The organism is Streptomyces paromomycinus (assembly GCF_003865155.1).
Taxonomy (GTDB): Bacteria; Actinomycetota; Actinomycetes; order Streptomycetales; family Streptomycetaceae; genus Streptomyces; species Streptomyces chrestomyceticus.
In genome coordinates this window covers 1,258,479-1,373,821 of record NZ_BHZD01000001.1, presented here as the reverse complement: position 1 = coordinate 1,373,821, position 115,343 = coordinate 1,258,479, and the positions used below count along the sequence as shown (strand labels likewise).

Genomic DNA, 115,343 nt, shown 5'->3' with positions numbered 1-115,343 from the left:
GTTCAGCGCCTATGTGAGCCTGGAGAGCGAAGCCAACCTCATCCGCGGTTACCAGCCCCACTACGTACCGGGGCTGCTGCAGACCGAGGAGTACGCCCACGCCGTCCTGCGCGCCGGTATGCCGCACGCGGCACGGGAGGAGATCGACCGCGCGGTCGCGCTGCGCCTGGAACGGCAGTCGCTGCTCACCCGCCCCGACGCGCCCATGCTCTGGGTGGTCATGGACGAGACGGTCTTCCGGCGCCCGATCGGCGGCCCGCGGGTGATGCGCGAGCAGATCGCGCACCTCGCCGAGGCCACCACCCGGCCCAACGTCCGGCTGCAGATCATCCCGTTCGCCGCCGGACCGCACCCCTCGATGTACGGGCCGTTCCACATCTTCCGCTTCCCGATCCCGGAACTGCCCGACATCGCGTACGCGGAGAACCTGGTGGGCGCCGTCTATTTCGACCAGCGCGACGACGTCTCGCAGTACCTGGAGGCACTGGACCGGATGTGCGCGCAAGCCGCGCCGGCCCAGACCACCGAGGCCCTTCTGGGCGGCTTTCGCAAGGAGATCTGAACCATGGATCGCATACGCATCTACAACGGCATGCCCGCCACCGAGCTGGGCAGCGACGGCTGGCACAAGCCGTGGAGCGGCGGCAACGGCGGCGAGTGCGTCGAGGCGCTGCGCCTGGGCGACGGACGGGTGGCGCTGCGCCAGTCCACCGACCCGGGCGGCCCGGCCCTGATCTACACCCATGGTGAGATCAAGAGCTTCATCGAGGGCGCGAAGGCCGGCGCCGCCGACTTCCTGCTCACCGCCGCGCCGTGCGGCTGCGGCTGCGGAACCGACCGGAGGACGGCGTGACGGACACGGAATTCTCCCGGGCCGTGATCGGCTCGTGGGACGAGGACGGCTCGCAGGGTCTGCAGGACGCGGCGGCCTTCAAGGCCGAGGAGATCGACACCGGCAAGCCGCACCCCGCCCGGATGTACGACTACTACCTGGACGGCCGGGACAACTACGAGGTCGACCGGGAGGCCGCGCAGCGCGTCATCGAGGCGCACCCGCAGGTGCGGCTGAGCGCCCGCGCCAACCGGGCGTTCCTGCACCGCGCGGTGCGCGAGGTGGTCGCCGGCGGCATCCGGCAGATCATCGACATCGGCACGGGCATCCCCACCTCGCCCAACACCCACGAGGTGGCCCGGGAGACGGCGCCCGGCGTACGGGTCGTCTACGTGGACAACGACCCCATCGTCGCCACGCACGCGGGGGCGCGGCTGACGACCACCGAGGACTCCGGTTTCGTGCTGGCCGACGTGCGCGACCCGCAGGCGATTCTCGACCACCCGACGGTGCGCGGACTGATCGACTTCGACCAGCCGGTGGCTCTGCTGCTGGTGGCCGTCCTGCACTTCGTCCGCGACGACGAGGACCCGGCCGGGATCGTCGCCACCCTGGCCCGCGCGCTGCCCGCCGGCAGCGTCCTCGTGCTGTCCCACGCCACGGGCGAACCGTACGAGGCGTACGAGCAGGGGCGTACGGACGAACGGGCGCGGGACGGCGTGCTGGACGTCTACAAGAACGCGACGGCCACCCTGAACCTGCGGACCAGGAGCGAGATCGAGCCGCTTTTCGGGCCGTTCGAGCTGCTGGAGCCGGGCGTGGTACGGGTGCCGCTGTGGCGCCCGGACGGGCCGCTCCCGGGTCCGGAGGAGCTGAACAACATCATCTTCTACGGCGGGGTGGGCCGGAAGTAGGGGCGTGTCCCGCCGCCACCACCGCCGGGGCGCGTCCAAGTGCGCAGGCGCTGATTGACAGCGTCCCCCGGCGGTCCGAGGGTGAAAGTCCGTGCGAGACCGGTGGTGCGAGGGCCGCTCACCGGACCTGAAGGGCCGCCCCGGCGGCAGGACGGGGGCAGCGGTGGAAGAGACTGCCGAAACGGCGGGGGAGCGGCGCGCGGTCGTCATCGGCGGCGGGCTCGCCGGGATGCTCGCGGTCACCGCCCTGCTCGGGCACGTGGACACCGTCACCGTCGTCGAACGCGACCGGTATCCCGAGGGACACGCCTTCCGTAAGGGCGTGCCGCAGGCCCGTCATCTGCACGTCTTCCTCAGCGGCGGCCTGCGTGCGCTGGAGGAGCTGCTGCCCGGCACGGGCCGGGCGTTCACCGACGCCGGGGCCCGCACCCTCTACCCGCCGAGCGACCTGGTCACCCGTACCGCCGTGGGCTGGCAGCACCGCTTCGAAGAGCGCCGCCACGGCTGCCTGTCGGTCACCCGCCCGGTGATCGACGGCGTCGTACGGGCCCGCGTGCTGCGGGCGGCCGCCGCGTCGGCGACCCGCCTGGAGGTGCTGGAGGCGACCGAGGCGGTCGGCCTGACCGGCGACGCGGGGCGGGTCACGGGCGTACGGGTACGGGCCCGGGCGGGCGGTGACCGCACCGGCGGGGCGGGCCCGGCCGCCGCGCAGACCGTTCCCGCCGCGCTCGTCGTCGACGCCTCCGGTCGCAGTTCCAAGGCCCCGCAGTGGTTCGCCGAACTGGGCCGCCCCGCGCCGCGCCAGGAGACCGTGGACGCCGGCATCGCCTACGCGACCCGGATGTTCCGCCCCACCGGCCCGGCCGGTGCCCCGGACATGGGCATCAACATCCCCGGCTGGCCCGGGAGTCCGCGCGGCGCGGTGTACGTACCGGTCGAGGGCGGTATCTGGCTGCTGACCGCCGCGGGGGTGCGCGGCCACCACCCGCCCACCGACGACCAGGGCTTCGCCGACTTCACCGCCACGATCGGCGACCCGTACATCCACGGCCTGCTGCCGCACGCCGAACCGGTCTCGCCCGTCTACGGCTTCCGTGACACCGCCAACCGCCGCCGGCACTACGAACGGCCCGGCACCGTCCCCGAAGGCTTCGTCGTGGTCGGCGACGCCAACTGCACCTTCAACCCGATCTACGGGCAGGGCATGTCGATCGCCGCGCTGGACGCCTTGGCGCTGCGCCGCACCCTGGAATCCGGGGGCGGTCTGCGGCCGGGGCTCGCACGGCGGGCGCAGCGCGCGGTGGCCCGCGCCACCGAGCCCGCCTGGATGATCGCCATCGGCGCCGACCGTCCGTACGCGAGCGGCGCGGACGCCCGCTCGGGCCTGGGCGAGCGGCTGATGTCCTGGTACGTGCAGCGGCTCATCCTCCGCTCCGTCGTCGACCCCGTCCTCGGCGCCGCGTTCCGCGACGTCTCCTGCCTGACCGTGCCGCCGTCCCGCCTGATGGCCCCGCGCACGGTGCTGCGGACCGTACTGCTGCCGCTGCGGCCCGGCGCCGGCGCCCCGCCGGCGGCCGTCGTACCGCTGCGGCGGGCTGCCTGACGGCCCGTCAGGCGAGCGCCGGGCGGCGGGTCACCTTCCCCCGCCCGGCAGGAACAGACTGACCGCGCCGGTGGCCAGGGGCGCGAGGATGCCGAACGCCGGGGCCAGCACCTTCGGCAGCGAGACGTCCAGACGCAGGAAGGCCACCAGCCGAGCCCGGCGCTCGATCCAGTCCTCGGTCAGCTCGTCGGCCTCCGGAATGCGGACCGTCGCCTCGACCAGCCGCCCGGCGACCGACCGCCACAGCACCACGACCGGCAGGAAGACCAGCGCGAACATCACGCTGAAGAAGGCGCCGTAGAGCAGTACGGAGGACGCCGGGAAGGTCTCCTCGGGCACGCCGTACGCCAGCAGGGCGTTGCGCAGCGCGCCCGCGTCGACGACCGCGGTCGAGATGATCAGGCTGCCGCCGGTCAGGAAGCGCACCGCGTCCCGCCACCCCCGGTGCAGCTCCCGCAGGGCCCCCACCGGTGCCAGGATGTCCGGTTCGGTGGGCAGCCGGCGGCTCAGCCGCAGCAGCCGGACCTGGACGTCCCACAGCCCCACCGCGCCCGGCGCCGCCGCCAGCATCCCGAGGACGAGCAGCAGCGGTATCCGCCACGCCAGCCCGTCGAGCGGCACGGGCACGCTGCCGGGCGGGGTGAAGAAACGCAGGATGCCGAAGACGGCGCCGAGCAGCACGGCGGCCCCTGCCACCAGCACCGCCACGGCCCGGGGCGCCGGCCGGTCGATCGGCTGCCGCCAGCGCCGGTGCACCGCGTACGACATGGCGTACGCCACCGCCACGTACAGCGCGATCGAGGCGCCGACCAGGGCGCTCCACAGGTCGAACTCCAGCAGCGAGGTGAAGGCACGTGCCTCCGGCGACTCGGCGGCCCCGAACCGCCCGACGAAACCCGTGCCGAGCGCGGCGACGGTCAGCAGGCCGAGCGTCACCGCCAGGGGTACGGCCACCAGGCGGACGCCCGGCCGGGACAGGTGCGGGGCGGCGCGTGCCACGGGCGGGGGGAGGTCGTCGGCTGCCGGGGCGGTGCCCTTCGCCTGCGTATCCGTACGGGGGCGATCCGCGGCCGCCGGCTGTCCCGCCGCCCCCTGCGGCGGTAACGGCGCCATTCCGTCCAGCGGCGCCATTCCGTCCGCCGGTGCCGTCCCGTCCAAGGGGGCCGTTCCGCCTCCGGAGGGCGTACCTCCCGGGACGTCCTCGCGTTCCGGTGGCCGCCCGGGCGGCAGCGTCTGGCTCATGCCACGACGGTAGGGCCGTACGGCCCGCCGCGGAATGCCCGGAACGGCCGAGTGGTTCGGTGTGTGCAGGGAACACGGGTCGTGTCCGGGTGCCAAGGGGTCCGCGGCGGACACCGGGAACCCGGACGCCGGCGTGCCGGAACCCGTCAGCGTGGCGGTCCGTTCACCGCACGGCGACTCGTTGACAGCGCTACCGCTCCGATCCATGGAGGTGCCGTGCCCGGCTCCCGACCCCGCAGTGAGTCCTCGTCCGCCCCGCGTACCGCAGCGCGGTTCGGGCTGCGCCGCCCCGCCGTCTTCGGCGCGTGGCCCACCGGGGAGCGGCTGGCGCGGATACAGAGATCACCGCAGTTCGCCGACGGCCAGTTCCGCAATCCTGTACCGACCCGGCAGCTGGCGCAGGGCAGCGCGATGGCCGTGGCCCGTCAGCAGCTGAGCCGCGAGGGCCGGCTGCGCCGGGCGCCGGTCGGCCGCATCCCCGTGCACCGCCCCACCGCGGCGGACTGGGGCGAGCCGCCCGCCTCCGGGCTGCGGCTGACGTGGCTGGGGCATTCGAGTGTGCTCACCGAGATCGACGGGCACCGGGTGCTGTTCGACCCGGTGTGGGGCGAGCGCTGCTCGCCGTTCACCTGGGCGGGGCCGCGGCGCCTGCACCCCGTACCGCTGCCGCTGCGGGACCTGGACCCGGTCGACGCCGTGGTGATCTCGCACGACCACTACGACCACCTGGACATGCCGACGGTCAAGGCCCTGATCCGTACGGGCACGCGTTTCGTCGTACCGCTCGGCATCGGCGCCGACCTCGAACTGTGGGGCGTGCCCGAGGAGCGGATCACCGAGCTGGACTGGCACGAGTCGGCGTCCGTCGGCGGCCTGACGCTCACCGCGACGCCGGCGCAGCACTTCTGCGGCCGCGGGCTGCGCGGTCCCCAGCACACCCTGTGGGCGTCCTGGGTGGTGGCCGGCCCCACGCACCGCGTCTTCCACAGCGGTGACACCGGCTACTTCCCCGGCTTCGCCGAGATCGGCGCCGAGCACGGCCCGTTCGACGCGACCATGATCCAGATAGGCGCGTACAGCGAGTTCTGGCCGGATGTGCACATGACGCCGGAAGAGGGCCTGCGCGCCCACCTCGACCTGTCCGGAGGCACCCCGTCCGGCACCCTGCTCCCCATCCACTGGGGCACCTTCAACCTCGCCCCGCATCCCTGGTCCGAGCCGGTGGAACGGACCGTCACGGCAGCCCGCGCGGCAGACGTGAAGGTGGCGGCGCCCCTGCCCGGCAAGCCCTTCGAACCGGCCGACGAGCTGGTCGTGGACCCGTGGTGGCGGGCCGTGGCGCTGCCGCCGGTGCACGGGTGGCCGTCATGGCCTGCCGGGGCGTCGGCGGCTGATGAGTTCGAGGTGGTGAAGTAAGGGGGCGGTAGGGCTTCCCGGACAATCTCGCGTCGGCGGCGATCGCCGCCGACGCACCGGCGAATTCTCTGGCTCCGGCAGTGCGATTCCTCCTGCACCGGGAGTGTTTCAATGGACCTTCGCAGATTCGTTCAGCCGTTCGCGGTGCAGGAGGAAATATGCAGGTTGAGGACGGCCGCCGGAGCTGGGACCGCGGATTGCCGTTGCGGTATCTTCTGGTGGCCGCCGACGGCGAACAGGTATGGGCCCGGTGTGCCGACGCCGAAGGGCTGTTCGCCGACCCGGTACCTGCCCCGAGGGAGCGTCTGACCTTTCTCGGATGCGACCCGGCCGGACCGCTGCGGACCGCTGTCGAGCAGCCCGCCGGGGCGGCTGCCCGGCTGGGCGAGCTGTGCCTCGAAGTCGGGGACGGGAAGCGCCCGGTGGAGTGGTGGGGACTGACCGACGCCGAAGTCGTCGACCGGCGCCCCAGCAGCATCGGCCCCGCCCTGGTCGACGTCGTCGTCGAGGCCGGTGTGGAGGAGCCGGAGGAGGGCCGTGCCGAGCTGACCGGACAGCGGCGGTTCGAGCTGTTCGCGAAGGACTCCCTCGGCACCTGTGAGGGAGTCGAGGGTCTGTACGTCGAACGGTCCGGGCCTCCGGAAGAGCCGATGAAGTTGATCGGCTGCGAGCCCACCGAGGAGCTGCGGGCCGTGCTGGACGCGCCGGAATCAGGGGCAGCCGCCGAGCTGTGGGCGCTGGACCGCACCGGCCGCCCGATGACGTCCCGGAACCTCGCGCTGGACGTCGTCGAGGTGCGCCCGTCCGCCCTCGGCGGCGACCTGCTCGACATCACGCTCGCCGACGGTGTCGACGACCCGCCCCCGCTCCTGGCCGAACCGGTCTGGGAAGCCTGGTACGAAGGGGTGCCGGACACGCTCAACGAGTGGGCACGGTTCACGCCCGAGGGCAGGCACGAATGGCTCAAGGTCGCCTTCCGGAACCGGGCCAGCGGGCGCGCCGACGTGTCGGGCGCCACCTACCACGTCGACGGCACCCACGTGACAGACGTCTACGGGCTGCACTGCGCCCTGGGCGAGGCGCTCCACGGTCCCGGCGGGTACTACGGCATGGACTGGCAGTCGTTCAACGACTGCCTCGGTGGCGGGGCCGGTGTGGTGCCGCCCTTCACGCTGGTCTGGCACGACGCGGAGACCGCCCGCCGCGCACTGGCCGGTGTCGTGGAAGACGCTGAAGAAGGGCTCACCTACTTCGAGGAGATCGTGCGACGCCTCGAACGATACGGCGTGGTGGTCGAGCTCCAGTAGAACGACGGAGGGCCTTGCCGAGTGGGAACTCGGCAAGGCCCTCCGTTTCAGCTGTGCGGGGTGCGGACCGCGTCAGCGGCTCTCATGAGATCCGATGTCCGGCGCGCCCCGTATCCGGCTCGAACGATCAGCTGTGCGGATCGTAGATCTTGACGCTGTCGTAATTGTGTCCCTTGATCCAGCCGATGTCCCCGTACTTGTTCACCAGGACCCGGTAATTGTTGGTGTCGCCTTCTCCCATGTCGTAGATTTTCGAGCCCTTCCACTTGCGCAGAACACTGGGGGGCGTGGTGTTGCGCCCTTCGTAATAGTCCGGAGATCCGTCGGGGTTGAGGCGCTGCGGCCGCTCCCCCTTCATCACCTTCTCGACGGAATCGTGGACGACCTTCGGGGTGGTCCCGTTTCCGCCGCCGCCCTTGCTGCCGGACCGCTTGCTCCGGGCCTCGCGGAGCGCCGTCCCGAGACCCTCGTCGATACGGCCGACGCCGTCAGCGGTGGCGTACGCGCCGCCGATGATCACGCCGGTGCTCGCGACGATCGCCGGAGCTCCCGCCACGCACAAAACTCCGGTGGCGCACAGGAAGCCGCCCCCGATGTCGCCCGAGGCGCCGAGCCCGATCCCGCCGAGGCCGAGGAGCGTCTCGAAACTTCCCGCCCAGATGTCGCCGTTGCCGAGAATGGACGTGGCATAGTCGGCGAAGGTTTCCGCACCGTCCTTGACCGCGCCGGCGCCCTTCTTGAGCCAGCCCGGTGCCCAGTCCGGCCAGCCGTCGTCGTCCTCCTTCGACTCATTGGCCTCGGCGAACTTCTTTTTCCAGGCCTCCTGGAGCTTCCGCCACTCGGCAGCTTCCTTGCGCTGCTTGTCGACGACGATCTGCTTGGCCTCGTCGGCGGCCTTGTTCGCCGCCTGGGCGTCCTTGCCCGCCGCGGTGGCCGAGGCGCGTGCCTCGCCGGCGGCGGTCCATGCCTGGTCGGCCGAGCCGCGGGCATAGTTGGCCCAGGACTGCGCCTGGGTGGCGGACCGGACGGCCCGGGTGGCCGCGTTGTTGGCGTCGGCCTCGGCGGCGCGGGCCTGCCGGGCGGACTCGGCGGCCTGGGCGGCGGACGCTTCGGCCTGCCGGGCGGATTCCTGGGCCTTCTTCGCGTAGTCGTCGGCCTCGGCGGACGACTTCTGGGCGGCGTTGGCGGCCTTGCGTGCCTCGTCGGCGGCCTTCTCGGCACGCAGGGCGTGCTCGTTGGCGAGATGGGCGTTCTGCTGCGCGGTGGCCGCTACCCCGGCCGCCTCGGCGATCAGCTGCTGCACCCCGGCGACGTGCGTGGCAGTGAGCCGGTCCTGACGGGCCGCCTTGTACTGGCCGGTCTGGACGAACGCCCGGATCACCTGCGGCGGCCCCACCAGGGCGACCTTCGCCGCGGCCTGGACCTCCGGGCTGCCGCTGCTGGACAGCTGGACGGCGCGGGTGCGCTCGTCGGCTTCCCTGGCGGCGAACTGGCCCTCGTCGAGGAAGTCCACCAGGGCCTGGGTGGTGCCCGCCTTGATCGCTTCTTTGGCGGCCGCCCGCGTCTGGGTGCTGCCCGTGCTCGACAGCTGCACCGCCTTGGTGCGGTACGCGGCGGCGGCCGCCTCGTGCCGGCCGGTGGTCAGGAACTGGTGGATCTGCTCCGCGTTGCCCGCCAGGGACTTCTCGGCGGCTTCCCGGACCGGGGCGGACAGGCCCTCCTCGGCCAGGCGCTCGACCTGGGTCCGCTCGTCCTTCCCGGCGGCCTGCTGCCGGTCGACGAGCACGTACTTGCGTACGTCCTCGTCCGAACCGGCGAGGGCGGCCCCGGCCGCGGCCTGGCTCCAGGCCTCCCGGGTCTTCAGCGCGGCCAGCGCCACCTTGCGGCCCTCGACCGCCGTCTGCCGGGGGTCGGCGCCGGGCTCGGCGGCCTTGGCGGCCAGCCGGTCGGCCTCGGCGTCGAGCTCCTTGGCCTGCTTGGCGGCGCGCTCGGCCCGTGCCTTGCCGTCCTCGTACTCCGTCTTGAGGTCGCGGGACAGGTCCATCGCGGTCGCCGTACGGGTCTTGAGGTCCTCGGCCTCGGTCTCGCGCGCCAGGTCGAAGATCTCACGCGCCTTCTTCACCGCGGCGGACGCTTCGTCGGCGGCCTTCTGTGCCTCGGTGGCGTGCCGCCGGGACTCGCCCGCGGCCTTCTCCGATTCACCGGCGTGCTCGGCGGCCTTCTCGGCCTCGTCGGCCGCCTTCTTGGCGTGTACGGCGGCCCTGTTGGCCGCGTCGCGCGCCTGGTAGGCCGCGGCCGCGGAGCGCTTCGCCAGGCTGGTGGCCGTCTGGGCGGCCCGGGACGCCTCGCGGGCGTGCCGCTTGGCCTGGGCGGCGGCTGCCTGCGCCTCGGCCGAGTGCGCCCCGGCCGCGTCCGCGTAACCACTGGCCTGCAGCGCCGCGTCGGCGGCCGCGTCGGCGTTCGCGCTGGCGCTGGTGGCCGCGCCCGCCGCCTCGCCGGCCCGGTCCGACGCCTTGCCGGCCTCGTCGGCGGCCTGGGCCGCCCACGTCGCGTTCTTGGCGGCATTCCGGGCCACCTCGGCCGCCTTGCGGGCGTCGGCTGCCTTGCCGGCGTCCGACGCGGCCGCGGCGGCCGCGTTGCGGGCCCGGGAGGCGGCGTCGGAGGCACCGGCCGCAGCGGCTGCCGCCTGCGAAGCGGCGTTGGCCGCGTGCCGTGCCGCGGCGTTGGCCGCGTTCGCCGCGCCGATCGCCTGCTGCGCAGCGCGTGCCGCGCCGCGTGCCAGTTCGGCGGCCTGCGCGGCCGCACCGGCGGCCTGCTGGGAGCCCTTGCGGGCCTCCTTGGCCTCTTCGGCAGCCCGCTGCGCGGCCTCCTTGGCCAGCCTCGAAGCCTCCACCGCACGGTCGGACGCTTCCTTGGCGGCTTCGGTCTTCCGCTTGGCCAGTTCCCCGGCCTCCTTGGCCCGCTGGGCCAGCTCCTCGACGGAGGTCCGCTCCTCGTCCCGGGCGCGGGCCACGTACTGGCCCACCTCCAGGAACTCCCGGATGTCCGACGGACCCGACCTCAGCGCGACCTTCGCCGCCTCACGCGTGGCCTTGCCGCCGCCGCTCATGATCTGGATGAGCCGGGTGCGTTCGTCCGCCTCGCGAGCCGAGTACTGGTCCGTGTCCAGGAACGCGCTGATGTCCTCGGCGGACCCCTTCAGGGCTTCCTTGCCGGCTTCCCGCACATTCGTGTCGCCGGCGCTGATGACCTGGACGGCGCGGGTCCGCTGGTCCGCCTCCAGCGGCGTCTTCCAGCCGTCCTTCAGGAAGCTGCTCAGCGCCTCCGGAGAGCCGGCCTGCGCCTTTTTCAGTGCTTCTTTGGCAGCTTCCTGCAGATTGCGGCCGCCTGCCGAATGGATCTGGATCGTCGCGAGGCGCTCGTCGCCCAGCTGAGCCAGCGCCTCGTCGTTGTCCAGGAATTGGCGGACGTCCGCATCGGTGCCCAGCAGCGCGGCTTCCGCCGCCGCCTTGACTCCCGGCCCGCCGTTCTTCCAGAACTGAACGACGCGGCCGCGATCGGTCAGCTGAGGCTGACCGGCGTTCCCGTCGTTCTGGTCTCCCGCCGCGTAGGCCGGGCTCGTCCCGATGACGCCCGCGACCAACGCCAGCGGCAGTACGCCTGCGCACACGGCACGTATGCTGCGCGGCGGCTTTCCTCTCGCTCTCACTACTGTACAAACCCTTCCGGTTTGCTATGTGCTGCCGACTTTCGGCGTCGCGAGCATATCCGCAGCAATCGCGGTGTCCGGTACGATCCTGAGGCACCAAGTCATCGGCTAAAAGCGGGCGTCGGTTCTGTTGCCGCACCGGCTTCGGACGAACGAAGAGCCGGCAGGTTGTGCACCCGATGAGCTTCGTTTTGCATTCGTTACCCACGAGGACCAGGTGCCTCGCTGAACCATCAGGGTGCTAGGTTTACGGCTCCCCTTTGGGCTGGTTTCCCTGCGATCGCAGGGTGTTGCCGCCTCGTATGTGAAAGGAACCCTGGTGATACATCGCCTCCGCAAGTTTCTGATTGCCGGTGTTGTCGGCGCGTCCGCGGCGGTCGCGGGCGGGGCTGCCTTCGCCGTGGCGCAGGCGAGTCCGCAGACCGCGCCCGCCGTGCGGCAGGCGGCTGACGACACCCCGCCCTCCGCGGTGGAGGACTTCAACTACCCGAACGCGGACAAGATTTTGAAGGAGGTGGGCCTCAAGCTCCGCAAGGGTGACGGGCACATCATTCTCGCCGACTGCAACGGCGCCGCGGACCTTGAGGTCATGGCCAACAAGGACAAGCGGCCCGTCAGTTACTGCTTCAAGGTCACCGGAAAGAGCGGGTACCTCACCCTGGAGGTGCCGCAGCTCGTCGGCATCTGGGAGAACGAGGGCCGCGCCGCCAAGGCCACGCTCACCACCGAAGGCAAGACGAAGACCGTCGCGCTGAAGAAGAACGACCTCACGGAACTCGGTGAGGGCGACATCACCACGGGCGCCAAGGAAGCGACGCTGCTCGAACTGCGCGTCACCGGCTGACGCGGCACCTGACGCACGGAAGGCGTCCGGCGTCTCGCGCCGCCGGCGTCGGCCGCACGGAATCCCGGTCCGTACGGACCGGGCCGCCGGACGGGTACAATCCGACGGCTCCTCAACAGGCATGGCAAACGGTGTGGACAGGCTGACGGAAAGTCGGCCTGTCCCTGGTTCTGCCTACCTTCGCCGGTATCCCGAATGAGGCGGACCGTGCATCGCGGCCTGGCCGCCCTTCCCCGGGCTCCGAAACTCCGAGTCCGCACAGGCTCCCGTAGGTATATCCATGGGGATCAATGCCTGGCTGCCTGAATGCTCGGAAACATCGGTCGCTTTCCGCCTTCTCGCCCTCCCCGCAACATCAGAAACGGAATAGAGAAGCAACATGTACAGCAAGCCTCCGCGCACCTCGTGGATGACCGGGCTTGTGGCTGCGTCCGTCGTAGCCGGCTCCCTCGTCGCCGCCTCTCCCGCGCTCGCCGTAAGCGGCGGCACCACCGCGGACGCGAACCACGCGTTCACGGCGAAGCTCGACATCGGCAACGGACAGCGTTCCTGCTCGGGGGCGTTGGTCGACAAGCAGTGGGTGCTGACCGCCGCCAGCTGCTTCACGGCCGAGGCCGGCAAGAACGACGCGCTCACCGACGGGCCGCCCAAGCTCAAGACGACCGTCACGGTCGGCAGCACCGACGTGTCGGGCTCGGCCGGACACCGGGAGGACGTCGTCGAGCTCGCGCCGTACCCGGGGCGCGACCTGGTCATGGCCAAGCTCGCCAAGCCGGTCGCCGGCGTCACCCCGGTGGCCGTCGGCACGACCGCCCCCACCGAGGGTGAGCAGCTCACGGTGACGGGATTCGGCCGGACGAAGACCGAGTGGGTGCCGGACAAGCTGCACGCCGCCGCGTTCACGGTGGATTCCGTACGGGACGGTGCGCTCGGGCTGACCGGCAAGAACGCCTCGGTGTGCAAGGGCGACACCGGCGGACCGGCGCTGCGGGAGAAGGACGGCCAGGTCGAGCTGGTCGCCGTCAACAGCACCTCCTGGCAGGGCGGTTGCCTGGGCACGGACCCGGCGGAGACCCGCACGGGCGCCGTGGACGCCCGGGTGGACGACCTGAACGACTGGGTCAGCAAGGTCCGTTACCGCGGCGTCTTCCCCAACGCGCCGTGGGGCAAGGCCACCCACGTCGCGTCCGGCTACTTCACCGGCGGTTCGGCCGGCGGCACCCGGCACATGGACCTGATCGTGCGCTGGACCGACGCCGAGATGACCCTCTACCAGGGCGGTGACGACAAGGACGCCAAGCACCCCTTCGTCGCCGAATACCGGCTGGCGGCCCCGAACACGCCCAAGAAGAAGAGCACCTGGGACTACGCCCGGCAGATCACCGGCGCGAGCTTCGGCAACGGCTCGGACGGGCTGGTGGTGCGCTGGGTCGACGGTGAGGTGACGCAGTACACCCACGTGGACAAGGACGGTTTCCACGGGGAGAAGATGCTGGCCAAGAGCGCGGACTGGACGAAGGCCACGCAGATCACCGCGGGCCGCTACACCGGCAACGCGCAGCGCGACGACCTGCTGGTCGTCTGGAACGACGGCCGGGTCACCCTGCATCCCGACCTGGACACCAACGGTGTGAAGCCGGCTTCCCAGAAGGTTCTGACCAAGGCGAACACGACGTGGCAGCACGCCACGCAGATCACCTCGGGCGAGTTCACCGGCAAGAAGACCGCGGACCTGCTGGTGCGCTGGTCCGACGGTGAGGCCACCATCTACCCGGGTGTGGACACCGCCGGCTTCCACGGCGAGATCCAGCTCCGCCCGGCCAAGTCGCCGTGGTCGGGCGCGACCGTGGTCGGCGCGGGTGCCTTCGTGGCCAACGAGCGTCCCAACGACGTGATCGTGCGCTGGGCCGACCAGTCGCTCGGCATCTACCCGGGCGTGGACGCCCAGGGGACGCACGGCGAGATCAAGCTCGTCGGCTGAGGCACGCGCCGCACCGAAGCCCGGCCGGCCGTCGTACCCGAGGGCCGGCCGGAGCGCTGCCAGGGCCGCGGTCGGACCGATCGTCCGACCCTGAACCTCGCACCGGTGGGGCGACTTGCTCCCACCGGTGCTCTTCCACGAGCCGATGTCCACGACATCGCGCCCCTTGCACTTCTCCGCACGCCGAGGACCTGCCCGCCCGTGAACCCCTTCCCCACCCTGCCCACTCTGGTCGCGCGCCGGGTGCGTCAGAGCCTGTGTGCCTGCGCGCTGGCCGCCAGCCTGAGCGCCGCGGCAACGCTCAGCCCTCTGGAAGCCGCCGGCCCCTCGCGCGCCGACGCCCGCCAGGCCGCCGCCGGCCCTGACAGCCCGCAGTCCCGGCACCGCGGCGACCCCGCGCTCGACCTGCCCAATCTCCTGCGGGACGGGCAGGGGAAGGAGCCCGACGCGGTCGCCGCCGGCCAGGCGTCGCCGGGCACTGCGGGCATTCCTGCCACGGCTCTGGCCGCGTATCGGAAGGCGGAGGGGGTGTTGCGGGGGAGTCAGCCGTCGTGTCGTCTGCCGTGGGAGTTGGTCGCGGGGATCGGACGGGTGGAGTCCGTGCATGCCTCCGGTTACGGGCTGCGGGGTGACGGTTCGACGGCGCGGCCCATTCGGGGCCCACGGCTGGACGGGGTGCAGTTCGCGCTGATCCGGGACACCGACGGGGGCCGGTGGGACGGGGACGCGGTGTTCGACCGTGCGGTGGGGCCGATGCAGTTCATTCCGTCGACGTGGGGGAGCTGGGGCGCTGACGGCAACGGTGACGGGGTCAAGGACCCGAACAATATCTTCGACGCGGCGTTGGGTACGGCGCGATATCTGTGTGCGGGCGACCGTGACCTGAGCCGGGACGCCGATCTCGACCGGGCCGTGTTGAGTTACAACAATTCCCGTGCGTATGTGAATGCCGTACGGAAGTGGATGGACACCTATCGGGGCTCCGGGGTTACTGAGACGCCGGATGACGCTCCCGCTACGCCACACCGGCCCGACCCCGCGGACAGGGCCCTCGACGCAGGCCGGGTACACCCAACACCGCTTCTGCGGCCGGAGCCGGAGCCGGAGCCGGCACCGGGGCGCAGGGGCAAGGGCGGGGCCGGGAGCGGTGGTGGCGTGCGGCACCCTGCCGTACCGACACCGCAGCGTCCGGCGGACAAGCCTGCCCCCGAGCCTGTCGAGAAGCCGAAGCCGGTCGCGGATCACCACACCGTCGTACGGCTGGAGAGCCTGGGCGACCGGCACCTGGAGGCCGAAGCCGGTACGGCCTTCGGCCGACAGCCGCAGGTCCGGGCCCTCGACGCGCACGGCCACCCCGTACCCGGCGCCCGGGTCACGTTCCGCGGCAACGGTGTGCGGCTGACGGGGGAGGCCGACGCCGTGACGGTGACGGCCGACCGGGGCGGCGTCGCCACCGCCCCCGCCCTCCAGCCCGGAGATCACCCCGGACGTTTCACGCTCACCGCGACGGCCTCCGGCGGACGCGGCCCGGCTGTCGACTTCACGGTCTCCGTCCGGCCCGTCCTCTACCGTCTGGAGCTGTGGGACCGGGACCACCATGACCACCAGGACCCGCAGCGTCCGCCTCTGTCGCTGCCGCTGGAGGCGGGTTCGGACAGCCTTCTCTCCGAGCTGCCGTCCGTGCGGGTCACCCGGAACGGCCGGCCCGCCGCCGGTCTGCGCATCGCCGTGACCGTGCTGACCGCCGTCAAGGGCGAGAAGCCGGCGCCCGCTCTCGACGGGCCGTCCTTCCTGGACGAGTACGAGCGCGACCGGCCGGTGCGTTCCCTGCTCCTGCCGCCTACGGCCGCCGACGGCCGCATCACCCTGCCGCCCCTGCACACCGGACCGCGCCCAGGCTCCTACCTTCTGCGCCTGGCCGTCCCGTCCGAAAGCGGCTCGGCAGCCCCGTCCGGAAACGTCCTGGACATTCCGCTGACGGTCACCTCGTCACCGTCCACCGGGCCGCGCATTCCCTGACAGCCACCTGAATTTCCTGTCCGCATTCTGCCCGGCCGGTTCGCCGGCCGAGCCGCTTCACCGCAAAGAGCACTTCATGAGACGCACATACTGGCTGCGCGCCACCACCCTCGGCGTGGCCTCCCTGACTCTGGCCGGCACCGGAATCTCCACCGCGGCCGTCGTCGGCGCCGCCCCGCTGCCCACGGACCGCTCGCCCGCCGCCTCCGCGGCGGCGCCGGACACGCCGCAGATGACTGCGGGCACACCGGACCCTTCCTCCCCTGAGCAGGTGCGTAAGGCCAAGGAGACCGAGCGGTACTGGACGCCGGAGCGCATCCGCAGTGCCGTGCCGGTGGAGACCGCCGAGGCGGGTGCCAAGAGCGAGGGCGGACAGCCTGCCCCGAGCGTGCGGCGCAAGCGGTCGGCGGAGCCGACCCACCAGGTGGCCGAAGGCATCCCCACCGTCGGGGTGTTCCTGCTGCGCGGCAAGGACGGCAACGCGACCCACAACCAGTTCTGCACCGCCAGCACCGTCACCTCCGCCTCGAAGAGCCTGGTCGTCACGGCCGCGCACTGCCTCAAGGGCAACACCTCGCTGCGTGACGCCGCCTTCGTACCCGGCTACCGCGCCGGGACGACCAAGGCGGGCCAGGCCGGTGAAACGCCGTACGGCATCTTCCCCGTCCTGGACGGCAAGGTCTGGATCGACCACCGCTACCAGCAGAGCCCGGCCGACGACGACGTGGACTTCGCCTTCCTGCGGGTCGGGGCCAACGCCCAGGGGCAGCTGCTGGAGGACGCCGCGGGCGCTGGCAACACCCTCACGTCCGTCGATTCCGCGCACCTGGCCCGGGAGAGCGTCACGGCCGTCGGTTATCCGGGTGGGCAGAAGACGCCGCTGTCGTGCACGAACGACACCCGGGCCTTCCAGGGCCGTTTCATGGAGATCCAGTGCGACGGTTACCGGTCCGGTGTCAGCGGCGGTCCGTTCATCGAGGACTTCGACGGACAGCGCGGCAATCTCGTCGGTGTCATCGGCGGTTACAAGACCGGCGGGCAGTACGACCACACCTCGTACACCTCGCAGTTCGACGACGACGCGGTGTGGCTGTACCGGCAGGCTGTCGCCGACCTTCCCCTGGACGGCAAGTTCACCATGGGCGGGGCGGGCACCTGGCAGCACGCCCGCCTCATGACCGCAGGCAGCTTCCATTCCGCATCGGTGCGCAACAACATCAGTGACCTGATCGTGCGCTGGTCGGACGGGGAGGTCTCCCTCTACCCGGGTAATGGCGCCTACGGTTTCGGCAAGGACGTACAGCTGGCCAAGGACCCGGAGTGGAAGAACGCGGCGGTGATGACCGCGGGTGACTTCACCGGGGACGGCACGAGCGATCTTCTGGTGCGCTGGACGAACGGCAAGGTCACCCTCTACAAGGACGTCAACGAGACCAACAAGCTCAAGAACGCCGTCCAGCTCAAGGCACCGAACGGTACCTGGACGCAGGCGGTGGGGATGGCCGCCGGCCGCTTCGGCGGCGGAAACACGCGCGGTGATGACGTGGTGGTGCAGTGGGCCAATGGTCGCGTCACCTTCTTCACCGACGTGGACGCCAACGGTTTCCACGCCGAGTCGCGGCTGGCCGCCCCCAACGGCACCTGGCCGCACGCACGCGACCTGGCGGCCGGCGACTTCAACCCGTCCACCGGCGACCAGGACCTCTTCGTGCGCTGGTCCGACGGCGAAGTCACCGTTTATGACAACGTCGGCGCCAACCAGCTGAAGTCGGAGCATCAGTTGAGCCCAGCGAAGTCGGGCTTCCGCACCAGTGTCCTGGCCGCTGTCGGTGCCTTCGGCGGTGACACCGCCCGTAACGACGTCGTCGTCGCGTGGCCCAACGGCCGCCTCACCCTGAACGGTGACACCACCACGCGATCACTGGCCCGCGAACGCACCCTGGTGCCCGCCGCCTGACGCACGCACCGCAGAGCCGGGCACCTACAGGTGCCCGGCTCTTGTCTGTGGACACGACACCGGGCGCTTCCGCCGCCGAGCCCCCCGGCACCGCTGGCCGGGACGCGCCCACGTATACGTAGAATCCGCTTTTCTGTGTCCGAATCTCCATGCGACGCAGACCGAACCATGAGAAGGAGAACGTGTGCGTCGGCTCATATCGTCGTTCGCCGCGCTGTGCGGGCTGCTCGCCGTCGCGGCAGCCCTGCCCGCCACGGCGGCGCAGGCTGCCGGGGGCGCGGACACCGGCCGGTCAGCGGGGCAGCGGTGGGCGCTGAAGTCGCAGGCGAACGGCAGGTACGTCACCGTCGAGGCCGGCGGCAGCGGGAATCAGCAGGGCAAGGTGCGGGCCCACGGCGACCAGGCCGGGACCTGGCAGCAGTTCACGCTGCACACCGGCGACAAGGGCGGCACCGTGAGCCTGCGCTCCGACGCGACCGGGCTGTTCGTCAGCGCCGAGATCAAGGACGCGGGAAGCCACAGCGGGATGCTGCGCAACCGTGGGACGAAGATCGGCGCGTGGGAGAAGTTCCAGCTGGTGCCGCAGCCTGACGGAACGTTTGCGCTGAGGTCGCAGGCAAACGGCAAGTACGTCAGCACCGAGGTCAACGGGACCGGCGGCGACCAGGACCTGCTGCGCGCCCGTTCCGACCGGGTCGGCGCCTGGGAGCGCTTCGCCTTCGAGCGGGTGGACCGGGACAGTCCGGCCCCGGCCCCGGCCGCTCCTCGCGCGGCCCGGCTCAACGTCATGACCTGGAACGTCTGCGGCAACAACAACACCCGGTGCGGCAACGCGCACACGGGCGCCGACAAGCTGGCGACCGAGATCGCGTCGCGGCTGCGTCCCTCCGCCGACGGCCCGCTGCCGGACGCGGTGTTCCTGCAGGAGTTCTGCGAGAAGCACGCCGAACCGGTGGAGGAGAAGCTTGAGCAGGCGACCGGCCGCGGCTGGAACGTCTTCTTCGCGCCCATCCACTACAACGCGGGCGCTCTGAAGGCCCAGAAGCAGTGCGACAACGCCGCCGCCGGAGACGTGGACCGTGGCGCCTACGGCATCGGGCTCGCCGTGCCGGACGAGAGCTCCTGGTTCCAGCGGTACGACCTGACCTCCCCGGACACCGACATCCGGGGCGGCAAGACGGAGCAGCGTACCGCCCTGTGCGCCGCGCTGCCGAGCCGCGCGCTGCTGCTGTGCACCACGCACTTCAGTGCGGGCGGCCCGGCCTACGACGACGCGGACGGCAGCTTCCGCCGCGCTCAGGCCGGTGAACTGCTGCGCATCGTCGACCAGCCGGGCTACCGCACCGTGTTCGGCGGGGACTTCAACGTGGTGCCGCCGGACGCCGCCAAGGGCGAGTCCCGCGATGTGCTGGAGCCCGTGTACGCGCGGTACCAGGAGTGCGCCCAGCTCGGGAATTCCGGTGCGCCGCGCGACGGCCGGCCGACCATCCGCGACATGAAGATCGACTACCTCTTCGCCCCGAAGGACGCCCCCTTCACGTCCTGCGCCCTCTCCCCGCAGGCCGAACCCTCCGACCACCACACGCTGTACGGCACCATCGCCCTGCCCGCAGCCTGAACGACGCAGACCGACACCGACCTGACGACGAATCGAGAGACGAACCGTGCACCGCAGAATTCCCCGCCCGGCGTGGCTGGCCACCGTCACCGCTGCCGTGGTCGCCGCCGGCGCGCTCACCACCGCCCCGGCCCAGGCCGTCGCCGGCGACCCCGCCGCGGACCAGGCCTACCCGTTCACCGCGAAGCTCGACATCGGCGACGGCGAGCGCAGCTGCTCCGGCGCCCTGGTCGACGCCCACTGGATCCTCACCGCGGCCGGCTGCTTCGCCGACGACCCCGCCCAGGCGTCCGGGGTCCCCGCGGGCAAGCCCACCCGTAAGGCCACCGCCACCATCGGCCGCACCGATCTGAGCACCCAGGCGGGCCAGGTGCGGGAGATCGTCGAACTCGTCCCGCGCGCCGACCGCGACCTGGCCCTCGCCAGGCTCGACAAGCCGGTCACCGGCATCACCCCGGTCGCCCTCGGTACCTCGGCCCCCACGGCGGGCGAGGAACTGCGGGCCACCGGCTACGGCCGCACCAGGACCGAGTGGGTGCCCGACCGGCTGCACAGCGGCGCCTTCACCGTGGACTCGGCCGAAGCCGGCCGGATAGGCATCACCGGCAAGGACGGCGCCGCCCTCTGCAAGGGCGACACCGGCAGCCCGGTTTTCCGCGAGCAGGGCGGCCGGTACCAGCTCGTCGCCGTCAGCAGCCGGTCCTGGCAGGGCGGGTGCTTCGGCACCGACGAGGCCGAGACCCGCACCAGCGCCGTAGCGACCCGCGTCGACGACGTCAACGAGTGGGCCAGGACCGTCGTCCGCAGGCTGGTGCTGAAGTCCGTCGCGAACGGCAAGTACGTCACCGCCGAGATCAACGACACCGGCAACCAGCAGGGCAAGCTGCGGGCCCGCGCCGACAAGATCGGGTCCTGGCAGCGGTTCACCCTGACCGACAACACCGCGGACGGCACGGTGAGCCTGCGGTCCGAGGCGAACGACCTGTTCGTCAGCGCCGAGATCAAGGACGCGGGCGACCACAGCGGCATGCTGCGCACCCGCGGCGCCACCATCGGCTCCTGGGAGAAGTTCCTGCTGGTGCCGCAGCCCGACGGCACCTTCGCGCTGAAGTCGAAGGCGAACGACAAGTTCGTCAGCACCGAGGTCAACGCCACCGACGGCGACTACGGCCTGCTGCGCGCCCGTTCCGACCGCGCCGGCGGCTGGGAGCGCTTCACCGTCGAGCGGGTGGACGCGATGCGTACGGCCCCGTCCGCCTCGTAGGAACGCTCAGGACAGCCCGCCCGGACTGCCGCGCCGGTCACACCGGCCGTACGGGCCGGGGCGGGCTGTCGGCGGAGACCGGCGAGCCGGTCGAGGAGCTGAGCCCCAGCACCGGAACGCTCCGCCGGTGGAGGCAAAGACGGCCAGCCGGTCCTCGCCGTCCGGCAGGCAGACGGCCGGGCTGGTGCGCGGCGGACCGGTTTTCGCCCCGGCGGCCGTCAGCAGGAGCAGCGGCTGCCCTTCGAAGGCGCCGCCCGCGCGGCCCTGGCGGGCGCGGAACCCCTCGGTGACGCGCTGGTCGACGGAGTTCACGCGGTCCGTGGTTTCCATGGTGACACCCTCGGCCTTGACATCGGCGTGAAGGTCAAGCCGGACCGAGCCGCGGAGCTCCGGTGCCGTCCAGCGACGGAGTCGAACCTTCCGCTTTTCGGTGGTGTGGTTGTCGCCCCGGGCCGCATCCACACCCGCGAAGCTGGGCAGCCTCTCCTGGAGGTGGAGCGGACGGCCCCGGCGGTCGCGTCCGCAGTCCGGCCGAGCGCCCCTGGTGCCCTCAACTGCGTTCGTGAGAACGCGAGTTCGGAAAGAAGCGCACTGGTATACGAGTCTCCCCCTCGGGGGGAGGTGGCGCGGGGTGGCGAAACGCCGAAGTGTGTCGGTACCCCGCCCCCGCAACAACTAGCGTGCGTGCTCCGTGAACTGCCGACGGCCGATCCGGAGGGCGCCGATGCCTGCCGCATTCCCCCAGGGGACCCCCGCCACCCAGGAGGCTCCTGGATCGTCGGGGTCCCTGGGCTCCCATGGCCCCCAGGGAGCGGACCCCGCGCCGGCGGCCGCCCGGCGCCGGGAGCGGGAGGGCGGGCGGCACGGCCGGGCCGCGTTCCCGGAGACGGCCGCCGATGCGGCCATACGGACCCGCCTGGTACGGCTCGCCGCCGTGCCCTGCCTCCTCGTCGCCGCCGTCTGCTCGGCCGCCACCGCGTTCGTCGTACGGGTCGGCGGCACCGGGCTGAACGGCCGCGAGTGGGCCGTACTCCTCGGCGCCTGCGTCCTGGTCTGCGTCATCGTGACGGCCGCCGGCACCGCGGCCAACAACGAGGCGCGCGCCGCCGTCGCCCGCCACGCCCGGCTGCGCGAGGTGTGCGCCCGCAGCCGGCACGACCTCGACGACCTGCTGGACCGGGTCCGCCAGGGGGAATGGCTCCAACCGCGGGAGGGCGAGCCGGCCACGCCGCCCCCTGGGGACAGCCTCGATCTGCTCGCCCACGAGGTGGCCGCGGTGGGCCGGGCGGCCGAGACGGCCGTCGTGGACGCGGTGACCGTCGCCCGCAGCCATGCCAGCGGCAACGAACAGAAGGTCGAGGTGTTCGTCAACCTCGCCCGGCGCCTGCAGTCCCTGGTGCACCGCGAGATCGAGCTGCTGGACGAACTGGAGAACCAGGTCGAGGACCCCGACCTGCTCAAGGGACTCTTCCACGTCGACCACCTGGCCACCCGCATCCGCCGGCACGCCGAGAACCTCGCCGTCCTCGGCGGCGCCATCTCCCGCCGCCAGTGGAGCCGCCCGGTCACCCTGACCGAGGTGCTGCGCTCCTCCATCGCCGAGGTCGAGCAGTACCCGCGCATCAAGCTGGTGCCGCCCATCGAGGGCACCCTGCGCGGCCACGCCGTCGCCGACGTCATCCACCTGCTCGCCGAACTCGTCGAGAACGCCTCCGTCTACTCCGCCCCGCACACCCATGTCCTGCTGCGCGCCCAGCTGGTCACGGCCGGTCTCGCCGTCGAGGTGGAGGACCGGGGCCTGGGCATGTCGACGGCCGAGCAGACCCGGATGAACGGACTGCTCGCCGACCCCGACCACGTCGACGTGGCCGAGCTGCTGAGCGACGGGCGCATCGGGCTCTTCGTGGTGTCCTCGCTCGCCCGGCGGCACGGCATCGTGGTCCGGCTCCAGAGCAACATCTACGGCGGCGTGCAGGCCGTCCTCGTCGTGCCGAAGGGGCTGCTGGGGCCGGTGTCCGAGCAGCCGCAGGAGGGGCAGTACGTGGACTCCGGAGAGATCACCCTGACGGTGTCCGAGCCGCCCGCCCTCGCCGATACCGATGCCGATACCGATGCCGGGTACGGGAGCCCGTACGACGACTCCGGACCGGCCGGGGCCTCGCCGCGCGGGCCGCGCCGCAAGCTCGTACACGCCGCGCACGGAGCGCCGGCCACCGGGGCAGCGGCCGGCGCGTACCCGGACGTCGCGTACGGCGCAGGGGCGTGGCCGAGCGCGCCCGAGGCGCCGCACGCCGGCCCGCGCGCCCCCGCCGTCGGCCCGCCACCCGCCGGCGCCCACCGGGCCCCCGCCCCCCAAGAGGGCGACGGCCTGCCCGGCGCCGCCGGCCCCGGCCCGGTGCTCCTGCCGCCCGCCCCGCCCACCGCGGCGGACGACGGCACCCGGCCCCGCCTGCCGCGCCGCCGCAAGCAGGAGCACCTGGTGCCGCAGCTGCGCGGCGAGCCGATCCTGCCGTCGGCCGGCCGCCGCGACGGCCGGCCCGAACCCGAGCACGACCCCGGCCTGATGGCCGCGTTCAAGCGCGGCGTCAGCCTCGCCGACGAGAGTTACGGCAGCCCCGCCGACCACGACGGTTACGACAGTTACCGGGCCGGCGCCGACGCCGGCCACGACAGGCCCGAACCCCGCCGAGGAGACGACCGCGACCATGGTGAGTGACGTGCACGCGCAGGCACATGCGCACCTGCAGGGAAGCCGGCACACCGACCTTTCCTGGCTGCTGACCGGACTCGTGAACCGCGTACCGCACGCGACCAGCGCCCTTCTGCTGTCCTCCGACGGCCTGGTCAAGGCGGCCCACGGCTTCGACCCGGACAGCGCCGACCACCTGGCCGCCCTCTCCTCCGGTTTGTACTCACTGGCCCGCAGTGCCGGGGTGCGCTTCGGCAACGGCGACGACGTGCTCCAGGTCGTGGTCGAGCTGGAGTCCACGTTCCTGTTCGTCTCCACGGCCGGGGCGGGCGCCTGCCTCGCCGTGCTGGCCGGCCGGGAGGCCGATGTGGCCGTCCTCGGCTACGAGATGGGGATGCTGGTCAAGAGCGTACGGCCCTACCTGGCGACGCCGGTGCGGCAGCAGGCCCCGGCGGGTGGTCGCTGACCATGGGCGTACGGCGCCGCCGCAGAGCGGGCCGGGAGATCCCGTGGCTGGACGACGAGGCCGGCCGCCTGGTCCGTCCGTACACGGTCAGCAACGGCCGTACCCGGCCGACCGCGCACTTCGACCTGCTGACCATGGTGATGGCCACCGGCAAGCGGCCCGTCACCTGCCAGGGCCCGGACTACACCCAGGTACTGGGGCTCTGCGGCGGGCCGGTGTCGGTCGCCGAGATCGCCGCGCACATACGCCTGCCCGCCGTGGTCACCAAGGTCCTGCTGGCCGATCTGGTCGACTGCGGGGCACTGGCGGCCCGCGCGCCGGTGCCGGTGTCCGCCTGCGGGGCAGGCCCCCCGAACCGTACCGACCGAGCCCTGCTGGAGGCGGTGCTGCATGGACTTCGCAAACGGCTCTGACGCCTTGTCCGCCGACGCCCGGCTGCCGGCCGCCGCGGGCTCGTCCCCCGCGGCGCCCGCCGCCGACCCGTTCCCGCTGGCGCTGAAGATCCTGGTGGCCGGCGGCTTCGGCGTCGGCAAGACGACCTTCGTCGGCGCGGTCAGCGAGATCGAGCCGCTCAGCACGGAGGAGCTGCTCACCCAGATCAGCGTGGGCACCGACGACCTGGCGGGTGTCGAGGACAAGAACACCACCACCGTCGCCATGGACTTCGGCCGGATCACCCTCAGCCGCGAGCACATCCTCTACCTCTTCGGCACGCCGGGGCAGGAACGCTTCTGGTTCATGTGGGACGAGCTGTCCAACGGGGTCCTCGGCGCCGTCGTGCTCGCCGACACCCGCCGCCTGGACCAGTGCTTCGCCGCCGTCGACTTCTTCGAGCGGCGCGGCATCGCGTTCGTCGTCGCGGTCAACGAGTTCGACGGCGCGTACCACTACAACCCGGACGAGGTGCGCTCCGCCATGGACCTCGCCTCCGCCACCCCGGTCGTGCTCTGCGACGCCCGCCAGTGCAGCTCGTCCACCCAGGTCCTGGTCTCGCTCGTCCAGCACCTGCTGACCCCCGCCACCGCCGCCACCCCGGAGCTCCCGTGACCCGTCCCGTCCCGCGCGTGTCGTACGCCTCCTACGACCCCACGCGTCATCTGCTGCTCACCCCGGAGGACCACGAGGCGCCGGCCCGCGTCGCCCGGCTGCGTGCGCTGGGCATCGGCGACGCGCCGCTGCCCGCCTTCGACGCGTTCGCGCGCAAGCTGGCCCGTACGACCCGGGCGCCCTACGCCATGGTCAACTTCATCGACGAGCACCGGCAGTACTTCGCCGGTCTGTACACGCCCGACAGCGAGCAGGCGCCCGTCGAACTGGGCCCCGCGCCGCCGAGCGCCCAGCCCGGCCGGGTGATGGCCCGCGACCACGGCTACTGCCCGCACGTCATCGTCCGCCGCAAGGCCCTCGTCCTGGAGGACGTGTGCGACTACCCGCGCTTCGCGGGCAACCCGGTCGTGGACGAGATCGGCATCCGCTCGTACCTGGGCGCACCGCTCATCGACCGTACGGGGATGGCGCTGGGCACCGTCTGCGTGGTGGACCTGGAGCGCCGCCCGTGGGGGCGCGAGGGGCTGGAGACCATCAAGGCGATGGCGGCCGAACTCGTCGAGCAGATCCACCGCATGGAGCAGGGGCGCGGCGAGGAGGGCTGACGGCGGCCCGGGCTCCGGGCGGGCGGTAGGAGCACCTGGCTCGGGCACCGGGCTCGGGCTGCGCTGTTCCGACGTGTACGGCAGGGGCCCCGGGCCGGGAGGGCGCGGCTCCCGGGAAGAAGATCCGCGCCGCCCCGGCCCCTATCCGGTCGGCTGCAACGCTGCCCGCTCCCGCAGGAGAGAGATGCGGCGCCCGGCGACCGCGGGTTCGGCGGCCCGGTCGTCCTCCGCGGGGTCCGACGGTTCCCGGCGGACCAGGCTCGCCAGCCGGCTGGACCAGTCGCCCTTGGCCGTGCCGAGGGCCAGCTCACCCAAGCGCAGCAGCTGGACGTCGGCGGTCCCGGCCGGGGCGGAGATGTGGTGGGCGTCGCGCAGGAAACGTTCCACCGGGCGGTCCGTGAACAGCCCGCAGGCGGCGTGGATGTCCATCGCGTCGCGCGCCGACTCCAGGGCGGTCTCCACGTTGACCAGCTTGGCGTTCATCAGCTCGGCGTCGCAGGGCAGGCCCTGGTCGAGCAGGTGGACGGCGTGGTAGGCGGCCAGCCGGGCGGTCAGCAGCCGGGACTGGACACGGCCCAGCTTGATCTTGATGTTGGTGAGGTTCGCCAGCGGCTTGCCGTAGCGTTCCCGCTCCGCGCAGAAGCGCGCGGTCTCGTCCAGCACCGCCTGGTGGATGCCGAGCGACACCGCGGTCAGGTTCGGCCGCCCGTACAGCACGCTGGAGGAGTAGGCGACGGCCAGCCCGTCGCCCTCGCTGCCGAGCAGATTCGCCGCCGGCACCCGGCAGTTGTCGAAGAACAGCTCGCCGAAGCTGAAGCCGTGCAGCCCCATGGCCTGCTGCTGCGCGCCGACCCGCAGGCCCGGCCGGTCCGCCTCCACCAGGAACGCCGACAGGCCCCCGGAGCCCTCACCGGTCCGTACGACGACGCCGTGCAGGTCGCCGACATGGCTGTTGCCGACGTAGATCTTGCGGCCGTCGAGGACGTAGTCGTCGCCGTCGCGGACCGCCCGGCTGGTCATGCCGAGCACATGGCCGCCCGACTGCGGCTCGGTGACGGCGATGGTCGGCAGGCACTCGCCCGCGGCGACGGCCGGCAGCCAGGTCTTCTTCTGCTCCTCGCTGCCGAAGTGGATGATCTTCGCGGCGCCGAGCTGGGACGCCTGCACCATGGCGCCCATGGCGCCGCTCACCCGGGACAGTTCTTCGATGATCAAGGTCTTGGCCAGGTGCCCGGCGCCCATGCCGCCGTAGGCCCGGGGGACGGTCGCGCCGATCCACCCCTGGCGGGCGATCCGGCGCGACAGATCGTGGCAGACGGTACGGGACGCCTCCATCCCGGCTATCCGGGGCCGGACCTCGCTCTCGGCGAAATCCCTGACCCGGTGCCGGAGCGCTTCATGCCGCTGGTCGGTGAAGTAGCGATGCAAGACGAGCCTCCTCCGTCGTACGCCCCCGCGCTGTGCTCTCTCCGCCTGCCTGCCGGGCGGCGCACCCGGAAAGTGCGCCGCCGGTCGCCCTGACCCCCGGCCATGCCGTTCCGGACCGTCATGGGGCGGTCACCTCGTGCAATACCCGTTGGCATACCTGCTGCACGGCGCACAAAACATCAACACCGTGCATTTATGCGAGCAATGGGAGCGCGCGAAACCCGTTCACCACCCCTGTGGTCTACGGTGCGTGCAGCACGTCCGGCGGTGTTCCCGTGGGTGTTCTCGTGGGGTGGCGAAGGGAGGCGCGAGACCGCTGGCCCCCGGCCCCCGCCGCCCCTCGTTCCTTGGTCCGGCACCCCGCCGACCATGGAGTCCGGCAGCCTCTGGAGGCACCTCATGACCGACGATCTGCGCCTGGGCGTCATCGGCTTCGGGCTGCGCGGTGATCTCGCGCGCACCGCCCACCGGCCGGGATACGGCGCCCGGGTCACCGCCGTGGCCGACCCCGACCCGGACGCGCTGGCGTATGCCGGCCGGCGCTTCCCCGGCGCCGAGACCTTCGCCGACCACCGGGCGCTGCTGCACCACCCCGGCCTCGACGCGCTCCTGCTCCTCACCCCCGACCACACCCACGCGGACCTGGCGTGCCAGGCGCTGCACGCCGGCCGCCCCGTCTTCGTGGAGAAGCCTCTCGCCATCTCCATCGAGGACTGCGACGCGATCCTGCGCACCGCCCACGAGACCGGTACGCGCCTGTACGTCGGCCACAACATGCGCCACATGCCCGTCATCCGCCTGATGCGCGAACTGATCACGCGCGGCGACATCGGTCGCGTCCGGACCGTATGGGTACGGCACTTCGTCGGGCACGGCGGCGACTACTACTTCAAGGACTGGCACGCCGAGCGCCGGCACACCAACGGGCTGCTGCTCCAGAAGGGCGCGCACGACCTGGACGCGCTGCACTGGCTCGCGAACGGCTACACGCGGCAGGTGCAGGCGCTGGGCGACCTGACGGTCTACGGCGATCCCGGCATGCGGCGGGCGCCGGGGGAGCCCCGGCCGGAGGACTGGCTGGCGCACGACGCGCACTGGCCGCCCGGCAGCCAGCGCGGCCTGAACCCGCGGATCGACGTCGAGGACGTCTCCCTGGTCAACATGCGCCTGGACAACGGGGTGCTGGCCGCCTACCAGCAGTGTCATTTCAGTCCTGACTACTGGCGGAACTACACCGTCATCGGTGACGCGGGCCGCCTGGAGAACTTCGGCGACGGGCCGGGCGGTTCGGTACGGGTGTGGAACTCCCGCCAGTCCGGCTACCGCACCGACGCCGACGCCGTGTACGAACTTCCGGCCAGTGAGGCGGACGACGAGGCGGGGCACGGCGGCGCCGACCCGCTGCTGGTGGACGAGTTCCTGCGATTCGTCCGGCACGGCGGGCCGACCGACACCTCACCGGTCGCCGCCCGGATGGCGGTGGCGGCCGGCGACCGGGCCACCGCCTCGCTCCGCGACGGCGGCACCCCGCACGAGGTGCCGCCCCTGGACCCGGAACTGGTGGACTACTTCGAGCGCGGCCAGCCCAAGGAGGGGAAGGGCTGAGGACGCGCGGGAGGGCGGCGGGCCGGCCTCAGTCGGCCGCCCCGCAGCAGGAGTCGCGCCGATGCTGCCGCCCGACCTCCAGCCAGTCCACCGCGCCCGCCCCGGCCGCCCTGACCGCGCGGCTGTCCGGCGCGGGGAAGGACGCCACCAGGTCCTCCTGCTCGTACAGCCGCCCGCCCCGCAGCACCGCCGCCGTGCGCACCAGCGTGTCGAAGTCGGTGAACGGGTCGCCGTCCACGATCACCAGGTCGGCCAGCTTGCCTTCCTCCAGCGTGCCGAGGTCCCGGTCGGCGCCGAAGACGCGGGCGGGCAGGGCGGTGGCGGTGCGCAGGGCCTGCGCGGCGGTGAGCCCGTAGCGGTGCAGGGCGCGCAGCGCCAGGTGCAGATGCAGGCCGACCGGTGTCAGCGGCTGGTCGGTGCCCAGGGCGACGAGGCCGCCGCCGCGCAGCACCCGCCGGTAGACGCCGATCTCGGTCCGGAGGTCGCCCAGCTGTTTCGGGGTGGGCCGCCGGCCCGCGTTCTCCCGGGCCAGCGCGGCGTCCCACGGCGGCATGAGGGTCGTGACCCGCTCGTCGTCGGCGAGACCGGGGTCCTCACCCAGCAGCACGGAGGCGGTGAACGGGGTGGCGATGAGGTGGAAGTCCGTGCCGGTGTAGATCTCCTCCACGTCCTGGTAGGCATGGCCGGTGGCGGTGACGGCGTGCCCGAACTCCAGGCGCTGAGTGGCCTGGAGATGGGTCGTCAGGTCCTGGCCGAGCATCACGCCGGGCGACAGCAGATGGCTGCCGGACCGTACCCCCAGGCGCTGGTGCGCGAAGCGCGCGGCCTCCTCCATGATCCAGCCGGGGGCGCGTACGTACGTCTTGACGAAGTCCCAGTCGAGCGCGGCGCCCCGCTCCAGCGACCGGCGCAAACCCTCCCGCGTGGCGTGGGCGCGGCCCATGCTGTAGGCGACCCGGCTGCCGTCCAGCAGTTCGCCGCAGGCCAGCAGCCGCGGTCCGGCGAGCGTGCCGGCGGCGACGGACTCCCGGACGCGGGCCTGTTCGTAGGAGAAGCCGCCGAAGGAGACGGCGGTGGTGATGCCGTAGGCGAGCTGGAGGGCGGTCTGGCGGCCGCCGTACGTGGTCTGCCAGGGGTGGGTGTGCGAGTCCCACAGGCCGGGGATCACGGTGCGCGCCGAGGCGTCGACGCGGCGCGCCGCCCGGCGGCCGGCGGCCCGGCCGTGCGGCTCGACGCCGGTGATCCGGCCGTCGCGCACCACCACGTCGACGTCCTCGCGCACCTCTTCGCCGGTGCCGTCCCAGAAGCGGCCCGCGTGCACGACCGTGTCCCGGGCGCGCGAACCGCGGTGGTCCAGGGCCACCCGGACGGTCCGCGCGGGGCCGCCGTCCAGGCCGGTCAGCCGCAGCCGGCCGGCCGACAGGTACAGCAGGGTGCGGGAGTCGCCGGACCAGGACGGGTGGTCGGCGCTCTCGTCGGTCAGCCGGCGCGGCGCGCCGTCGGGGGTGCCGTCCGGGCGTACGGGCAGCACCCACAGCGCGGATTCGGCGATCAGCGCCATCCACCGGCCGTCCGGGGACCAGACGGGGCCCGAGTCGTAGCGGTCGGCGATCGAGCGCACGGTGTGCCCCGGGTCCGGGGCGTGCAGCCGGACCTCGCCGGTGCGGGTGTCGACGACCCGGATGAGGTTGTAGCCCTCGCGGAAGCGCCGGTTGAGGCGGTTGCGGTCGCAGAAGGCCACGTAGCGGCCGTCCGGGGACCAGCTGGGGCGGCCGGGCACACCGCCGCCGCCCAGCGGGGCGGTCGCTGTCTCCTTGCCGTCGGCCAGATTCCGTACGACGACATTCCCGGACATGTCGATTGCGGCGAGCCGCCCGCCGTCCGGGGACAGCGCGGGCTGCACCCGGCCCCCGCCGGCCAGCACCGTCTCCTCGCCGGTCGCCAGGTCGTGCCGGCGGACCGCGAACAGCCCGTCGCGGTCGTCCGCGTACACCAGGGAGCGTCCGTCACGGGCCCAGCTCGGCCCCAGGACGTACCGGGTGGCGCCCGCCCGGACGAGCCGCCGCGGGCGGCCGCCCGAAGCGGACACCAGCCACAGCGAGTCGAGGGCGGCGAAGGCCACCTGGCGTCCGTCGGGGGAGAGCGCGGGCAGGTGGACGCCGCGCACCGGCCGGACGCCGGTGCGCTCGAAACCGTAGTCCTTGATCTCGTAACGCGGCCGCCGGACCGGCAGGCCGGCAGTGAAGGTGATGGTTTCCGCATCGTCCGGCGCGGCGGGCCGCAGCACCGTGAACTGCCCGCCCACGGTGAGCAGCAGCTCCTCGCGCGAGATCCAGCGCGGCGGTACGGGTTCCACGTCACCGTCCACCGCCACCTCCGCGCCGTCCACGACGAGGGCGCAGGTGGCGCCGGGGCGCTCGGTGATGCGCAGGTAGGCGAGCCGGGGCGCGCCGCCCTTCGCGGCGGGTGCCAGGGCCGGGACCATGGCCTGGGTGCCGGCGGCTGCCGTGTGCTCGGTGACGACCGGACCGCTGCCGTCGGCCGGTACGGACGCGACGGTCCGGCTGTCCAGGGAGGTGCCGGACACCGCGCCGCGCACGAACCACAGCCGTTCGCCGTCCGGTGACCAGGTGGGGTCGAAGTCCTCCCACGCGCCGCCCTGATGGGGCCCCTGCTGTCCGGCCAGCCCGGTCACCCGGGTCAGTTTCCGCGTCCGTACGTCCAGGACCCAGATCCGGTACGGGCTGCCCGCCACCGGATCGCCGTCCCGCTCGGAGGCGAAGGCGATCCGGGTGCCGTCCGGCGACCAGGCGGGTCCTCGGTCGTCCCACGGGCCGTCGGTGAGCTGCCGCAGGTCCGAGCCGTCGGGGCGCAGCGTCCACAGGTGGAAGCCGCCACCGCGGTAGGCGCAGACGGCCAGGCGGCTGCCGTCGGGGGAGAAGACCGGCCGGGTGGGTTCCAGATCCGGCGGGGTGAGCGCGCGCGCCTCGCCGCCCTCGCGCGGCACGGACCACAGGACGTTCTGGACTTCGGCGATCAGCCGGTCACCGGCGGGGGAGAGGGTGGCGGCGCCGTTCGTGGCGGCGGTGAACGAAAGGGTCGGCAGACGGGTGGCTTCGGCGGCGTGAGCGGTGGGGACGAGCTGTCCCGGCAGCCCGGCCAGGCCGGTGACCGCCGCGGCGGAGGCCGTGCCTTGCAGGAAGGTGCGCCGGGAGAGGGGCCGCGGAAGGCGCGCGGCCCGGGAAGCGTCCTCGGATCTGTCCGTGGTGTCCAACGGTCCTCCAGCCATGGGGGGTTACGTGGTCGGTGGCCTGGGGCGAGCCGACCGATCGTGTCACGCACCGATGGTCAGAGGTCAACACCCCGCGGCGCGCGCCTTGGCGAGTCGCGGGGTGGCGGGGGCGGAGATCCGTGGCCGGCGCGGGCCGCCGGCCGACCGGCGTCACCGGGCGAGGAAGCCGGTGATCCGCTCGCGCAGCGACCGCGCGTCCAGTCCCTGGCCCGCCAGGTGCTCGTCGAGCTGTCCGTAGCGGCGCAGCTCCCGGCGGCCGACGCCGAGACCGAGGACGCGGTGCGGCACGTGCTCCAGCGCGTCGTTCGCGTGCCGGGTCGAGGTGCCCTCGTGGTACGGCTCGACGATCACCACGTCCGCCGCCGTCGCCCCGGCCACCGCGGCCCGCAGCGCCGCGTCGTCGAAGGGCCGGACGGTCGTTGCGTACAGCACGGTCACGTCCAGGCCCTCGGTCGCCGCCAGCACGTTGTCCAGCATCGGCCCGACCGCCAGCACGACACCGCCGGTCCCTTCGCGCACCGTCAGGAAGCGCGCCCCGTCGACCGGCCGCGGCGTCCCGTTGGTCTGTACGGACAGCCGTACGTAGACCTTGTCGTCACCGGCCGCGGCGGCCCGCCGCAGCAGCGTGTCGGCCTCGTCCGGGTGGCCGGGGACGTGCACGGTCCAGCCGTCCAGGCTGTCGAGCAGGGCGACGTCGCCCGGAGCCATGTGGGTGAAACCGCCGGCCGGCCAGTCGTACGAACCCCCGGCGCTGACCAGGACCCCGCCCACGTCCTGGTGCCCGAAGTCCAGCTTCACCTGCTCGAAGGGGCGCTCCACCAGGAAGCTGGCGAAGGTGTGCACGACGGGCCGCATCCCGGCCAGGGCGAGCCCGCCGCCGACCCCGACGAGCAGCTGCTCTCTGATGCCGACGTTCACCACCCTCCCGGGGTGGCGTTCCTGGGCGGAGCGGAAGCCGTCGACGCCGATGTCGGCGAGGACGACCGCCAGCCGCGGGTCCTCGTCCAGCAGCTGGGTGGTGACCGAGGCGAAACGTTCGCGCATGGTGTCCATCAGAGTGATCCTTCTCGAAGTCGGTGCGGTGCGGGACGTGCGGATACGGGCAGGGCTGCGGCTGCGGTCATGGCTGTGGTGACGGCTACGGTCGTGGCGGTGCGTACGGACCGGGCCGCGCGCCTCAGGCCGCCGCGGCCTTCGGCTTGGGCTCGCCCGAGTACTCCTTGGCCTCCACCCGGGCCACGACCGCGTGCGGCCGGTCCGGATGCGGTGCGGTGAACGCCGCGTACAGGGCTTCGTGGTCACGCCCGTCCACGGTCACCGCCGACCACCCGGCGGCCTCGAAACGCGAGGCGATCCCGCCGCGCCAGCCGTGGCTCGCCGAGGTGTTGTCGACGACCAGCGTGTGCAGCCGGGACAGGCCGGCGGCGCCCGCGTACGCGATGGCCTCGTGGTTGCTGCCCTCGTCCAGCTCGGCGTCGCCGATCAGGACCCACACCGCCGGGTCGGTGAGACCCCGGGCCCGCAGCCCCAGCGCCGTGCCCACGGCCAGCGGCAGCCCGTGCCCCAGCGAACCGCTGCCGATCTCCGCGCCCGGCACCAGCACCCGGTCCGGGTGGTGGCCGAGCGGCGAGTCGTACGAGCCGAAGCCCGGCAGCAACGCGGTGGGGAAGAAGCCCTTGGCGGCCAGCACCGCGTAGTAGGCCATCGGGCCGTGGCCCTTGGAGAGGAGGAAGCGGTCCCGGGCCGGGTCCTGGGCGGTGGCGGGGGAGACCCGCAGCACCCGGTCGTAGAGCACCCACAGGGCGTCGAGGGTGGAGGTGGCGGCCGGTCCGTGCTTCTCGTCGCCGGTCATCAGGCTCATCAGGTGCGGGAGTTCGCCGAATCCGGTGTCGTGCGCGGCGGTCCCGTCCAGGGTCGTGTGCGTCATGGAAGAGATCCTGCAACTTCAAGTCCACTTGAAGTCAACCGCTAACCTGACGGGTATGACCTCACCCCACGACCGGCTCCCGATCGGCGAGCTCGCCGGGCGCAGCGGACTGGCCGCCTCCGCCCTGCGCTACTACGAGCAACTGGGCCTGATCCACTCCGAACGCACCGGCGGCGGACAGCGCCGCTTCACCCGCGCCACCCTGCGCCGCATCGCCTTCATCCGGGCGGCCCAGGCGGTCGGGCTGTCCCTGGAGGAGACCAGCGCGGCGCTGGCCAGGCTGCCGCGGGACCGTGCGCCCAACGCCACCGAGTGGAACAAGGTGGCCCGCACCTGGACCCGCCGCATCGACCAGCAGATCGCCGAACTCCAGAAGCTGCGCGGCCAGTTGTCCAGCTGCATCGGCTGCGGCTGCCTGAGCCTGCGCAAGTGCGGCCTGTACAACCCGGGCGACGCGGCGGCCGTGAGCGGGGCGGGCGCCCGCTACCTGCTGGGCGACCGCCCCGAAACGGTCGGTGTCGAGCGGCCGGGCGTCAGACCTGACCCGGCTTGAAGACGTCCTGCTCGATCAGGAGCTTGTCGATCCTCGCCTTGTCCACCCGGTTGGTGACCTCCTCGACCTCCTGCCGGTCCCGTACGCACTTGGCCAGTGTGAACGCCGACGAGACCACGAAGACCAGGCCGAGCCCGAGGAAGCCGCGCTCCCAGGCGCCCACGGGCAGCTTGGCGATCCCGGCCATCAGGGCGACCAGGGAGAGCCCGAACGAGATCGCGGACTGCACGAAGAAGGCGGTGGTCGTCGGTCGCTGTATCGATGGAGTGGTCATGCGCGTAGCGTCCCGCCGTGGTGCCGGGGGCGCATGAGTACGCGTACTCATGCGCCCCCGGCACCACGGCGGCCGGTCCGGCGCGGCCGGCCTGGCCCGCCGTGCCGGAACCTGGCGGCGGACACCCCCTGACATGCGGTATTGTTCTCTTGCACGGCCAGCCGGGAGAAACACCTGGCCGGACGGGCATCGGGACGTGGCGCAGCTTGGTAGCGCACTTGACTGGGGGTCAAGGGGTCGCAGGTTCAAATCCTGTCGTCCCGACGGGTGAAACAGCTCCCGGTCTGAGGGAAATCTCAGGCCGGGGGCTGTTTTCCGTGTTTTTACGCCCCAATGTTCCGGATTGCCGGATCGCTGAGCTGCCGGGCCGCCGGGCGGACGGTGCTCCGGCGCGCCGCCGCTGCCGTCCGTCCAAGCTGGACAACCGCCGCCACCTGGCCTTCGGACCGGCCCCCCACTACTTTTGCCTCGGCGCGGGGTCGGCACCCACGGACAGCGGAGCCGTCCCGCACCGCCGGCGGCACACCGGCCCGCCCCGCAGCCCGCGCCGCCCCGCCCGATCACCCCACTCACCTCCCGGAGTGACCGTGCCAGATGCCTTCAAGACCAGGAACCAGCGGTGCTGACCCGCGACCGGACCCTGCACGGCGCGTTCGGCGCGCAGGCCCGGAGCCGGCCGGACGCGGTGGCGCTGATCCAGGGCGGGACGGTCCTGACCTATGCCGAGCTGGCCCGGGCGGCGGACGACTACGCCGCGGAGCTGGCCGGGCGCGGAGTCCGGGCAGGTGACCTCGTACCGGTGCTCCTGCCGCGCTCGCCGGAACTCGTGGCGACCCTGCTGGCGCTGCTCAAACTGGGCGCCGCGTACTCCGTCCTGGACGCGCGGTGGCCGCGGGAGCGCCGCGACGAGCTCGTCCGGCAGCTCGGATCGCCGGTCATCGTCACCGAGGCGCGGCCCGTGGCGGCGGCGATCCGCGGCGGGCGCCGGGTGCGCGACGCCGTGACCGGCGCCGGCACGCCGTCGACCGTCTTCTTCACCTCCGGCACCACCGGCACGCCCAAAGGCGTGGTGTCCACGCACGGCGCCGTCACCCGGCTGTTCACCGCCGGGAGCTTCGCCGACTTCGGGCCGGGCCGCATCACCTCCGCCGCCGCCGCGCTGCCGTGGGACGCGTTCTCGCTGGAGCTCTGGGGTCCGCTGGTCAGCGGAGGCACCTGCGTCCTCGCCGAGGGCGAGTACTTCCTCCCGGACACCCTCGCGGGGATGATCCGCGAGCACGGGGTGAACACGACGTGGCTCACCGCCTCGCTGTTCAACCTGTTCCTGGACGAACAGCCCGACTGCTTCCGCGGACTGTCGGTACTGATCATCGGCGGGGAACGGCTCTCGCACGCCCATGTGCGCCGCTTCCTCACCGCGCACCCCGGCAGCACGCTGCTCAACGGCTACGGGCCCGTGGAGAGCTGCGTCTTCGCGACGACGCACCCGATCACGCTCGCCGACACCGGACGGACGCACGGCATCCCGCTGGGGCGGCCGGTGCCGTGCACACAGATCGCCGTGTTGCGGGAAGGGGAGCCGGCGGCACCTGGACAGCCGGGCGAGATATGGCTCGGCGGTGCGGGCCTGGCCGTCGGCTACCTCGCCGATCCCGGGGAGACCGCGCGGCGCTTCACGACCGTGCGGGCGGCGGACGGCCCGGTGCGTATGTACCGTACGGGTGACCTGGGACTGCTCGACGACGACGGTGTACTGCACTACCTCGGCCGTGCCGACCGGCAGGTCAAGATCCAGGGGCACCGGATCGAGCCGGCCGGGATCGAGAGTGCCTGTGAGGCACTGCCGGAGGTGGAACGGGCCGTCGTCGTGCCCGTCGAAGGAACCGATCTGGCCTTCACGCGCCTCGCGCTGTTCTACACGGCTGCGCCCGGGGGACAGGACCCCGCGGCGCTGCCCCTGGCCGACCGGCTCCGGGACGTGCTTCCGTCCTACTGCGTACCGGAGTTGATCGAAGAAGTACCCGCCTTTCCGCTGACGGCGCAGGGCAAGACCGACCACCGGGCGCTCCTGGCCCGGCTCGGGCAGTCCGGGGCCGGGAACGGGGGTACAACCGGGCCGGACCTCGACGCGCTCTTCGACGAACTCGTCCGGTCCCCTGACGGACCTCCCGGCACCTGGCCGCCCGGCACCGGCTGGGCCGCGCTCGGGGGCACCTCGCTCGACGCGATGCGGCTGTGCGCCCGGATACAACGCCAGCTGCACGTCCGGGTGTCGGTGTCGGACTTCCTGAAGGAACCGGACCTCGACGGGCTGCGGCGCCTGGTCGGACAGGCCGTGGCGCTGCCCGCGGAAGACCGTGCCGCGGCGTCCGGCAGCACGGTGATTCCGCTCGTGGGCATGCCGGCGCACTTCTGCATGCGGTACGAGCTGTTGCCGGACGACACCTCGACGCTGTGCCGCAGAGCCTGGCGGATCGACGGTCCCGTCGACCTGGAGGCGCTGGGACAGGCCCTGAACGACCTGCACGAACGGCACGAGGCACTGCGCGCCTCCTACCTCCTGGAGGACGGGCCGGTCGCCCGCCTGAGCGGCACGGGTGGCCGTGTCGCGCTCACCGACCTCGGCCCGTGCGACGACGGCGAGCCGGCACAGAACCGGCTGGAGAAGGCGCTGCTGCGTCCGCTGTCGATCCAGACGGGTGAGGTCTGGCGCTGTGCCGTGGCGCGCGAGGAGAGCGGCAGTACGCTGCTCGGGCTGACGGTGCATCACATCGCGTTCGACGGCTGGTCGGAAACGCTGCTCGTCGCCGAGCTGTCGGCCGCGTACCGCAGCCGCCTCGCCGGAACCCGCGAACCCTTCGACGGCCCGGCACCGACTCTGGCGCAACTCGCCCTGGAAGAGCTGACCGTCCGCCGGCACGAGGACCGCGGGCGCCAGCTGGACTACTGGAAGTCGGCGCTGCTCGGGGCCCAGGACGTGGTGTGGCCCGAGCCGGAGTCGGCGGACGACGATCCGGTGGGCGTGTGCTGCTTCACGCTCGGTACGCCCGCCGTCGAGCGCCTGGCGCGGGAGGCGCGCCAGTACGGGAACACGCTGTTCCTGGCCCTCTTCACGGGGTTCGACGCGGCACTGCGCGAGGTGCTCGGGCAGCAGGACTTCTGTGTCGGTGTCCCCGTGGCGCGCCGCGGGGGCGCGCACGCGATCCGCGCCATCGGCTGTGTGGTGGACATGGTGTGCCTCCGCATGCCGGCCGCGGACCCGCCCGGCCCCCTCAGGAGCCGGATGGCACGGACCCACCCGGTGATCAAGGAAGCGATGGCGTGCCAGGACGTCGCCTTCGACGAGGTGGTGGCGGCCCTGACGCCGCCGCGGACGACACGCAACCCGCTGTACCAGACGGTGTTCGCCTACCAGAACAACGTCACCGGGGCCTTGGCGCTCGACGGGTGCGCCGTCCGCGCCCTGCCGCAGCCGCTGGTCGCGCCGTCGGCGGAGCTGGCCTGCGAGGTGTGGCCGCGGCCGGGCGGCGGGCTACGGGTGGAGCTGACCTTTCAGTCCCGGCTGATCCGCCGGGACGTGGTGCGGCGCATCGCCGACACCTACCAGGCCCTGCTCACCGAGGACGCCGACCCGCGCTGAGCCGCGGCGGTGGGCCGTGCCGGCAGTACGGTACGGCCCACTGGCGGCGCCTGCTCCCGCCCCGGCGGCTTTCCGCCCCTACCGCAGCGGACGGAAGAACTGGCGGATGTCGTCGACGAGCAGGCCGGGCGCTTCCAGCGCGGCGAAATGCCCGCCGGTGTCGAACTCGGACCAGGACGTGATGTGCGGATTGGCACGCTCGGCGAACCGCCGGACCGGCGGCGCCTGTTCGCCGGGGAACACCGCTATTCCGAGCGGGACCTGCAGTTGCCGGGGCAGCCCGAAGCCCGTCGCCGAATCCTTGTACAGGCGGGCGGCGGACGCCGCGGTGTTGGTGAGCCAATAGAGCATCACATTGGTGAGGATGCGGTCACGGCTCACCGCGTCCTCCGGAACGTCGGCCCGGTAGGTCCATTCCTTGAACTTCTCCACGATCCAGGCGAGCTGGCCGACCGGAGAGTCCGCGAGGGCGTGCGAGACCGTGTGCGGGCGCTGCGTCTGCACCTGGGCGTAGCCGGACCATTCCGTGTTGAACGTTTCGAGGCGGCCGACGCGTTCGAGGTCGGCGGGGGAGAGCGCGGCCATCTCCGCCGGATCGCCGGACGGGAAGGTGAGCAGGAAGTTCAGGTGCACACCCACCACGTTCCCGGGCGCGTGAACCCCCAGTTGGCGCGAGATCAGCGAACCGAAATCGCCGCCCTGCGCACCGTAGCGGCGATGCCCGAGCCGGTTCATCAGCTCGGCCCAGGCGGCGGCGACCCGCTCGACCCCCCACCCGTTGTCGGGGGTGGGACCGGACAGGCCGAAGCCGGGGATCGAGGGAATCACCAGGTCGAAGGCGTCCGCGCGGTCGCCGCCGTGCGCCGCGGGGTCGGTGAGCGGACCGATGACGTCGAGGAACTCGACGACCGAGCCCGGCCAGCCGTGCGTGAGGACGAGCGGCAGCGCGTCCGGCTCGGCGGAGCGGACGTGCAGGAAATGCACGGTGGTTCCGTCGATTTCCGTGGTGAACTGCGGGAACGCGTTCAGCTGCGCCTCCGCCCGCCGCCAGTCGTACGATGTGCGCCAGTAGGCGCTGAGGTCCCGCAGGTAATCCACCGGGACGCCGTACTCCCACCCGGAATCCGCCGCCTGCGCGGACCAGCGGGTGCGGTCCAGCCTTTCCGCCAGGTCGTCCAGATCCTCCTGCGGAATGTCCACGCGAAACGGCCGTATGCGGTCGTCGGAGACCATCGATTCTCCTTGTCGGTCCGAGTCAGCCGAATTGCAGCACCGTCACTCCACCCCGTTCCGTACGGACGAGCATAGACAGCACCCGCCGACAAAACACCCGTCCATTGACGGGCCGTGCCCGCTGACCGGACGATGGCCCGGAGTACGCGACGCGGCCCGAACGGCAAGTCACCACGGAAGGGACACGTGGATGTCTTTGGATGCGCAGCACGTCGAGCGGAAACTTCCCGACCTGTCCGATCCGTTGTGGTATTCCGGAGACCGGGCGGAGGAACTCTGGGCGTCCCTGCGTGAACGCACCCCGCTCTTCCGTACCGAACGGGAGACGGGGGACAGCTTCTGGTCCGTGCTCGGGCACCCGCTCGCGAACGCCGTCCTCCGGGACAGCGAGACCTTCGTCTCCTCCCGCGGCATGCGCCTCGACTCGCCGCCCGCGCCGACCGCCCAGGCGGCCGGCCGGGTGCTCATCGTCAGCGACCCGCCACGGCACGGCAGCATCCGGCGCATCATCAGCTCCGCCTTCACCCCGCGCACGGTCCGGCGGCTGGAGTCGACGATCCGCCGGACGGCCTCGGACATCGTGGACGCGGCGGTCGCCGAGGGGGACTGCGACGCGGTCCAGATGGCCGCCAGGCTCCCGGTCTCGGTGATCTGCGACATGCTGGGCGTGCCGCGCGAGGACTGGGAGCACCTCCTGCACCAGTCCATGACGGCGATGAACTCCGGCGGCGACCGGGAGATCGAGATCGAGGCGAACAGCGAGATCCTGGCGTACTACGAACACCTGGTGCGGCTGCGCAGGAAGGACCCGGGGGACGACGTCGTCAGCGCACTGATCCACGGTGCGGTGGACGGGGTGCCGTTCACCGACGAGGAGATCATCCTCAACTGCAACGCCCTGCTGTCGGCCGGCAACGAGACCACCCGGCACTCCATGGTCGGCGGCCTGCTCGCCTTCATCAGGTTCCCCGGCGAGTGGGACCGCCTGCGCGACGACCCCGGCCTGATGCCCACCGCGGTGCAGGAGATCCTCCGGTACGCGAGCCCGGTCCTGCACGTGCTGCGTACGGCCGTCAAGGACACCCGGATCGGCGACGAGGCCGTCGCGGACGGCGACAAGGTGGCGGTCTGGCTCCCGGCCGTCAACCGGGACGCCACCGTCTTCGACGACCCGGACCGCTTCGACGCCGGCCGGGAGCCGAACCGGCACCTCGCGCTGTCCGCGGGACCGCACTTCTGCCTCGGGTCCTCGCTCGCCGTCATGGAGATCACCGTGCTGTTCGAGGAACTCCTCAAGCGCGTGGACCGCGCCGAACTCACCGGCGAGCCGCGCCGGGTGCGTTCCAACTTCATCCAGGGGTACGAGACGGCGCCGGTGGCGCTGCGGCGTCGTACGGCATGAGGCGTGGCCGGCGGATCATGCGTGTTCCGGCTCCGGCGGCCGTGCAGACATGATCCACCCGTGGTGCTCGAACACCCCACCATCGTGACGAGACGACCGGCCGCACCGTTCGGGTCGCAGCATGGTCCGCCGGACACGCCAGGGCCTGCCTCACGCCTGGAACGTCACCGAGCCCAGGTGGTCGAACTCCGCGGTGAACGTGTCGCCGTGCTCCACGGTGACCGCGGCGTGCAGCGCGCCGGTCAAGATCAGGTGGCCGGGCTCCAGGGCGACGCCGTGTGCGCCGAGTGTGTTGGCCAGCCAGGCCACGACCTCGACCGGATCACCGAAGGCGGCCGCCCCGGCGCCGGTGGCGACCAGCTCGCCGTTGCGGCTGAACACCATGCCGATCAGGCGGGGGTCGACGCTCTTGAGCGGCACCGCCCGGCCGCCGAGCACCACGGCGCCGTTGGAGGCCAGGTCGGCGACGGTGTCGGCCAGCTTGATACGCCAGTCCTCGATACGGGAGTCGACCACCTCCAGTCCGGCCATGACGTCCGCGACGGCGGCGCGGGCCGCCTCCACCGTCACGCCGGGGCCGGCCAGGCGGCTGCCGAGCCGGAAGACGATCTCGGCCTCGACCTTCGGCGCGATGAAATCCTCGCGGGGCACCCGGTCGCCGTCGCGGTACAGCGTCGACGCGAACACCGGGCCGTGGTCCGGGGTGTCCACGCCGAACTGACGCCGCATCGGCTCCGAGGTCAGCCCCGCCTTGTACCCGACGGTCCGCTCGCCGTCGCCGGCCAGCATCGCGACCAGCTCCCGCTGGATCGCATAGCCGTCCGCCAGGCCCAGCGACGGGTCGTCGTCGGTCAGCGGGGCGATGGGCGTGCGGGTGGCCCGCGCCTTGTAGAGGGCCTGCGCCCGCTCCCGGTGGTCGCGGGATACGCGTCCGGACATATCGGTGACCTGCTTTCGTTCGGGGGACCGGTCGGGGTGACGGCACAGGCTCCTACGGGCGCGGGCCGCGCTCCTCCATCAGCCGCGCGATGTCGGCGACGGTCTCGACCTCCAGCATCTCGTCGTCGCTGATCTCGATGGCGAACTTCTTGCTCAGGATCATGGACAGTTCGACCAGGGCGAGCGAGTCCAGACCGGCTCCCTCGCGGTCGACGTCCGGCCGCACGTCCGCCTCCGTCAGCTGAAGGTCCTCCACCAGGATCGACCTGAGCAGTTCGTACACGCCGTCTCCTCGTCTATGCCGCGGTCTTCAGTTCCGGCCACACCACGGTGGTCGCGCCCCATGTCAGGCCACCGCCGAAAGCGGTGATCAGCACCCGGTCGCCGGGCGTCAGCGTGCCTTCCGCCGTGGCCTGCCCCAGCAGGACCGGGATCGAGGCGGCCGCGGTGTTGCCCACGTCCCGGATGTTCTGCGCCTGCCGCTCCGCCGGGATCTCCAGTTCGGACGCGACCGCGGCCGACAGCCGGGCGTTGGCCTGGTGGGCGACCAGCCGGTCCACCTCCTCCGTCCGCCAGCCGGCCGACCGGGCCGCGGCCCGCGCGGCCTCGGCCATGCGCTCCACGGCCTGCCGGAACACCGCGCGGCCCTGCATCCGGAAGTAGCCGTCGGCGACGCAGATGAGGTCCTGCTGCTCGCCGTCGCTGCCCAGTACGACCCGGCCGACCGCGCCCGGTTCGGCGGCGGTGCCGCGCCGGAGGACGACCGCGCCCGCGCCGTCGCCGAAGATCGGCACCGTGGTGCGGTCGGCGGGGTCGAGCAGGGTGGTGAACCGTTCGGCGGCGACCACCAGGACGCGGTCGGCGTGCCCGGCGGCGATCAGGCCGGTGGCCGAGGCCAGCGCGTAGAGGAAGCCCGTGCACACCGCCGCCACGTCGAAGGCGGCCACCCCGCTCAGGCCGAGCCGGGCGGCGACCTCGGGAGCGGTCGCCGGGCAGGTGCGGTCCGGTGTGGTGGTGGCCAGCACCACCGCCTGCACCTCCTGGTCGCCGGCCGACTTCAGCGCCCGCGCACCGGCCTCCGTCGCCAGGTCCGCCGTGGACAGGCCGGGCCCGGCGACGTGCCGGGACCGGATGCCCGTACGGCGAATGATCCACTCCTCGGTGGTGTCGAGACGGGCGCACAGCTCCGCGTTGGTCACGGCGAGCGGCGGCAGCCAGTGTCCGATGCCGCAGATCACCGAGGCGTCCGGCGGCCCGTCGGCCGGCGGTGTCCGTCCGGCTGTCGTTGCGGCCGTCATCCGCGTGCCCCGCGCAGTTCCAGGGCGACGTCGACGATGAGGTCCTCCTGCCCGGCCACCGCCTGCCGCCGGCCGAGTTCGAAGAAGATGTCGCGGGGGTCCACCCCTTCACGGCCGGCGATGTCCAGTACGCGCGTCTTGAAGCCGGAGAAGACGCCCACGAGCCCGCTGACCAGGCTGACCGAGTCGATGGTGGGCGGCGCCGGCATCAGCTCCCGTTCGGCGAGGTCGGCCGCGTCCAGCACCTTGTAGAGGTCGATGCCCGTCGCGAAGCCGGTCCGTTCGAGGACCGGCACCAGGACTTCGAGCTGGGTGTTGCCGGCGCCCGCGCCGAAGCCCCGGGCACAGGCGTCGATGACGGTGGCGCCGGCCTGCGCCGCGGCCACCGAGTTGGCGACGGCCATGCCGAGGTTGTTGTGGCCGTGGAAGATGACCGGGACGCGGACCGCGTCGACGAGCGTCGAGATCCGCTCCGTGACGTCCGGGGGCAGATAGTGGCCCGAGGAGTCGAAGATCCCGACCGCCGTCGCGCCGAAGTCCTCCAGCCGGCGGCACTCCTTGGCCAGCCGCGCGGCGTCGGCCATGTGGCTCATCAGCAGCAGGCACTGCGCGTCGGCGCCCGCGTCCCGCAGGAACCCGAGGTGACGCTCCGTCAGGTCGCTCTCGGTGCAGTGGGTGCCCAGCCGCACCACGTCGGCGCCGTGGTCCAACGCCCGGCGCAGATCATCGGCCGTCCCCCAGCCGGGCAGCATGAAGACGCCCATCTTGCTGTTCGGCAGCGCCTCGCGGACCGTCGAGAGCATCTCGTCGTCGCTCAGCGCGGCCCGGCCGACCTGGAGGGAGGAGGCGCCGAGGCCGTTGCCGTGGCCGACCTCCACCACGGGGACACCGGCGGCGTCGGCGGCCGCCGCGTACCGGCTCAGCTGCTCACGGCTGAGGGTGTGCCGTACCGCGTGGTGGCCGTCGCGCAGCGTCGGGTCGTGGATCACGACCCGGCGTCGTCCGTCGGGCTGGCTCATGACACCCCCAGGGTGGTGGCCGGCGCACTGTCCCGTGCGCACCGCTCGGCGATCAGTACGGCGGCCGAGTTGATGATGTCCAGGTTCCCGACGTGGCGCGGGATGCGGTCGCCGGCGGCGGCGACCTCGACGGCGACGAACACCCGGTCGTCGGCCGCCGTGCACGCCTTGACCGCGAAGCCGGGGGCGAAGGCACTGACCTTCGCGGCGGCCTCCGACACGACGTGGCGCACCGCGTCGGCGTCGAACCCGGTGCCGAGGACGGACAGCGCCACCCGGAACGTCGTCGGCGGGGACGCGGGGCTCAGGTTGACCATGACCTTGACGTCCGGGACGCCGGTGAACGTGCGGACGGCGTCCTGCGTGGTGCCGATGTACTCGTCGAGGTTCAGCCGGGTCGCCCGGCCCACGCTCGAACTGGCCGCCGTGGTGACCACCTCGATGTAGCTGGTCGGGAAGTGCCGGGTCAGGGCGTGCAGGATCGGTACCGCCGCCTGCCCGGTGCAGCTGATCAGGTTGATGTTGCGGTGTGCCGCCGCGTCCGCCCCGTTCACCGTCGGCGCGACCATGTGCCCGACCATGCTCGGGGTCAGGTCGACGAGCCGGGTGCCCAGCGGTTCGAGGCACTTCCAGTGCTCGACGTGGGAGACCGCGTTACTGGCGTCGAAGACGATGTCGAACGGGCGGTCGGCCGCGACCAGCGACCGGATGCCGTCCCCGGCGGTGGCGCAGCCCAGGTCGGCCGCCCGGCGCAGCCCGAGGCCGCCGTCCTGCCGTCCGACCACCAGCCGGCAGTCGAGCAGGGGGGAACGCCGGATCTTCAGCAGGAGATCGATGCCGATGAGCCCGGCACCGAGAATGGCGACACGCAGGGGTTCGTTCCGGTCAGGTGGCACTCTTTTCTCCCTTCAGTTGCTGGTGGACCTGTTCCGACTCGTAACTCAGGGGCAGGTCGCGGACGTGGCGCAGCGGACTCAGGGCGAGGACGAGCCAGCAGGGTGCGGTCACGCCCGCCATGATCCACAAGGTCGGCCGGTGGCCGACCGCGTCGCCCGGCACGCCGCCGAGCAGGGAACCGAGCGGAATGGTGCTGTGGTTGAGCGTCATGGCCGTCGCCACGACCCGGCCGAGCACGCGCGGCGGGCAGCAGGTCTGCCGGAAACTGCCGACCACGACGTTGGCGACGGCGACGCCGACCCCGAGGGCGAACGAGCCGCCGGCGAACGGCAGCAGCCCCGGCCCGGCGGACGTCAACGGCATGAGCAGCGCGAACGGCGCGGTGACCACCTGGAGCAGCAGCAGTCCGCGTCCGGTGCCGATCCGCCGCGTGATCCGGGTGGTCAGCAGCGCCCCGACGATGCCGCCGACGCTGCTGCCGGTGAGCAGGAGCCCGACCATGGCCGGGTTCAGACCGAGGGTACGGACCAGGAACACGACCTGCACCGCCTGGGAGCCCACCAGCGCCATGTTGAGCACGGCGCCCCAGGTGACCATCCACCGCAGGTACCGGTCGCGGCCGAGGAAGCGCAGCCCTTCGGCGATCTGCCGCCGCAGCGGGACGCGCTCCTCGTCGTGGGCGGGCGCCGGCTCGACCACGTCGATCCGGCAGGCAGAACGCGGAGACCAGGAACGTCACCGCGTCGGCCACTAGCCCGCCGACCGCGCCGACCGTCTGGGCGAGCAGCCCCGCCGCGCCCGGCCCGGCGACCTGGGTGGCGGCCTCGCTGGTCTCGCCCAGCCAGAGCCGGCGGAAGCCGGGGCGGGCGAATACTCCCCAGCGGGTACGGTGCCGGTCCGGAATGTCATTCATCGCGTCCACCCGCGGCAGCATGCCGTTGCTTACGGCCGGTTCACAGCGGCGGGAAAGTCCAGCGGCTCGTTCAGCCGTGACAGCACCGGGATGTCCCGGATGTCGTCGTGTTGCAGCACCCACATGAGGAAGCGTTCGACTCCCATGCCGAATCCGGACGTGCGCATCGGGAATTCCTCCCGCATGCGCACGTACCACGCGTAGTCCTGTTCGTTGACGTCGTGTGCCGCCATGGATTTGCGCAAGGTCTGCGCGTCCGCGTGCCGTTCGCCGGAGCCGATGATTTCGCCGAGGCCGAAGTACATGTCCGCGTTCCGCGCGGTCGTGCCGCTGTCGTCCGCGAACGCCTGGTAGAACGGCACGCTCAGCGCGTCGAAGTGCCGCACCCACAAGAATTCGCCGACCCTCCGCATCAGCAGCCGCTCTCCCTTGCGGGTCAGCACCCGCCAGCTGCCCTCGTCCCGTACGCAGCCGTCCACGTCGGCCACCACGCGCACCGCCTCGTCGAACGTGAGCTGTTCGAACCCGGTGGCGCACGCCATCCGTTCCAGGTGGGAGACGTCGCCCCGGGTGGCCGCCAGCCGGTCGCCGAGCCGGTCGAGGAGGGCGGCGGACAGCGCGCTGACGTATCCGCTCGTGTAGCCGATCAGGTCGTCGAGGTCGCCCGGGATCTCCGCCTCGCTGTGCGTGTACTCGTTCAGATGGGTCGCGTCGGGGGTCTCGCCGCGGAACGACGGGGTGACGGCGAACGTGCCGCCCGGCGCCAGGCGGCAGCCGTACTCCAGCGCGAACTGCAGCGAGTCGGGAAGGTAGGTGTGCACGCCCAGCACGGTCACCGGCACCGGCTCGGAATCGCTGCCCAGGGCGGTGGGGCAGGTCACCGACCGGGTGGTCAGCGGCAGCGGGAAGCTGCGCAGGCCACGGGAGCGGGCGTAGTCGCCGGTGGCCGTCAGGACGACGTCGTACAGCTCGGCGACGAGGGTGTACCAGGGGGAGCGCAGCGCCGTCACGAAGGCGTCCGGCTCGTTGCTGTCGAACACGGACGGCGGCCGCACGGAGTTCTGGGCCATGGTGCTCCGGGTCATTCGTGCATCCCTTCGAACGCCTGGGTCGGTGGCCGCACGGCTGCCATGGGCTGGGCACCGCGCAGGATGTGTCCGGGGTCGTAGGTCTCCTTCACGGCGGCCAGCCGCCGCGCTCGTTCGGTTCCATGGCTGTCCTCCGGCGCCCCTTCCGTGTCCTGGGCGTAGTTCAGGTAGACACCGGGCAAGCGGTACGCCTCCAGACGCCGGGCACAGCTCCGGGCCCAGGCGGCGTTCTCCTCGTCGTCCGCGGGATCGGTCCACTGGGCCGAGGCGGTGACGATGTACGGCGCGTCGCGGTGCGGGAAGGCGCTGTCGTGCCCGGGGTCTTCGGCGATGGCGCCCCGCAGGAACTCGAAGTCGATGCTGGACAGGTGCGAAGGCATCTCGCCGGCGCCGGCCAGCAGCGACTGGACGGCTCGCGCCGACAGGCCGGGCAGGTAGCAGGACTTGGTGTAGTAGCGGTGGCCCGGCGGTTCGCTGTGGTCGCCGAGCGCCTGGAGCTCCAGGTAGGGGAGCACGCGGCTGGTGGACGTCTGCGGCGGCGCGGCGTCCAGCAGCGGGGCGAGCTTCCGTGGTCCGTCCTGCGGGTCGCCGAAGTAGGCGGCACTCAGCCGGAGTACGACATCGCCGCCCCCGCCGCCGTCCGCCGGTGCGGACAGCCGCTTGAGCGCGCCCACCGTGTGCAGGGTCGAGGGCTGCTGCTCGGCGAAGTCGCGGTACGCCGCGAGAGCCTGCGCCGCCGTGTCCAGCGAGTACTGGGCCACGTGGTGGTGGACCGGGCCCACCGGCCGCAGCCGGAGGGTGAACCGGGTGACGACACCGACGCTCCCGCCACCGCCTCCGCGCAGCGCCCACAGGAGCTCCGGGTGCCGGGTCTCGTCGGCCTCCACGATCGAGCCGTCCGTGAGCACCACTTCCGCCGCCAGGATGTGGTCGCAGGTCAGCCCCCAGGTACGGGCGAGCCAGCCGTAGCCGCCACCGAGGGCGAGACCGCCCAGCCCGGTGTGCGACACCACGCCCGCCGGGCAGGCCAGGCCGTAGCGGGTGGTGGCGGCGTCCACGTCGCGCAGCAGACAGCCGCCGTCGGCGTACGCCACCCCGGCCCGCGCGTCGACGAGCACGCCGCGCATCGGCGAGAGGTCGATCAGCACCGCGCCGTCCGCGACGGCCGCGCCGGCCACGTTGTGGCCACCGCCCCGTACCGTCACGGGATGTCCCTCGGCCGCGGCGTAGCGCAGCGCCTCGCTCACGTCCGCCGCCGTCCGGCACCGTACGACGCACACCGGGCGCCGGTCGTGCATGGCGTTCCACACCGCCCGGGACTCGTCGTAACCGGGCTCCCCGGGGAACAGGAAGACCGCCCGCGACGCCCGCGCGTCACCGTTCCGCAGCGCGCTCATCGCGTCAGAGCTCCCTCGCCGGTGCCGAGTGCGGCCGCGACCGCGTCGACGATCAGCTTCCGTGGCATGTCGGTCAGGACCTCCTCGTGACGGCACGGCAGCGGTGTCTCCGCCAGGCCGTCCACGTACGGCCGCCAGGCCGCCGGTTCCGGCCAGTCCGGCCCCCGGCCGTGGGTCGCGGTGAAGAACAGGGCCGTCCCGCGGAACTTCGCCGGGCGCCACGCGGCGGCCAGCCGGCCGGCGTTCACCCCTACGTCCACGAGCCGCTGCAACGTGGCTTCGTCGAGGGCCAGCCGGTCGAGCGCCGTCCGGCGGAGGCCGGCCAGCGCGTGCCGCAGCCGGCCGGCGGACGTGATCTCCTCGGGCACCGCCTGGCCCAGCGTGGCCAGCAGGGAGAACTCGTCCCACTGGCTCTGGGTGGCGAAGGCCGGGTAACGCCACGTCTCACCCGGGTACGCGTCGATCAGCGCCAGCAGCTCGACCTCGGCGCCCTCCTCCTGGAGCCGGGTCGCCAGCATGTGCGCGATGTTGCCGCCCAGCGACCAGCCGAGCAGCCGGTACGGGCCGGACGGGCACTCCCGCCGGATCTCGGCGGTCATCCGGTCCACCATGTCCGCGACGGACTCCGGAACGGGTGCGCCGTCCCGCAGACCCGGCGCCTGGATCCCGGTCACCGGTGCGTCGACGGCCAGTTGCCGGGCCAGCTCCCGGTAGCCCCAGGCCAGCCCGGAGGCCGGGTGCACGCAGAACAGCGGCGGCCGGTCCGCCCCGGTCCGCAGCGGCAGGACGATGTCGAAGTCCTGCCGTGCGCTGCCGTCCGGCTCGGCCGCGAGGATCGCCGCGGGGGTGGAGTCACGGAACAGCGTGCGCACCGACACGGACAGGCCCAGTTCCTCCCGTATGCCGACGATCAGCCGCATGGCCAGCATCGAGTGTCCGCCGAGTGCGAAGAAGTCCTCGTCCACGCCGACCCTGGGCCGGCCGAGCAGCCTGGCGAACAGCGCGCACAGGGCCTCCTCCCGGGGATTGCGCGGCGCGGTGCGGGCCCGGTCCGGGGCCGGCTCGGGCGCGGGCAGCGCGGCCCGGTCCAGCTTGCCGTTGCCGGTGCGCGGCAGCGCGTCGAGCGCGACGAAGGCCGACGGCACCATGTACGCGGGTACCAGGTCGGCGAGGCGTCGGCGCAGCCGGCCGGCCGTGACGTCCCCGCCGGGCTCCGCCGGCGTGACGTAGGCGACCAGTTCGCCCGCCGCTGAGACCACGACCGCGGCCTGCCCGACGCCGGGACCGCTCTCCAGCGCGGCCTGGATCTCGCCCGGTTCGACCCGGTGGCCGCGGATCTTCACCTGGTGGTCGGCGCGGGAGACGAACTCCAGCTCGCCGTCGCGGTTCCACCGGACCAGGTCACCGGTGCGGTACATCCGGGTACCGGCGGGGCCGAACGGGTCGGCGGTGAAACGTTCGGCGGTCAGCGACGGCCGCCGGACATAACCCCGGGCGACGCCGGCGCCCGCCACGTACAGCTCCCCGACGACGCCGGGCGGCACCGGCCGCAGCCGGTCGTCCAGTACGTAGCACCGGGTGTTGGGCAGCGGCGGACCGATCGGCGGCCGCCCCGACGCGGCCGTCACCTCGCGGCGCAGCACCGCGATGGAGACGTCGTCGGTGCACTCGGCGGGGCCGTACACGTTCGCCAGCGGGATGCCGGGGAACCGTTCGTACCAGCGCCGGACCAGTCCGGCCGGCAGCTCCTCGCCGTGCACCAGCAGCCACCGCAGGCCACCGGCCTTGGCGGCAGCGGCGGGGTCGGCGGCACAGGCGTTCAGGACGGCGTCCAGCACGCCGGGCACGATCTGGAGCACCGTCACGCCGTGCTCCGCGACGGCGTCCAGCAGGGCGAACGGGTCACGTGCCGTGTCGTCGTCCATGGCGTGCACCCGTCCGCCGACGGTCAGCGCGGTCAGGGCCTGCCAGACCGCGACGTCGAAGGTCAGGGGAGCGTTGAAGGCGATCGTGTCGCGCTCGTCGAGTCCGTAGGTGTCGACGACCACGGCGAGGTGGTGGGCCAGGCCCCGGCGGGTGACCAGGACGCCCTTGGGGGTGCCGGTGGACCCGGAGGTGAAGACGCAGTAGGCGAGCGCGTCGCGGGCCACGGCCGCTACGGGCGCCTCCGGTTCCGCCGGTCCGGTGGCCTCGGGCGTGAGCACCGTCAGCGGGTGGCCGGGACAGGCGGCCGCGACGGCGGCGGCCCGGTCCCGGAGACTGCCCGCCGCCAGCAGGACGTGTACGCCGGCCTCCCGCAGCAGCTGGGCCGCGCGGGCCACCGGCACCCCCGGATCGATCGCCAGATAGCCGCCGCCGCTGTCGAGCACCCCGAGTGCGGCGGCCACGAACCACGGGCCGCGTTCGGACAGCACCGCGGTCACGGTGTCGGGCCCGGCCCCGGCGGCGTCCAGTTCGCGGCGTACGGCACCGGCTGCCCGGACGAGTCCGGCGTAGGTCAGCTCCTGGCCGGCGGCGGACACCGCGACCGCGTCCGGCCGCCGGGCCGCCGTCGCGCGTATCCGGACCGGTGTGTCGTGCACGGGCTCCGGCTGCTCCGCGCCGTTCCAGTCGGTGAGCAGGAGCCGGTGTTCCCGAGGGGCGAGCAGGTCGATGTCGCCGATCCGCCGCTCCGGGTCCGCGGCCACCGCCGTGAGCAGCCGGACGATACGGTCGCCGACGGCCACCACCGTGTCCCGGTCGAACAGGTCGGTCGCGTACTCCAGGAAGATCCCCAGCCCGGCCGGGGCGCCCTGCTCGTCCAGTCGCTGGGCGAAGTCCACCGACAGGTCGAACTTCGCCGTCTCGGTGGGCAGCGCGGACAGTGTGGCCTCGGCGCCGAACAGCCGCTCGCGCTGGTTCATGAACCCGTGGTCCAAGGCCACCAGGACCTGGAACAGCGGGTGTCTGCCGAGCGACCGCTGCGGATTGCACCGCTCGACGACGAGGTCGAACGGCACGTCCTGGTGGGCGAAGGCGCCCAGGTCGACGTCCCTGGTCCGGCGGAGCAGCTCGGCGAACGTCGGGTCGCCCGAGGTGTCGGCGCGCACCACCAGGGTGTTGACGAAGAACCCGACCAGGTCGTCCAGTTCGGCGTCGGCCCGGCCGGTGACCACCGTGCCCAGGGGGATGTCGTGGCCGCCGCCGAGACGGCTGAGCAGAGCGGCCACCCCGGCCTGGAGCACCATGAACAGCGTGCAGTTGTGCTGCCGGGCGAGTTCCGCCAACGCCTGGTGCAGTGCCGGGTCCGTGGCGGTCTCGATGGTCTCGCCGTGGTGGCTGGCCGCGGCCGGTCGCGGCCGGTCGTAGGGCAGGTCCAGTTGCGCGGGCATCCCGTCCAGCGTGGTGGCCCAGTAGTCGAGCTGCCGGGCCAGCACGCTGGACTCGTCCTGCTCGTCGCCGAGCGACGCGCGCTGCCACACGGCGAAGTCCGCGTACTGCACGGCCAGGGGATCGATGTCCGGACGTACCCCGGCCGCACGTGCGCGGTAGCAGTGGTCCAGGTCCGTCAGCAGCGGACGCAGCGACACGCCGTCGCACGCGATGTGATGCACCAGGACGAGCAGAACGTACTCGGGCTCCGGGCCCGGCGGGTCGGTGAGCTCGAACAGCCGACAGCGCAGCGGCAGATCCGCCGTGACGTCGAAGACGTGCCGCACGGTCCGCCGCAGCTCCGCGTCCACCGCGTCGCGCGTGACCTCGACGACGGGCAGCTCCAGGGACACCTGGTCCGCGGGCACGATCCGCTGGCAGGGGGCGCCGTCCACCGTCGGGAACAGGGTGCGCAGCGCCTCGTGGCGGGCGACCAGGTCGTGCGCGGCCGAGCGGAGCGCGGGGACGTCCACCGCGCCGCGCAGCCGGACCACCACCGGGACGTTGTAGGTGGCGCTGGGCCCTTCCATCTGGTCGATGAACCAGAGCCGTTGCTGGGCGAAGGACAGTGGTACCGGCTCGGTACGCGGCTCCAGCCGGGTCAGCGGTACGGGATTGCGGTCCCGCGCCGCGCCCTGGCCGACCACCCGCGCCACCCCGGCGGGCGTGGGCTCCTGGAAGAGCTGGGCGAGGGCGAAGTGCACGCCCAGTGTGGACCGGATCCGGGACACCAGCCGCATGGCGATCATCGAGTGGCCGCCCAGCTCGAAGAAGCTGTCCCGGGGGCCGACCCGCTCCATGCCGAGCGCGTCGGCGAACAGCCCGCAGAGGATCTCCTCCACCGCGCCGCGCGGCGCGTCGGCCGTCCGCAGTGCCGAGGACGGCCCGGGGACGCGCTCGGGCTCCGGCAGCGCTGCCCGGTCCAGCTTTCCGTTGGCGGTCAGCGGGAGCGTGTCGAGCGGTACGAAGGCCGCGGGCACCATGTATCCGGGCAGCTTGGCGGCCACCCGCTCGCGCAGGCCCGCGAGGCCGGCACCCGCCGTCGCGTCGGCGGGCACCACGTAGGCGACCAGGCTCCGGTCACCGTCGGCGTCCTGATGGACGACGACCCCCGCCAGCCGGACCGCCGCGTCGGCCTGGACGACCGTCTGCACCTCGCCCGGCTCGATCCGGAAACCGCGGATCTTGACCTGGTCGTCGGCCCGGCCGGCGAACTCCAGGTCGCCGGTGCCGGTGCGGCGTACCAGATCCCCGGTGCGGTACATCCGTTCCCCCGCCCCGGCGAACGGGTCGGCGACGAACCGCTGCGCGGTGAATCCGGGCCGGTTGACGTACCCCCGGGACAGCCCGGCGCCGCCCACGTACAGCTCGCCCAGCTGCCCCGGCCCGACCGGCCGCAGCCGCTCGTCGAGCACATGGGTCCGTACGCCGTCGAGCGCGCCGCCGATCGGCACGTTGTCCGGGATCTCGCCCTCGGCCGGCACCCTGAAGCCGGTCGAGAAGGTGGTGGCCTCCGTCGGCCCGTACCCGTTGACCACCCGGGTGCCGGGGTGGCCGGCGCGCAGCGAGCGGATCGACCTGGCCGACACGGCCTCGCCGCCGGTCCAGATCTCGCGCAGCACACCGAGTGCCTCCGGGGCCTCCTCCACCATCAGGTTGAACAGGGACGTGGTCATCGCGGCCGCTGTCGGCCGGTGCTCCGTGAGGGTCCGCGCCATCGTCGCGACATCGAGGTCGCCGGGCGGGGCGATCACACAGCAGCCCCCGTTGAGCAGCGGCACCCACATCTCGTACGTCGACGCGTCGAACGCGTAGGACGAGTGCACCAGGACCCGGCGGTGGGCCGTGCCGGCGAACGCGCTGTCGCACGCCAGCGCGACGACGTCGCCGTGGGTCACGCCGACACCCTTCGGCACACCGGTCGACCCGGAGGTGAACATGACGTACGCGAGCTGGTCGGGGTGGACGGCCGGACGCGGGACCGGGGCGTCGGGGGCGGAGGTCCCGCCCGGCCCGACGACGAGGGTGGCGGCCTGGTGCTCGAACCGCGTGCTCAGCGACGCGGAGTCGACCAGCAGCACCGCGGCCCGGGACTCGGCCATCACCACACGGTGCCGCTCAGCCGGGTTGCGCCGTTCCAGCGGCACGTACGCGCCACCGGCCTTCAGTACGGCGAGCAGCGAAACGATCAGTTCGACCGAGCGGTCGACCAGTACGGCCACCGGCGTCTCGGGGCCCACGCCGGAGGCGATCAGCCGGTGGGCCAGCGCGTCGGACCGCCGGTCGGCCTCCTGGTAGGTCACTTCCTCCGGCCCGCAGACCAGCGCCGTCGCGTCGGGGCGTCGCCGTACCTGTTCGGCGAACCGGTCCAGCACGGTCTCGGCCGCCGGGGCGTCGGTCACCGCGGTCGCCTCCTTGTCGTCTGGGAGATCCACCGGCTCACCCCGCCGACCGCGGACCGGACGGGTCCAGGGAGCGCGCCAGGCGGGCCGGCCGCAGGTCCGTCCAGCGGCGGTCGACGTAGTCGAGGCAGTCGGCCCGCGGCCCTTCGTGCACCACGTCCCAGCCGTCGGGGACGGTGAGCGGCGCCGGCCAGAGGGAGTGCTGGAACTCCTGGTTCACGAGGACGAAGAACGTGGCATCGGGTTGGTCGAAGGGGTTTTCCGGCACAGTGATCCCCTTTGGCAGGAAAGACCGTCGGTGAGGAGGTGAGAAGCCGCGTCGGTGAGGAGGAGAAAGCCGCGATGGAACGTTTCTTCAGCGGCGGGCCGGGAAAAGGTCAGCCGCTCGCCACGAACATGCGCCCGGTCGGCATACGGTGCGCGGTGCACCGGACATCGGTGTATCCCGCCCGGCGGAAAAGGTCCGTCCACTCTTCCTCGGCGGGCAGCCGGATATCCATCGAACTCGCGTGGAGATAGGTGAAGAGCGAGCTGAAGGCCCGCTCCCGCGCGGTGGCCGCATACGGCACCGCGTCGGTGACGATCAGGCGGCAGCCCTCGGCCGTCACCTCCCGGCAGGTGCGCAGCACCGCGAGGAACGTGCCGGGATCGCTCACCACGTCGTGCATCACGAACCCCGCGTGCACGACGTCGGCGTCCCGCAGCGGCGCGGGGTCGGCCACCAGCGACTCGATGCTGCGGTTCACCACGTCGAGCCGGTCCGCCACACCGGCGCGTTCCGCCGCCCGCCTGGCCTCCGCACAGGCCGCGGCGCTCATGTCGATCGCGGTCCCCGTAGCGTCCGGGAGGGTACGCAGCAGGTGGACGAGGAGCCCTCCGGCGCCCGCGCCCAGGTCGGCCACCTTGGCCGGCCGGGCGTCCACGATCTGCGAGAAGGCGTGCGGGTAGAAGCCCTGCGAGCCGACCCAGCGCGAGGACACGGCCACCCAGCGGCCGTCGCGGTCGTACTTCTCACCCGCCGCCTCCGGGTCGCGGAGGAATTCCAGCGCGTGCTCGATGTAGGGCCGGTTCGCGTTCATGGCCCACGACAGATACCCCGACTCGTACCTGCGGTCCGCCATGCCGGCACACGGACGGAACCGCGGCGAGTCGTCGATACGGTCGACCAGGCCCGCGGCCTCCAGGGCGCGCACGAACTCGGCGCAGTTCCGCTGAGGTGCCGCGGTCGCTTCGGCCACGTCCTCGACCGTGAAAGGCTCCGGACGGTCCAGCAGCGGGGATATTCCGAGTTCCTCGGCTACTTCGAGCAGGGCGGCCACCGCGGCCAGATCAGCGGCTGTCTCGCCGACACGGGTGGAATCATTGACGCTCATTCGCGGCTCCGAATTCGAGGGCGATGTCCACGGGAAGAGGGGCGGCACGTGCGTACTCGGCGAACGCCATTGTCGGGTCACCGTCTTTGTCCAATCAAGTAATCACCACCGTGCCGGGAACGGGGCGGCCGGCGAAGTGTCCGCCTTCTGTCCAACGCGCCGAACCCTGTCCACCGGGCGTGTTTTCCGGTAGTTCCCGGGCAGTTGACGGGCTGCCGGCGGGTGGTTGAACGGATGGTTGAACGGAACGGGCTCCGTACGCGGATGCCGGGGGCTCTCCGCGCTCTCTGCGGTGCACACCGGAAATGGCCCGTCGGTCCTGTTGTCCTTCCGGCTTCCTGGCTACCGTCGAATCCCTTCACCCGCGGATCCCGGAGGTGCCATGCGAAGGCCGCGTATCCGGCCGGTGTTCGACGGCCTGCCCGCCTATCTCCCGTCGCGGCCCGTGCGGTCCGCGACGGGGGAATTCCATCCGCTCGCGGCGAACGAGTCACCGCGCGAGCCGCTGTCCGGCATCCTCGCCGCGGTCAACGGGGCGGCGGGCACGGTGAACCGCTACCCCGACTTCCACGGGACGGAGCTGACGGCGCGGCTGGCGCGGCTCCACGGCGTCGCCGAGGACCAGGTGGCGCTGGGGGCCGGCTCCATCGCGCTGGTCCAGATGCTCTTCCAGGCCGTCGCCGAGCCGCAGGCCGAAGTCCTCCACGCCTGGCGGACGTTCGAGCTGTACCCGGTCCTCGCCGACCTCGCCGGCGTGCGCAGCGTCCGGGTGCCGCTGGTCGCCGAGCGGCACGATCTGCCCGCGATGGCGCGGCAGGCCGGCGACCGCACCCGCCTGGTCCTGCTGTGCAACCCGAACAACCCGACGGGCACCCTGCTCGACGCCGATGAGCTGCGCGCCTTCGTGGACCGCATACCCGAGGACTGTCTCGTCGCGGTGGACGAGGCGTACTTCGAGTACGTGCGCCACCCGGCGGCGCGGAGCGCGATCGCCCTGCTGGCGGACCGCCCCAACCTCGTCGTGCTGCGCACGTTCTCCAAGGCGTACGGGCTCGCGGGGCTGCGGATCGGCTATCTCATCGGCTCGCCGTACCTCGTCGCCCAGTTGCGCAAGGCGTGCCTCCCGTACTCGCTGAGCAGCGTCGCGCAGGCCGCCGCGTCGGCCGCGCTGCACCACCGGGAGGAACTGTTCGCCAGGGCCGACGACCTCGTCGCCGAACGGACCCGGGTGCGCCGGGTGCTGATCGCCGACGGGTGGGAGGTGCCGCCCAGCGAAGCCAACTTCGTGTGGCTGCGCCTGGGCGCCGCCAGCACCGCCTTCGGCGCGTGGTGCGCCGACCGGGGGGTCGCGGTGCGCACCTTCCCGGAAGAGGGCCTGCGGGTCTCGCTGGGATCACCGGAGGACAACGACGCCTTCCTGGCCGCGGCCGCGGCCTGGCGGCGGAAGGCACGGGCGCCCGTCGGCGATCTCCCCCGGCCGGTACCGGTCCCGGGCCGGCCGGCGGCGCCGGGTGATCCGGCGCCCTGACGGTGACCGGGCCGGACTGGAACGGATCGGACCGAACTGGATCGGAACGCAGCGGACCGGAACGCACCGGACCGGCCGGCCGCGCGGGCGGACATCGCGTCACGTCGCGGGCGGTCATCCGAGGCCGACGTCCGTCTCCGCCGACGGGGGGTGTCCAACTGCTGATTTACGCAGTTGGACACCCCCCGAGTCGAGCGGCGTCACAGCAGTCGACTCTGGTGTCGTGCGCTCTGGTGTCGTCCGGGCCGGTGCCGCCGCCTGATCCGGTTTCGCCTGATCCGGTGTCGTCCGACTGCCGACCTGGTCGGCCAGCCGGCCCCAGTCCTCGGCGAAGGACTTGGCGAGATCGGCCATCTGCTGCGTCCGGTGGCTGGGGACGGCGTCCAGAATGCGCTCCCATTCCCTGGCGGCCGACAAGGAGACCTCCAGCCAGCGCAGCAGCAGCCGGCCCGATTCCGACAGCCGCAGTGACGGGTCGCGCCGCAGGGCCTGGACGACGGCCGCTTGGTGGTCGTGGGACGCCGGCCGGTTCGGGATCCGTTCGACGACCCGGCCCGGCCGCGCGCGCTCGTAGCTGACGTCCCGCCGGGTCCGGGCGGACTTGCCGCGGCGGTTCTGCGGCACCGGGTCCTCACCGCGGGCCAGCCGCTGCCGTACGTCCCGCACGGTCTCCGGCGAGATCCCCGCGTCCTTGGCGATCTCCCGCAGCGACGCCTCGGGCCGTGCGGCGATGAGACGGCCGGCGAGCCGGCGCCCGTGGGCGGCTTCGAGGGGCCGGGTACGGCCGTCGCGCCCCAGCCGCGCCTCGTCCGCCTCCCGGACGGAGTCGCTCGACGACCGTATTTCGGCCACGGTCCTGGCGGACAGTCCGGCGACGGCGGCGATCCGCCGGTCGGACCAGTCCAGATGGGAGGACATGATGCGGACGGCGGCGGCCCGGCGCTCGGCCACGGACAGCGGCAGCCCGTGCCGGACGTTCGCCTCGACCGCCCGGACGAAGGCGCCGGCCTCGCTCCCGTCGAAGAACACCACACGGACGCTGTCCCGGCCGGCCAGGTGCATGGCCCGCAGGCGGTGCACACCGTCGATCACCTGCATGGTGCTCCGGTGCACGACGATGGGGGGCAGCTCGTCGACCACTTCCGACAGCAGCCGGATGTGGGCGACGTCCTCACCCGTGAAGCGCGGGCCGTCGCCCACCGCCAGCGCGCCGATCGGCACCCGCTGGGCGGAGTTCGCCTCCGCTCTTCCGTGTGAGCCGATCGTGTCCGGCGCCGTCTCCTCGGTCAGTGCAGTGAGCTCGTCCTGGTCGGCCTCGGCAAGCGTGCTGGAGTACTGATGACCGGTCATTACCTCACCTTTCGGACCTCTTCGCAGCGAGAATCAAGCGGTGCAGACCGAAAGAACGTAGCCACCTCCAGGCGGGGCGTATCGACTCCGGTTCACGCTGCCGGGCGGCGTCTTCGCGCCGTGGACCGGGGAACCGCGCGTCGCGGACGCGTCGTGGCCGGGGCGGTGCCGGGCATGCTTCGCCGCGCCGACGGGCCCGGGGCCCGGCAGCACGGGAGGATCGGTGCACGTTCCATGTGACCCCCGTCGGCGATTCCCGTCACTGCAGCACAGACTTCTGCGGAGGACTACCGGGACTTCACGAAGAGGCGACCGGTACGGCATCGCCGAGCTGGACGGTGTCCTCGCGCGGGCAGCTCACGCGTCACCGTGCGGGCCCGGTCCGGCCGGGCCGGTCCACGGGACGGGCCGCTCCGGTGCGCATGGTTTCCCCCTTCTCCGGCCCGATCACCGGTCTGGCGCGGCGGCGCGGACTCCCCGTGGACGGAGCTGAGCGGGACGGGGCGGGCGCCTGAAGCACGCTGGCAACTCGCGCCACACTACGATCGTGTCTCGGCGGGATCAATCGCCGTACACCGTCCAACGGGCTGTTCCGTGCGGGGAACCCGTGGCGCCGGGCGAACGCCGCGGAGGTGCTGTCGCCGCCCGCCGCCGGCCTTGCTCCGCACGTACCTGAACAGGCGTCATGCTCCGCGGGAACCGTTCCGACGTACCGGCGGCCCGTCCTTCACCGGCCGCTCGACGCTTCTGTCAGCGCCCGGGCACGCCACCGCCGGGCCGACGCCGGGCGAAATGGCCGGTAAGGGTCTAGGCAGGGACCCTGGTGCCGCTGTTGAACGGTGTGCGCGCACCAGATGCCGGCCAAAGACCGGCGGCCCGGCCACGTGTCCACGGAAACGGCGCGACCGCGCGCACCGGGCGGGCGTTCGGGCCAGAGCTCGAACCGGTCATGACGCGGCCCGGCCGGTGCGGACGACAGCCGTCCGGCCCCCGGCCGTTCGCGCGGGCCACGGCTGGGAATCCTTGGTCATGGGCCGCGGTTTCCGCGCTTTTCACTGACCGTAAGTGCACTGGTGCGCGATATCGCGTGCGTGACAGGATGCGGGCTGCGGTTTCGGCGGTGGCAACTGCGTGCGGGGCGCGGGGCGGCCGGAATCCGGGGGAACGCAGCCGGGGGGCGGATGCTGATGGGGGGCGCGCGGACCGGGAACGGGGCGCGGAGCGTGCGTACGAAACGGTGGGGCCGCCTGCGCGCGGGCGCACGGGCCCGGCGCGCACGGTACCGGTGCCGACGGCTGATCACGGAACTCGACCTGCCCACGCCGACGGTCCTGGCGGACGTGTGCGACGCCGTCGCGGCGCGCCTGGGAGAGCCCGTACGGATCGTGCCGATGACACTGGGCGGCACCACGTCCGGCCTGACGGCCCGTACCGCCGACGGTTACTGGATCTTCTGCGAACTCCGGACCACACCCTGGCACCAGACGCACATCGTGCTGCACGAACTCGGCCGCCTTCTGCTGGAGTCCGGGACGGCCGGCCCGCCCGGCGACGGCCCGCCCGTACGGCACGGCTCCGGCGCCCGGGATGCGGAGGTGCTGGGCGGGCTGCTCATGGAGCGGGTGGTGCCGCAAGCGGCCGACCACGGGCCCGGGCCGACGGGGCGGGCCGCCGACCTCGCCGCGGCCCTGGAACCCGCGCTGCGGCACCGGCGCGCGGGGCGGATCGGCACGGGACGCGCGGGCGGCGTGGACGGGAAGGACGACGCCGCGAGCGGCGCCGGCACAGCTGACACGGACGGGGGATCGGGTGTTTGACGTGCTGTACCTGTGTTCCGGCGGGGCGGCCTGGGCCGTCGTCGCCTTCAAGACGCGTGCCTGGCTCGGCGATCGAGGCAATACGGACCTGGGCCTGACGTGTGTGATGAGCGCCTGCGTCGCGACCGGGTTCCTCTTCTCCGCCCCCGGCGTGTACCGGTGGTTCGACAGGCTGGCCGGCGTGCCGAACCTGTCCATGGTCGTTCTCTACTCCACGGTCGTGGTCTTCGCCGCCGGCGCGTTCGTCCTGATGCTGCGCTGGAACAGCGGCCCGGGGGCGGAAGACCGCGCGCGGGCCCGGAAACGGTCCCGTGCGGCCGTGGCGGCCGTGGCCGTCACCTGGGCGGTCGCGGTCCTGTGCTTCGCCGTCGGACGGCCGGACGACGTGGAACATCCCCGCGACTTCAGTACGGCGTACACCGGCTCGCCAGGGGTGATGACGTTCCTGGTGCTGTATCTGGCCATTTTCGGCGCGAGCCTCACAGGGCTCGGCACCCTCTGCCCGCGCTACGCCCGCCAGGTCGGTCCGTCCTGGCTCGCCCGCGGCCTGCGGGTGCTGGCCACGGGCTGCTGGCTCGGCCTGGTGTACTGCGCCTGCAAGCTGGCCGGCTTCGTGCTGTCCTGGGCCGGGCACGAGGCGCCGTGGCTCTCCAACGAGGTGGCGCCGCTGAGCGCGTCGGCCGCCGCCGTCCTGGTGCTGACCGGGCTCGCGCTGCCGGCCGTCGGCACCCGGGCGTACGCCTGGCGCCGGCTGCGCCGGCTGCACCCGCTGTGGAAGGACGTCGCCGCGCTGGCTCCCGAGGTGGCCGCGCGGCGTCCGGCCGGGGCCGGCCGGTGGCGGCTCACCGGCCTCCAGCGGCGCGCCGACCGGCAGATGGCGGAGATCCGGGACGTCCAGCGCGGCATCCGGCGGTACGTGGAGTCGGACACCATCGACATCGCGCGCGAGCGGGGGCGCGCGGTCGTGGCGGACGAACGGCAGCTGGCGGCCGTCGCGGAGGCCGCCGCGCTGCGCCGCGGACTGGAGAACCGGGCGATCGGCCTCGTACCCGTCCTCGGCTCCGACAGCGTCGTGGTGATGGCTGAGGAGCGGGCGGGAGAGCACGCGCCCCGGGGTGCGGCCCGGGGCCGGGAGCAGCTTCCGGGCGACCGGCCCGGGTGCACCTGTACCGGGGGCGTGGCCGAACTCGCGGCGGAGTTCGAACACTTGGCGCGGGTCGCTGATGTCTACCACTCGCCGCTGACGGACACGGTGCTCACCGAACTCCGGCAGCGCAGCGCCATGCAGCGGCACTGAGGCACGGAACGGGGTGGCGCGGTGGCCGCCGACGGCATCGGCGGCCGCCCGGCCGGCCGGTGGCCGCCGTGTCTAGAGTCGTGCACCATGCAGAAGACCGCCGAGACCGGCCCCGACGACCTCATCGACGTGACGCACCTCCTCGACGACCCGTACACCGGCTACGCGGCGCTGCGGGACGCCGGACCCGTACACCGCGTCGCCGGCCCCGACGGACAGCCCGCGTGGCTGGTGACACGGTACGAGGACGTGCGCCGCGGACTGTCCGACCCCCGGCTCTCGCTCGACAAACGCCATGCCGCAGGCGGCTACCGCGGGTTCTCGCTGCCGCCCGCGCTGGACGCCAACCTGCTCAACATGGACCCGCCCGACCACACGCGGGTGCGCCGCCTGGTGGCGAAGGCGTTCACCCCCGCCCGGGTCGAGAAGCTCCGGGAGCCCGTGCGACGGCTCGCGGACGGCCTGCTGGACGCGGTGGCGGAGAGCGGCCGGACCGACCTGATCGCGAGGTACGCCGGTCCGCTGCCCATCATCGTCATCTGCGACCTGCTCGGCGTACCGGAGCGGGACCGCCCGGACTTCCGGAGCTGGACGGACACGCTGATCACGCCCGACCCGGCCCGGCCTGAGCAGACGAAGCAGGCCGTCGGGGCGATGCTGCGCTACTACACCGCTCTGATCGCGGCCAAGCGGACCGCGCCGGGGGACGACCTGCTGTCCGACCTGATCATGGTCAGGGACGGCGGTACGGACGGTCGCGCGGGCCCGGACGCGGAGACGGACGGGGACCGGCTGACCGAGGACGAGCTGACCTCGCTCGCCTTCCTCCTGCTCTTCGCCGGCTACGAGAACACCGTCCACCTCATCGGCAATTCCGTACTCGCCCTGCTGGACCACCCCGAACGCCTCACGGCGTTGCGTGCGGATCCAGCCGAACTCGCGAAGGCCGTGGAGGAGTTCGCCCGCTACGACGGACCGGTCTCGCTGGCCATCCGCCGGTTCCCCGTCGAGGACGTGGAAATCGGTGGCGTGCGGGTGCCGCGGGGGGAGACTGTGCTGCTCTCCCTGGCCTCCGCCAACCGGGACCCGCACCGCTTCCCCGACGCCGGCACGCTGGATCCGGGCCGGGACGCCAGGGGCCACCTCATGTTCGGGCACGGCATCCACCACTGCCTCGGCGCGGCCCTCGCGCGCCTGGAGACGGAGACCGCGCTGGCCGCTCTCATCAGCCGTTTTCCCGGGCTGCGGCTGGATGTTCCGCGGACCGGGCTGCGCCACCGCCGGACACTGCGCGCACGTGGCCTGATCTCGCTCCCCGTCGCCTGGTAATCGCGGGACGAACAAGTTTTTGAGGCATAACCGTTCCTTCATGCGGTAGAAAGGTCGTGAGGCCCGCCCGGTGTGCATCCCCCGTCGCACCGGGCGGGTCCTCGTGCGTACGGGGCTGATGTGCTTTGTCCCGCCGTACCGGGGCCGGCCGGACCGCGCTCGGCCGCTGTAGCCGTCCGTGAGTCTTTGGCCTGTGATGTGCGGGGATTTTCGGCGCTTCGGCCGTCTGGCGTAGGTCCCTCTGCGGGTGAAGCGCGTGCTTCCTAGCGTGAAGGCATGGCACTTCAGACGCTTCTGTCCCGGAATGCCGGTGTGCTGGCCGTCATCGCCGCCACCGGGCTGACGCTCACCTCCATACCGGCGGTGGCCCGCGCCGAGCAGGTGGCGGTGGGGCGGGCCGTGGACCCGGGGGCGGGGGCGGCCAAGGGGCAGGTGGCGGACCGGCTGGGGGACCGTACGGGGCGCACGGTGGCGGATGCCGGGGCTCCCGCGCTGCCCGACGGCGTGTCGGCTCGCGCCTGGACGGTGACGGACGTCCGTACGGGCGACGTGCTGGCGGCCAGGAACGCGCACCAGCGGCTCGCGCCGGCCAGCACCCTCAAGACCCTGTTCGCGGTCACCGTGCTGCCGAAGTTCCGCGCGGGCGCCGTGCACAAGGTCACCCCGGCGGAACTGGCGGGCATCGGCCAGGGCAGCAGCCTCGTCGGCATCAAGGAGGGCCGCAGCTACCAGGTCGCCGACCTGTGGCGCGGGGTCTTCCTGCGCTCCGGCAACGACGCCGTACGGGTGCTCGCCGCGATGAACGGCGGCTGGACGGCCACCGCCCGCGAAATGCAGGCCAGGGCGGGGCAACTGGGCGCCCGCGACACCTCGGTGAAGTCCCCGGACGGGTACGACAGCCCGGGGCAGGTGTCCTCGGCGTACGACCTGAGCGTCTTCGGCCGCGCGGGGCTCGCCGACGCCGACTTCGCCAGGTACTGCGCCACGACGACGGCCCGCTTCCCCAGCAAGGGCAGCCCCTCGTTCGAGATCCAGAACACCAACCGGCTGCTGTCCGGCGCGAACGGGCTGCGGCGCTATCCGGGCATCGTCGGCGTCAAGAACGGCTACACCAGCAACGCCGGCAACACGCTGATCGCCGCGGCCCGACGGGGCGGCCGGACGCTGCTGGTGACCGTGCTGAATCCGCAGTCCGGCGCGTCCAACGCCGTCTACCACGAGGCGGGTTCGCTGCTGGACTGGGGGTTCCGTGCGGCGGGCAAGGCCCGCCCGGTCGGCTCCCTCGTGGCCGCCGCGCCGGGCGGCCGGGCCACCCCCTCGGCCGACGGAGCGCGGAGCGGCGCCGAGCGCCCCTCCGCCTCCGCGCGGCCGGTCGCCGCGCAGGTGTCCCGGGAACCCGGCCGGTGGTCGCACACCACGGGGTGGGCGGTCGCCGGCGGCTTCGCCGTGGCCCTCGCGGTGGGCGCGGTGTTCGGCTGGCGGATGTACGTCCGCGGACGGCGCACGCCCGGGGGCGGCTCCTGACCGGTGGCGCGCCACCCGTCGCAGGCGGGCGCACGGCACCGTCGAAATCCGGCCAATGACGCGACCGGGCCGGGCCGTCTCGCGCCGGGCGCCGCCGCCCCGGGCACCCACCGCACCCGGTGCACGCTGCACAATCGAACCGTGAACGTGACACGACGCGACGAGGGCGGCGACCCGGCCTGCTGGCTGGACCAGGTGTGCCAGGAGTGCGGCCGGATCACGGACCGCCCGGCGGAGCCCGGCTGCGAGCACTGCGGAGCGGGGAGTGCCGCTGCCGGGGCGGACGCCCCCGAACCGGAAGGACGGACCATGGCTGCCCGCGCCCGGAACGAAGGCCCGAGGGAAGATCTGGATGAAGCGCTAAGTGCAGGCCTGAATTCAGGTCTGAATTCAGGTCTGAATGGAGATCTGAACGGGGGATCGGACGAAGGCTCGGGCGGGGGCCTGAACGGGGGATCGGACGAAGCCCCGGGTGAAGACCTGAACGGAAGCCCGGACGAAGTCCCGGGCGACATCCTGGACGAAGCCCCGGCCGCCACCCGTGACCGCGACCCCGAAGGCCGGGCCCGCAACGCCCGGCCGCGGGACGGACTCGGGCGCCCGCTGCCGTACGGCACACCGGGCGTGGACCGCCAGCCCGAAGGTGTCGAACGCAGCCCCCGGGAGGCGCTCACCGAAGCGCAGGACCTCCTGGACCGCGGGCTGCCCTTCCACGCCCATGAGGTGCTGGAGGACGCCTGGAAGATGTCGCCCGGGCCGGAGCGGCAGCTGTGGCGCGGCCTCGCCCAGCTCGCCGTCGGCCTGACCCACGCCGCCCGGGGCAACGCCAAGGGCGGCGCGGCACTGCTGCTCCGGGGCGCCGGCGCGATCGCCCCGTACGCGGACACCGTCCCGTACGACATCGACGTCCCCGGCCTCACCGACTGGGCGCAGGATCTGGCGGACCGGCTCGACGGGCCGGTGGCGGCGGCCGCGAACGCGCCGCGCCTGTGCACCGCCGGGGGCGCCAGGACGGCGGAGTAGCCGACCGGTGCCGGTCAGCGCACCAGCGCCGGTGACGACGCCCCGGCCACCCGCAGCGCCGGGGCGCCGGTGCCGTCCGCCGGTACGGTCCAGATGTCGCTGCCCTTCCCGCCGCTGCCCGGCAGCGCGTAGCCGAGCGTGTGCTCGTCCAGCCAGGCCGCCTGGTCGTCCACGCTGCGCTGCTCCGCGAGCGGGTGCTCGCGCATCGTGCGCAGGTCGAGCACGTACAGCTGCCAGGGGTCGCGGGCCCCTTCGCGTACCCGCTTCTTGAAGGCGAGGCGGGTGTTGTCGGGGGAGAGGGAGGGGCACTCCAAGTTCTCGCGCAGGGTGCGGGCTGTCCAGCGGCGCATGTCGCCCTCGACCAGGTAGGTGCGGCCCTTGGTGGAGACGGTGGCGTAGAAGCGGTTGTCGTCGCGGGCGAAGGTGACGCCCCAGTAGTTGACGTCGGGGGAGTGGTAGCGGCGGCCGTCGAGGGTGAGCGGGATGTCCTCCATGTTCTTGATCAGGTAGCCGGTGCGGGTGTCGAGGATCGAGGTGCGGGTGGAGAAGGACGTGGTGGCGTAGGAGTCACCGGTGGCGAACATGGTCCAGGACAGCATTCGTCCGGAGGCGGAGACCCGGGCCCGGTTGGGGATGCCGGTCAGGGCGATCCGGCGCTTCTCGCGCAGTTGCCCGTCCAGGACGACGGCGTACGAGGCCGGGGGGATGCCGGAGCGGCGCTGGAGGCACAGGGCGGTGCCGCCGGCCGCGTAGAAGCGCTCGCAGGCGGGGCCGCCGGTGGTGCGGTGGTCCGGAACCGGGGCCGCGTCGGCGCTCATCGCCGCGACGCCGGAAGCATCGGAGACACCGGAGACACCGGAAGCATCGGAGACACCGGAAGCACCGGAAGCACCGGAGGCATCGGAAGCGCCGGCCGGCGCGGCCACGCGCGCGACGCGGCCCTCGCCGTCTCCGCCCCGTGTGCTGCGGAAGTACAACTGCCCGCGGTCCAATCCGAACGCCGAGGGGGCGTCGGCGGAATCGGCGCGCCGCACCGCCGTCACCGTGTAGACCACGGCGACCGTGGTGAGGACGGCCGTCGCCACCACGACCGCGATGACGCGGGCGCGCATCGGGAACCCGGCCCGGCTCTCCCGGGCTTCACCTGCCACGTCCCCCGTCTCCGGTGGACCTGCCCTGTCCGTCATGACCACGAGGAACGCCTTTCCGTACGGGGGAGCAGCGCGGCGGCACCCGCGAGGGCGGCCGCGAGGACGACGACGGCGATGACCAGCGCTGCCCGGCTGCCCCACAGCGTCCAGGCGGCACCGAACCCGGCGGCGGCGAGCAGTCGGCTCAGTGCCTGGCCCGTTTGCAGCAGGGCCATGCCGCTCGCCTGCCGTGCCGCGGGCAGGGCCGGCCCTGCCAGGGCCATGAGTACGCCGTCAGTGGCGGCGTAGAACACGCCGACCAGTACCAGCACACCGGCCAGCAGGACGGTGCCGTCACCGACGGCCAGCAGCAGCACGTACGCGGCGAGCAGCGCGGCGTGGCCGAAGAGGAAGGGCACCCGGCGCCCGATGCGGTCCCCGAGCCGCCCCGCGGGCACCGCCAGCAGCAGATAGACCGCGGCGGTGCCGAGCGGCAGCAGGGGGAACCAGCGCACCGCGAAGTCCAGTTGCTTCTGAAGCAGCAGGTAGACGAACGAGTCGCCGATGGTGGCGGCACCCAGCAGGGCGGCGGCCGCCATGATGCGCCGGAAGGCGGCGTCGCGCAGCGGCTCGGCGATCCTGCTGCGCAGCGGGACCCGCGGCCCGGCGGCTGGTGCGGCCACCGGCCCCAGGGCGGCGCGCCCGGGTACGAACGCGACCAGCAGCAGAACGCCGAGCAGCCCGACGCAGAAGCTGACGACGAACACCGCGTCGTAGGCGTCCGCGGTCGCCCACAGCAGGGCGAACGCGGCCAGCGGCCCGAGCAGCGCGCCCGTGGTGTCCATCGCGCGGTGCACGCCGAACGCCCGGCCCAGCGCGTCGGGCGGGCTGCTGAGCGAGATCAGCGCGTCGCGCGGGGCGGTCCGTACGCCCTTGCCGATGCGGTCGGCGGCGATGGCCGCGCTGATCCCGGCCGTACCGCCGCCCGCGAGCAGCAGGCCCAGCCGGGACAGCGCGGACAGCGCGTAGCCGGTGCCGGCCACCAGTTTGTGCCGCCCGCCCCGGTCGGCGGCATGTCCGCCGGCCAGCCGCACGAGCGCGGTGACACCGTTGTAGAGCCCGTCCAGGAACCCGAACTGGAGCGGGGAGAGGCCGAGCTGGAGGACGAAGTAGAGCGGCAGCACCGCGGTGACCATCTCGGAGGAGATGTCGGTGACCAGGCTGACCGTGCCGAGCGCGAGGACCGGGCCGGCGACGCGGCCGCGCGTCAGCTTCGTGGTGGCGGCGGCCGCGTCCGTGGTGGCGAGATACATGGCGGGTGGTTCCCGGGCCGGTCAGTGGCACTGGTAGGACGGGCTGCTGTCCTTCGTCTTCCCGTCCGTGCCGACCAGGTCCCAGGAGAACCCGTCGTCGTGGAAGTTCAGCTTGACCACGCCGAAGGTCTTGGTCAGCCGCTTCTCGCTGTTCGGCTGGACCTCCTCGATCTTGTACGGGTTGGCGCCGCCCATGCCGGCGAGCAGCTCGACCGGGCCCTTCGGGTCGGCCTTGCCGTCCGGGTTCTGCGGCGCGAAGCGCTCGTAGTGGTGGTCGTGCCCGTTGAGCACCAGCTCCGCCTTGGCGTCGTACAGCGCCTTCCACACCGAGCGGCTGACCGGCTGGTTGCCGTGCTCGCCGGAGGAGAACAGCGGGTGGTGCCAGTAGGCGGCCACGCACTTCTTGGAGTTGGCGGCGAGGTCGTCCTTGAGCCACTTGGTCTGGGTGGAGTCCAGGCTGTTGGAGTCCAGCGCGACGAAGTGCCAGTTGCCGTGGTCGAAGCTGTAGTAGCTCTTTCCCTTGGGGTAGGCGACGGAGCCGAAGTAGGACTTGTACCCGGCCAGTTTGCCGTCCGGGTCGTACGTCTCGTGGTTGCCGGCCACCGGGTGGGTCTTGGCCTTGAAGGCGCCCCAGGAGGTGTCGTAGTACTTCTTGAAGTCCTTCAGCCGGGCGTCGTCGTACTGGTTGTCGCCCATGGTCAGGACGAACTCCGGGTCGATCTTCTTGACCTGGGCCGCGGTCTTCGGGTGCACGCAGCTGCTGCTGCTCGCGGTGCACCGCTCGGCGATGTCCCCGGCGGCGACCACGGTGAAGGCACCGGCCTTGGCGGCCGTCCGCTCGGGCGCGGCGTCCGCGCGCCCGGCCGGCGACCACAGCACCGCACCGCCGACGAGCGCGAGGACCACGCCCGCGGCGGTGGGTATGCCGGTGCGGGGGTTGGTGAGGAAGAGCCTGGCCGGGCGGGTGCTGCGGGACTTCGCGGCGCGGGGGGTGGGCGTCATGTCCGTCTCCTCGGTCGGCGGAGGTGCCGTTCGAGGGAATCTTGACGACGGCACATGTACGCGTCAATGAGTCCGACGGAGAATAGTTAGGAAACTTTCCTACTCACTGCCGCGCCGCGCCGCTCACACCAACTCCGCCGCGTAGAAGCACAGATGGTCCTTGATCTGCTCGACCGCGGACTTCGGCGCAGGGTAGGCCCACGCGATGTCCTCCGGGCCACCGGAAAGTGACCAGTAGGAGGCGTCTCCCTTGAACGGGCAGTGGGTACGGGTTCCGGACGGGACCAGCAGATCCGTCCGGACGTCCTCCGGCGGCAGGTAGTAGCGCACCGGACAGCCGGTCTCGTGGAGCAGCAGCGGACGGCGGCTGTCGGCGACCACCTGGCCGTCGTGGACGACCCGGACGTGCTCGGTGCCCTGCTCGACGGTGATGCGGTGACCTGGTACGGACGGCATGACGGTTCCTCTCCGGACGGGTGCGACGACAGGACCCAGCGTGGCACCGCGCGGCGGTCGGACGGCCGACCCGACGACGGCGCGCCCCCGGACGACCGGGGACACGCCGTGCAACGCCGCCGTACGCCGTCCGGATTCCCGGCCGCCGCACCTTCGCTACACCTCCCGGATGCCTCGTCCGGCCCATTCCGGAGCGGGTCCGGCCGCTTCGGCCAGCCCCGCCAGCCGTTCGTGCGCCTCCTCGGGCAGCGGCGCGGCCCGCCCCTCAGCCTGGTGGACGTGCAGGGCGAAGATCTCCTCGGTGGCCACCGGATCGCCGGCCGTGTCCCCCACGTACATCTCGTGGACGAAGCGCGCCTTCTTCGCGCTCACGCCCAGGACCGTGGTCCGTACGAGGAGTTCGGCGCCCCGCGGCACCTCCGCGAGGTAGCGCACATGCGCCTCGACCGTGTAGAGCGAATGGCCGGTACGGGCGCGGTAGGCCGCGTCGAGACCGGCCGCGTCCATGAGGGCGTCCGTGGCGAAGCCGAAGACCAGGACGTAGTACGCCTCGGAGAGATGGCCGTTGTAGTCGATCCAGTCGTCCTGGACCGTCCGCCGGAACAGCGGCAGCCGCGCCGTCACCGGGCGGGCCCGTCCAGCCGGCCGGTCGCCCGCAGCACGTCGATGACGCCCTGGTCGCGCTCGGCGACGAGCTGCGCGTACGTACGGCCGTCGGCGGCCCGGTCGCAGCCGTCGACCACCGCGTCCCGCAGCGCCCGGTCCAGCTCCGGGGCCTCCAGCCGGGTCCACGGGGACTTCAGCGACGGGCCGAAGTGGTCGAGCATGTGGGCCATCCCGCCCTCGCCGCCGGCCAGCGCGAACGTCAGCATCGGGCCCATGAACGCCCAGCGCAGCCCCGGCCCTTCGGTGATCGAGGTGTCGATGTCCTCGACCGTGGCCTCACCGTTGGCGACCATGTGCAGCGCCTCGCGCCACAGGGCCTCCTGGAGGCGGTTGGCGATGAAGCCGGGCAGCTCCCGGTCCATGGTGATCACGGACTTGCCCGCCGCCTCGTAGAACTCCGCGGCCCACTCGACCGCCGTACGGTCGGTCCGCTCCCCGCCGGCCACCTCGACCAGCGGGATCAGGTAGGGCGGGTTGAACGGGTGCCCGACGACCAGACGGCCGGGCGTGGCGGCCGCCGTCTGCATGTCGGTCATCGGATAGCCGGAGGTGGAGGAGGCGATGACCACGCCGGGCGGGGTGGCGGCGTCGAGCTGGGCGAGCAGGTCGCGCTTGAGCTCCAGCTTCTCGGGGGCGCTCTCCTGCACGAACTCGGCGTCGGCGACGGCTTCGTCGAGGGTCGGCGCCATGGTCAGGCGGCTGGGCGAGGCGCCCTCGGCCAGGCCGAGCTGCTCCAGGGCCGGCCAGGCGGCCGTGACCAGGCGGCGCAGCTTGTCCTCGGCGTCCGGCGCGGGGTCCCAGGCGGTCACGTCGTAGCCGCGGGCGAGGAAGTGGGCGACCCAGCCGCCGCCTATGACACCGGCGCCGATGCACGCCACACGGCGTACGGAGGGGGGAGGGGTGGGGGACATGAGGACTCCTGGGGGCGAGGGGGCGAAAGGGCGAGGGGGGCTTCAGCCGCGCGGCTTCAGGCCGAGGCGGGCGCGGGCCTGGTCCGGGGTGGCGACCGTCGCACCCAGCAACTCCGTGATCTGCACGGCCCGTTCGACCAACTGGCCGTTGGTCGCCTTGACGCCCTTGCTCAGGTAGAGGTTGTCCTCCAGACCCACCCGGACGTTGCCGCCGAGCAGGATGGACTGGGCGACCCACGGCATCTGCATCCGGCCGAGCGCGAAGCTGGCCCACTGCGCGCCCTCGGGGAGCATCGCGACCATCGACTGGAGCACGCCCGGGTCGGCCGGCGCGCCCCACGGGACGCCCATGCACAGCTGGAAGACGGTCGGGTCGTCGAGCAGCCCTTCGGCGAGCAGTTGCTTGGCGAACCACAGCTGCCCGGTGTCGAAGATCTCCAGCTCCGGCCGTACGCCCAGTTCCTGGATGCGCGCGGCGCCCGCGCGCAGCATGTCGGGCGTCGAGACGTAGAGGTTGGAGCCCTCGCCGAAGTTCAGCGAGCCGCAGTCCAGGGTGCAGATGTCGGGCAGCAGTTCCTCGACGTGCGGCAGCCGCTCCAGGCCGCCGACCAGGTCCGTACCGGGCAGGTGCCGCAGCGGCTCGTCCGGGTCGATGACGAGGTCGCCGCCCATCCCGGCGGTCAGGTTGATGACGACGTCGGTGCCGGTCTCCTTGACGCGTTCGACGACCTCGGCGTACAGGCGCGGGTCGCGGGACGGGGCGCCGGTCTCCGGGTCGCGTACGTGGATGTGGACGACGGCGGCGCCGGCCGAGGCCGCCTCGACGGCGGACTCGGCTATCTGCTCGGGGGTGACGGGCACGTGCGGCGAGCGGCGCACGGTGTCACCGGCTCCGGTCAGCGCACAGGTGATGATGACCTCGTTGTTCACGGCGGGTCCTTCGGTCGGTGGGGGCAAAACGGCAGGGGAGCCGCCTGCTCAGGGGGCCAGTTCGTGGTCGATGAAGGTGAGCAGCGCGGCGTGCATGGTGTCGGGGCCGGTGCTGTCGGGCGCGGTGGCCAGCACCTGGGTGGCCAGGCCGTCGATGAGCGCGGTCAGCCGCAGCGCGGTGGGCTCGGGGTCCACGGAGCGGAAGACGCCCTGGTCGACGCCCCGTCGCAGGACTTCGGCGACGGTGGTGCGCCACTGCCGGTAGTAGTGCTCGTGCAGCTGTCCCACGGCGGTGGAGCGCGCGGCCTGTGCCCACAGGTCGAGCCAGACCAGCCACTGCCGCCGCTGCTGTGCGGTGCGCGGCGTCTGCAGCGCGATCAGGTGCAGCAGTTCGGCGCGGGCGTCCGGCGCGTCGGCCAGGCCCGCGGCGCGCCGCGCGGTGTCCTCGTCCATGCACCAGCGCACGGCCGCCTCCAACAGCTCGTCACGGCCGGGGAAGTGGTAGTGCACGGCGGCCGTGCTGGTGCCGCACGCGGCGGCGATGTCGGCGACCCGGACGCCGTGGAAACCGTGCTCGGCGATCAGCCGGACCGTCTCCCGGACGATCTGCAGCGGCCGGCCGCCCTCGGGCACCGCGGCCGGCTCCCGGCCCCGGGCCGGCGCCGGGGAGCCGCCCCGGGAGCCGAGTAGCCACGCCACGCCCACGCCGCCGATGTCCGCGACGCGCACGATCTCGGCGAGGGTGAATCGCCGGGTGCCGCCCAGCGACCTGGACAGCTTCGAGGGGTCCATCACGATGCGCCGGGCGAACTCGCGGCGGCTGCAGCCGAGGCGGTCGACCACCTGCCGGACGCGGTCGCGCACGTCGCTGTCGTCGGGGACCCGGGTGCCGGGGTCTTCGTCCATGGGCATGGTCAGGGACCGTAACAGTGTGTTGAGATCATCGCAACGACCGCAACAGTGACGAGTGAGGTTTTACCCGTGGCAACAGCGGTGCCTGACGAGTGTTGAGAACTGACTGATGCGTAAGTCAGCCAAGCGGGCGCCGCCGGTTCCGGCCTCGCGGCCGGCTCCGTACCGGACACCGATGGACCGGCCACGTATGGGGCAAATGTGGCAAAGTTGCGCACATGGCTGACCGGGGAGCGAAGCGGCCGACCGTGTCGGTGCCGGACGACTGGCCCGCTCATCCGGACCTGACGCTGGCCCTCAACGGCATGGGCGGCTTCGACTGGGACCTCGACAGCGGCCGTATGCACATGGACGGCTCCGCTCTGGAGGTCTTCGACCTGCCGCCGGAGGAGTACGACTCCGACCCGGCCACCCTGGGCTGCCGTCTGCCGCCGGACGAGGCGGCCCGCCTGGACGGCGTCGTCGCCCAGGCGCTGAAGGACGGCAGCGACTCCTACGGTGCCTACTTCCGCGTCCGGCTGCGGGACGGCACCGTGCGCTGGACCCACACCCAGGCCAGCATCCGCCGGGACGGGGCCGGCACGCCGCACCGCATCATCGGCGTCGTCCGGGACGCCAGTCAGGAGTACGCCCAGGCGGCGGAACGGGCCCAGGCGCACGCACGCAGGCTGCGCAACACCGGCCTCGTCGAGCGCACCACGGCGGCCCTCGCGCACGCCAGGACCGTCCGCGACGTCATCGGCGTGCTCGGCGACGACCAGGCGCTGACCCGGCTGGGCGCGCGGAACGTCATCGTCGGCCTGGTCGAGGCGGGCCGCATCCGGGTGGTCCACGAAGGGCAGCCGGGCAGCTTCGTACCGCAGCACGAGGTGGTGCGGGTCGAGGAGGAGTTCCCGATGAGCGAGGCGGTGCGCACCCTCCAGCCGTGCTTCATCCGCTCCCGCACCGAGTTCGCCGAACGCTACCCGGCACTCTGGCCGCACCTCGAAAGGATGGACTTCGGCTCCGCCGCGTACCTGCCGCTCATCGCGCAGGCCCGGCCGATCGGGGTGGTGGGCCTGTTCTACCGCTCGGAGAACCCGTTCGGCGTACAGGAGCGCAACCTGCTGGTGGCGCTCGGCTCCAGCGTCGCGCAGAGCCTGGCCCGCGCCATGCTCTACGACCAGGAGCACGACCTCGCCGAGGGCCTCCAGCAGGCCATGCTGCCGCGCCGCATCCCCGGCATCCCCGGCGCGCAGATCGCCGTACGCTACCGGGCCGCCCGGGCCGGCCGGGACATCGGCGGCGACTGGTACGACGTGATCCCGCTGCCCGAAGGCCGGGTCGCCGCGGTCATCGGCGACGTCCAGGGGCACGACACCCACGCCGCGACCGTGATGGGCCAGCTGCGGATCGTGCTGCGCGCCTACGCCGCCGAGGGGCACCCGCCCGCCACCGTCATGGCCCGCGCCTCCGCCTTCCTCGGCGAACTGGACACCGACCGCTTCGCCACCTGCACGTACGCGGACGCCGACCTGGCCACCGGGACGGTGCGGCTGGTGCGCGCCGGGCACGTGGACCCGCTGCTGCGGCATGCCGAAGGGCTGTGCCGCCGCCTGGAGGTGGCCGGCGGCCTGCCGCTGGGCATAGCGACCGGTTTCCGCGACCTGGACTACCCCGTCACCACCGTCCACCTGGGCATCGGGGAGACCCTGGTGCTGTACACCGACGGGCTGGTGGAACAGCCGGGCATCGACATCGAGGACGGTGTACGGCATCTGGCCAGAGTGGTCCGCGACGGCCCCCAGGATGTCCAGCAACTGGCCGACCGGCTCTGCGACCTGGCGGCCGAGCAGACCGGCGACGACGACATGGCGATGCTGATCCTGCGGCGCGGTGGTGAGCCCGCCGCGCCGGCCGCCGGACGGCTCCAGCAGCACGTCGCACCCGACGACGCCCAGGGGCTGTCCGCCGCCCGCCACATGATCCGCGCCGCGGTACGGGCCTGGGGCGCACGGGAGCGCGCGGACGAGGTCGAACTGGCCGCCGACGAGCTGATCACCAACGCGCTGCTGCACACCGACGGCGCGGCGGTGGTGACGGTACGGATGCCGCACGGCACCGACCGGCGGCTGCGTCTGGAGGTGGCCGACCGCTCCAGCGCCCTGCCGCGCCGCCACGACAGCGACGAGTCCGCGATGTCCGGCCGCGGACTGCTGCTGGTGGAGCGGCTGTCGGATGTCTGGGGTGTGGAGCCGCGCGGCAACGGAAAGTGCGTATGGTGCGAGTTCGACTGTCCGTGACGGCCGGTACGGTCCCCGGGAGCGGGACGGCCGCGCCGGCCGTACGGCAGGACACCCGCGGCAGCCGCCCCTGAACGGGGGCGCCGTGGCGGACAGCGGACAGGGCACAGTTCGAACGGCCGCCGAGTGAGCGGCATGGCGGAATGGGGACACGCGCTATGGAACCGGGGCCTGCGCAGCAGTGGGGCGACGCCCGCCGGACGGCGGCACGGCTGGACGCGGAGCACGTCCGCGCCGTCGCCCTCACCTGGGTCGACAACGCGGGCATCGCCCGTACCAAGACCGTGCCGACGGCCCGGCTGGCACCCGCCGTGCAGCGCGGCGTCGGCATGTCACCGGTCTTCGACGTCTTCACCTCCGACGACGCGATCACCGCGTCCGCGCACCTCGGCGGGCCCGACGGCGACCTGCGGCTCTTCCCCGACCTGGAGCGGGTCACGGTGCTGGCGGCGCAGCCCGGCTGGGCCTGGGCGCCGGTCGACCGCTACGACCAGCTCGGCACGCCGCACCCCGGCTGCCAGCGGCAGTTCGCCCGCCGCATGGTGGACCGGGCAGCCGACGCGGGGCTGGTCCTCCAGATGGGGTTCGAGACGGAGTGGGTGGTCACCCGCGCGCCGGAGGCCGGCGGCGGCCGCCCCGACGGTGCCGCGGGCGCCGGCGAAACCCTGGACTATCCCTGCGCAGGCCCCGCCTACGGCATGACCCGCGTCGTCGAACTCTCCGACTACCTCCGCGACGTGGCCGAGGCGCTGGCCCTCCAGGACATCGACGTCCTCCAGCTCCACCCCGAGTACGCCCCGGGCCAGTTCGAGGTGTCCACCGCGTCCGCCGACCCGCTGCGCGCCGCCGACGAACTGGTCCTCGTCCGGGAGACCGTACGGGCCGTCTCGCTCCGGCACGGCCTGCGGGCCAGCTTCGCGCCCTCGGTCGTGGCCGGCCAGGTCGGCAACGGCTGCCACCTCCACCTCAGCCTGCACCGCGGCGAGCGCAGCCTGCACCGGGACCGGGACGCCGAATGGAGCCTGGACCCGGACGCCGTACGGTTCCTCGGCGGCGTCCTGGAGGCGATGCCCGCCCTGCTCGCCGTCGGCTGCCCCTCACCCGCGAGCTACCTGCGGCTGGGCCCGTCCGTGTGGGCCGGCGCCTACCAGTGCTGGGGCGTGGAGAACCGGGAGGCCGCGCTGCGCCTGGTCACCGGCGCCCCCGGCGACCCGGACGGCGGCCACGCCGAGATCAAGCCGTTCGACGCCGCCGCCAACCCCTACCTGGCGGTCGGCGCGGTCATCGCCGCCGGGCTGCACGGCCTGTCCACGGGCGCCGCGCTGCCCCCGCCGGTCACCGGCGACCCGGGCGTCCTGGGCGTCCGCGAGCGCGCCCGGCGCGGCATCGTCCGGCTGCCCTCGTCGCTGACCGAGTCCACCGACCGGCTGGCGGAGTCGGCGGTGCTGCGGGAGGCGATGGGCGAGGTGCTGTACGGCGCCGTGATCGCCGTACGCCGTGCGGAGGCGGCGCACTTCGCGGACAGCGAGCCCGAAGAGATCGCCGCGGCGACGCGCTGGAGGTACTGATGGCTGCGCCCGCCCTCGTGTCCGCTCCCGGTCCCGCCCACGGACGGGGGGACCGATGACCGCACAGGCCCCCGACGGCGCCCCCGACAGCGTTCCGGACCCCTTCCCGGGCCTGCCGCCACTGATCGACCAGCACTGCCACGGCGTGCTGCGCGGCGACCTCTCGGCCGCCGAGTTCGAGTCGTACCTGACCGAGTCGGACCGGCCCGCCGCCGCGGGCACGACCTTCTTCGACACCCAGGCGGGCTTCGCCGTCCGCCGCTGGTGCCCGCCGCTGCTCGGTCTCGCGCCGCACTGCGCGCCCGGCGCCTACCTCGCCCGGCGGCGCGAACTGGGCCCGGCCGAGACCCGCCGCCTGCTGCTGGGCGGCACCGGCATCGGCACGTACCTGGTGGACACCGGCCTGCCCGGCGACCTCACCGGGGCGCACGAGACGGCCGAGGCGGGCGGCGGCACCGGGCACGAGATCGTCCGCCTGGAGACGCTGGCGGAACGGGTCGCGGCAGGCGTACGGGCGGCCCGGACGGCGGGGGAGGAGACCGCGGACGCGGCAGCCGAGGTGTTCGCCGCCGGACTCGCCGACGCCGTACGGGACGCGGCCCGCACCGCCGCGGGCTTCAAGTCCGTCGCCGCCTACCGGCACGGGCTCGCCCTGGCCCCCGAACCGCCCACCGCCGCCGACGTCGTGACCGCCGCCCGCGTCTGGCTCGCCGCCGGCTCCCACCGCCTGGCCGACCCGGTCCTGCTGCGCCACCTGATGTGGCTCGCCGTCGGCACCGGCCGCCCCCTGCAACTGCACACCGGCTTCGGCGACCCCGACCTGCGCCTGCACCACGCCGACCCGGCGCTGCTCACCGACTTCGCCCACGCCACCGCGGGCACCGGCACCGACCTGATCCTGCTGCACTGCTACCCGTACCACCGCCAGGCCGCCTACCTGGCCCACGCCTTCCCGCACGTGTACGCCGACGTGGGCCTGGCCCTCGGGCACACCGGCCCGCGCGCGGCGGCCGTGCTCGCCGGATTCCTGGAACTGGCCCCCTTCGGCAAGCTGCTCTTCTCCACCGACGCCTACGGCCTGCCGGAGCTGTACACCGTCGGCAGCGCCGCCTTCCGTACGGCGCTGGCGGAGGTGCTGACCGGCTGGGTGCGCGCGGGCGCCTGGTCGGCGGCGGACGCCGACCGTGTCGCGGCGCTGGTCGCGGCCGGTAACGCCCGCCGCGTGTACGGCCTTTCGGAGGGCCGGTAGCCCTGCGTCCGATGTCATGATCAGGACACCCAGGTAAGTGGCATCACCACGGACCGTGCTTTACTGCCCCGTGCCTCCTGCCATATCCACCCCCAGGTCCCGACCTCCACTGCACACCCGCCTCTTCGCCGACCTCACCCCGCTGCGCACCTCCGCCGACTACCGGCGCCTGTGGTTCGGCAACACCGTCTCCTGGGTCGGCCAGCAGATGACCGCCCTGGCCGTCTCCCTCCAGGTGTACGCCCTCACCGGCTCCACCTTCGCCGTCGGCGCGGTCGGCCTGTGCTCCCTGGTTCCGCTGGTCGTCTTCGGGCTGTACGGCGGCGTCATCGCCGACACCGTCGACCGCCGCAAACTCGGCCTGTACAGCGCGGTGGGCGCCACCGTGCTCTCCGTCGCGCTGGCCGCCGCCGCGCTCGCGGACGTACGCCAGGTCTGGGTGCTTTACACGGTCGTCGCCCTCCAGGCCGTCTGCTTCGCGATGAACGCGCCCGCCCGCTCGTCGATGATCCCGCGCCTGCTGCCGCCCGAGCAGCTGCCTGCCGCGAACGCCCTCAGCTCGCTCACCAGCAACCTCGGGATGATGGGCGGCCCGATGCTCGGCGGTGTCTTCGTCGGCCTGTGGGGCTACCAGGCCGCCTACCTGATCGACGTCGGCTGCTTCTCGGCCGCGCTGTACGCCATGTGGCGCCTGCCCGCCATGCGCCCCGACCACGGCGGTGGCGACGAGGCGCCGCGCCGCCCTTCCGTCCTGGAGGGACTGCGCTTCCTCGCCACCCGGCCCAATCTGCGCATGACCTTCTTCGCCGACCTCGCGGCCATGGTGCTGGCCCAGCCCCGCGCCCTGTTCCCCGCCGTCGCCGTCCTCTGGTTCGGCGGCGACGCCAAGACGGTGGGCCTGCTCGTCGCGGCGCCCGCCGTCGGCGCGGTGCTCGGCGCGCTGTTCTCCGGATGGCTCGGCGCCGTCCGCCGGCACGGCCTGGCGATCCTCGTCTCGGTCGCCGCCTGGGGAGCGGCCGTCGCCTGCTTCGGCCTGACCCGGCACCTGTGGCTCGGCCTGTTCTTCCTCGCCGTCGCCGGGTGCGCGGACACCGTGTCGATGGTCTTCCGCGGCACCATGCTCCAGGCCGCCGCGCCGGACCGGATGCGCGGCCGGCTGCAAGGTGTGTTCATCGTCGTGGTGGCGGGCGGCCCCCGGCTCGGCGACTTCCTGGCCGGATCGGCGGCCGACCTCGCCTCACCGGCCGTGGCGGTCGTCGGCGGGGGACTCGCCTGCGTCGTGACGGTGCTGCTGCTGGCCCTGTGGCGGCGCGACTTCGCCCGCTACGACGCCCGCGACCCGCAGCCCTGACGGGTGGGTCCTGGGGGCCGGCCCCCAGGACCCACCGCCGTCACCGCCCGTCGCCGGGCCAGCTCCACTCCTCGACCTCCGGCAGGTCCGTGCCGTGCTCGCGGATCCAGGCATGGTGGCGCTGCCGCACGTCCGCCATCTCCTGCCGCACGCCGGCGGCCCGTACGGCCAGCCCCGGCACCCGGTCGATCACGTCCATCACCAGCCGGTAGCGGTCCATGTCGTTGGTGACCACCATGTCGAACGGCGTGGTCGTGGTGCCCATCTCCTTGTAGCCCCGCACGTGCAGGTTGGGGTGGACGGCCCGGCGGTAGGTGAGCCGGTGCACCAGCCACGGGTAGCCGTGGTAGGCGAAGATCACCGGCACGTCGTGCGGCAGCAGCGCCTCGAACTCCCGCTCCGTCATGCCGTGCGGATGCTCCTCGTCGGGCTGCAGGCGCGTCATGTCGACGACGTTGACGACCCGTACCGACAACTGCGGCAGGTGGGTACGCAGCAGGGACGCGGCCGCCAGCGTCTCCTGCGTCGGCACGTCACCGGCGCAGGCGAGCACCACCTCGGGCCGGCTGCCGGGCCGCTCGGTGCCCGCCCACTCCCAGATGCCCGCACCGCGCGCGCAGTGCGCCCGCGCCTGCCCGATGTCCAGCCAGTCGAAGCACGGCTGCTTCCCGGCGACCACCACGTTGACCACGTCCTTGGTCCGCAGTACATGGTCGGCCACGCACAGCAGACTGTTGGCGTCCGGCGGCAGATAGACCCGTACGGTGTGCGGGTCCTTGTTGAGGACGTGGTCGACGAAGCCCGGGTCCTGGTGCGAGAAGCCGTTGTGGTCCTGGCGCCAGACGTGCGAGGTCAGCAGGTAGTTCAGGCCCGCCACGGGCACCCGCCAGGGGATGTCGCGGGCCGACTGGAGCCATTTGACGTGCTGCGAGGCCATGCTCGACACGATGTGCGCGAACGCCTCGTACGAGGAGAACAGGCCGTGCCGCCCGGAGAGCACGTACCCCTCCAGCCACCCCTGGCACAGATGCTCCGAAAGCACCTCCATCACCCGCCCGTGCCGCCCCAGATGCTCGTCGGTGGGCTCGGTGGCGGCCTGCCACGCCTTGTCGGTGGCGTCGTACACGTCCTGGAGCCGGTTGGAGGCCGTCTCGTCCGGGCCGAACAGCCGGAAGTCGCGGCGGTCGGCGGTCCGCTCCATCAGGTCGCGCAGCAGGCCGCCGAGGACGCGGGTCGGTTCGTGCATCCGGGTGCCGGGCTTGTCGACGGGCACCGCGTACTTCTCGGGGTCGGGCAGCGGCAGCGTACGGACCAGGCGGCCGCCGTTGGCGTGCGGGGAGGAGCCGAGCCGCCGGTCGCCGCGCGGCACACAGGCCAGCACCCGGTCCACCGGCCGCCCCTCGCCGTCGAACAGTTCGCCCGGCGCGTAGGACCGCAGCCAGCCCTCCAGCTGGCGCAGATGGTCCGGGTTGTCCCGGACGCCGGACAGCGGCACCTGGTGGGCGCGCCAGGTGCCCTCGACGGGCGCGCCGTCCACCTCGTCGGGCCCGGTCCAGCCCTTGGGGGTGCGCAGCACGATCATCGGCCAACGGGGCCGGGCCCGCTCCTCGCCCTCGCGCGCGGCGCGCTGGGCCTCGTGGATGCGCAGCAGCGCGGTGTCCATGGCGGCGGCCATGTCCCGGTGCACCTGGGCCGGGTCGGAACCGGTGACGTACAGCGGCTCGTGCCCGTAGCCGCGCAGCAGCGCGTCCAGCTCGTCCTCGTCCAGCCGGGCGAGCACCGTCGGGTTGGCGATCTTGTAGCCGTTCAGGTGCAGGATCGGCAGCACGGCGCCGTCGTGCGCCGGGTCCAGGAACTTGTTCGCGTGCCAGGACGCGGCCAGCGGCCCGGTCTCCGCCTCGCCGTCCCCGATCACGCACGCCACCAGCAGGTCCGGATTGTCCAGCGCGGCACCGTACGCGTGCGCGAGGGAGTAGCCCAGCTCGCCGCCCTCGTGGAAGGAGCCCGGCACGTTCGGCGCCGCGTGGCTCGGCACCCCGCCGGGAAAGGAGAACTGCCGGAACAGCCGGCCCATCCCGGCCGCGTCCCGCCCGACGTCCGGATTCAGCTCCCCGTACGTCCCCTCCAGCCAGGCCCCGGCGAACACCGACGGCCCGCCGTGCCCCGGCCCCCACACGCACACCGCTTCCTGCCCGTGGGTGCTGATGACCCGGTTGACGTGCGTGTAGACGAGGTTCAGACCGGGACAGGTGCCCCAGTGGCCGAGCAGACGCGGCTTGATGTGCTCGGGGCGCAGTTCCTCGGTGAGCAGCGGGTTGCCGGTCAGATAGATCTGCCCGGCCGCGAGGTAGTTCAGCGCCCGCCAGTGGGCGTCGAGATCGAGCAGATCGCTCTCGGTGAGCGGGGTCGGCGACTCCATCGGGGCCCTCCGTCGGGGGAAAGGTGATCAGGGAGCGCCTCTCCACCGTACGGGCCGTCATGCATGGGCGCCGCACGTGACGGGCCGACCGGAGGGGCCGAGCGGACGCGCCGGGCCTGGAAGCCGCTGTCTCAGAGCAGCACCGCCGTCAGATCCGGATCCTCGAAGCCCGCGTCGTCGAACGGGTAGAGCGGGCGGACCACCCGGTGGTGGCCCAGGCGTGGCAGGTCCTGGTCCACGCCGCCGGGGGTGAGGGCGAGCAGCCAGTCGGCGGCCAGCGCGTACAGCTCCGGCTCCAGGTAGCCGATCTTCACCACGACGACGTCGTACGCCGTCGGGTCGAGGGTGCCGAAGTCGGCGCGGGTGTGGAAGGGCTTGCGTCGCTCGGTGAGGACGGCTGTCACGCCGCCCCGGGTGACGGCGGCGGTGCGGCCGCCGCCGTCGTACGCCGGATTGCCGCGCGGGGCGCCGGCGGCGGGGGCGGCCGGGTCTTCGAGGGCGGTCACCGTGCCGGTCAGCTCGTACGGCTCGGCGTGCGGGCCGGTGCCGGCGCTGACGTGGCCGCCGACCTTCAGGGTCACGCGGGCGCCCACCCCGGCGTCGAAGCAGGCGGCCACCGCGGCCGGGTCGGTGATGCCCGGGTGCAGCGCGGTGACCCGGCCGCTCGCCAGGTCCTCGTCGGCCAGCAGGCGCCGCAGCATGTACGCGAGGTCGCCCGCGCCGCCCGCGGTGGGGTTGTCGCCGGAGTCGCTGATCAGGAACGGGCGGGCGCGGGACGCGACGGCGTGCGCGATGCACGCGTCGGCGTCGCCGGTCGGGCCGACGAAGACGAAGTCGCGGCGCACGTCCCAGTACTCCTGGGCCAGGCCGCGGGCCTGCTCCAGCGCCAGGCCCGGGTCGTCGCCGGTCACCACGACCGCGGCCCGGCAGCGCGCCTCGTCGGCCCAGGCGTAACCCACCCAGACCGCCGCGTCCACGATGCCGTCCAGCGCCTCGACCGAAGCGAGCCTGCCGTACAGGGACTTGGCCGGTTCCAGGCGGGTGCTGGTCTTCTCGCCGGGGAGCAGGACCGGCACCTGCACCCAGGCGCGGTACGGACGGCCCTTGCCGGACGCCAGCCGTTCGACCAGTTTGCGGGCGGCGCGCTCGCGTGTCTCCCAGGCGTCCTCGTGCGGGGCGAGGCGGTGCGCGGTGAGCAGGTCGAGGCGGTCGGCGAAGCGGCGCGAGACGTTGCCGTGCAGGTCCATGGCGGCGGAGAGCAGGACGTCCGGGCCGAGCGCGTCCCGTACGGCGTCGGTGAGGTCCGCCTCGGCGTCGTCCAGGCCGACGACGCTCATGGCGCCGTGGATGTCGTAGACCATGCCGTCCAGCGGCCCGGCCTCGCGTATCCGGGCGATCAGTTCGGACTTGATCCGGTCGTACGTCTCCCGCTCGACGGGCCCGCCGGGCAGCGCCACCGCGTGCACCAGCGGCACCCACTCCACCTGGTCCGCGAGGCCGCTGTCCGGCCGGGTCCAGGTGTAGCGGTCCAGCAGCGCGGCGCCGCGGGTCACGCGGAAATCGTCGTACGTCGAGCGGTGCGGGCAGAACTGGCTGGACTCGATGGCCATGCCGCCGATGGCGATACGCATGTCGGTGGTTGCACCTTTCGTGGGGACGGTGGGGATCCGCGTACGGGCGGGAGCTACGTACGGACGACGGGCAGGGCCGGCAGTCCGCCGTCGGCGGCCAGTTCGCGCAGCGCGGCGTGGCCGGCGCCGAGCAGCCCCGCGTCGGGGCCGCAGCTCGCCGCGACGATCGACAGTTCACTGGTCGCCATCGGCAGGCACCGCTCGTACAGCACCCCGCGCACCGCCGCGACCAGCGGTTCCGCCGCGGCGAGCGCGCCGCCCAGCACCACGGCCTGCGGGTTGAAGAAGTTCACCACGACGCCCAGCACCGCGCCGATGTGCCGCCCGGCCTGCCGCACCAGGGTCGTCGCGTGCGGTTCGCCGTCCTCGACGAGCCGCAGGATGTCGGTGGTGGAGTCGGCCGCGATGCCCTGGCCGCGCAGCGCGGCGGCGATCGCGGCGCCGCTGGCCACCGACTCCAGACAGCCGATGTTCCCGCAGGAGCAGGGGCGTTCGGCGGCGGCGTCCACCCGTACGTGGCTGATGTCCCCGGCGCAGCCGCGGGCGCCCCGGTAGAGCCGGCCGTGGCTGATCACCCCGGAACCGATGCCGCGGCCCGCCTTGACCACCACCAGATGGCGCAGGGCGGAGTGGGCGGCCCGGTGTTCGCCCAGGGCCAGGACGTTGGCGTCGTTGTCGACCAGCACGGGCATGCCGAGCCGGTCGGCGAGCCGGTCGCGCAGCTCGTACAGATGCCAGCCGGGCATCCGGGACGGCGCGACGACCCGGCCCGACGCGGGGTCCACGGGCCCGGGGAAGCCGATGCCCGCGCCGCACACGGTGCGTCCGGCCGCGCGCTGGCGCTCGGCCAGCGCGGTCAGCCGTTCGGCGAGCAGGCCGACGGCCGGTTCCGGGCCGGTCGTCAGGTCGAGGGCGCACTCGTCGATGTCGAAGCCGGTGCCGGTCAGGCCCACCGCCCCGGTACGGATGTGACGGCTGCCCAGGTCGGCGGCGAGCGCGACGGTGCCGCCGTCCGGGACGCGCAGCAGCCGCGGGCGGCGCCCGCCGCGCGAGGCGCCCTCGCCGGACTCGGTCAGCAGCCCGGCGTCGACCAGTTCCTGGACGCGGGCGGAGACGGTGGAGGCGGCGAGTCCCAGTTCCCGTACGAGGTCGGCGCGCGAGCGGGCGGTGCCGGTCGCGACGAGTTCTAGGACGTGCGCGGCGGAGCCGGGCTCGGCGTCGGTCATGTGGGGGCCTCGGCGGCGGTCAGGACGACGGTCAGGACGGCGGTCATGGCGTGCCTTTCGGCCGTGAGCGACGGGGGAGGGGGAGGGGGAGGGGGGTGGGAAGAGGGGGGAATGCTGCGGGCGGTCAATCTGCGACGCTTCCCCTTCTTTATTCGATCGCCGAAGAAAGAAGGGAGGCAAGTGGCCCTCAGTACACCCCAATTGCCGATGTTCCGCCAGACCCTTGACTTCTTTTCGCGGCCGTCCGTACTTTTCTCGCACTCTTCGACCGGCCGACCCTTTCCGGAGGCAGCATGGGCCCGCGCAGAACCCGCCGACGCGGGCCCGTCCACGTCCTGCTCCGCGCGGTCACGGCGCTGCTGCTCGGCCTGACGACGCTCACCGGCTGCGGCCCGGCGGACGGCGCCGTCACCGACGTCGGTGCCACCGGCGGCACCCGCGTCGAAGGCGGCACGGCCACCATGGCGCTGCCGCCCGCCGCGACGCCCAACTGGATCTTCCCGATCGGCACGGCCGGTTACCTGGCCTCGTACAACAACGCCGTACAGGACCTGCTCTACCCGCCGCTCTACACGGCCGAGAAGAAGGGCGCGGGCCTGACCATGGACAGCCCGCGCAACCTCGCCGGACAGCCCCGCTACAGCGACGGCAACACCACCGTCACCATCACGCTCAAGCAGGGCTACCGCTGGTCCGACGGCACGCCCGTGACCAGCCGTGACGTGGAGTTCTGGTACGACCTGATCAAGCACGACAAGGAGGAGTGGGCGGGCTACTCGCCGGGGCTGCTGCCGGACAACGTCAAGGCGTTCGAGGTGCTGGACGACCACTCCTTCCGGCTGCGCCTGGACCGCCCGTACAACCCCGCCTGGTTCACCGGCAACCAGCTCGACAACTTCACCCCGCTGCCCAAGCATGCCTGGGACCCGCGCGACGAGGCCCCGAAGAAGGTCTTCGCGCGGCTGCTCCAGCACGCCGAACAGCTTTCCAAGTTCGCCACCGACCCGCTCTGGAAGACCGTCAGCGGGCCCTGGCAGATCGAGAGGTGGACCACCTCAGGGCAGGTGTCCCTGATCCCCAACAAACAGTACGGCGGCCCCGACAAGCCCCACCTCGACCGCGTCGTCCTCAAGCCCTTCACCACCGCCGACTCCGAATTCAACGTGCTGCGCGCCGGCGGCGTGGACTACGGCTACATCCCGCCCTCGGTGATGGCCCAGTCCACGCGGTTCAAGAAGATGGGCTATCGCATCGACCCGTGGGAAGGCTGGGCGATCACCTACATCGTCCTGAACTTCAACCACCCCACCGCCGGGCCGATGCTCCGCCAGACCTACCTCCGCCGCGCCCTCCAGCACCTCGTCGACCAGAAGACGATCTCCGACGTCGTCTGGCACGGCAGCGCGGCCCCCACCCGCGGCCCGGTGCCCGCCGGACAGATGGACCGCGACCCGTTCCCGTACGACCCGAAGAAGGCCGAAGCCCTGCTCACCGCGCACGGCTGGCAGCGCGCCGACGGCAGGCTGCGCTGCGCCCGCCCCGGCACCGGCCCCGGACAGTGCGGCAAGGACATCCCCGGCGGGCAGCAACTGCGCCTGGAACTCCTCTCCCAGTCCGGCTCCACCGAGACGTCCAACACCATGCAGGAGATCAAGTCCGCCATGGACCGGGCCGGCATCACCCTGGACATCCGGCAGCAGCCGCTGAACACCGTCCTCGGCACCACCGTCCCCTGCAAGCGGGCCGAACCGGTGTGCTCCGCCTGGCAGACGGGCTTCTTCGGCACCCAGGGCAGCTGGTACTTCCCGACCGTGGCCAGCGGCGAGTCGCTCTTCGCCACCGGGGCGCCCTCCAACATGGGCAACTGGTCCGACCCGAAGGCCGACGAGCTGATCAAGAAGACCGAGTACTCCGACGACCCGGGCGCCCTGCGCGACTACGCCCGCTACACGGCCGGCCAGGTGCCCGTCCTGTGGACGCCCAACCCGGCCTACCAGGTCTCCGTCATCCGCAACGACCTGCGGGGCATCGACCAGAACCCCACGCTCGGGCTCGCGCCGCAGGACTGGTACTTCGTCAAGAAGGGCGGTGCGGGCCGGTGATCCGCTTCCTGGTCAAGCGCGTCGCGCAGGCCGTCGTCGTCCTGCTGCTGGTCTCCGTCATCGTCTTCGTCCTGCTGCACCTGCTGCCCGGCGGGCCGGCCCGCGCCATCCTCGGCGTCAAGGCCACCCCCGAAGCCATCGCGCACTTCAACCACCAGCAAGGCTACGACCGTTCGCTGCCGCAGCAGTACGTGATGTACCTCGGTCGGCTGCTCACCGGGGACCTCGGCGAGTCGTACAAGCTCAACCAGACCGTCGCCTCGCTGCTCGGCGAACGCCTCCCGAAGACCGCGCTGCTGGCGGGCCTGTCCATCGCGCTCGCCGCCGTACTGGCCGTCCCGCTCGGCATCCTCCAGGCCGTACGCCGCGGCAAGGCCGCCGACCACCTGCTCACCGGCGCCGCCTTCCTCGCCTACGCCACCCCGGTCTTCTTCCTCGGTCTGGTCCTCGTCCTGGTCTTCAGCCAGCAGCTCCAGCTCTTCCCGGCCGAGGCACCGCAGGCCGACACGGTCGGCGGCCTGCTCGCCGAGGCCCCGGCCCTGATCCTGCCCGTGGTGACCACCGCCCTCGGCATCATCGCCGCGTTCAGCCGCTACATGCGCTCGGCCGTACTGGACAACCTCCAGGAGGACTACGTCCGCACCGCGCACGCCAAGGGGCAGTCGGGCACCCGCGTCATGGTCCGGCACGTGCTCCGCAACGCGCTGATCCCGCTCGCCACCCTCCTCGGGCTGTACCTGCCGACCCTCTTCAGCGGCACCCTCGTCGTCGAGTCGATGTTCAACTACCCCGGCATGGGACTGCTGTTCTGGAACGCCGCGCAGGGTTCGGACTTCCCCGTCCTGCTCGGCGTCACCCTGATCGTCGGCGTGGCCACCGTGCTCGGCTCGCTGATCACCGACATCGCCTACGCCGTCCTCGACCCCCGGATCAGGAGCGTCTCGTGACCGCACCCGCCATGGACGCGCCGAGTGACGCCGGGGCCGCCCGACGAGGGGACGGCGACCTGTCCGCTGCTGTGCCCGCCGCTCCCGGGCCGCTGCGCCGCACCCTCGCCGTCTTCGCCCGCAGCAAACTCGCCGTCACCGGCGCGGTCCTCCTCCTCGGCCTGCTGCTGCTCTGCTACCTCGGCCCGCTGCTGCACCCCACCGACCAGACGCACACCGACCTGTCGCAGGCCAGCCTGCCGCCCGGCAGCCCCGGCCACCTCCTCGGCACCACCGACCTCGGCTACGACATGCTCGGCAGGCTGATGTACGGCGGCCAGACCTCACTCGAAGTCGGCCTCGCCGCCGGGTTGCTGGCCACCCTCTTCGGCACCGTGTACGGCGCGGTCGCGGGCTACTTCGGCGGCTGGGTGGACGCCGCCATGATGCGCGTCACCGACGCCGCGCTCGCCATCCCCGCGCTGTTCCTGCTGGTCGTGGTCGCCGCCATCGTCACCCCCGGCAAACCCGTGCTGATCCTCATCATCGCCTTGGTCGCCTGGCTGTCCCCGGCCCGCCTCATCCGAGGCGAGGCCCTCGCCCTGCGCAGCCGCGACTACGTGCACGCCATGCGCCTGATGGGCGGCGGCGGGGGCCGGGCCGTCTTCCGGCACATCCTGCCCGGCGCCGTCGGCACCGTCGTCGTCAACGCCACCTTCCAGATCGCCGACGCCATCCTCTACGTCGCCTACCTCTCCTTCCTGGGACTGTCCGTCCCGCCCCCGGCCGCCGACTGGGGCTCCATGCTCTCCGCCGGCATCACCTACACCCAGGTCGGCCACTGGTGGCTGATCTTCCCGCCCGGCCTCGCCGTCGTCCTCGTCGTCGCCGCGTTCACCTTCGTCGGGGACGGCCTGCGGGACGCCTTCGACGTGCGCCTCCAGAAGAGCTGAGGAAGGCCCATGACCGCCGACCCCCTGTCCGCGACCTTCCGCCCGCCGTCCGGGACCGCCGCACCGCTGCTCAGTGTCGAGGATCTGCACGTCGAGATCACCGGCCGCGGCCGCACCGTGCACGCGCTGGACGGTGTGCACCTCGACCTCGCCCCCGGGGAAGCCCTCGGTCTCGTGGGCGAATCCGGCTGCGGCAAGACCATGACCGCGCTGTCCGTCCTCGGCCTGCTGCCGCAGGGCGGCCGGATCACCGGTGGACGCATTCTCTTCCGAGGCACCGGCGGTGTCGACGGCGCCGGCGACGGCAGCGACGACCGTACGGCCGACGGCGACGGCGACGGCGACGGCACGACCGACCTGGCCGCCGCGCCCGCCCACGTCCTGCGGGACATCCGCGGCAACACCATCGGCATGGTCTTCCAGGACCCGCTGACCTCCCTCAACCCGACCATGACCATCGGCGCCCAGGTCGCCGAACCCCTGCTGCTGCACAAGCAGATCACCCGGCGGCAGGCTTGGACGAAGGCAGAAGAGACCCTGCGGCTGGTCGGCCTGCCGCAGCCCGCCGAACGGATGCGGAACTACCCCCACCAGCTCAGCGGCGGCATGCGGCAGCGCGTCGCCATCGCCATGGCCCTGGTGTGCGAACCCAGACTGCTGATCGCCGACGAACCGACCACCGCCCTCGACGTCACCACCCAGCACCAGATCCTCGAACTCGTCGACGACCTGCGCACCCGCCTCGGCATGGCCCTGATCCTGGTGACCCACGACCTCGGCGTCATCGCCAAGCGGGTGGACCGGGTCGCGGTCATGTACGGCGGCAAGGTCGCCGAACGCGCCGGCGTGCACCGCCTCTTCACCACCCCGCGGCACCGCTACACCCAGGCCCTCCTCGCCGCCCTCCCCGAACGCGCCACGGCCGGGCGGACCACCCTCGCCACCATCCCGGGCCTGCCGCCCGCCCTCGTCACCCGGCCCGCGGGCTGCCGCTTCGCACCGCGCTGCGCCTTCGCGACCGACCGGTGCCGTACGGAGGAGCCGGCCCTGGACGGGGAGGCCGGCCACGCGTACGCGTGCTTCCACCCGGTACGGGACGAAGCCGACGGCCGGGCGGGCAACAGCGCCCCCGTGCCGGCGGTGTCCGTACCCGGGCCCGAGGGGAACGGACTCGCCGCCACGGCGCCCGCCGACCACCCACCCCTCCTCACCCTCACCGACGTCACCAAGCACTACGCCCTCCACGCCGGCCCCTTCGCCCGGCGCAAGGGAGCCAGGGAGGTCGGCGCCGTGGCCGGGGTCAGCCTCACCGTCACCCGCGGTGAGACCTTCGGCATCGTCGGCGAGTCGGGCTGCGGCAAGTCCACCCTCGGGCGGATGGTCGTCGGCCTGGAACCCCCGACCGACGGCACGATCCGCTTCGCGGGCCGCGACATCGGCACTCTGACCCGCCGTGAACTGCGCGCCCACCGCCGCGACGTCCAGCTGATGTTCCAGGACTCCTACGCGTCCATGGACCCCCGGATGCGCGTCGACACGGTCCTGCGGGAGCCGCTGGTCATCCAGGGCATCGGCGACCGCGCCGCGCAACAGCGGCGGGTCGCCGCCCTGCTGGACGACGTGGGCCTGCCGCGCGCTGCCGTGGAGCGCTACCCGCACGAGTTCTCCGGAGGCCAGCGCCAGCGCCTCGGGCTGGCCCGCGCGCTCGCCCTCGCGCCGTCCCTCGTGGTCGCCGACGAACCGGTCTCCGCGCTCGACGTCTCCGTGCAGGCCCAGATCCTCAACCTCATGCGTGACCTGCAACGCGACAAGGGACTGACGTACCTCTTCATCTCCCACGACCTGGCGGTGGTTCGGCACCTCGCGGACACCGTCGGCGTGATGTACCTGGGCAAACTGGTGGAGACCGGCCCGGCCCGGGACGTCTTCGCACGCCCCCTGCACCCGTACACCCGCGGACTCCTCGACACCGTCAACGCGCCCGACCCGGCGGCCCCCGCCACAGGCAGCCCGCTCACCGGCGAGACGCCCTCGGCCGCCGCGCCGCCCTCCGGCTGCCGCTTCCGCACCCGCTGCCCGGCGGCCCGCCCGCGCTGCGCGGAGAGCGAACCCGAGTCCACCGCACCCGCCGGCCCCGGGCACCGGGTGGCCTGCCACTTCCCCCTCGTGGCGGCCCCCGGGCCCGGCCCCGTCAGTAGCGGGTGAGGCCCGTACGGCCGGAGTCCGTGCCGATCGCGATGTGCGGACGGGCGGCCGGCCGCACCCACGCCACGATGCGGGCCATCGCCCGCGCCGGTACGGACACACAGCCCGCCGTCGCCCCACGCCCGTCGACGTGCAGGAAGATGCCCGCGCCCCGGCCGCGTACCGGGCGGTGGTAGTTGAAGCCGACGACCAGGGCCCGGCCGTACTGCACCGGGTAGTCGGCCAGCCGCTCGGCCTCCTGCGCCGCGCAGTCCCGGGGGCGCGGGTCCACCCAGCGGTTGTAGGCGGCCGAGCCGTTGTCCTGGCACCACCAGGAAGTGGCGCGCACCGGCCGGTACGGGATGGCCGTACCGGCCGGTGCCGCCTTGAGGCCGAAGGCGAACGGCAGGTCGTACAGGCCGGTAGGGGTCGTCGAGGTGCCCTGCTCACGTGAGCTGCCCTCGGCCAGCCCGTTCGCCCCGAAGCGGGCGGGCGCCGTACCGACCCGGTGCCAGCGGCTCCCGTACCGCTGCCACCAGCTCAGCGTGCCGGTCGTGGAGCGCAGGCTCGCGGCGCGGGCCGTGATGAGCTGGCTGCCGCCGCCGGTGTCGGCCATTCGGGTGGGCAGCGGCTGCCCGGCAGCCGGGGACGCGGCGGGGGAGCGGGGTACGGCGACGGCGGAGGCGGGCACGGTCAGGGCGAGCACGGCCGCGCAGGCCGCGGCCGCCAGGGTCCTCGCGGAGGTCATGACCGCAATGTAGGGGGCCGGGTACCGCGCGTCGCCGAACGAACCGGACAAGCCACCCGAAGGAACGGGGCGGGCGGCCGGGGCGCAATCCGTCGCGCGTCAGTGCGATAGACCGGCGAAACCCGGGTACCGGGGCCGGAGAACCACGTGCCGTCCGACCCAGGAGGTCTGCTGTGGAGCGGCAACCGACACCGCACCGTACGCGCGAGCCCGGGCAGGAGACCGAGCCCGTGCCGCCGACACCCACGCCGTCGCCGGGGCCCGGCGGGCCCGAACCGGGTCCGGGGCCCGGCCCCGTACCGGGGCCGACACCGGGACCGCCGGTGCCCGGACCGCCCGACCCGACACCGCCGGCGCCCACACCGCAGCCGCCGACACCCAGCCCCGACCCCGTACCGCGCCCGCCGGGCCCCGACCCCGTACCGGAACCGTCCCCGGCCCCCGGACCGCTCACGTAGTCCGCGGCCGGCCCCGGTCACCGGCTCCGCGGCGGCCGCCGGGCCGCCGCGGCCCCCCAGCCCACCCACCACCCCACGGGAGGTGCATCCACATGGCCATCGCCACGGTCGACCCGGCCACCGGCGAGACGCTCAAGACCTTCGACGCGCTCGACGCCGACGCGATCGAGGCCCGGCTCGCCCGCGCGGAAGAAGCCTTTCGCAGCTACCGGACGACGACCTTCGCCGAACGCGGCGAACTGCTGCGCAACGCCGCCGGTCTGCTGGAGGCGGGCCAGGACGGCATCGCCCGGACCATGACCACCGAGATGGGCAAGCCGCTGGCGGCGGCCCGCGCGGAAGCCGCCAAGTGCGCGAAGACGATGCGCTGGTACGCCGACCACGCCGCGGAACTCCTCGCCGACGAGGTACCGGACGCCGGTGACGCCAAGGACGCCGGAGCGTCCCGCGCCTGTGTCCGCTACCGGCCCCTCGGCACCGTCCTGGCCGTCATGCCGTGGAACTTCCCCCTCTGGCAGGTCGTCCGCTTCGCCGCGCCCGCGCTGATGGCCGGCAACACCTGCCTGCTCAAACACGCCTCCAACGTGCCGCAGACCGCGCTGTACATCGAGGACCTGCTGCGCAGGGCGGGCTTCCCCGAAGGCTGTTTCCAGACGCTGCTGGTCGGCTCCGGCGCGATCGAGGACATCCTGCGCGACCGCCGGGTCGCCGCCGCGACCCTCACCGGCAGCGAACCGGCCGGCCGCTCGGTCGCCTCCGTCGCCGGTGACGAGATCAAGAAGACGGTGCTGGAACTGGGCGGCAGCGACCCGTACATCGTGCTGCCGTCCGCCGACCTCGACGCGGCCGTACGCACCGCCGTCACCGCCCGGGTGCAGAACAACGGACAGTCCTGCATCGCCGCCAAACGCTTCATCGTGCACACCGACGTCTACGACGAGTTCGCGGTCCGCTTCACCGAGCGGATGGCCGCCCTGACCGTCGGCGACCCGATGGAGGAGAGCACCGACGTCGGCCCGCTGGCCAGCGAACAGGGCCGCTTTGACCTGGAGGAACTGGTCGACGACGCGGTGAACCGGGGCGCGGCCGCGCTGTGCGGCGGCAAACGCCCGGAGAAGCTGACGGCCGGCTGGTTCTACGAGCCGACCGTACTGGCCGGCATCACGCCCGAGATGCGCATCCACCAGGAGGAGGCGTTCGGCCCGGTCGCCACGCTCTACCGGGTCAACAGCCTCGACGAGGCGATCGACACCGCCAACGACACCCCGTTCGGCCTCAGCTCCAACGCCTGGACCCGTGACGAGGACGAACAGGAGCGTCTCGTCCGCGACATCGAAGCCGGCGGCCTCTTCTTCAACGGCATGACCGCCTCCCACCCCGCCCTCCCCTTCGGCGGCGTCAAACGCTCCGGCTACGGCCGCGAACTGGCCGGCCACGGCATCCGCGAGTTCTGCAACGCGACGACGGTGTGGTACGGCGCGTAGAACCCCGCTGCTACCGGCCCGCCCCCTGTCCCGGCAGACCGAACTCGCACCACAGCGCCTTGCCGCTGCCCCGCGGCTCCGCGCCCCAGGCGTCGGAGAGGGCTTCGACCATCATCAGGCCGCGGCCCGAGGTGGCGGTCTCGCCGGGGGTGCGGCGGCGGGGCCAGCGGCTGGAGCGGTCCTCGACCTCCAGGCGGACGCGGCGCCGGGGGCTGCCCGGGGGGCCGGCCGGCAGGAGTTCCACCGTCACCAGGGCGCCGCTGTCCGTGTGGGTCAGCGCGTTGGTGATGAGCTCGGTGGCGGCCACCTCGACGTCGTACGCGATCGAGCCCGCCCGCCACTGGTCCATCGTGCGCCGCAGCATCGCCCGTACCTCCGAGGCTCCGGACGGGTCCGCCTGGTGGACGTGGAGCCGCAGGCGCGGGGTGACGGTGGTGGTGCCGGCCGCCGGGGACCGGTGCAGCAGGACGAGGGCCATGTCGTCGTCGGAGCCTGACCGGGCCCACAACCGGTCGGAGAGCTGATCGGCCAGTGCTTCCAGTTCGGCGGGACCGTCCCGTACCGCGGCGGTCAGTGCGTCGATGCCGGCGGTGATGTCCTGGCCGGGCTGTTCGACGAGGCCGTCGGTGCACAGGAGGAGGGTGGAGTCGGGTTCCAGGAACAGCTGGGTCTCGGGAAAGTGGTCCTGGCCGAAGGCGGTGGCCAGCCCCAGCGGCAGTCCGCCGCGTACCGGATGCCAGTCCGTGTGCCGGGCCGCGTCCCAGACGAGCGGGCCCAGGTGCCCGGCGCGTGCCACGTGCAGCGCGCCGGATTCCAGATCGGCCTGCACGTAGGTGCAGGTCGCGAAGCGTTCGGTCTCCAGCTCGGCGAGGAAGCGGGAGGCACGCACGAGCACCGTCTCCGGGGAGTGGCCCTCGGTGGCGTAGGCGCGCAGGGCGATGCGGAGCTGGCCCATGACGGCCGCGGCGTGCGTGTCGTGGCCCTGGACATCGCCCACGACCAGCCCGGTCCGCCCCTGGGGCAGCGGGATGACGTCGTACCAGTCGCCGCCGATGTCCCGCCCGGTGCTCGCCGCGTGGTAGCGGACGGTGACCTCGCCACCGGCGATCTCGGGGACCCGGCGCGGCAGCATCGTGGCCTGGAGCCCGGTCGCGAACTCGCGTTCCTGGTCGAAGAGCATGGCCCGCTGGAGGGACTGGGCCACGACACCGGCCAGGGCCAGCGCCAGGTTCCGGTCCTCCGCCGAGTGCTGTTTGGGCTCGGTGTTGAACAGGCCGAGCGCCGCGATGACTCGGTCCTGCGCGACCAGCGGCAGGAAGACGGCGCTGCCGGAGGGGACCCGGTCGAGGTAGGGCCGCAGCCGCGGGTAGCGGGCCACCAGTTCGCCGCGCGAGGACAGGAACGCGGCCCGCCGCGACAGCGCGGCGTCCGACAGCGGCAACGTGTCGTCGAGGCGGGAGGCCATCATGCCCTCGGGGGTGGCGCCCGGCAGGCCCGTGACGGCGATGACCTCGAAGCGGTCGTTGTCGACCAGCCCGAGGATCAGCGCGTCGGCGCCGAAGCGCCGGGCGCCGCCCGTCCCGGTCAGGACCCGGGTCACGTCCGCGACCGACAGGGCCCGGGAGAGCGCCGCCGTGGTCTGCTGCACCATCGCGGTCTGCCGCTGCCGGTTCTCCTGGAGCGACCGCAGCAGCACGGAGTCGGCCATCTCCGTACCGGCTTCCCGGACGAGCCCGGCGATCCGGTACGGGCGGCCGTCCGCGTCCCGCAGGATGTGGCCCTGGGTGTGGGTCCACCGGGGCGCGCCGTCGCGGCAGTGGATGCGGAAGTACGCGCCGTACGAGGGCGTCCCGTCCTGGACGGCCTGGGAGATGGCCGCGTCCAGCCGGTACCCCTCTTCGGGCGGTACACGGGCGGCAAGGGCCGAGGGCTGTCCGTCGTACTCGTCCGGCCGCAGGTCGAAGACGTCCAGCGCGCAGGCGTCCAGTTCCAGCGTCCCGCGGTCCAGGTCCCAGTCGAAGGTGCCCGTGCGGTTGAGGGCGAGCCGTTCGCGCAGGTCCAGGGGGTCGGGTGGCGGGGCGGAGGGGGTGCCGTCCGGATCGGTCCCCGGCTCGGGAGCCCGGGGCGGTACGCCGCGGCGCGGGTCGTAGCGGCCGGGCGGAGTGGTGTTCCGTCCGGTCATGTCCTGCGACGCTCCTGTCCCGCGGCCGGTGTGGTCCTACGGCTGCCGGACGTGTCCCCCGCCCGGGAGCGGGGGCCGCACACCGGAGGCGCGCCGGTCCCGGCTGCCCGCCAGGCAGTCGGGACCGGCGACGCCGGGGCCACCACGCCCGCCGCTTCCCTGCGCGGCCCGCCGAAGGGGGACCATCGCAACCGGGAAGCGGCCATGCGCCCACGGTAGGACAGCGGTCCGAGATGCGCACTTTGAATGGAACGCGGGGGTATGCCGGTGACGCGGTGACGCAGCGACCGGTCAGGCCGGGGCGGGCTGCGGCCGGCGGTCCGGTGCCAGGTGTCCGCCGCGGGCCAGGGCGGCGAGGGCCGTCGCGCAGGCCAGGCCGGTCGCCGCCAGGGCGCTCCAGGTCAGCCAGCGGGCGTCGTGGCGGGCGGCGAAGTCCCACAGCGCGCCGGTGACGAGGTTGCCCACGGTGACGCCCAGACCGGAGACGGTGTTGTAGAGGCCGTAGTGGGTGGCCACCAGGCGGCCCTCGGACAGCGTGACGACGGTGTCCATCTCGAAGGGATAGACCACCGCGCTGCCCGCGGCGAGCAGCACCACGGCGGCGACGAGTGCGGCGAGGACCGCCACGGGCAGGCCGGACGAGGCGAAGGCCAGGGGGAGGAAGGCGAGCCCCATGGCGGCCAGGCCGCGCACCAGGGCCTGGCTGGGACTCCACCGGGCCTTGGCCCAGCCCGTCAGCCGGAGTTGGCCGACGACGGTGACGGCCGCCGAGACGACGAACAGGCCGCTGGTGACCAGGGTGCCCCTGGCACCGAGGGCGTCGGAGGCGGCCAGCGGCAGGGCGAGGTAGACCTGGAAGGTCAGCACGTAGGAGCCGATCATCGCCAGCGAGAACAGCAGGAAGGGCCGGTTCGAGGCGACCGCGCGCCACTGCGTGAGCACCCGCTCCCGGGTGGCCGGGGCGGTGCCGCTGCGCCGGGGAAGAGCGCGCCACTGCAACAGGGTGAGCGCGGCGAAGACGGTGGCGGCGACCGTGCACACCAGGCGGAAGTCGGCGGTCAGCAGGGCCAGGCCGACGAGCGGGCCCGCGAGCATCCCGGCCTGGTAGTAGACGTTGAAGGTGGCGAAGGCGTCCACCCGCCGCGGGCCGGCCTCGACGGCGAGGTAGGCGCGGACCGCGGGGTTGAACAGGGCGCCCGCGAAGCCGGTCGCCGCGGAGGCGGCGATCAGGGCGGGCAGGTCGTCGACCCAGCCGAGCAGGCCGAAGCCGACCGTGCGCAGCAGGCAGCCGGCCATGATGGGGATCTTGTAGCCGACCCGGTCGGCGAGGGTGCCGCCGATCAGGAACATGCCCTGCTGCGAGAAGTTGCGTACGCCCAGGACGAGGCCGACGGCCCAGGCGGCCAGGCCCAGGGTGCCGGCCAGGTGGGCGGCGAGGTACGGCATGAGCATGTAGAAGGCGAGGTTGATGGCGAACTGGTTGGCCATCAGCAGGCGGGCCGCGGGCGGAAAGGAACGGGTCTGCTGCCACAGGTGCTTCATCGGGCGACTCCCGCGGGGCTCAGGTCGTCGCGGGCGGCGGGGCGGGTCGGGTCGATGACGCGGGTGCAGCGGGTCCAGCGGGTGACGACCGGCCGGCCGGGGTCGTCGATCTCGTCGGGATCTTCGGCGGGCAACCGGTCCAGCAGCTGGTGCTCGCGGCCGTAGGCGTCGTCGAAGACGGTTCCCACGTAGCGTTGCGGGCCGTCCGGGAAGACGGCGACGATCCGTTCCTCGGCGGGCAGGGTACGGGCCAGCCAGCGGGCGACCAGGGCGACGGCGCCCACGCTCCACCCGCCGGTGGCGTAGTGGTCGCGGGCCAGGCGCCGGGCGGCCCACACGGCTTCGGGCGCGGCGACCCAGTGCACCTCGTCGAAGAGCTGGTAGGCCACGTTGCGCGGGTAGATGCTGGAGCCCAGGCCGCGCATCAGGCGGGGCGCGGCGGGCTGGCCGAAGATCGTGGAACCGGTGGTGTCGACACCGACGACCCGCAGGCGCGGGAAGAAGCCGCGCAGTACGGACGCGACACCGGCCGAGTGGCCGCCGGTCCCCACCGAGACCACCAGGGTGTCGATCCGCCCGAGCTGGGCGGTCAGTTCGTGGGCGAGCGGCGCGTAGGCGGCCACATTGTCGGGGTTGTTGTACTGGTCGGGGCACCAGGCCTCGGGATGCGCGGCCAGGAGTTCCTCGACACGGTGGCGGCGGGCCTGCTGCCAGCCACCGACCGGGTGCGGGCGGTGCACGAGGTCGACCTCGGCACCGTACGCGGTGAGCAGCCCCGTCATCAGGGGCTCCATGCCCGGGTCGGTGACGACCGTGACCGGGTGGCCGAAGGTGGCGCCGGCCAGCGCCAGGCCGAGGCCCAGGGTGCCGGAGGTGGATTCGACGATACGGGCGCCGGGCAGCAACTGCCCGCGCGCCCGCGCCTCGTGGACCATGTGCAAGGCGGTGCGGTCCTTGATGCCGCCGGGGTTGTGGCCTTCGAGCTTGGCCCAGAATCCCCGCCCGGGAGCGGTGAAGGGCTCGCCGATCCACAGGACAGGAGTGTCTCCGACGAGCCCGGCGGGGGTGTGCATCGGGCGCCGGGCACCGGCCAGCAGCTGGGCCGGGGAGACGGGCACGGGAGTGCGGGTGAGCTGGTTCATGGCGTGTTCCTCCTGCGACCGGTGCCGTGCGGCGGCGACCGGCCGTGCGTCGGGGAAAGGCGGATCTGCTCACTGGCCGCGCCGGGACACCGGCGCGGCCTCCGGAGCGGTCAGGTCCGCCACACGCCGAGGCGGGCCCGCTCCTGCCCGGCCGCCGTGCGGCCGGGGTACGCGGGCGGCGACCGGTCGGCCGGCACGCCGTCCGGCTCGGCTTCGGCGAAGCCGGCCGGCACCGGGCCGGGAACCGACGGCGGGGGAGAAGCGATCTGCCGTGTCGGCTGCAGCGTCGGGCTGTCCGGCCCCGAGCAGAGCTCGGCGCTGTCGTGCCCGTGCAGCGCGTGGGAAGCGGCGGCGTCCGTGAGCTGTACGGGCGCGCCCGCGCAGTCGAAGGCGGCTGCCGCGACGGGAGTGTCGACCTGCCCGCCACCCGCCGGACCCGGCCCGTGCGCGCAGATCAGCACATGCGCCAGGGCAGCGAGCAGTACCAGGATCACCGCTCCGGTCCGGGACACGGAGCAGTCGGGCGGTACCGCACGGTCGGGCGTCATCGGCGGCAACAGTAATCGTTCATGGGCGGGAAAGGTGCGGCAGGCGCGAGATATGGCCGATGCCGGCGGTGCCGCTACCCGGTTGCGCCGGAGACGGTGACCACCGGGCATGCGGGGCGAAAGGGGCGTTTCGTCAGGAACTCCCGCCATGACTCCCGGACGCGGCCCGATGACGTGCCGAGACCCCTCACTTCACCCCGACCCCCGCCCCGGCTCCGGCCCCGGCCCCCGCCGCCACCGGCCGGGCGGTCCGGGTCCGGTGGGCGAGCCGGGCCTTCTTCGTGGCGATGTCGACCGTGTACGCGTCGATCGTCATCGCGCCGCCCCCCGCCTTCAGCACCATGAACCCGTGCCGGGAGAAGTCCTGCCAGGCGGCGGGGTGGGTGAAGTGCGCCTTGCCGTCGCCCGTCTTGGCGGCGGCGCCGCAGACGAGCTGCCGGGTGCCGCGGGTGCGGTCGGTGGGCTCCAGGATCTGCAGGGTGTGGTCGTGCCCGGACATGATCAGGTCGGCGCGGCCGCACACCACCTCCTCGTACAGCTTCTTGAGGTGGATGCCGCTGGTGTAGTTGCCGATCATGAAGCCGTCGTACGAACCGGCGCTGCCGTGCTTGCCGTTGTTCAGGTACGGGTGGTGGCCCAGCACCACCTTCCAGCGCGCGCGGGAGGCGGTCAGCGCGGCGTCCAGCCAGCGGCGCTGCTCGCGCATGTACGGGCCGTTCCAGTAGTAGTGCGGGTCGGTCTGCGCGACGTAGGAGGCGACCGGGTTGGTGTCGAGCGCGAAGAACTCGACGAGCGGCTCTCCTCGGGAGCCGTCTGCCGGGAGGGCGACGTTGTAGTAGCGGGCCGGCATGTACCAGCGGCGGGACGTGGCGGCGTACGCGACCTCGCGGTCACCGCGGGACGGGTCGCCGCCGCTGCCCGGAATCAGCCCCGAACAGTCGTGGTTGCCCAGCACCATCAGCCAAGGCACGTCGATACCGGTGTTGGGCCGCTCGAACTTCTCCGCGAACTCCGAGTCGTCGTCGGACTCCGGGCCGTTCTCGTAGATGTTGTCCCCGAGGCCGACCGCCAGCCCGACGTGTTCGGCGCGGCAGACCTCCGCGGCCGCCGCCGTGACCGCGTACTGCTCCGCCGCGCCCGTCCCGGCGTCACCGGTGATCAGGACGGCGTACTCGCCGGCGGGACCCGGCGCGGACGGGAGCGGGAACCGCCCCGGTGCGCCTGCCCGCGGCGCGGCGACCGCGGCCTGCTGCGCCCCGAACGGCAGCGCGGCCAGCGCCGCTCCCGCCATCGCCCCGCCCAGCAGCGTCCGCCGGTGCACACCGCGCGCCGGGGCCGGCGCGTCCGGCGGGCCGGCCGGTACGGCGGCGTCGGCGGGGCCGGGGCCGGCCGTCCGCGCCCACTGGTCCTCGGTCAGGTCCGCCCGCGGCGGTATCAGCTCGTCGTCGCACATGGCTGGTTTCTCTCACGGGCCGCGGGGCAACTGGTGACGGAGCCATGAACGCCGTGTGGACGTATGGGGAGTAGGGCGTGGCGTGGCTCCGGCGACTCCGGAGCCGGGGGGTGGGGACGCGCCCCCACCGGCACTCCGGTCAGCGGTCGCGGCGGGCCAGCCGGCGCAGCGTCCGGCCGCAGTGCCGGGCGTACAGGCGCTGGAACACCGGCACCACCGGTCCCGCCAGCCGGGTGTACCAGCGGCCCGGCACGCTGAAGGCCGTCATCGTGAACCACACCGCGCCGTCCTCCCGCATCTCGACCACGAACGACTCCTCGCCGCGCTGCGGGTGGCCGGCCAGCGTGCCGTACGCGAAGCCGATGCGCTCGCTCTCGTACTCGCTCCACACCACCCGGCACGGTGCCCACAGCCGTGCGGGGCCGAGCCCCAGCGCGCACTCCACCCGGACGCCGGGTGCGGCCTCCGGCGCCGAGGCCCGTACCCGTACGCCCGCCGCGCGGTGCATCCGGAAGGACGTGACCGCGTGGCCCGCGGCTTCGAGGACCGCGCGGCCGTGGCCGAGGTAGGTGGCCTCGTGCAGATGGCGGTATCCGCCGGGCAGCGGACGGCGGCGGGTGGCGCCTTCCTCGGCGTAGTTGAAGGGGCTGGGGGCGGCGGTGCTGCCGGTGGTCATGGGGGCCTGCTTCCTCGGGTGGCGACGGGTGCGGGTGGTGGTGGATGTGCCGGGCGGGGCGGTCGGTGGAGCGGTCACGCGGGTACGGGGGCGGCCGGAGCCGACGCGGCGGGCGCGTTCCTGAGGCGGCGCCAGGCGAGCAGCGCGCACAGGGCGAAGCCGAGCGCGTTGCCCAGGCCGTGGGTGGCCGCCATCCATGCCAGTGTGGGGTGCGGGATGCCGGTTGCCTCGCCGAGCGCCCAGCTCAGGGCGAGCAGCATGGTCGCGACGAGGACGGCGGCCGAGACGCCGAGCAGGGCCCGGGTGGTCCGGTCCGGCGCGGTGGTACGGACGTCCCGCCAGGTGACCAGGGCGACCAGCCACATGCCGGTGGTGAGGATCACCGCGCCGGCCAGTTCGGCCCAGTCGTCGACGAAGTAGCCCGCCAGGACGAACAGCGTCCCCACGGGCACGCTGAGCGCGGCGAGCGGCCCGGTCCGGCCGGGGCGTGCGGCGCGGCAGACGAGCCCGGCCACCAGGGCGGCGGCGAATCCGGCGAAGTGGAAGTGCGGCACGGTCAGCGACAGGATCTCCAGGTCGAAGCCGAACAGCCGGTGGCCCGAGCGCTCGGCGACCAGGGCGGTAGCGGCGACGGCCGGGGTGACCAGGGCCGTCAGTACGGCGATCTCGCCCGGCGCGAGGCTGCGGGTGCGGGCCAGCCGGCGCGGCGCGTACAGGGCGAGAGCGAGGGTGGCCAGTGCGTAGGCCGCGGCCAGTGCCGTGGCGGCCGGGCCGCGCGGCAGCCACAGGGCCACCGCGCCCGCCGAGGCGGCGATGGGCCAGCGGCGCCGCAGCCACCGGGTGCCCGGTTCGCCGATCAGGGCGAGGCCGGCCGGCACCACGACGAACATGCCGAGCATGACGATGAGGTCGACCAGTGCGGTCATGAGTCCCCCCAACCCGGCAGGAAGCCGGTTTGAACGCGTTCAATCCGTCACGTAGACAGTACGGGACGGGTTGAACGCGTTCAATTCCGCCCCCTCGGGGGGCGGCGGGACGTCAGCGCACCGAGCCGTCCCACTGCCACTCCGCGCGCCGCGGCAGTCCGGGGAGAGCGGCCCGGCCCGTGCGCTGGAGCAGGGTGTCGGAGGGCTCGTATCCAGGGGGAGTGGCCGGGGCGCCGGGGAAGAGGCGGGACAGGACGGCGGTGCACAGATCGCCGTCCGGAGCCCAGGTCACGCCGAGCGCCCGGGTGATGTCGTACGTGTGGAGGAGCAGTTCCGTCACGCCCATGGCGGCGAAACCGGCGGCGTCCGCATGCCCCCAGGGGTGCCAGGCGCGGACGTCGGACGGGGTGTCGCGGACCGTGGCCCCGAGCAGGCGGGACGCGATGCGCAGCCCCTCCAGACAGGCCGGGACCGGGGCCTGGGGATCGAGTGAGGCGAAGAGGGTGATGTAGCGGTCGGCGGGGCGGGCGATCAGCAGGCCCGCGTAGCCGGTCAGGCCGAGGGCGAGATGGTCGAGGGTCTCGCGGCAGGTCCAGGTGAGGCCGTCGGCGGAGCGTGACCAGTCCTGGTCAGCGCCTTCGAGGAGGGCGTCCAGGCAGGTGTCGGTGGCGGCGGCCAGCAGGCCGGGCCACGCGGCGGCGGGCGGTACCGGTGTACGGGGCGGGGCGGGCGAGGCGGTCGTGGTCACCGGGCGTCCGCCGCGCTCTTGAGGACCTCGACGACGCTCGCGTAGCTGCTGGAGCCGTGGCCCGCGGCGCGGGTCCGTTCCATGGTGGCCTTCAGCAGTCCGGGCAGCGCGGTGTCGATGCCGCGGGCCGCCGCGGCGTGCAGGAGGTGGTCGATCGCGGCGATCTGGACGTCCACGGTGGCGTCGTCACCCGGGTAGCGGCCGGCGTCCACCTGCGGTGCGTACGTGGTGAGGAAGCCGCTCACCGCGCCCAGCCAGCGGATCGCGACCGGAGTGAAGTCGGCGGCCCGGGTGCCCTCCGCGCCGACCAGCGCGGCACCGTGCAGCCAGCCGGTCAGGGCGGCCCACATCAGGCCGAGCAGCGCGGCGTCGTACAGGGACGCCAGCCCCGGGTCGGTGCCCAGGTGCAGCGGGTCGCCCAGGGCCGCGAGGGTGGTGCGGTGGGTGTCGAACACCGTGCGCCGGCCGCTGTAGAGGAACATCATCTCGGGGCTGCCGACGCCCGGGGGAGTCGTCATGACGGCGCCGTCGAGGTAGTCCGCGCCGTGCCTCCGCGCCCACGCGGCGGCCTCGGCGGCCTGCTCCGGCGAGCCGGAGGTGAGATTGACCAGCGTCTTGCCCGCCAGTGCGTCCGCCACCGGGTCGAGCACGGTGTGCAGCGCCGGATAATCCAGTACGCAGGCGATGACGAGCGGGCTCGCCGCGACGGCCTCGGCCGGCGTCGCCGCCACCACGGCCCCGTGCTCCGTCAGTGCTTCGGCCTTGTGCGGCGAACGGTTCCACACCGTCGTGGCAAGGCCCTTCGCCAGCAGCGCGGTAGCCAGCGCCGATCCCATCGATCCCAGCCCGAGCACCGTCACGGCCGCGCCTTCGGTCTGCATGTGCGTCTCCTCGTAGAGCCGTCGGCGGAACGTGCGGGCCGGCGGCGGTCGATCACGTACGGGCCACGCTCGCAGCGCCCGGCGGCCGGAACCAGTGGCAGGGCTGACGGCCGCCACCAAATTCCTGCCATGACCGGGCCGCGCCATGGGCCCGTTCCAGGTGTCTGGTGCGGCCCATATCCTTCGGGCATGAGCGCAGGAACCGTCGCGGTGGTCGTGACCGAGGAGATCGGCGTCCCGTCCTGGGACCTGTACGAACTGAGCATCCCCTGCACGGTCTTCGGCAAGCCGCAGCCCGATCTCGCCGAACCCTGGTACGACCTGCGGCTGTGCGGCACGGGCGAGCGGGACGGCGGCTCCGCGGGCGGGACCGGGCTGGCGCTGCGCACCCCGTACGGCCTGGACGACCTCGTCGGCGCGGACACGGTCGTCGTCCCCTCCGTGCCCGACCCCTGCGTGGAGGAGGGCAGGCCGCTGCCGCCGGACCTGATCGACGCCTTGCGCCGCGCCCACGACGCCGGGGCCCGCATGGTGTCCCTGTGCACCGGCGCCTTCGCGCTCGCCGAGGCAGGTCTGCTCGACGGCCGCCGCGCCACCGCCCACTGGATGCACACCGCCCAGCTCGCCGCGCGCTACCCGAAGGTGCGGGTCGACGACTCGGTGCTGTACGTGGACGACGGTGACGTGCTCACCAGCGCCGGACTGACGGCGGGCCTGGACCTCTGCCTGCACCTGGTACGGCGTGACCTGGGCGCGCACGTCGCCAACCAGCTGGCCCGCCGGATGGTCGTGCCTGCCCACCGGCCCGGCGGGCAGGCGCAGTTCGTCGACCTGTCCGTGCCCGCCACCGACGACGAGGGGCTGGCCCCCGTCCTGGCCTGGGCGCGCGCCCGCCTCGACCAGCCGCTGACGGTGGAAGACCTCGCGGAGCGCGCCGCGCTGAGTCCACGGACGTTCTACCGGCGCCTCCAGGCGGCCACCGGCACGACCCCGCTGCAATGGCTCCTCGACCAGCGTCTGGCGCGCGCCCAGAGTCTGCTGGAGTCGACGGACCTGCCGGTCGAGAAGATCGGCGAACTGAGCGGCCTCGGCACGGCGAACAACCTGCGCCACCATTTCCTCAAGCGCGTCGGGGTGTCGCCGTCCGACTACCGCCGCGCGTTTCCCCGTACGGCGCCGGAGGTGTCGCTCGCCGGCTGAGGTGCCGCTGGTCCGCTACGGGGACAACGCGCGGCGACTGAGACGCCATCGGCCCGCCGCACGTACCTACACGTCCATCGCCCCATGCCTCCCCGCCCCCGAAGCGAAGCGCTCCGCGCCCTTCATCGCGTCCGCCAGGACACTTCCTCCGTAACGGAGTTCCGCGGCCATGGCGGCCTGCTCCGGCAGGCCCTCCTGGGCCAGGAGGGAAGCGCGGTCGCTGCGCAGGCACGCCTGGGGGAAGCGGGCGATGGCGGCGGCCAGTTCCTCGGCCGCCGCGCGCGCCTGTCCGGGCGGCACAACCCGGTTGACCAGGCCCGTCCCCAGCGCCTCGGCCGCGCCGACCGGCCGCCCGGTCAGCACCATGTCCAGGGCCCGGCCGGTGCCGACGATCCGGGGCAGCCGTACCGTACCGCCGTCGATCAGCGGCACGCCCCAGCGGCGGCAGAACACCCCGAAGACCGCGTCCTCCTCGGCGACCCGCAGGTCGCACCAGAGGGCCAGCTCCAGGCCGCCCGCCACCGCGTGCCCGCCGACCGCCGCGATCACCGGCTTGTCCAGCCGCATCCGGGTGGGACCCATCGGCCCGTCGCCGTCCGCCGCGACCCGGTTGCCGCGCCCGGTGCCGATCGCCTTGAGGTCGGCGCCCGCACAGAACGTGCCGCCCTCGCCCCACAGGACCGCGACACGCGCGTCGTCGTCCGCCGCGAAGGCGCGGAACGCGTCGGCCAGTTGGCGTGCCGTGGGGCCGTCCACGGCGTTGCGCGCCTCCGGCCGGGAGAGGACGACCGTCGTCACGGGGCCGCAATGCTCGACCCGTACCGTGCGGGCCGGGCCGCCATCCGGTGCGCTGTCCGGGCCCTTGTCCGGCCCGCCGCCCGGGCCCCCGCCGGTCATCCGGCGGCCTCCGTCAGAGACTCGGGGGAAGACACGGGCCGGGCCCGCTCCAGAATCGCCGTCAGGTCAGCCGTGGTGGGCAGCGTCCCGAAGGCGTTCCCCCACTCCCCGTCGAGCCGTGAGGCGCAGAACGCGTCGGCCACCGCCGGGGCGCTGTACCGGACGAGCAGCGCGCCCTGGAAGGCGAGCGCCATCCGTTCCGCCAGCGTCCGGGCGGCGCGCTGCGCCCGCTCCGGATCGTCGAGCGTGCCGAGCATCTTGCGGATGCCCGCGACAGCGGCGTCCAGTCGCCGGTCGGCGCCCGCGGCCGCGTCCACCTCCGCGAAATACGCGTCCAGCGCGGCCGGTTCCTTGCCGAGGGCGCGCAGCACGTCCAGCGCGGCGACATTGCCGGAGCCCTCCCAGATCGACAGCAGCGGGGCCTCCCGGTAGAGCCGCGGCATGCCCGACTCCTCCACGTACCCGTTGCCGCCGAGGCACTCCAGGGCCTCCGCCGCGTGCGCGCTGCCCCGCTTGCACACCCAGTACTTGCCGACGGCCAGCCCCAGGCGGCGCAGCGCGGCCTCGCCCGCGTCCCCTGCCTGGGCCCGGTCCACGGCGGTCGCCAGCCGCAGCGCCAGCGTCGTAGCCGCCTCCGACTCGATCGCCAGATCGGCCAGGACTGCCCGCATGAGCGGCTGTTCGGACAGTGCGCGGCCGAACGCGTGGCGGTACGTGGTGTGGTGCAGGGCCTGCCGCAGCCCGGCGCGCATCCCGGCCGCCGTGCCGATCACGCAGTCCAGCCGCGTCATGTTCACCATCTCGACGATGGTCCGCACACCCCGCCCCGGCTCGCCCACCGGCCAGGCCACCGCCGCGTCGTACTCGATCTCGGAGGACGCGTTGGAGCGGTTGCCCAGTTTGTCCTTCAGACGCATCAGCCGCAGCCCGTTGCGCGTGCCGTCCGGCAGGACGCGCGGCAGCAGGAAGCAGCTCACCCCCTCGGCGGTCTGCGCCAGCGTCAGGAACACATCGCTCATCGGCGCCGAGGTGAACCACTTGTGCCCGGTGATCCGGTACGTGCCGTCGCCGGCCGGCACCGCCCGGGTGGTGTTGGCCCGGACGTCGGAGCCGCCCTGCTTCTCCGTCATCGACATGCCCGCGATCAGGCCCGCCTTGGACAGCGGGGGCCGCAGTCCGTAGTCGTACGTACGGGCCGCCAGCAGCGGTTCGTACCGCTCCGCCAGTTCCGGCGCGGAGCGCAGGGCGGGGACGGCGGCGTACGTCATGGAGACCGGGCAGCCGTGTCCCGGCTCGGCCTGCGACCAGACGTAGAACTTGGCCGCGCGCACGAGGTGGGCGCCGGGCCGGGCCTCGGCCCACGGCGCGGCGTGCAGCCCGTGCTCCACCGCCACGGTCATCAGCCGGTGCCAGGCGGGGTGGAACTCCACCTCGTCGATCCGGTGGCCGAAGCGGTCGTGGGTGCGCAGCCGGGGCGGCTGCTCCTCGGCGGCCCGGGACTGCTCCTGCACCGCTTCGGTCCCGGCGAGCGCGCCCAGCTCCCGCACCTCCGGCTCGCCCCACCCGGCGTCCGCCCGGTGCAGCGCCTCCAGCAGGGCCGGGTCGTCCGCCGTGCTGAACCCGGTGAGCGGCGGCGCCTGATTCACGACTTCGTGGGTGACGGTCATACCGTGGACGTTACAGATTTCCGACAGGCGTGGGAAGGGTGTAATGGGGTGGGGGCGGTGATCACAGGGTCGGCCGCGGCCCGCTTAAGGTGGAGGCCGACCGACGGACTGCGAGGGGACTGAACGTGACGACACCGGGCCGGGCCACCGGGGAGAGCGGTGCGGACCGTACGGAACGGGCGGGCGGCAGGCGGCGGGTGCCGCTGCTCCTCGCGGTGGCGGGCGCCGCCTACCTGCTCGACCTGGGCAGCAAGGTGGCCGTGGTCGCCGAGCTGGAGCACCGCGCCCCCGTCAAGGTGTTCGGCGACTGGCTGGAGCTGCGGGTGCTGCGCAACTCCGGCGCGGCGTTCGGCATCGGCGAGGCGACCACCATCCTGTTCACGCTCATCGCCGTGGCCGTCACCCTGGTGATCGTCCGCCTGGCGCGCAAGCTCTACAGCGCCCCCTGGGCGGTCGCGCTGGGCCTGCTGCTGGGCGGCGGGCTCGGCAACCTCACCGACCGCCTCTTCCGTACCCCCGGCGACTTGCAGGGCGCGGTGGTCGACTTCCTCCACATACGCGGCTTCAGCGTCATGAACTTCGCCGACTGCGCGATCGTCTGCGGCGGCGTGTTGATCGTGCTGTTCTCCTTCCTGGGATGGGAGCTGGACCACAAGGACAAGCCGGCGGAGAAGGCGGACGAGACGGCCGTCGCCGCTCCGCCGGGCGCAACACCGTGAACGACGACGCGCGGCACCTCGGCCTGCGGCCGCTCACCGCCCGCTCCATCGTGCTCAGCACCCTCCTCGGCCACCATCCGCCCCGCCTCCCGGCACGCGCCCTGGTGCGCGTCGGCGAACTCTTCGGCACCGCCGAGGGCACCGTGCGTGTCGCGCTGTCCCGGATGGTCGCCGCCGGCGACCTCCGGCAGGACGACGGCACGTACGGACTCACCGCACGGCTGCTGGAGCGCCAGGCGCGGCAGGACGAGAGCCGTACGCCCCGCACCCGGCACTGGGCCGGAGCGTGGGAGATCGCCGTGGTCACCGCCGAAGCCCGCCCGGCCGCCGAACGCACCGCGCTGCGCCAGGCCATGGCGGAACTGCGCCTCGCCGAACTGCGTGAAGGCACCTGGCTGCGCCCCCGCAACCTGGAACGCACCCTCCCGCCCGTGATCACCCGGCAGTGCACCCTGCTCACCGGCGCCCCGGACGGCGGCCCGGCGGAGCTGGCGCGTGGGCTGTGGGACCTGGACGGCTGGGCGACGCGGGCCCGCGCGCTGCTGGCCGCCCTGTCCGACGCCACGTCACCGGCCGCGCGCTTCACGGTCTCGGCCGCCGTACTGCGGCACCTCCTCGCGGACCCGCTGCTGCCGGACGCCCTCCTCCCGGCCTCCTGGCCGGGCACCGAACTGCGCCGCCGCTACGACTCCTTCGAGGCCGAGCTGCGCGGCCTGCTGCGGCAGTACGTGACGCCGGGCAGCGCGGCCTGAGGGCAGGCGGCCGCCGAAGAGCGCTTCTCGGGCCGCGCCCCCGGAGGGCTCCAGCGGTCCCGGAGGGCCGGTCAGCGGTCCCGGAGCGCTCCAGCGCCCCCGGAAAACCTCGGCCGGACCCGGAAAACCTCAGCGGCCCTCGAAGAGGAAGTCCAGGAAGAGCGCCGCCGACAGCAGCGCCGCACTGCCGCCCGCCGTGAGGCCGTTACGGGTCATCCGCGCGTCCAGCCGGACGAACGCCTTGCGTCCGCGCGCGGTGCCGAAACCGCCCGACGACAGCACGTCACGCGCGTCCATCTGCACCGACAGCAGGCCCTGCGAACCGCCGCGCTGGAGCAGCGTCGTGTCGTCGAGCGTGGACAGCAGCGCGAGCAGCGCGTCCATCCGGGCCGTCACCTCCGAGGCACCGGCCGCACGGGACTGGCGCAGCGCGGGCAGGGCCACGCCCAGCACGTTCGGGAAGCCGGAACGGGCCTGGCCGACGGCGCCGGGCACGCCGTAGTACTGCCGGGCCCGGCCGCCGGGCGACCGGCTGGCCGCCGGGGCGCCGCCGTCCGGCAGGCGGGCCAGGGTGGCGGCCGCCTCACAGGTCTCCACGTCCGAGCGGCAGTTCGTGGCGACGGCGCCGGCCACCAGCAGGCCCACGGACCACAGCGCGCCCCGCTTGCCGGGCGCGCCCGTACCCGCCTCCAGGGCCCGCTGCTCACCCGCCCGGCCCAGACGCCCGAGCTGTTCGCGCAGCCGCCGGTCCAGCGGCCGGCCCATGGCGGCCTCGGCCATGGACGCGAAGGGGGCGTGCAGCAGCTCGGCGGCGTGCAGCGCGAGCGGGTCCGGCTTCGGGGCCAGCACCGTCTGCGCCGTGCAGGCGGCGACGGCGAGGTCGGCGAGCCGCAGGGGAAGGGGGCGGTCGGGGGAGGAGTGCGGAACGGTGTGCAGGACGGGGCGTTCGTACGAGGTCGGCACGGTGCCGCGCGCGGCGTCCGGCCGCAGCCTCTTCATGATCGACCGGCCGCGGACCGCGGAACGGGCTGAAGAAGTAGGAGTACCCATCGGTTCGCGCTCCCTCCGTGTTACGCCACGCCCACCGAATCCCTCCCAGAAGAGTACGGCTTCGCTCACCCGGCCGATGCTCCGCCCCCTGGTATGTCCGGTCTGCGCCCCCGCCCCGCCCGTCCGGAGCGCCGCACCGCCGGTCACCCGCGCCACGGACGATCTTGTCGCTTCCTCCAACGGGGCTCGCACCTGCCAGGTGCTTTCCCACCGAGTAATTGCAGATGAGAGACGATCTGCCATACGGTTCCGCACATGCAGTCCTACACGATCGGCCAGGCCGCCCGCCTGCTCGGCGTCAGCCCCGACACGGCCCGCCGCTGGGCCGACGCCGGCAAGGTCCCCACCCACCGGGACGAATCCGGCCGCCGGCTGATCGACGGCCGCGACCTGGCCGCGTTCTCCACCGAACTCGCCAAGAACGGCAGCACGGAGGACGACACCTCCCGCACCTCGGTCCGTAACGCCTTCCCCGGCATCGTCACAGCGATCAAGCTGGGCGACGTCGCGGCACAGGTGGAGATCCAGGCCGGTCCGCACCGGCTGGTCTCCCTCCTCACACGGGAAGCGGTGGAGGAACTCGGACTGGAGGTCGGTATGCGGGCCACCGCCCGTGTGAAGTCGACCAATGTCCATGTCGACCGCGCCTGACGCGCGTCCGCCCCGCCCCGTCCCCAAGGAGCCGAACCCGATGTCCCGCACCTTCGGCATCACCCGTCGCCGCGCCGTCGCCGCGGCACTGGCCGTCGCCGTCCTCGCCCCGCTCACCGCCGCCTGCGACAGCGGTGACGACGCGTCCGGGGGCGAGGGCCGGACCACGCTCAAGGTTCTCGCCGCCGCGTCCCTGACCGATGTCTTCGCCAAGGCCGCCGACGCGTACCACAAGGAACACCCCGACGTCACGGTGAAGTTCTCCTTCGCCGGCTCCCAGCAGCTCGCCGCCCAGGTCAACCAGGACTTCCCGGCCGACGCCCTGGTCACGGCGGACACCCGGACCATGGACGGGCTGCACGGCAAGACCGGCGCGCCGCAGATCATCGCCAAGAACCGCCTGGTCATCGCCACGGCCGAGGGAAACCCCCAGCACATCACCGGCCTGAAGGACCTGGCCTCCACCAACAAGCTCAAGGTCGTGCTCGCCGCGCCCGCCGTACCCGTCGGCCGCTACAGCAAGAAGGTCCTGGACCGGCAGGACATCACGGTGCAGCCGGTCTCCCAGGAGCAGGACGTACGCGGCGTGCTGAGCAAGGTCGAGCTGGGTGAGGCGGACGCGGGCATCGTCTACGCCACCGACGCGATGACCGCGCCCGACAAGGTGGACGCCGTCCAGGTGCCGGACGAGCAGAACGCGATCGCCGAGTACCCGGCGGCCACGCTGAAGGTCTCGCAGCACCAGAAGGAGGCCGACGCGTTCGTGAAGTGGCTCGGGGGCGCACAGGCGCAGAAGCTCCTGCGCGACGCCGGCTTCCAGAAGCCGTGACACGGGCCGCCGTCGTCTCATGAAGCGCCACCACCGCGACCGGGGGCGGGCAGCCGCCTCCGGTCTGCGCGCGCCCGTCGCCCTCGCGCTGCCCGCCGTCCTGGCGGTCGCGTTCCTGCTGGTGCCCATGGCGGGCATCCTCGCCCGGACGTCCTGGGCCGACCTCGGCACCCATCTGACCTCCGCCGAGGTCACCGAGGCCCTGCGGATCTCCCTGGTGGTGTCCTTCTGGTCGCTGGGCCTGTCCCTGCTGCTCGGCGTGCCGCTGGCCTGGCTGCTGGCGCGCGTCGACTTCCCCGGCAAGGCCGTGGTGCGCTCCCTGGTGCTGCTGCCCATGGTGCTGCCGCCGACCGTCGGCGGGGTGGCACTGCTCCTCGGCTTCGGGCGGCGGGGCCTGCTGGGCGGCCTGCTGGAGAGCTGGTTCGGCGTACAGCTGCCGTTCCACACGGCGGGCGCGGTGGTCGCCGCGACCTTCGTGTCGATGCCGTTCCTGGTCATCAGCCTGGAAGGCGCACTGGCCGGGCTGCATGTGCGCTACGAGGAGACGGCGGCCTCGCTCGGCGCCGGCCCGCTGCGCGTCTTCCGTACGGTCACCCTCCCCATGATCGCCCCCGGGCTCGCCGCCGGAGCGGCCCTGACCTGGGCGCGGGCGCTCGGCGAGTTCGGCGCCACCATCACCTTCGCGGGCAACCTGCCGGGCGTCACCCAGACCCTGCCCCTCCAGGTCTACCTGCTCCTCCAGGACAGCACCGAGGCCGCCACCTCCGTCTCCCTCCTGCTCCTCGTCATCGCGACCGCCGTCCTGGTCGCCCTGCGCGGCAGATGGGCGGGCGGGGGCGGCACGGTCCGGGGGCGCACGAGCGGCGCGGTGACGCGTACGGACGCGGACGGCGACGGGACCCCGGATGCCGGCGGCACGTGGCCGGACCACATGACCGGCGCATCCGCCGCCCCCGGCACGCCCGCCTCCCCGGGCCCGCCCACCGCCACCACCGCGCACGCCGAGGGCGCCTGCGCGGCCCCCACCGCCCCCGACGGCCCCGGCGACGGCTCCGGCACCGGGCGATGGCCGCTGCACGCGGACGTCACCGGCTTCAACCGGCTCACCCTCGACGCCGCCCCGGGCACCACCATCGCCGTCGTGGGCCCCAACGGCGCGGGCAAGACCACGCTGTTGCGCGCCCTGCTCGGCCTCACGCCGAGGGCGCACGCCGTACTGACGCTCGGCGCGCGGGACGTCACCACCCTGCCGCCGCACCGCCGCGGCGTCGCCTGGGTACCGCAGGACGGCGCGCTCTTCCCCCATCTGACGGCCCTCGGCAACACGGCGTACGGGCTGCGCGCCCACGGCACCGGCCGTGCCGAGGCCCGCCGCGAGGCCCAGCTGTGGCTGGACCGGCTCGGCGTCGGCCACCTCGCGCACCGCAAGCCCGCCCAGCTCTCCGGCGGCCAGGCCGGACGCGTCGCGCTGGCCCGCGCGCTGGCCGCCCGCCCCCGCCTGCTGCTGCTCGACGAGCCGCTGGCCGCCCTCGACCAGAGCACCCGCGCGCACGTCCGGCACACCCTGCGCCGGCACCTGGCCGGCTTCGGCGGCGTCTGCCTGATGGTCACCCACGACCCCGTCGAAGCGGTCTCGCTCGCCGACCGCGTCCTGGTCCTGGAGGACGGGCGCACGATCCAGGACGCCGTCCCCGCCGAGGTCACCCGGCATCCGCGCTCGCCGTGGGTGGCGCGGATGCTCGGCCGCAACGCGTGGCCGGGCACCGCCACCGGCGACGGACTGCGGATGACGGGCGCCGGGCGGCTGGTCGCCGCCGACCCGCTGCCCGAGGGCACCGGCGCGCTGGCGGTCATCGGCCCCGAAGCGGTCTCCGTGCACCGGGCGCGCCCGTCCGGCAGCCCGCGCAACGTCTGGCCGGGCCGGGTACGGGAGATCACCGCGCTCGGCAGCCGGCTGCGGGTCCTCGTCGGGTCGCCGGAGGTGCCCGACCTGGTCGGCGAGATCACCCCGCAGGCCGCGGCGGAGCTCGGGCTGGCCGAGGACACCGAGGTCTGGGTGAGCGTGAAGGCGACCGAGGTGACGCTCGTACCGGTCTGAGCGGCCGCGCCCGTACCGGAACCAAACCCTCCGCAGGGACCGTCGCGTCGCGTCGACCCGGGGGCCCGTGCGCGGTGCGTGCGGACGCCCGCCGCGCGTGCCCCGAGCCCCCGAACGCGCTCCTGCGGCACCCCCGGCTCGGACAAGCGCTCGATACGCCCGGGCAGACCATGCGCTCCGTCTCCGGGGGTGCGCCCCTACCCGGCAGAAGGGGGCGCCATGCGGAGCCGTCGGCCCCCACTCCGGCGGTGCGGAGGCAGGGCGTACCGCCGAGGCGCTACCGCGCGCTCTGCCGGTGCCGTCCGTGACCGTGGTTGTGTCGTACTCGTCGAATTCATGACGGCTCGGGAAACACACCGCGGGAACTCGGTGACGCCACGGGGAAAGCCCGCGGAAAAGCTGGGAGAACACGGGAATTCACGGGACGTCATGCATCCCCAAGGCCGCCGGGAAACCGAGCGGTGAGCGACGGGAGCACAGGTCGATGGAATTTCCTCAGGGAACGGAAACGAGCGGACGCGGTGAGGTCCGGGGGCGTGGGGCCCGAGGAGCGACGGCGGCAGCGGTCCTGCTGGCGGCCGGCGCGTTGAACGTGGCGGCCGACGGGCCGGCCGAAGCCCGCAGCGGTGCCACCTGGGACCGGCTGGCCGGGTGCGAGAGCGGGGGCAACTGGCGGGCCGACACCGGCAACGGCTTCTCCGGCGGACTGCAGTTCGCCCACTCCACCTGGCGTTCCTTCGGCGGCGGCAGGTACGGGTCCCGGGCCGCGCGGGCGTCCCGGGCCCAGCAGATCAGGATCGCCGAACGGGTGCTGGCCCGTCAGGGCTGGGGCGCCTGGCCGGCCTGCTCGGCCCGGCTCGGCCTGCGCTCGTCCGGCGCGCGGCACAGCGCTCCGCAGACCGCCCGGCGGTCGGCGCCGCGCGCCGGCACCCAGGCCCGCACGAACAGTTCGAGCCGGTACCGCGAGCGGTTGCGCAGCCCCCGGCACCGGGACGCGTCCGGCAGCCGGTACGGCCACGCCAAGCCGTACAAGCAGCGCGCGGACCGGCCCCGGCGGTCCACCGGCGGCCATGTCGTCAATCCCGGGGAGACGGTGAGCAGCATCGCGTACGCCTACGGCTGGGGCTGGCAGGAATTCTACCGCCTCAACCGCCAGGTGATCGGGGCGAATCCCAACCTCATCTATCCGGGGACGCGTCTCGCCGTCCGCCGCTCCGGCACCGGCTGACAGCAATCCGACAAACGGTAAATCGGCCGGCCGGAATCCGGCCGGCCCCGAGGAACCGCTGCACGTAATCCCTTCCCACCCTCCCGGGAATTCCCCGTGACGAATTCCCCTGGAACGGCGGTCCGGCTGGGGGCGGGCGGACCGCCGTGGGAAGCGGTGGGCACCGGCAGGCCGTCCGTGGCGCCGCGGACGGCCTGCGACAGCACCGGCTCCGGCGGCCGGGCACCCGGGTCGTCCGGTCGGTCCGGCCCGCCCGTTTCGTTCGGTTCATCCAGTGGCACGCCGCCGCCGTACCTCGTAAGCCGCCAGGACCAGGCCCACCGTGAGCAGGCTCAGCCAGAACTGCGCCCGGCTGTCCGGCAGGAAGGCCATCGCCACGACCACCGCGGCCATCAGGGCGACGGTGGCCCGGCTGAGCCAGGGGAACAGCCACATCCGCAGCGTCAGCCGCTGCGGTTCCTCGCGTTCCAGCTTGCGGCGCAGGCGGAGCTGGGCGACCGCGATCGCCAGGTAGACGAACAGGGCGATGGCCCCGTAGGAGTTGATCAGGAACCGGAAGACGACGTCGGGGGAGGCCCACGCCGCGATCACCGACAGATAGCCGGCCGACGTCCCGGCGAGCAGCGCCCGGCGCGGCACCCCGCCGCGGCTGAGCCGGGTGAAGCCGCGCGGCGCGTCCCCGTTGCGGGTCAGCGCGAACAGCATCCGCGACGAGGTGTACAGCGCGGAGTTGAGGCAGGAGAGCACGGCGATCAGGACGACGGCGTTCATGACCGTGGCG

At 73.2% G+C, this 115,343-nt stretch carries 89 protein-coding genes and 1 tRNA gene (2 of these 90 cut by a window edge); 44 read left to right on the top strand and 46 right to left on the bottom strand.

Annotated elements, in window-relative coordinates; genetic code table 11:
* From OEIGOIKO_RS05220 to OEIGOIKO_RS05205, 4 genes are all read left to right on the top strand, one after another.
* Nucleotides 1-562, top strand: the 3' portion of a protein-coding gene (locus OEIGOIKO_RS05220) for a helix-turn-helix domain-containing protein (protein ID WP_125052287.1). 305 nt of this gene lie to the left of the window's left edge; the window shows 562 of its 867 coding nt (coding positions 306-867); its start codon lies beyond the left edge, outside the window; it ends in the stop codon at nt 560-562.
* Nucleotides 563-565: 3 nt separating this feature from the next.
* Complete coding sequence (locus OEIGOIKO_RS05215) at nt 566-853, top strand: DUF397 domain-containing protein (protein ID WP_030998248.1); 288 nt, start codon at nt 566-568, stop codon at nt 851-853.
* 23 nt (nt 854-876) lie between these two features.
* Nucleotides 877-1,746, top strand: a complete 870-nt coding sequence (locus tag OEIGOIKO_RS05210; protein ID WP_371859011.1) for an SAM-dependent methyltransferase — start codon at nt 877-879, stop codon at nt 1,744-1,746.
* A gap of 163 nt (nt 1,747-1,909) precedes the next feature.
* Nucleotides 1,910-3,349: an NAD(P)/FAD-dependent oxidoreductase gene (locus OEIGOIKO_RS05205; RefSeq protein WP_125052285.1), complete on the top strand. Its 1,440-nt coding sequence runs from the start codon at nt 1,910-1,912 to the stop codon at nt 3,347-3,349.
* A gap of 30 nt (nt 3,350-3,379) precedes the next feature.
* Here the strand turns inward: OEIGOIKO_RS05205 and OEIGOIKO_RS05200 are convergent, their stop codons facing one another.
* Nucleotides 3,380-4,591, bottom strand: coding sequence for a hypothetical protein (locus OEIGOIKO_RS05200; protein WP_125052283.1), 1,212 nt, complete (start codon nt 4,589-4,591; stop codon nt 3,380-3,382).
* A gap of 216 nt (nt 4,592-4,807) precedes the next feature.
* Between OEIGOIKO_RS05200 and OEIGOIKO_RS05195 the strand changes: the two genes are divergently transcribed.
* Both OEIGOIKO_RS05195 and OEIGOIKO_RS05190 read left to right on the top strand, forming a co-directional pair.
* A complete protein-coding gene (locus tag OEIGOIKO_RS05195; protein ID WP_125052281.1) occupies nt 4,808-6,007 on the top strand; it encodes an MBL fold metallo-hydrolase in 1,200 nt (399 codons plus the stop codon).
* Between the two features lie 158 nt (nt 6,008-6,165).
* On the top strand, nt 6,166-7,314 hold the full coding sequence (locus OEIGOIKO_RS05190; RefSeq protein WP_125052279.1) for a barstar family protein: 1,149 nt from the start codon (nt 6,166-6,168) through the stop codon (nt 7,312-7,314).
* Nucleotides 7,315-7,441: 127 nt separating this feature from the next.
* Here the strand turns inward: OEIGOIKO_RS05190 and OEIGOIKO_RS05185 are convergent, their stop codons facing one another.
* Complete coding sequence (locus tag OEIGOIKO_RS05185; RefSeq protein WP_170251561.1) at nt 7,442-10,984, bottom strand: chemotaxis protein; 3,543 nt, start codon at nt 10,982-10,984, stop codon at nt 7,442-7,444.
* A gap of 358 nt (nt 10,985-11,342) precedes the next feature.
* Here OEIGOIKO_RS05185 and OEIGOIKO_RS05180 point away from each other — a divergent pair, with 358 nt between their 5' ends.
* From OEIGOIKO_RS05180 to OEIGOIKO_RS05155, 6 genes are all read left to right on the top strand, one after another.
* Nucleotides 11,343-11,867 (top strand): hypothetical protein, encoded by a 525-nt coding sequence (locus OEIGOIKO_RS05180; RefSeq protein WP_246177210.1) that lies wholly within the window; start codon nt 11,343-11,345, stop codon nt 11,865-11,867.
* Nucleotides 11,868-12,246: 379 nt separating this feature from the next.
* Complete coding sequence (locus tag OEIGOIKO_RS05175) at nt 12,247-13,848, top strand: S1 family peptidase (RefSeq protein WP_125052276.1); 1,602 nt, start codon at nt 12,247-12,249, stop codon at nt 13,846-13,848.
* A gap of 201 nt (nt 13,849-14,049) precedes the next feature.
* Nucleotides 14,050-15,867, top strand: a complete 1,818-nt coding sequence (locus OEIGOIKO_RS05170) for a lytic transglycosylase domain-containing protein (protein WP_125052274.1) — start codon at nt 14,050-14,052, stop codon at nt 15,865-15,867.
* A gap of 76 nt (nt 15,868-15,943) precedes the next feature.
* Nucleotides 15,944-17,824 (top strand): trypsin-like peptidase domain-containing protein, encoded by a 1,881-nt coding sequence (locus OEIGOIKO_RS05165; RefSeq protein ID WP_125052272.1) that lies wholly within the window; start codon nt 15,944-15,946, stop codon nt 17,822-17,824.
* Nucleotides 17,825-18,008: 184 nt separating this feature from the next.
* Complete coding sequence (locus OEIGOIKO_RS05160) at nt 18,009-19,442, top strand: endonuclease/exonuclease/phosphatase family protein (protein WP_125052270.1); 1,434 nt, start codon at nt 18,009-18,011, stop codon at nt 19,440-19,442.
* Nucleotides 19,443-19,488: 46 nt separating this feature from the next.
* Complete coding sequence (locus tag OEIGOIKO_RS05155; protein WP_281288332.1) at nt 19,489-20,706, top strand: trypsin-like serine protease; 1,218 nt, start codon at nt 19,489-19,491, stop codon at nt 20,704-20,706.
* Nucleotides 20,707-20,712: 6 nt separating this feature from the next.
* Here the strand turns inward: OEIGOIKO_RS05155 and OEIGOIKO_RS05150 are convergent, their stop codons facing one another.
* On the bottom strand, nt 20,713-21,036 hold the full coding sequence (locus tag OEIGOIKO_RS05150; RefSeq protein WP_125052268.1) for a nitroreductase/quinone reductase family protein: 324 nt from the start codon (nt 21,034-21,036) through the stop codon (nt 20,713-20,715).
* A gap of 394 nt (nt 21,037-21,430) precedes the next feature.
* On the opposite strand from OEIGOIKO_RS05150, the gene OEIGOIKO_RS05145 reads away from it, so the two are divergent.
* From OEIGOIKO_RS05145 to OEIGOIKO_RS05125, 5 genes are read left to right on the top strand one after another with little or no spacing between them, the layout of a single operon-like run.
* Nucleotides 21,431-23,422 carry a sensor histidine kinase gene (locus OEIGOIKO_RS05145; protein WP_246177209.1) on the top strand — a complete coding sequence of 664 codons (1,992 nt, stop codon included), beginning with the start codon at nt 21,431-21,433 and terminating at the stop codon, nt 23,420-23,422.
* Nucleotides 23,412-23,861, top strand: a complete 450-nt coding sequence (locus tag OEIGOIKO_RS05140; RefSeq protein WP_125052266.1) for a roadblock/LC7 domain-containing protein — start codon at nt 23,412-23,414, stop codon at nt 23,859-23,861. Before OEIGOIKO_RS05145 ends, OEIGOIKO_RS05140 begins: the two co-directional genes overlap by 11 nt.
* A 2-nt stretch (nt 23,862-23,863) precedes the next feature.
* Entirely contained in the window at nt 23,864-24,274 is a 411-nt protein-coding gene (locus OEIGOIKO_RS05135; protein WP_125052264.1) for a DUF742 domain-containing protein, read from the top strand.
* Nucleotides 24,252-24,908, top strand: a complete 657-nt coding sequence (locus tag OEIGOIKO_RS05130) for a GTP-binding protein (RefSeq protein WP_125052262.1) — start codon at nt 24,252-24,254, stop codon at nt 24,906-24,908. The genes OEIGOIKO_RS05135 and OEIGOIKO_RS05130 overlap by 23 nt, the downstream gene beginning before the upstream one ends.
* On the top strand, nt 24,905-25,513 hold the full coding sequence (locus tag OEIGOIKO_RS05125) for a GAF domain-containing protein (RefSeq protein WP_174857124.1): 609 nt from the start codon (nt 24,905-24,907) through the stop codon (nt 25,511-25,513). Before OEIGOIKO_RS05130 ends, OEIGOIKO_RS05125 begins: the two co-directional genes overlap by 4 nt.
* A gap of 141 nt (nt 25,514-25,654) precedes the next feature.
* On the opposite strand, the gene OEIGOIKO_RS05120 is transcribed toward OEIGOIKO_RS05125, so the two are convergent.
* The gene (locus OEIGOIKO_RS05120; protein ID WP_125052260.1) at nt 25,655-26,941 is read right to left on the bottom strand and encodes an acyl-CoA dehydrogenase family protein; all 1,287 of its coding nucleotides are present in this window, start codon (nt 26,939-26,941) and stop codon (nt 25,655-25,657) included.
* Nucleotides 26,942-27,340: 399 nt separating this feature from the next.
* Here OEIGOIKO_RS05120 and OEIGOIKO_RS05115 point away from each other — a divergent pair, with 399 nt between their 5' ends.
* Nucleotides 27,341-28,546, top strand: a complete 1,206-nt coding sequence (locus OEIGOIKO_RS05115; RefSeq protein WP_125052258.1) for a Gfo/Idh/MocA family protein — start codon at nt 27,341-27,343, stop codon at nt 28,544-28,546.
* A 28-nt stretch (nt 28,547-28,574) separates the two neighbouring features.
* On the opposite strand, the gene OEIGOIKO_RS05110 is transcribed toward OEIGOIKO_RS05115, so the two are convergent.
* From OEIGOIKO_RS05110 to OEIGOIKO_RS05100, 3 genes are all read right to left on the bottom strand, one after another.
* The gene (locus OEIGOIKO_RS05110) at nt 28,575-31,820 is read right to left on the bottom strand and encodes an amidohydrolase family protein (RefSeq protein WP_125052256.1); all 3,246 of its coding nucleotides are present in this window, start codon (nt 31,818-31,820) and stop codon (nt 28,575-28,577) included.
* 168 nt (nt 31,821-31,988) lie between these two features.
* Nucleotides 31,989-32,891, bottom strand: coding sequence for a transketolase family protein (locus OEIGOIKO_RS05105; RefSeq protein WP_125052254.1), 903 nt, complete (start codon nt 32,889-32,891; stop codon nt 31,989-31,991).
* Nucleotides 32,892-33,015: 124 nt separating this feature from the next.
* A complete protein-coding gene (locus tag OEIGOIKO_RS05100; protein WP_125052252.1) occupies nt 33,016-33,765 on the bottom strand; it encodes a thiamine pyrophosphate-dependent enzyme in 750 nt (249 codons plus the stop codon).
* Between the two features lie 55 nt (nt 33,766-33,820).
* Between OEIGOIKO_RS05100 and soxR the strand changes: the two genes are divergently transcribed.
* Nucleotides 33,821-34,318: a redox-sensitive transcriptional activator SoxR gene (gene soxR / locus OEIGOIKO_RS05095; RefSeq protein ID WP_125052250.1), complete on the top strand. Its 498-nt coding sequence runs from the start codon at nt 33,821-33,823 to the stop codon at nt 34,316-34,318.
* Here soxR and OEIGOIKO_RS05090 read toward each other — a convergent pair.
* Entirely contained in the window at nt 34,299-34,592 is a 294-nt protein-coding gene (locus OEIGOIKO_RS05090) for a YiaA/YiaB family inner membrane protein (RefSeq protein ID WP_170251557.1), read from the bottom strand. The genes soxR and OEIGOIKO_RS05090 overlap by 20 nt on opposite strands.
* 190 nt (nt 34,593-34,782) lie before the next feature.
* Here OEIGOIKO_RS05090 and OEIGOIKO_RS05085 point away from each other — a divergent pair.
* A tRNA-Pro gene (locus OEIGOIKO_RS05085) sits at nt 34,783-34,856 on the top strand.
* Nucleotides 34,857-35,211: 355 nt separating this feature from the next.
* Nucleotides 35,212-38,232: an AMP-binding protein gene (locus OEIGOIKO_RS05080; protein WP_125052246.1), complete on the top strand. Its 3,021-nt coding sequence runs from the start codon at nt 35,212-35,214 to the stop codon at nt 38,230-38,232.
* Between the two features lie 78 nt (nt 38,233-38,310).
* On the opposite strand, the gene OEIGOIKO_RS05075 is transcribed toward OEIGOIKO_RS05080, so the two are convergent.
* Complete coding sequence (locus tag OEIGOIKO_RS05075; protein ID WP_174857123.1) at nt 38,311-39,465, bottom strand: epoxide hydrolase family protein; 1,155 nt, start codon at nt 39,463-39,465, stop codon at nt 38,311-38,313.
* Nucleotides 39,466-39,655: 190 nt separating this feature from the next.
* Between OEIGOIKO_RS05075 and OEIGOIKO_RS05070 the strand changes: the two genes are divergently transcribed.
* Nucleotides 39,656-40,867 (top strand): cytochrome P450, encoded by a 1,212-nt coding sequence (locus tag OEIGOIKO_RS05070; RefSeq protein WP_125052244.1) that lies wholly within the window; start codon nt 39,656-39,658, stop codon nt 40,865-40,867.
* A gap of 150 nt (nt 40,868-41,017) precedes the next feature.
* Here OEIGOIKO_RS05070 and OEIGOIKO_RS05065 read toward each other — a convergent pair whose 3' ends face one another.
* From OEIGOIKO_RS05065 to OEIGOIKO_RS05015, 11 genes are all read right to left on the bottom strand, one after another.
* A complete protein-coding gene (locus OEIGOIKO_RS05065; protein ID WP_125052242.1) occupies nt 41,018-41,806 on the bottom strand; it encodes a 2-keto-4-pentenoate hydratase in 789 nt (262 codons plus the stop codon).
* Between the two features lie 52 nt (nt 41,807-41,858).
* Entirely contained in the window at nt 41,859-42,089 is a 231-nt protein-coding gene (locus tag OEIGOIKO_RS05060) for an acyl carrier protein (protein ID WP_125052240.1), read from the bottom strand.
* A gap of 13 nt (nt 42,090-42,102) precedes the next feature.
* A complete protein-coding gene (locus OEIGOIKO_RS05055) occupies nt 42,103-43,104 on the bottom strand; it encodes a beta-ketoacyl-ACP synthase III (protein WP_125052238.1) in 1,002 nt (333 codons plus the stop codon).
* On the bottom strand, nt 43,101-44,123 hold the full coding sequence (dmpG, locus tag OEIGOIKO_RS05050; protein ID WP_125052236.1) for a 4-hydroxy-2-oxovalerate aldolase: 1,023 nt from the start codon (nt 44,121-44,123) through the stop codon (nt 43,101-43,103). Before dmpG ends, OEIGOIKO_RS05055 begins: the two co-directional genes overlap by 4 nt.
* Nucleotides 44,120-45,019 carry an acetylating acetaldehyde dehydrogenase gene (locus OEIGOIKO_RS05045; RefSeq protein WP_246177208.1) on the bottom strand — a complete coding sequence of 300 codons (900 nt, stop codon included), beginning with the start codon at nt 45,017-45,019 and terminating at the stop codon, nt 44,120-44,122. Before OEIGOIKO_RS05045 ends, dmpG begins: the two co-directional genes overlap by 4 nt.
* Complete coding sequence (locus tag OEIGOIKO_RS05040) at nt 45,009-45,719, bottom strand: MFS transporter (protein WP_246177207.1); 711 nt, start codon at nt 45,717-45,719, stop codon at nt 45,009-45,011. The genes OEIGOIKO_RS05045 and OEIGOIKO_RS05040 overlap by 11 nt, the downstream gene beginning before the upstream one ends.
* Before the next feature lie 243 nt (nt 45,720-45,962).
* Nucleotides 45,963-47,018, bottom strand: coding sequence for an amino acid--tRNA ligase-related protein (locus tag OEIGOIKO_RS05035; RefSeq protein ID WP_125052234.1), 1,056 nt, complete (start codon nt 47,016-47,018; stop codon nt 45,963-45,965).
* Nucleotides 47,015-48,418 (bottom strand): FAD-binding oxidoreductase, encoded by a 1,404-nt coding sequence (locus OEIGOIKO_RS05030; protein ID WP_218039978.1) that lies wholly within the window; start codon nt 48,416-48,418, stop codon nt 47,015-47,017. The genes OEIGOIKO_RS05035 and OEIGOIKO_RS05030 overlap by 4 nt, the downstream gene beginning before the upstream one ends.
* Nucleotides 48,415-54,264: an amino acid adenylation domain-containing protein gene (locus OEIGOIKO_RS05025; RefSeq protein WP_125052231.1), complete on the bottom strand. Its 5,850-nt coding sequence runs from the start codon at nt 54,262-54,264 to the stop codon at nt 48,415-48,417. Before OEIGOIKO_RS05025 ends, OEIGOIKO_RS05030 begins: the two co-directional genes overlap by 4 nt.
* A gap of 4 nt (nt 54,265-54,268) precedes the next feature.
* The gene (locus OEIGOIKO_RS05020) at nt 54,269-54,499 is read right to left on the bottom strand and encodes an MbtH family protein (protein ID WP_125052229.1); all 231 of its coding nucleotides are present in this window, start codon (nt 54,497-54,499) and stop codon (nt 54,269-54,271) included.
* Between the two features lie 109 nt (nt 54,500-54,608).
* Entirely contained in the window at nt 54,609-55,604 is a 996-nt protein-coding gene (locus tag OEIGOIKO_RS05015; protein WP_125052227.1) for a methyltransferase, read from the bottom strand.
* Between the two features lie 382 nt (nt 55,605-55,986).
* On the opposite strand from OEIGOIKO_RS05015, the gene hisC reads away from it, so the two are divergent.
* Nucleotides 55,987-57,132 (top strand): histidinol-phosphate transaminase, encoded by a 1,146-nt coding sequence (gene hisC / locus OEIGOIKO_RS05010; RefSeq protein ID WP_125052225.1) that lies wholly within the window; start codon nt 55,987-55,989, stop codon nt 57,130-57,132.
* 114 nt (nt 57,133-57,246) lie between these two features.
* Here hisC and OEIGOIKO_RS05005 read toward each other — a convergent pair whose 3' ends face one another.
* The gene (locus OEIGOIKO_RS05005) at nt 57,247-58,482 is read right to left on the bottom strand and encodes a ParB/RepB/Spo0J family partition protein (protein WP_125052223.1); all 1,236 of its coding nucleotides are present in this window, start codon (nt 58,480-58,482) and stop codon (nt 57,247-57,249) included.
* A gap of 1,223 nt (nt 58,483-59,705) precedes the next feature.
* Here OEIGOIKO_RS05005 and OEIGOIKO_RS05000 point away from each other — a divergent pair.
* The 5 genes from OEIGOIKO_RS05000 (at nt 59,706) to OEIGOIKO_RS04975 (ending at nt 65,472) form a co-directional block, all read left to right on the top strand.
* Nucleotides 59,706-60,299, top strand: a complete 594-nt coding sequence (locus OEIGOIKO_RS05000; RefSeq protein WP_174857122.1) for a hypothetical protein — start codon at nt 59,706-59,708, stop codon at nt 60,297-60,299.
* Nucleotides 60,292-61,596, top strand: a complete 1,305-nt coding sequence (locus tag OEIGOIKO_RS04995; RefSeq protein WP_125052221.1) for an MAB_1171c family putative transporter — start codon at nt 60,292-60,294, stop codon at nt 61,594-61,596. The genes OEIGOIKO_RS05000 and OEIGOIKO_RS04995 overlap by 8 nt, the downstream gene beginning before the upstream one ends.
* Nucleotides 61,597-61,683: 87 nt before the next feature.
* Nucleotides 61,684-62,925: a cytochrome P450 family protein gene (locus tag OEIGOIKO_RS04990; RefSeq protein ID WP_125052219.1), complete on the top strand. Its 1,242-nt coding sequence runs from the start codon at nt 61,684-61,686 to the stop codon at nt 62,923-62,925.
* Between the two features lie 276 nt (nt 62,926-63,201).
* The gene (locus OEIGOIKO_RS04985; protein WP_170251555.1) at nt 63,202-64,449 is read left to right on the top strand and encodes a D-alanyl-D-alanine carboxypeptidase family protein; all 1,248 of its coding nucleotides are present in this window, start codon (nt 63,202-63,204) and stop codon (nt 64,447-64,449) included.
* 516 nt (nt 64,450-64,965) lie between these two features.
* On the top strand, nt 64,966-65,472 hold the full coding sequence (locus OEIGOIKO_RS04975) for a DUF309 domain-containing protein (protein WP_125058445.1): 507 nt from the start codon (nt 64,966-64,968) through the stop codon (nt 65,470-65,472).
* 14 nt (nt 65,473-65,486) lie between these two features.
* Here OEIGOIKO_RS04975 and OEIGOIKO_RS04970 read toward each other — a convergent pair whose 3' ends face one another.
* The 8 genes from OEIGOIKO_RS04970 to OEIGOIKO_RS04930 all read right to left on the bottom strand — a co-directional run bounded on the left by OEIGOIKO_RS04970 (nt 65,487) and on the right by OEIGOIKO_RS04930 (nt 72,786).
* Entirely contained in the window at nt 65,487-66,584 is a 1,098-nt protein-coding gene (locus tag OEIGOIKO_RS04970; protein WP_371859010.1) for a TolB-like translocation protein, read from the bottom strand.
* 71 nt (nt 66,585-66,655) lie between these two features.
* Entirely contained in the window at nt 66,656-67,915 is a 1,260-nt protein-coding gene (locus tag OEIGOIKO_RS04960) for an MFS transporter (RefSeq protein WP_125052215.1), read from the bottom strand.
* Between the two features lie 21 nt (nt 67,916-67,936).
* Nucleotides 67,937-68,917 carry a metallophosphoesterase family protein gene (locus OEIGOIKO_RS04955; RefSeq protein ID WP_125052213.1) on the bottom strand — a complete coding sequence of 327 codons (981 nt, stop codon included), beginning with the start codon at nt 68,915-68,917 and terminating at the stop codon, nt 67,937-67,939.
* Nucleotides 68,918-69,040: 123 nt separating this feature from the next.
* Complete coding sequence (locus tag OEIGOIKO_RS04950) at nt 69,041-69,373, bottom strand: DUF427 domain-containing protein (protein WP_125052211.1); 333 nt, start codon at nt 69,371-69,373, stop codon at nt 69,041-69,043.
* A gap of 156 nt (nt 69,374-69,529) precedes the next feature.
* Nucleotides 69,530-69,997, bottom strand: a complete 468-nt coding sequence (locus OEIGOIKO_RS04945; protein ID WP_125052209.1) for a thioesterase family protein — start codon at nt 69,995-69,997, stop codon at nt 69,530-69,532.
* Nucleotides 69,994-70,950 carry a 3-hydroxyacyl-CoA dehydrogenase NAD-binding domain-containing protein gene (locus OEIGOIKO_RS04940; RefSeq protein WP_125052207.1) on the bottom strand — a complete coding sequence of 319 codons (957 nt, stop codon included), beginning with the start codon at nt 70,948-70,950 and terminating at the stop codon, nt 69,994-69,996. Before OEIGOIKO_RS04940 ends, OEIGOIKO_RS04945 begins: the two co-directional genes overlap by 4 nt.
* A gap of 42 nt (nt 70,951-70,992) precedes the next feature.
* Nucleotides 70,993-71,880 carry a beta-keto acid cleavage family enzyme gene (locus OEIGOIKO_RS04935; protein ID WP_125052205.1) on the bottom strand — a complete coding sequence of 296 codons (888 nt, stop codon included), beginning with the start codon at nt 71,878-71,880 and terminating at the stop codon, nt 70,993-70,995.
* A gap of 48 nt (nt 71,881-71,928) precedes the next feature.
* Nucleotides 71,929-72,786 carry a TetR/AcrR family transcriptional regulator gene (locus tag OEIGOIKO_RS04930; protein WP_125058444.1) on the bottom strand — a complete coding sequence of 286 codons (858 nt, stop codon included), beginning with the start codon at nt 72,784-72,786 and terminating at the stop codon, nt 71,929-71,931.
* A 224-nt stretch (nt 72,787-73,010) separates the two neighbouring features.
* Here OEIGOIKO_RS04930 and OEIGOIKO_RS04925 point away from each other — a divergent pair, with 224 nt between their 5' ends.
* The 4 genes from OEIGOIKO_RS04925 (at nt 73,011) to OEIGOIKO_RS04910 (ending at nt 79,242) form a co-directional block, all read left to right on the top strand.
* Nucleotides 73,011-75,074, top strand: coding sequence for a SpoIIE family protein phosphatase (locus OEIGOIKO_RS04925; RefSeq protein ID WP_125052203.1), 2,064 nt, complete (start codon nt 73,011-73,013; stop codon nt 75,072-75,074).
* Nucleotides 75,075-75,232: 158 nt separating this feature from the next.
* A complete protein-coding gene (locus OEIGOIKO_RS04920; RefSeq protein WP_125052201.1) occupies nt 75,233-76,642 on the top strand; it encodes a glutamine synthetase family protein in 1,410 nt (469 codons plus the stop codon).
* A 55-nt stretch (nt 76,643-76,697) separates the two neighbouring features.
* Nucleotides 76,698-77,891, top strand: a complete 1,194-nt coding sequence (locus tag OEIGOIKO_RS04915) for an amidohydrolase family protein (protein ID WP_125052199.1) — start codon at nt 76,698-76,700, stop codon at nt 77,889-77,891.
* Between the two features lie 70 nt (nt 77,892-77,961).
* Nucleotides 77,962-79,242, top strand: a complete 1,281-nt coding sequence (locus OEIGOIKO_RS04910; RefSeq protein ID WP_246177205.1) for an MFS transporter — start codon at nt 77,962-77,964, stop codon at nt 79,240-79,242.
* 40 nt (nt 79,243-79,282) lie between these two features.
* On the opposite strand, the gene OEIGOIKO_RS04905 is transcribed toward OEIGOIKO_RS04910, so the two are convergent.
* The 3 genes from OEIGOIKO_RS04905 to OEIGOIKO_RS04895 all read right to left on the bottom strand — a co-directional run bounded on the left by OEIGOIKO_RS04905 (nt 79,283) and on the right by OEIGOIKO_RS04895 (nt 84,518).
* Complete coding sequence (locus OEIGOIKO_RS04905; protein WP_125052196.1) at nt 79,283-81,661, bottom strand: phosphoketolase family protein; 2,379 nt, start codon at nt 81,659-81,661, stop codon at nt 79,283-79,285.
* Nucleotides 81,662-81,792: 131 nt separating this feature from the next.
* Nucleotides 81,793-83,292: a M81 family metallopeptidase gene (locus OEIGOIKO_RS04900; RefSeq protein ID WP_125052194.1), complete on the bottom strand. Its 1,500-nt coding sequence runs from the start codon at nt 83,290-83,292 to the stop codon at nt 81,793-81,795.
* Between the two features lie 53 nt (nt 83,293-83,345).
* Complete coding sequence (locus OEIGOIKO_RS04895) at nt 83,346-84,518, bottom strand: ROK family transcriptional regulator (protein ID WP_125052192.1); 1,173 nt, start codon at nt 84,516-84,518, stop codon at nt 83,346-83,348.
* A 293-nt stretch (nt 84,519-84,811) separates the two neighbouring features.
* On the opposite strand from OEIGOIKO_RS04895, the gene OEIGOIKO_RS04890 reads away from it, so the two are divergent.
* The 4 genes from OEIGOIKO_RS04890 to OEIGOIKO_RS04875 are packed head-to-tail and all read left to right on the top strand — an operon-like array spanning nt 84,812 to nt 90,704.
* Entirely contained in the window at nt 84,812-86,620 is a 1,809-nt protein-coding gene (locus OEIGOIKO_RS04890) for a peptide ABC transporter substrate-binding protein (RefSeq protein WP_125052190.1), read from the top strand.
* A complete protein-coding gene (locus OEIGOIKO_RS04885) occupies nt 86,617-87,567 on the top strand; it encodes an ABC transporter permease (protein ID WP_125052188.1) in 951 nt (316 codons plus the stop codon). The genes OEIGOIKO_RS04890 and OEIGOIKO_RS04885 overlap by 4 nt, the downstream gene beginning before the upstream one ends.
* Complete coding sequence (locus tag OEIGOIKO_RS04880; RefSeq protein WP_125052186.1) at nt 87,564-88,499, top strand: ABC transporter permease; 936 nt, start codon at nt 87,564-87,566, stop codon at nt 88,497-88,499. The genes OEIGOIKO_RS04885 and OEIGOIKO_RS04880 overlap by 4 nt, the downstream gene beginning before the upstream one ends.
* Before the next feature lie 9 nt (nt 88,500-88,508).
* Entirely contained in the window at nt 88,509-90,704 is a 2,196-nt protein-coding gene (locus OEIGOIKO_RS04875) for a dipeptide ABC transporter ATP-binding protein (RefSeq protein WP_125052184.1), read from the top strand.
* Here the strand turns inward: OEIGOIKO_RS04875 and OEIGOIKO_RS04870 are convergent.
* Nucleotides 90,691-91,431 (bottom strand): L,D-transpeptidase family protein, encoded by a 741-nt coding sequence (locus tag OEIGOIKO_RS04870; protein WP_174857121.1) that lies wholly within the window; start codon nt 91,429-91,431, stop codon nt 90,691-90,693. The genes OEIGOIKO_RS04875 and OEIGOIKO_RS04870 overlap by 14 nt on opposite strands.
* 550 nt (nt 91,432-91,981) lie before the next feature.
* Here OEIGOIKO_RS04870 and OEIGOIKO_RS04865 point away from each other — a divergent pair.
* Nucleotides 91,982-93,373, top strand: coding sequence for an NADP-dependent succinic semialdehyde dehydrogenase (locus OEIGOIKO_RS04865; RefSeq protein WP_125052182.1), 1,392 nt, complete (start codon nt 91,982-91,984; stop codon nt 93,371-93,373).
* Between the two features lie 10 nt (nt 93,374-93,383).
* Here OEIGOIKO_RS04865 and OEIGOIKO_RS04860 read toward each other — a convergent pair whose 3' ends face one another.
* The 9 genes from OEIGOIKO_RS04860 to OEIGOIKO_RS04820 form a co-directional block, all read right to left on the bottom strand.
* A complete protein-coding gene (locus tag OEIGOIKO_RS04860; RefSeq protein WP_125052180.1) occupies nt 93,384-95,555 on the bottom strand; it encodes a SpoIIE family protein phosphatase in 2,172 nt (723 codons plus the stop codon).
* Between the two features lie 291 nt (nt 95,556-95,846).
* Nucleotides 95,847-97,097, bottom strand: coding sequence for an MFS transporter (locus OEIGOIKO_RS04855; protein ID WP_125052178.1), 1,251 nt, complete (start codon nt 97,095-97,097; stop codon nt 95,847-95,849).
* Entirely contained in the window at nt 97,094-98,239 is a 1,146-nt protein-coding gene (locus OEIGOIKO_RS04850) for a PLP-dependent cysteine synthase family protein (RefSeq protein WP_125052176.1), read from the bottom strand. Before OEIGOIKO_RS04850 ends, OEIGOIKO_RS04855 begins: the two co-directional genes overlap by 4 nt.
* 110 nt (nt 98,240-98,349) lie before the next feature.
* Nucleotides 98,350-98,787, bottom strand: coding sequence for a hypothetical protein (locus tag OEIGOIKO_RS04845; RefSeq protein ID WP_125052174.1), 438 nt, complete (start codon nt 98,785-98,787; stop codon nt 98,350-98,352).
* 187 nt (nt 98,788-98,974) lie between these two features.
* Nucleotides 98,975-100,240 (bottom strand): metallophosphoesterase, encoded by a 1,266-nt coding sequence (locus OEIGOIKO_RS04840; protein WP_125052172.1) that lies wholly within the window; start codon nt 100,238-100,240, stop codon nt 98,975-98,977.
* A gap of 139 nt (nt 100,241-100,379) precedes the next feature.
* Nucleotides 100,380-100,916 carry a DUF1990 family protein gene (locus tag OEIGOIKO_RS04835; RefSeq protein ID WP_125052170.1) on the bottom strand — a complete coding sequence of 179 codons (537 nt, stop codon included), beginning with the start codon at nt 100,914-100,916 and terminating at the stop codon, nt 100,380-100,382.
* 74 nt (nt 100,917-100,990) lie between these two features.
* Nucleotides 100,991-101,842: a YndJ family protein gene (locus tag OEIGOIKO_RS04830; RefSeq protein WP_125052168.1), complete on the bottom strand. Its 852-nt coding sequence runs from the start codon at nt 101,840-101,842 to the stop codon at nt 100,991-100,993.
* Between the two features lie 112 nt (nt 101,843-101,954).
* The gene (locus OEIGOIKO_RS04825; RefSeq protein WP_125052166.1) at nt 101,955-102,590 is read right to left on the bottom strand and encodes a maleylpyruvate isomerase N-terminal domain-containing protein; all 636 of its coding nucleotides are present in this window, start codon (nt 102,588-102,590) and stop codon (nt 101,955-101,957) included.
* Nucleotides 102,587-103,471: an NAD(P)-dependent oxidoreductase gene (locus tag OEIGOIKO_RS04820; protein ID WP_125052164.1), complete on the bottom strand. Its 885-nt coding sequence runs from the start codon at nt 103,469-103,471 to the stop codon at nt 102,587-102,589. The genes OEIGOIKO_RS04825 and OEIGOIKO_RS04820 overlap by 4 nt, the downstream gene beginning before the upstream one ends.
* Nucleotides 103,472-103,681: 210 nt before the next feature.
* Between OEIGOIKO_RS04820 and OEIGOIKO_RS04815 the strand changes: the two genes are divergently transcribed.
* Nucleotides 103,682-104,671 carry a GlxA family transcriptional regulator gene (locus OEIGOIKO_RS04815; RefSeq protein ID WP_413790153.1) on the top strand — a complete coding sequence of 330 codons (990 nt, stop codon included), beginning with the start codon at nt 103,682-103,684 and terminating at the stop codon, nt 104,669-104,671.
* Between the two features lie 66 nt (nt 104,672-104,737).
* Here the strand turns inward: OEIGOIKO_RS04815 and OEIGOIKO_RS04810 are convergent, their stop codons facing one another.
* Both OEIGOIKO_RS04810 and OEIGOIKO_RS04805 read right to left on the bottom strand, forming a co-directional pair.
* Nucleotides 104,738-105,568, bottom strand: coding sequence for a crotonase/enoyl-CoA hydratase family protein (locus OEIGOIKO_RS04810; protein ID WP_125052160.1), 831 nt, complete (start codon nt 105,566-105,568; stop codon nt 104,738-104,740).
* Nucleotides 105,565-107,235, bottom strand: coding sequence for an acyl-CoA dehydrogenase family protein (locus OEIGOIKO_RS04805; RefSeq protein WP_125052158.1), 1,671 nt, complete (start codon nt 107,233-107,235; stop codon nt 105,565-105,567). The genes OEIGOIKO_RS04810 and OEIGOIKO_RS04805 overlap by 4 nt, the downstream gene beginning before the upstream one ends.
* Before the next feature lie 125 nt (nt 107,236-107,360).
* Between OEIGOIKO_RS04805 and lspA the strand changes: the two genes are divergently transcribed.
* On the top strand, nt 107,361-107,954 hold the full coding sequence (lspA, locus tag OEIGOIKO_RS04800) for a signal peptidase II (protein ID WP_246177204.1): 594 nt from the start codon (nt 107,361-107,363) through the stop codon (nt 107,952-107,954).
* Nucleotides 107,951-108,706, top strand: a complete 756-nt coding sequence (locus tag OEIGOIKO_RS04795) for a PaaX family transcriptional regulator C-terminal domain-containing protein (RefSeq protein WP_125052156.1) — start codon at nt 107,951-107,953, stop codon at nt 108,704-108,706. Before lspA ends, OEIGOIKO_RS04795 begins: the two co-directional genes overlap by 4 nt.
* Nucleotides 108,707-108,835: 129 nt before the next feature.
* Here OEIGOIKO_RS04795 and OEIGOIKO_RS04790 read toward each other — a convergent pair whose 3' ends face one another.
* On the bottom strand, nt 108,836-109,756 hold the full coding sequence (locus OEIGOIKO_RS04790) for a triphosphoribosyl-dephospho-CoA synthase (protein WP_170251553.1): 921 nt from the start codon (nt 109,754-109,756) through the stop codon (nt 108,836-108,838).
* A gap of 255 nt (nt 109,757-110,011) precedes the next feature.
* Here OEIGOIKO_RS04790 and OEIGOIKO_RS04785 point away from each other — a divergent pair, with 255 nt between their 5' ends.
* From OEIGOIKO_RS04785 to OEIGOIKO_RS43435, 4 genes are all read left to right on the top strand, one after another.
* The gene (locus OEIGOIKO_RS04785) at nt 110,012-110,407 is read left to right on the top strand and encodes a TOBE domain-containing protein (protein WP_125052152.1); all 396 of its coding nucleotides are present in this window, start codon (nt 110,012-110,014) and stop codon (nt 110,405-110,407) included.
* Nucleotides 110,408-110,447: 40 nt separating this feature from the next.
* Nucleotides 110,448-111,236, top strand: a complete 789-nt coding sequence (gene modA, locus OEIGOIKO_RS04780) for a molybdate ABC transporter substrate-binding protein (protein WP_125052150.1) — start codon at nt 110,448-110,450, stop codon at nt 111,234-111,236.
* Between the two features lie 19 nt (nt 111,237-111,255).
* Nucleotides 111,256-113,334, top strand: coding sequence for an ABC transporter permease (locus OEIGOIKO_RS04775; protein WP_125052148.1), 2,079 nt, complete (start codon nt 111,256-111,258; stop codon nt 113,332-113,334).
* A gap of 484 nt (nt 113,335-113,818) precedes the next feature.
* Nucleotides 113,819-114,562, top strand: coding sequence for a LysM peptidoglycan-binding domain-containing protein (locus OEIGOIKO_RS43435; RefSeq protein ID WP_125052146.1), 744 nt, complete (start codon nt 113,819-113,821; stop codon nt 114,560-114,562).
* A gap of 267 nt (nt 114,563-114,829) precedes the next feature.
* Here the strand turns inward: OEIGOIKO_RS43435 and OEIGOIKO_RS04765 are convergent, their stop codons facing one another.
* Nucleotides 114,830-115,343 carry the final stretch of an amino acid permease gene (locus OEIGOIKO_RS04765; RefSeq protein ID WP_218039977.1) on the bottom strand. 914 nt of this gene lie beyond the right edge of the window, so the window shows 514 of its 1,428 coding nt (coding positions 915-1,428); its start codon lies beyond the right edge, outside the window — the gene reads right to left on this strand; its stop codon occupies nt 114,830-114,832.

Bases quoted from the DNA above. Each gene is read 5' to 3' on its own strand.
- OEIGOIKO_RS05015 (WP_125052227.1), bottom strand. From the start codon at position 55,604: ATGAGCGTCAATGATTCCACCCGTGTCGGCGAGACAGCCGCTGATCTG.
- OEIGOIKO_RS05100 (WP_125052252.1), bottom strand. From the start codon at position 33,765: ATGACGCACACGACCCTGGACGGGACCGCCGCGCACGACACCGGATTC.
- OEIGOIKO_RS05065 (WP_125052242.1), bottom strand. From the start codon at position 41,806: ATGTCCGGACGCGTATCCCGCGACCACCGGGAGCGGGCGCAGGCCCTC.
- OEIGOIKO_RS04870 (WP_174857121.1), bottom strand. From the start codon at position 91,431: ATGACCTCCGCGAGGACCCTGGCGGCCGCGGCCTGCGCGGCCGTGCTC.
- dmpG (WP_125052236.1), bottom strand. From the start codon at position 44,123: ATGAGCCAGCCCGACGGACGACGCCGGGTCGTGATCCACGACCCGACG.
- OEIGOIKO_RS04875 (WP_125052184.1), top strand. From the start codon at position 88,509: ATGACCGCCGACCCCCTGTCCGCGACCTTCCGCCCGCCGTCCGGGACC.
- OEIGOIKO_RS05165 (WP_125052272.1), top strand. From the start codon at position 15,944: ATGAGACGCACATACTGGCTGCGCGCCACCACCCTCGGCGTGGCCTCC.
- OEIGOIKO_RS04805 (WP_125052158.1), bottom strand. From the start codon at position 107,235: ATGACCGTCACCCACGAAGTCGTGAATCAGGCGCCGCCGCTCACCGGG.
- OEIGOIKO_RS04830 (WP_125052168.1), bottom strand. From the start codon at position 101,842: ATGACCGCACTGGTCGACCTCATCGTCATGCTCGGCATGTTCGTCGTG.
- OEIGOIKO_RS04990 (WP_125052219.1), top strand. From the start codon at position 61,684: ATGCAGAAGACCGCCGAGACCGGCCCCGACGACCTCATCGACGTGACG.
- OEIGOIKO_RS04845 (WP_125052174.1), bottom strand. From the start codon at position 98,787: ATGACGCCCGACCGTGCGGTACCGCCCGACTGCTCCGTGTCCCGGACC.
- OEIGOIKO_RS05055 (WP_125052238.1), bottom strand. From the start codon at position 43,104: ATGACGGCCGCAACGACAGCCGGACGGACACCGCCGGCCGACGGGCCG.
- modA (WP_125052150.1), top strand. From the start codon at position 110,448: ATGTCCCGCACCTTCGGCATCACCCGTCGCCGCGCCGTCGCCGCGGCA.
- OEIGOIKO_RS04915 (WP_125052199.1), top strand. From the start codon at position 76,698: ATGACCGCACAGGCCCCCGACGGCGCCCCCGACAGCGTTCCGGACCCC.
- OEIGOIKO_RS05115 (WP_125052258.1), top strand. From the start codon at position 27,341: ATGACCGACGATCTGCGCCTGGGCGTCATCGGCTTCGGGCTGCGCGGT.
- OEIGOIKO_RS04940 (WP_125052207.1), bottom strand. From the start codon at position 70,950: ATGTCCCCCACCCCTCCCCCCTCCGTACGCCGTGTGGCGTGCATCGGC.
- OEIGOIKO_RS04790 (WP_170251553.1), bottom strand. From the start codon at position 109,756: ATGGGTACTCCTACTTCTTCAGCCCGTTCCGCGGTCCGCGGCCGGTCG.
- OEIGOIKO_RS04855 (WP_125052178.1), bottom strand. From the start codon at position 97,097: ATGAAGCACCTGTGGCAGCAGACCCGTTCCTTTCCGCCCGCGGCCCGC.
- OEIGOIKO_RS04925 (WP_125052203.1), top strand. From the start codon at position 73,011: ATGGCTGACCGGGGAGCGAAGCGGCCGACCGTGTCGGTGCCGGACGAC.
- OEIGOIKO_RS04960 (WP_125052215.1), bottom strand. From the start codon at position 67,915: ATGTATCTCGCCACCACGGACGCGGCCGCCGCCACCACGAAGCTGACG.
- OEIGOIKO_RS04860 (WP_125052180.1), bottom strand. From the start codon at position 95,555: ATGACCGGACGGAACACCACTCCGCCCGGCCGCTACGACCCGCGCCGC.
- OEIGOIKO_RS04985 (WP_170251555.1), top strand. From the start codon at position 63,202: ATGGCACTTCAGACGCTTCTGTCCCGGAATGCCGGTGTGCTGGCCGTC.
- OEIGOIKO_RS05105 (WP_125052254.1), bottom strand. From the start codon at position 32,891: ATGGACACCATGCGCGAACGTTTCGCCTCGGTCACCACCCAGCTGCTG.
- OEIGOIKO_RS04930 (WP_125058444.1), bottom strand. From the start codon at position 72,786: ATGGACGAAGACCCCGGCACCCGGGTCCCCGACGACAGCGACGTGCGC.
- OEIGOIKO_RS05145 (WP_246177209.1), top strand. From the start codon at position 21,431: ATGCCTGCCGCATTCCCCCAGGGGACCCCCGCCACCCAGGAGGCTCCT.
- hisC (WP_125052225.1), top strand. From the start codon at position 55,987: ATGCGAAGGCCGCGTATCCGGCCGGTGTTCGACGGCCTGCCCGCCTAT.
- OEIGOIKO_RS04950 (WP_125052211.1), bottom strand. From the start codon at position 69,373: ATGCCGTCCGTACCAGGTCACCGCATCACCGTCGAGCAGGGCACCGAG.
- OEIGOIKO_RS04905 (WP_125052196.1), bottom strand. From the start codon at position 81,661: ATGGAGTCGCCGACCCCGCTCACCGAGAGCGATCTGCTCGATCTCGAC.
- OEIGOIKO_RS05090 (WP_170251557.1), bottom strand. From the start codon at position 34,592: ATGACCACTCCATCGATACAGCGACCGACGACCACCGCCTTCTTCGTG.
- OEIGOIKO_RS04900 (WP_125052194.1), bottom strand. From the start codon at position 83,292: ATGCGTATCGCCATCGGCGGCATGGCCATCGAGTCCAGCCAGTTCTGC.
- OEIGOIKO_RS43435 (WP_125052146.1), top strand. From the start codon at position 113,819: ATGGAATTTCCTCAGGGAACGGAAACGAGCGGACGCGGTGAGGTCCGG.
- OEIGOIKO_RS04955 (WP_125052213.1), bottom strand. From the start codon at position 68,917: ATGACGCCCACCCCCCGCGCCGCGAAGTCCCGCAGCACCCGCCCGGCC.
- OEIGOIKO_RS04775 (WP_125052148.1), top strand. From the start codon at position 111,256: ATGAAGCGCCACCACCGCGACCGGGGGCGGGCAGCCGCCTCCGGTCTG.
- OEIGOIKO_RS05075 (WP_174857123.1), bottom strand. From the start codon at position 39,465: ATGGTCTCCGACGACCGCATACGGCCGTTTCGCGTGGACATTCCGCAG.
- OEIGOIKO_RS04835 (WP_125052170.1), bottom strand. From the start codon at position 100,916: ATGACCACCGGCAGCACCGCCGCCCCCAGCCCCTTCAACTACGCCGAG.
- OEIGOIKO_RS05070 (WP_125052244.1), top strand. From the start codon at position 39,656: ATGTCTTTGGATGCGCAGCACGTCGAGCGGAAACTTCCCGACCTGTCC.
- OEIGOIKO_RS04820 (WP_125052164.1), bottom strand. From the start codon at position 103,471: ATGCAGACCGAAGGCGCGGCCGTGACGGTGCTCGGGCTGGGATCGATG.
- OEIGOIKO_RS04920 (WP_125052201.1), top strand. From the start codon at position 75,233: ATGGAACCGGGGCCTGCGCAGCAGTGGGGCGACGCCCGCCGGACGGCG.
- OEIGOIKO_RS04895 (WP_125052192.1), bottom strand. From the start codon at position 84,518: ATGACCGACGCCGAGCCCGGCTCCGCCGCGCACGTCCTAGAACTCGTC.
- OEIGOIKO_RS05140 (WP_125052266.1), top strand. From the start codon at position 23,412: ATGGTGAGTGACGTGCACGCGCAGGCACATGCGCACCTGCAGGGAAGC.
- OEIGOIKO_RS05150 (WP_125052268.1), bottom strand. From the start codon at position 21,036: ATGGAAACCACGGACCGCGTGAACTCCGTCGACCAGCGCGTCACCGAG.
- OEIGOIKO_RS04810 (WP_125052160.1), bottom strand. From the start codon at position 105,568: ATGACCGGCGGGGGCCCGGGCGGCGGGCCGGACAAGGGCCCGGACAGC.
- OEIGOIKO_RS04850 (WP_125052176.1), bottom strand. From the start codon at position 98,239: ATGAACCAGCTCACCCGCACTCCCGTGCCCGTCTCCCCGGCCCAGCTG.
- OEIGOIKO_RS05175 (WP_125052276.1), top strand. From the start codon at position 12,247: ATGTACAGCAAGCCTCCGCGCACCTCGTGGATGACCGGGCTTGTGGCT.
- OEIGOIKO_RS04970 (WP_371859010.1), bottom strand. From the start codon at position 66,584: ATGCGCGCCCGCGTCATCGCGGTCGTGGTGGCGACGGCCGTCCTCACC.
- OEIGOIKO_RS05005 (WP_125052223.1), bottom strand. From the start codon at position 58,482: ATGACCGGTCATCAGTACTCCAGCACGCTTGCCGAGGCCGACCAGGAC.
- OEIGOIKO_RS04865 (WP_125052182.1), top strand. From the start codon at position 91,982: ATGGCCATCGCCACGGTCGACCCGGCCACCGGCGAGACGCTCAAGACC.
- OEIGOIKO_RS04840 (WP_125052172.1), bottom strand. From the start codon at position 100,240: ATGTGCGACGACGAGCTGATACCGCCGCGGGCGGACCTGACCGAGGAC.
- OEIGOIKO_RS05135 (WP_125052264.1), top strand. From the start codon at position 23,864: ATGGGCGTACGGCGCCGCCGCAGAGCGGGCCGGGAGATCCCGTGGCTG.
- OEIGOIKO_RS05130 (WP_125052262.1), top strand. From the start codon at position 24,252: ATGGACTTCGCAAACGGCTCTGACGCCTTGTCCGCCGACGCCCGGCTG.
- OEIGOIKO_RS05035 (WP_125052234.1), bottom strand. From the start codon at position 47,018: ATGACCCGGAGCACCATGGCCCAGAACTCCGTGCGGCCGCCGTCCGTG.
- OEIGOIKO_RS05200 (WP_125052283.1), bottom strand. From the start codon at position 4,591: ATGAGCCAGACGCTGCCGCCCGGGCGGCCACCGGAACGCGAGGACGTC.
- soxR (WP_125052250.1), top strand. From the start codon at position 33,821: ATGACCTCACCCCACGACCGGCTCCCGATCGGCGAGCTCGCCGGGCGC.
- OEIGOIKO_RS05215 (WP_030998248.1), top strand. From the start codon at position 566: ATGGATCGCATACGCATCTACAACGGCATGCCCGCCACCGAGCTGGGC.
- OEIGOIKO_RS05030 (WP_218039978.1), bottom strand. From the start codon at position 48,418: ATGAGCGCGCTGCGGAACGGTGACGCGCGGGCGTCGCGGGCGGTCTTC.
- OEIGOIKO_RS04785 (WP_125052152.1), top strand. From the start codon at position 110,012: ATGCAGTCCTACACGATCGGCCAGGCCGCCCGCCTGCTCGGCGTCAGC.
- OEIGOIKO_RS04890 (WP_125052190.1), top strand. From the start codon at position 84,812: ATGGGCCCGCGCAGAACCCGCCGACGCGGGCCCGTCCACGTCCTGCTC.
- OEIGOIKO_RS05190 (WP_125052279.1), top strand. From the start codon at position 6,166: ATGCAGGTTGAGGACGGCCGCCGGAGCTGGGACCGCGGATTGCCGTTG.